Here is a 115,343-nt window from a genome sequence, read left to right on the forward strand (position 1 = left end):
GATATCGGCGTGTCGTCGGAGCGATTCGTAAAACTCTTCGACTTCCTGACCGGCAATCGTTTTCACTTCTTCGTCGAGCATCAGCACCCGTCGCGAAGTCCAGGTTTCGTTGGGACCCGGAATTGGGCGGCCATCGCGGGCAACGGCTCGATAACCGAGAATGTCGCCCGATTCGAGCTCGAACTGACTCAGGTTCAGCTCGTAACTGTCGTTGAGCAGCCGGACGTCATCTCCTGTTTTCGGCGAGCTCCACTCCAGAATTTGCGGTTCCTCACCGGCTCGGGAGAGCTGCTCGACGACGATGCGAACATCGACCAGTCCGAAGTCATCATCGGCACGAATCTCAATGGGCACGACATCCGCCGGCTGGACTTTGACGGGGTCGTTGGAACCGGTCATGTCGATCCGCGGCGCCCGGTCCGGGACGATCTGAATCAGCCGCTGCGGCTCGTCGATATTAGTCAGTCCGTCGCCACTGGTGACCAGAAACGCGAACTGATCCGACTGTGTGGCAATCAGGTCAAACCGGGCCGCCCGTCCTTCTTCCAGAAGCGTTGCAGGCACCTGCGATTGAGCCACCGTGGCGGGCTGAGAGGCGGAGTCGGCATTCTTCGAGGCCGATTCGGCCGGGCTAACCAGTCGCGGGGTCTTCCACATCCACGCGGCTTCAGCGACGGGATGTTCGAACTTCAGATTGGCAATGAGGCGGCTGCCTTCAATGACGCGAATTGTGCCGATCGCGCCTTCGATAATTGATTCCGGTACCTGTGTGTAAGCGGGAGGCTGGATCGTCAACTGGACGTCCACGATTCGCGGCCGATCGGCCACATTGATGTGATAAGTGCGGGAACGTGCATTCCGGCTTGAGAGGACGTAATTGACCGGCGACATCAGTTGCGGAATCTTCCCAACGAAGGCGTTACGGCCCGCGTCGTACGCCATTTCCCGCGACTGCGTTTTTCCATGCTCGTCGGTCCACTGCAGTCGAATCTCGCGCGGGAGTTCGCCCTCGTAGTAGCGCCAGTGCGGTTCGGCATAGATCATCGCATCGCTGCCGCGGGGCACGGTCCGGTCGGCGTCTTCGACGAGGAATGTCAGATTGGTCGCTGAATCGAGGTTCACCCACGGCGTGAGCAGCCGTTGCCAGAGTAGCGAGTATCCCTGTGAATTCAGCAGCAGCGGCACAGCCGCGACAATCGAGAGCAACGTCGCGGAGACGAGCGCAATGGCCATTGTTCGCAGCGACAGACATTCCCACAGATCGACGTGAGTCAGTCGGGTATTGGTTTCCTGCCGCAGTCGTTCTGTCATGTACTCGGAAACAGCAGAGTCGCCGTGTTCCAGCATGGAGAGTTCGACGGTGGAACTGACCCGTTCCTGAAAGTCCGGAAAGGCCCGGTCGATGATATAAGCCAGATCGGGCCAGCGGCGACGGCGGGTCAGTGGAAGCACCAGCCACTGGTAAAACAGCCAGAGTCCGGTCACGCACAGCAGCGTCAGAAACGCGAACCGGATGACTCCGGGAAGCGGGAAGTAATAATCGGTGCCCAGGAACAGAGCCGCCATGAGCAGCACGACGAACATCAGGCTGCCGACTCCGCGCACGAAGCTGACCCACCGCAGCCGCCGGTCGAGCTGAGCCAGCTCACGACGCAGATCAGCCGGAAGAGCCGCAGGATTCAGTCTGCCGCCAGTCGTTGGAATGGTCTGACTCATTCACCGATCCTCAAAAACTCGTTGCGTTAACAACCTGACGCCAAAACGGCGTTTCCTGCGGGAAGAATATTCCTCCGACAGGGTGGCACAGACATTCCTGTCTGTGCGTCGTTTGCTCTCTTAACTCAACTTCATCCGCCACCGCGTCTTGTTTCCACAGCCAGGAATGTCAGTGCTACTGGTCGTTTTGACAGCCAGGAATTTCTGTGCCGCTGGCTGAAGTTGACGGACGTGCTTCTCAATTCACTTGATCACGGCAGCCCGTGCCATTTGCGGACCAGCCATTCGGCGGTGACGATTGTCACCATCATCACAAACAGCAGCCAATGATTCCAGAGGGGAAAGTCCTGTTTCTGTTCGAGTGTCCGCCACTCCGGATTGAGCCGGTCGAGAAGTTCGTCGAGCTGATGCGGCAGAAAAACCGCTCCATTCGTCGCCGCGGCGAACTGTTCAAGCAGCGTTCTATCGGCCGACAACCGATTCGTTTCACCATTCTGTCGCGGCGTGACGAACAGCGTCGCTTCAATCGGAGCAGGGCCGAGCGGCACGTCTTTGGCCGCCAGTCGCAGCCGATATTCGCCGACCGGCAACGGGGGAACTTTCGCTTCCTGAAGCATTGGCTCGGTTTCGACCCGATCCAACGGAAACCGCATAATAGGAACGAGTTGATCGACATCCCGCGGGTACACTTCGATTTCCGTGCGAACTTCTTCGGGCAGATTTTGGTGCATCGCCTGCGACCAGCGGGCCCGAATCATCGTCTCATCGCCTTCTTCAATCTCCGTCGATTCCAGAGCCAGCCGGACGTCATCGGAACCGGCTGACGACCGCATCTCCGCGGCCCAGCGGGAGAGCTGTCCCCAGAAGCGATAGTGATCTTTATCGCCACGCCGCAATCGCCACCGCCATGTGCTGTCGATGCCGAGCCACATCACGCGGCCCAGCCCATAATTCTGCGCGACGACAGTGCCGGCCGGCCGGGTCGATGTCGAGGCGATCGTGGCTCCGACCGGAGACGCCAGGACGACCGCGGCTGGTTTGGGATCGCCGACGTAACCCTGGAAATGCCCGGGCAGGTTTCGCCAGGCGGCGATGTTCGCATCGTGTTCCGTTTCCAGCTTCATCGCCGGATGAAGCCCCCCCTGCGGAGTCAACTGCAGATGAAACCCACGTTGAATGGGATCACTAAGATTTTCATTGTCGATGGCTTCGATGCGTCGTGTATGCGTAATCGGCATCAACTTGGAGAGAATCGGATTCTGCATGATCCCCGAGAAGTGCCGTTTGCCAGTGTAGACGACCAGCGTGCCGCCCTGTTCGCCAACGAACCGTTCAAGCCGTTCCCAGGTCTGGGCGTCGACCGCCTTCGGATCGGCATCGCCCCAGATGACCAGATCAACGCCTTCAAACGGCCCGGACGATGTCCGCGAGTTGGGAAGAGCCGTATCGAAGAACGAGGTCGGTAGCAGACCGAGGTACGGCTGCTCGAACAGCACGGAATCGAGCTCGACGCGATCATCCCGTTCGTAGGCGGCATCGATGAAACGAAACTCCCAGCTCGCTTCCCCGCCCACAAGCAGAACATGCGTGCTGTCGTCGATCACGTTGACGGCGAACTCCTGCTGATTGTTATCGAGCTGAAGTTCGCCCTGTTCGCTGTCCCGTTTCACGGTCGAGCCGTCGGCCGGGCTGATGTCGACAATAAACCGCTGCCGGCCCGGCGTGTTGAGCGGCAGGCTGAATTCGACATCCTCGTAGCGATCATCGACATCGATGTTCTTCGTCAGTCGATTGCCATTGGAAACATCGGTCAGCGACACGGTGACCGGTTTCCCTTCGTAGCCGTGTGTGGTGGCCCGGATTTGAATCAGGGGCTGGTCATTCTGGTAGACCGATTCGGGATGATTAATCGATTCAATTGCCAGATCGACCGGCTGCGAAGTCGAACCGGCCAGAATGCTGTAAACCGGTCGCGATTGTCCGGCGAGACGATTCAACTGAGCCTGCGGCTTCTGCGGAGACGTGTCGACGCCATCGGAAATGATGACCGCCGCGGCAACGTTCTCGCGGGCCGCGACTTCTTCAATCAGCGAAGTGAACGAAGTACTTGCCGAAGTCAGTCCGTCGGACAGCACATCGCGGGATCCCGTCAGATCTTCTCCGCTGGCCCGTTTAATATCTTTGCTGAAGAGCAGCAGTTCGACGTCGGCCACCTCGCTGAGGCGATCGAGCAGACCGATGTTGGGAGCCGAAAGTAGCTGCCGGGCCAGATCAAAGCGGCTCAGCGTTTCCCAGCTCGCCATCAGGTCGGAGGCGTCGTCCTCCAGTGGCTGCACCGCTTGTTCTCCGGAATCATCCCCGTTAGTTTCGTCCGGGACTTCCTCAGCCCGGGCGGCGTTTTCCTTGAGCAACTCGGCTCGGATCATGCCGAGCCCTGCGGCCCACTGTTTACGCTCCTGTTCGCTGGCCTGCTCATCGACCAGATCCATGCTTTGCGAGACATCGAGAGCGATGAGGATGGAGTTGTCCTGCCTGGACTTCGTTGTCCAGCTGAGTGTCGGCTGCAAAGCCATGAATAACAGCACGACCAACAGCAGAATTCGCAGCGAAAGCAGCGACCAGCCGATCGGCCCGGACACGAGACGACGTTCGTAGCGGTACAGCCAGATGACCAGACCGACAGCCACGGCGAAACAGAGGACGACCAGAAACGTCCATCCGTACGATTCAAGGCCGAGATAGGTCAGTCGCTGGGCGGTCATACAGGCTTGGTGTGAAAGAGAATGAGTCTGAAACGAAGCGAAATCCCGGACGTGTGCAGCGAGCAACGGAATGGCCGGGAAGATTGGTCCGTCCGTTCATTATGACGTTTTCCGGACCAAATAGCATCAAATTTGACCGAAAGATGCGTTTTGCCGGGCAGATGTGTGCAAAACGCCGTCTCGCCCGACAGGATGGCCCGGACGGGCTCGTCCGGGTGACGAAGTCCCGGGAGGCCGCTGTTCATCGGCCAATCAGACGCACGCGTCGGAACCGTCCGTTCTCCTGTGAGATTCTCTCGGCAGTGCCTCTCAAGGGCCATCTATTCAACGGACACTGCTTTCCTTAACGCCGAGGTCGCGAAGATCAGCGGGTACAGCTTCTCGTAATACCAGAGCTTGGCGAAATAAAAACCGATCGGCGTGGCATGGTCGATAGTGCCTGTTTCCGCTCGTTCCGCCAGCCAGTCGACACCCCGTTGAATTGCCGTGGCATCGGCGCGACACGGGATCAGAGCGTCCAGCGCGAGGGCCGTCTCTTCGACCGACGATTCGATCCCGCCTGCGCCGCCCCAGCCGCCATCGGCGTTCTGGATGGATAACAGAAACGCAACGCCTTGTTGGAGACGCTGTTTTCGCTCTCGATTCTCCTCGAGACTTGCGTAAGCGAGCAAGACTCGTGAGGTTCCGTAGAGCGGGTTTTCGTCGTCCTGGGCGTACTGATTGCCGAACCACAGCGGCAGCCAGGCTCCGTCCTTTCGCTGGCGACGGTCAAGAAAGCGGTATCCCTTTTCAATCGCCTCGCCCGCCTCCGGCTTCACCGTCTGCAGCGCACGCAGAACGTGGGCGGTGATGTCCGGCGAACTGCGATCGAATGGCAGTCTGCCCCAGCCGCGACAGAACGTCGGCCAGCCGCCATCACTGTTCTGCAGAGACAACAACCAGCCGCTGGCCGCTTCACACGCTTCGTCGATGCGCCGTCGCTCATTTGCGGAAACGCGATCCCTCAAACGCTGCACCGCCAGAATGGCTCCCGGCGTGTCGTCGGCATCGGGGACGCCGCCCGGCAGATCGGTCCAGGCCCAGCCGCCGGGATCGGCATTCGTGTAAGGATGCACTTCGCGATACTGCTGACCGATCAGCCAGTCGAGCACGGGCCGCACATCGCTTTCCGGCAGATGATCGTCGAGGGCATTGACACTGAGCGTGGTTGTCCAGGTTGCCAGATTTGTATCAATCGGCCAGCTGCCGTCGGGACGCACGGAGTCAATCAGAAATCGTACCGCTTCGGGAACAACGGGGTGCTGATGCTCGCCGGCCGCCATCAGGGCCATGGTGACGAAGCTGGTCAACGGCGTCGCTTCCAGATACCCGCCGGTCGTTGGCTGGATCCGCTGGAGTACGCTCAATGCTTTGCGTTTTACAGCGGTTCTCAGCCACCGAAGCGGAAGGAACCAGGTCGGCATTTGCCGATGACGCGCCAGGCCAATGGCGATGAGCGCCGGGAGGGCATAGCTGACCACCGGCAGATTCACCCGCTTGTACCAGTCAGCCGGGAGACAGGCCAGTTCGAACGGCAGCTGATTGACTTCACGCCAGTGGACCTGCTCCCCCAGTGCGCCCTGCATCAAAATCGGAACCGAGAACGTTCGATCGCTTCCATAGCGTTCGCGAATCGCTTTCACGCCGCCAATACGGGCGATGTAGGCATCGGTGTCCGCGAGGGAGTCGGTCTCGATGGCCCAGTCCACCATCGTGGAGTTCAACGCGGCCGCGAAAACACTGCGGACGAGCATCGTCGTCGAGATGTTGCTCAGACTCTTCTGCGTATCGCCCCAGCCACCGTCTTCGTTGCGAGCAACGACGAGCCAGTCGAGACCGCCGAGAATTAACGGCCGAATCTCTGCGACTCGGGAAGGAACCGCGTTCTGTTCCAGAACCTTCAGCAGCGCCATGACAGCCGTGGCGGTCGAGAGAGCAGACGTCGACAACTCGCCTTCCCAGTATCCGGTGGAAGTTCGTTCCGCGAGCAAACGGTCGCGACAAATCTCGAACGCAGCCTGGGCGCGGTCGTGGTCTTGTGTTGTCGTTACAGTCGCGTCACTCACAGCGGCATGTCGTCCAGGCTGTCGATCAGGTCATCGAGATGGTCTCGCGGCTGATCGGACCTGTGTTCCTGTCGTTTGCGGAGTCCGACTGCCGTGCCGACCGCATCGCGCCCATCGGCGACCAGTTCCCGATCGCGTTCGCGGACGGCGATGTCGATCGAGTTCTCCGAGCCGAACAGCTTCGACAGGTCAATCTTGAAGCCGGCCACTTCACCGGGGGCTCCGGCGATGGCGGGGGTTTTGTGCCCGGGGAAGATGATGGCATTCTCAGGACAGACGCGACTGCAGGCCGGACAACCCTTCTTGCAGTTGTCCTGCGTCTCGACATGAATGAAGTCGCCGTCGTTCACGCCGTAAACACCGAACAGGCAGAAGTCGATGCACTCCAGACAGTTCGTGCAGCGTTCGTAATCGATCACCGGATACCAGCGGCGTTTCGTCGGTTCCGGCTCCGTCGCCGCGGCCGCCTTTTGCTCGCCGTTGGTTCCATTGTTGCCCGTCGCACTCTCGGGCGTTCGCAGGTATCGCTCCAACTGCTCCGGCTTCGGGCTTCCCTGAATCCAGCTCATCAGATCAACCGTCTGGACCGACTTCTCACTGGCGATGCGTTTGATCTCGTTGAAGTAGTCATCGACCGAGTTGCTGACCCGCATGTCGATGCAGTAGACCTTTCTCTGGGCGACTTTCCCAAGACCGATTCCGCGATCCGGAGAAGGTTCTTCTTCGAGCTCTTCATCGTCCTCGTCGACTTCTTCTTCGAGCAGCGTCTGACCTTCCAGCCCGGAGATGCCCTGTCGATGCAGAATCCAGCGCGTCGGACGTGGGTAGAGCCAGCTGAGGACAACGAGATCTCCCGGGACGCCGCGGAGGAAGATCAGCCCGGTGTGGTCGGCATGCATGTCGTACAGATGCGGCACGACAGCCACTTCGACCGAGCCGTCCATCATCAACCGGGCGGCAAGAGTCTCTTCAAGATCGCGATACTGCGGATTCTTACTCTGTGACTGTGAGATGACGACAGTCAGTTTTTTTCCAGCCATGGCGGTATCTCAATCGTGCGGAAGCAAAGTCGGAGGAGGGAGCATGCGGGTGGCGACAGCTCGGCGCACACTCTCTCCAGAGTAAGCGGTCTGCCTGCAAGATTCTACCATCAACCCCCGGGAATGTTTCGCGGATGGGGGTGGTCACCACTTGGGAAACGCAAAAGGATGGCTCCAGACGCATGCGTCTGAGTGGCGAGTGACGCGGGATTTATTGCTCAAAGAGTTTGGGTACAGATGGGGGAGTAGCCTATGCATCTCTCATGGTCACGCACATCATGTCCCTCCGCCCCTTGAGGGGAGGACTGAAAATTCTCGCTGCGAAACGCAGCAGGCCCGAAGGGCGGATGAGGGGGCGATCAACCTGCGATGCTCCATACAAATGAGAATCAACGTCCCGCGGAGCTTGTCGATCACCGAACACTAAACTCACCGCTGATCAACCGGCAGGGGTGGCCCCGAAAGATTCTTTCGGGGCGGCGAAGCCGGGGGAGAACTTTTATATCACGTCGAATTAACAGGTGATGGATTCCTGGGACGGCAGAGGGAAAGCTGTAAGTTGAGGCCCGCGGCTGGGGCATCTTCCAACGGCTTCGCCGCCCTGATAGCTGTGCCACCCCGAACGCGAACGAGAACTTCGCAGTTTATCAGCCGCTTCTTGTCGCTGCCGCGACTCAGACGCGCACGTCTGAGCCATCCCGTCTTTCTGGAGAGCTACGGCCCAGGCCACTCCATTTCAGTGAATCTGGCCTTTGATCACCCGCTGAGTTTCTTCCCATTTGCTGTCCAGGTGGGCGATGTATTCCTCCGCGGACTGCAGCGGGGCATCGGTTTTCAGGGAGAACAACCAGCCGGCTTCGTAGCAGTCGCTGTTGATCAGGGAGGGATCGTTGAGCAGCTCTTCGTTGAACTGAATATCGGTGCCGTCGACGGGAGAAGTCAGATGCGAAACCGCCTTGGAGCTCTCGATTTCGCCGATGTTCTGCCCTTTGGTCACCGGGGAGCCATCGTCGATTTCCCAGTCGAGGAAATAGACATCCTGCAGAAGTCGGACGGCATAGGCGGTGAAACCAGCGCGAAAGCGATCGCCATCGGCCTGAAGCCACATATGGTTGGTCGAGTACTGCCGATCCGTGCGGATCTTCGCCTCGTACGTGCCCATCATGAATACCGGATCGCCGTCGCTCACACTTTCTCCTGCCGTTCGGAAACTTCGCAGAGATCAATAGAGCAGACTCAATGCTCCGGTACAACTCAGCCTGAGGACGGACACGCCCGATCTTCCGAACGGGATCTACTGAACAAGTTCTTCGAAGGAAGCCTGTTGGACCGATGACGGCTGCGAAGCCGGCTGCTGAGCGGTAGCCGATCCGGACATCTGGCCAGGATTCTGGTCCGGGAACATGCGGATGGACGTGACTACCCGTTTCTGCTGTTCGAACTGCAGTCCGCCAGCCTGGACGGTCATGTTGAGCAGGTGATCGATCCGTGACTCCAGCGGCAGTCCCGTCTTGCGGTCGATGGTGCAACTGCCATTGGAATGACCATCACGGACCTGCAGCGAAACCTGAGACGAGCCGGCGCCTGTGGTTGCGGAAGCGGGGGAGACATCCCCGAGAATCTCAACCTTGGCGTATTCCTGATTGAGATCGCGCAGGGTGTAGGTGTTCTTCACCGACATCTGGACCGGATCGTTGTAGTGGCGGGATTTCGTCCAGTTGCCCCCGAGTCGGACAACAGCCGAGCCATCCGGAGAGCTGGGATCGTACGGCAGCAGCCCGATGGTATCGTCCACAAAATTGGCGATGCCGTCCTGTCCCGAGTGTTGCGCGAGAATTCGAGCCGTGCGCTCCGCCTGATCAGACGGCACCTGCGCGAGACACTTTTGCACGAACTGCTGGAAATCGACGACGTCTGTGATTTTGTTATCCGGGCCGACCCAGAAGGAGAATCCGTTGTCGATCATGCCCTGATAAACGAGTACGGAATCGGGGATGTTCAGTGCGGGTTGGTCAGAATCGTAACGGACCAGTTGACCAGTCAGATCACTCTCGTACTGGACGCGGTTGTATCGGACCGAGAATCGTTTCTTCTGATCGCGAATCTCTTCGACAGTAACCGCCATGTCGAGTTCGACATACTCGCGGTTCTGCGTGGAACCCTGCATCGACTTTTGGGTCAGGACTTTCTCAACGACTTTGCGCAGAGGGAATCGATCGCCCTCCTGCAGATTCACGCCGAGCCGCGCTTTGGATTCGGCCTGACCGTCGGCGGAATTACTCTCGCCGTTCTCATCGAGCGTGAACCAGGATTCGTCGAGGACTTCGCTGGAGTCCTTCGATTCCGAGCTGCATCCTGGCAGTAACAACAGACACACGGCGAGTATCAGCACCAGGCCCCGCAGACAATGCACGAGTGCGGGAATGAACAGATACGGAATCTTCAGGAGCATTGCGCCCTCCGTGGCCAATGTAGAATCGAACGCTGCAATAAGATCGCCGGATCCGATCCCGACCGGCCCGCACAATATAAACCAGCGAGCCGATTTCCGAAAAGAGCGCTTCCAGCCGGGCAATTCCTGCAGAGCCCCGCTTGGGTGACAAGCAGGGGAACAGCTCTTAAGATGATCCATCAACGCGTTCTGTTCTGTTGCTCAGTGAGGTGCTCCATCGTGAATGTCCCCCGTCTGCTTCTTCTCTCGGTTTTCGCGCTCTTCGTTGCATTGCCTGTCGAGAATGGTTTCGCCGCCGACCGGCCGAATTTCGTCATCATCTTCACCGATGATAAGTAACTCCAAGCTCCCTCAACGGTGGAGAACTGCCAGAAATGTAGTGGATATTCCAATTTCATGTGAGTACCGAATTGCTGGAGATTCATCCCAATTCAGTGGCATTCAGGCCGATTTACTACATTTTGCTACACAAGATTTGATGTCAGGATGTGGGAGCCTGCTCGGTAGAGTGGATCAGCCATATAGCCATGCTCCAGCATTCGTGCATCTGCGTCGCGATCTGCCTTGCTGCGCAATTCTGACAGCTGCGGTTGCGGCGCGGCCGATCGATGCATTTGCAGCCCTGTCAAAATTGAGGCCGTCTTCGTATGATGCAGTCCACAAATGTATGCCACTTCGCTTTACGCCATCACGGATTGAGCCATTGATGTTCTCCGAGAGCAATTCACTTCAGCTTCGCGCCGAGTTCTTTACGATCGGCTGTATTCTCCTGTTTTCATTCCTCCTGAACAGTTGGAACAATGATTTTCCGCTCGGCTATCACGGCGATGAGCCCAAGAAAGCCAGATTCATCCTGGATGGCACTCAGGATTACCATCACCCGATTCTAATTCTGCAGTTGTCCCGTATCGGTAACGCCATCTTGGGCTTTGAGGAAGAGAGCGGCGCGGTTCTAATCGGCCGGTTCGTCTCGGCGTTGGCTGGCACCGCGATCGTCTGGTTCACGTATCTTTTGGCCCTCCGATGTTTGCCTGGCCGATGGTCTCTGCTCGCTGCATTGCTTACAGCAACGTCTCCGATTCTGGTAATTCACGCGCACTACCTGAAAGAAGACATTCTTTTCACGGCCTGTGCTCTCGCGTCGGTACTGGCATGGTTGCGATTCTGGCAGAACGTTCCCATGCTTCCCAGCATTTGTCTTGCAGGGCTGGCGATGGGCCTGTCCATGTCGGCTCACTACAAGTCCGTGTTATTGTGGCCTCTGGCACTCGCGATTCCTTTCTTCGACGGTTCATCATTGCGTGCAATACTCACACGTCTGCCGGCCTTGGCTGGAATTTTCTTCCTGTCTGAATTCGTATTCTTCAGCGTGAATTATCCCATTTTGATTGATCCCGACATTTTTCTATCGGGATTGAACCATGAATATACCCACGCTGCGTTTGGACACTCGCTGCATATCAGTGCTTTAGACTATTACTTTCTGTTTCACTTGCGTTTCAGCCTTATTCCAGGGCTGACCCTGCCAATCGTGGTTCTGGCGATCGTGGGACTCCTGTGGATCTTGGGGAGTTGGAAGACAGTGTCGGTCACCGCACGCATACTGGTTACGTACGCGGTCGTTTATTATGTCGTTCCAGAATTGGTGCCCTCAAAGCCAGCGCCAGATTTCGCGCGATACGTCCTCCAGGTGGCACCCGCCCTGATCGTGCTAGCCGTAATCGGCATGGAACGACTGGCTGTGACAATGGTGCCTCACATTTTCAAACCGGCTTATCTGGTCCTGATCGGAGTATGCGTTGCGTGGCCTGCGTTTCTCAGCGTGGCACTGGACCATCATCTGGCGAGCGATACGCGGCAGGTGGCTCAGGAGTGGATTAACGAACGCGACGAGAAAGCCATCTATGAACACTACGCCCACGAAAGCTGGGACTGCGTTTCTCTAGCCGATCTCGATCTCGCTCAGGTGCGCAGCAGCGGCGTGAGATATCTTGTGGCGAGCGATTTCCGGTACGAACGCTACTTCCGAGGCGTGAAAATGGAAGGCCAGAGCGATCTCGTGCACGACCGACATCGCGCCTACGAGCACCTTTTTCAGGGGACAGTGCAGATCATCAGGCCGGCATTCCGCAGTTATGCCTTCAGCAATCCGACGATCCGGATCATTGACCTCGACAAGCTTCCGCCACTTGCCATCAGTCAACGGGGAGAGTAGGCATGACTCTACCACTGAAAAAGCACTGGCAGATGATCGCATTCTGGGCCTTGTTGTTGACCCACACAGGGCTTCTTGCTTACTCAGCTGCGGTTCACAGTCCGAACGCCAATGAGCCTGCCCATCTGGCGGCGGGAGTCAGTCACTGGGAGTTCGGCCGCTTTGAACTCTATCGCGTGAACCCTCCGTTAGTGCGGATGGTTGCTGCGATCCCAACTGTCTTGCTCGGCTACGAAGAGGACTGGTCTTCTTACAACGACTATCCCGGCTCACGATGTGTGTTCTACGTCGGCCCCGACTTCATGTGGGCCAATGGATACCGTTCGCTCTGGCTGACCACCTATGGTCGCTGGGCCTGTATTCCATTTTGTCTGGTGGGAATCTGTGTTTGCTATCGCTGGTCCCGCGAACTGTACGGCCCGATGGCTGGGTTGCTCTCCATGTCTCTTTGGGCTTTCTCACCGAGCATGATCGCGCATGGCAGTTTTTTTACGCCGGATGCCCATGCGGCCTCAATGGGCTTACTTGCCGCTTATCTTTTCTGGAAATGGCTCAAAGAGCCGGACTGGTTTCATGCAGTCCTGGCGGGGACCGGCGTCGGACTTGCGCTGGCGACGAAGTCAACTTGGATCGTTCTGCTAGGTCTATGGCCGGCACTGTGGCTGGTGTGGAGGCTATTCCGACGACAGCAGGAAAACGCAACCGAAGGACACAGTCGTCCTCCCGTCATTCAACTGATCCTGTTGCTGCTGATCGGGCTCAATGTCCTCCACTTGGCCTATTTTTATGAAGGAAGCTTTCCGCGGCTCGGCAGTTTTGAGTTCGTAAGCCACTCTCTGAAGGGAAATGAGGAGGAGGGCGTCGGGAATCGTTTTCGGGGTACATGGCTGGAGCATCTCCCGCTGCCGTTGCCTCGTGAGTTTGTGGCGGGCATCGACGTTCAGAAACATGACCTCGATCGCCCGCGTCAGACGTATTTCCGCGGACGACTCCACGATCACGGCTTCTGGTATTACTACCTCTATGCAATCGCGATCAAAGTACCGATCGGCACTCAGCTATTATGGCTAGCCGCACTTATAGCGTTCGTCACAGGATGCCACGGCCGGAACTTTTGTGATGAAATGATTCTGTTCATCCCCGTGGCCATCATCATGGTACTAGTGAGTTCTCAGACGAATTACAACGCACACTTGCGATACGTTCTGGGAGCCTTCCCGTTTCTTTTTGTCCTGGCAGGCCGGTTGTCTCAGAGAGAAGGATTTTCTGTCCATCTCAGACGGTGGGCAGTCGGCGGATGTTTGGTGTGGACGGTAGGGTCGACATTGCTCTGCTACCCTCATTGCCTATCTTATTTCAACGAGACGATCGGAGGCTCACGGAACGGATACAAGCATCTCGCGAACAGCAATCTGGACTGGGGGCAGGACTTACTATTTCTAAGTTGGTGGCTCGAAGAAAAGGGCCACTCAGAAAAGATTGAACTTGTCTATTACGGGCTGTTCGATCCGGCGATCGTGGGCATCGATTACGAAAACCCAGCGATCGTTCGGTCCGACGTGAGACTAGTGGACCGAGAGCAACAACGTCGGTTGGGATTCGTGAGTTCTAACTTCAGGGCAGGTATGGAGTTTTTCCAATGGAACGGCACCGGTAAAGCCACAGATTTCGCTGGCTATGACGCGGAAGACGTGCGACTCCATTCAATTCGGTCGATCATGTCATTTGACCGGCAGACCGATCTAAAGAGAGCAAGTCAGAAGGTGGCGAAATAATCGAATCGCATTCGAGATCATTCACGCAAACGAATCGATCCCTGTCAAGCCGATAATATTAAAATGGTAGCACTGACGACTTTTCAGAGAGCTCGAAGACATGAGCGTGTTACATACCCGTCGGACACTGGTCTGAAGGAAATGGCTCAGCCAGGCGAACGTCCGTTCGATCCGGCAGCGAAGATCATAGAAGCGTTGATCGCGGCAGTTGGGACGGCGAGCGTAATTTTTCGCTTCTCCGCCACCGGTGTGTGACAATGAAGCTAGGACCGTAAAGCCCGACACGGCGACAGAGGCACCGGGAATGGGCGGTCGTGTCCTAGGTTCTGTCCCTAAAGTCATTTGGCGAGCATTCGGAGGTATCTCTGGATGATCACTAGTTCTCTAATCCAGAGATACCTGATGGCTGTCTTTTCAAAGCGGGCAAACACGCAGCGGCTTTCCTTCAGGCAGCCAATGAGTCGCTCCACGATGTTACGTCTGCGATATTGCTCCTTTTCAAATTCCACTGCACGTTTCTTGCGTTCTTCATTTTTCTTCGAGGGGATCACTGGCATGATCTCGAGTTGCAAGAGCATCTGGTCGATCCAGTCGGCCCGTTACTCTTTGTCGCCGGCCAGGGCGAGGGGCCACGCGATGACTTTTCCCGCTCCGGTCGTCATCTCCGCATCAATGCCGTTGAGTCGCTCCACCACGGTGGTGTTCTCGTGAGCCTGGCCCGGACTGAGTTCAAAGTGGATCGGACACCCGGACACGTCGCAGACGAGATGGGTCTTCGTCGAAAAACCACCTCGCGAGCCGCCTGATGTGTGAGGGTTCTTCCGGCTCCGCTTTTTTCCCGCCCGCCGCACAGCGAGTCGCCCGGACGATGGTTCTGTCGACGCACCAAAGTTCGCTATTAATCCCCTGTTCATCCACGATTCGCTGCAGCAGTCGCCGTTTGACTTCGTCGCTCGTGCCATCGGAATTCCATTTGTCACAGTGGTTGTAAACGGTCTTCCACGGGCCAAATTCTTCAGGAAGATCACGCCATGGTGCCCCCGTGCGCAACCGCCATAAAATCGCATTCATCAATGTCGCGAGGATTCACGGGCGGTCGTCCTGTCGCAGCTGGTTTGGGAAACACCTCTGCGATCAACTCCCATTCTTCGTTCGTTAATTGATGTCGCGCCATCCCTGGTCTTTCCTGGATTTGACTCCGTTCACTTGCTCCTCGCCTTGATTCTCGCCGTTCTTCTCCAAACAGAAAAGAGCAGTTTAGGGACAGAGCCTAACACAACCTTGGCTCTCTACGTGAACAGAAATTTCCTGGGCAGAGCGATTGCTGTTGGCTGAATATCCGTTGTAAATAGGGGGACAATTTCCTGGAGGCCATCTGGAAAGGTGAATAGTTGCTCGGTGTTCTCGTGTAATTGCAAACTGGGTTCATTTGCCCACCGCATCTTGCTTTGCTCAACCGTCACTTCCAAGGCAGGGGTTAGTCCATCCTCGGCGACACGGTATATCACTTAAGCCTTACGTCGCTTTCTCCATTGCCAAAAGAGCAAAATAACACCTAGCGCCATAACGTTGACTCCGAGTAGTAGATAGGGTAACCCGGGATTCGAACTTGAGGTAAGGTCACTAGCCCTTCGATAAAAAGGAACTTTTGCAATGGTCGAGCCATCCCACTCGTACCGGTCTCGAGGATCGACATCATCCTTCAATAGAGACACTGGAGTTCCTATCGGAATGCCTAAGGCATTTAGTGAAAACATCTCCGGATCAATCGGCTCGTTCAGTGACAGGATCTCAATGTCGCAGTGCGACTCACTCTGCAACTGTCCATTATCGTAGCTCATGACAGAGTGCTTTTTCGGAACCCAAATGTCGGTTCCATCTAATAGAGTTACCTCAGTGTTCGACACCACTTTCGAGATCCACCCGTTTCCATAGTCGGTGGAACGCTCAACTCTCACAACTGACGGTCCACGATTTTCGTCAATGTAAACGCTGATTCGCTTTGGGGTGTCCTTCAACTCGAGTGAGTTATTTTGACCACTTTGTGTAAATGACAGGACTTGAACAGGATACCCATTAATCTCGTCCCGCGTCAAAGTGAAGTCACTTCGTCCTTCTCCACGTATGGTGGAATCGATAAAAAAGGCCCGGTCATCGTCGTAAATACCAAAGCCATTCATTCCTACTTTCCGCAGATCAATATAGTGATTATCCGATGTGAAAAACTCCTGAGGAGGGGACACGGAAACGACTACTGTATACTCGACCGCCGGTATGCTTGACCAGGTCACGGAAGCGTCGGGAGAATAAACTATATAGTCTGCCCCAACGTGTGGTTCCGCTTCTTCGGATTTTAATTTCTCAGTTATTGCTAGGTCAACTTTGTCAAAGCGAAAATAGTCGCCATCAAAGTATACCGTCGACTCGGTGGGTACCATTGGGGATGAGAGTTTATGTATATACCCAGACGAAGAGTATCGGACAACGCTCGAGTTAATCTTCTGCCGATTCAATAGAACGGCGGTTTCTAGCCTGTCTATTTCGTCAGTGGGGCCGGGGTGAATGTCATTGTTGACGTTTAGATTATCCATCGCAGAGATCGCTGAGGTTAGCGCAAGGTGACACGTGATAATTAGCTTTACCGTGATGTTGACTTTAGCCATGCGGCGCACTCATAACTATGTTCAGGTGGGGAATACGTGGGATCACATTTTAGGCGCGAAAGCCTAGTGCCGCGCAGTAAGCACTGCAGTCGGCTTCCACTCTTGTGAATACTTGATTGTCTACTGAGCGGAAAAGCGGCACCTTCACTTCAGTGAACTACAGTTGCCAAGGGTCTAGTAAAGGCACTGCTCCGCAGCCATAATCGGTTCTTTTGAAACAACAGGCTGGGCCCCAGGAACCCGTTGGCAATTGCCGCCTTCCGACGGGCCTGTCCACATGCATGCATATACGGTCGCGCAATTTGCGACTGAGACAGGGTGCTGCTTAGCCTCAGTCCGGGATCCGTTCTGAAACTCTGAGCCAAAAAGGTTCTGCTGCAAATTAGTTCGCTCGCTCTTCGTTCCGCAGAGTGACGAATCTCCAATATCGCCGCATGCTAAACGTGTGCACGTGGAGCGCTTGGGGACAGTGTTTGGACAACCAACGAGAATGGTTCCTGCATTTAAGGCTGCGAGCGTGGCCAGCAGGCATGCAACAGAGAAGAGGCGATGGGCCATGAGAAGATACCTTTCATAACGATGGGCAATAGTGTTAGGCATAGTGCAAGAGTGAATAATCGCCAACAAGAGCCGTTTGGCAGAAGCCCCAGTTAGGGATGCCATTATGACGGTGGCGACGGACGGTCTGAGGGGCGGATTGTGCCGAAAATCTGTAGTATAAGCACTTTGGAAGTTCGAGGGTTTCGTTCGGCATAGTAATGAATGTTGATTGTCGTATCGACTGGCCCTGGCTCGCCATTTGGGTTCCATTGGAGGGAAACATTCTTGGTCGAGTGTGGTGGGATGTGGGCTCGATCAAGATCAACCTGGGTACAATCGCACTGGACCAATACAACTTCATCGCTGTTGTTAACTAGGGTGAATGATACCAATGCGCCAGTGTCAGTGATGTCGCCCCCGTCGATCTTGTCAGGTATGGCGGTAAGCATGGGGGGCATCGAATGCGTAGCAACTCCGATTGCAAGAAATGTTGCCCCGGACAGGATTAACGTAGATGCAACGATTGAAGCACGAGTAACCATAACTATGCCCGCCTAGCGTGTTTCGCGATGCGACAATAGAAAACGATATAGAGTATGGGCGGAAGTGGGTCATTTGTCAACTGGTGGGGCACTGAAGGGGATGGAGTTCTGTTATCGCCGTGCCGCGAATTCCTTCGCTGGTAAGCTTGCAAGAGATGGTCGGGAAAGGCGGCACCCCTTCCGGGTATACAAGGTCATCTGTGGTGTGTTATATAACGTCATTTTTCTTTCGGACGGTAAGGCCGCAAAAAAGTAGTAGGAGCAGTGAGGCGTCCAGACCAAGGATCAACATTCCTGCAGTGCCAAGCGTTGAGGACGCAGTTAAAAAATACGCTATGTAGGTTAAAGCAGTGCCGAAGGCGTACGCACGAAGTGGCGTTCGTCCGATTGTTCTAAACGGAAGTGTGACACTGCTTAAGGATGTACTGTAGTGGTGGCAGATAGCTTTGGACACACAGTGCGTAGCATGAACGAGGAGGCATAGATGGAATAAGCGGAGTGGTCCAGCGTGAGTCTTACTATCCAGCCAAGACTGTACTGGGAGGTGGTGCGATAATATCCGAAGTGGAAAAGTCCTGTCAGTAAGCTGAAGATAGGCTATTATAGCGACGCAAGCTAAGGCGATTGGAGCTGTTAGTTGTCGATTGAGGCAAGGTGGCGGCGGTTTGATACGGCGCGCCGCTCCGAACCACATCGAAACGGCAAACAGAAATTGCCAAGCGAAGGGGTTAAAGAACCATCCATCATGGTCATGTATTGTAGGAAGATTGAACCCGGGATGAAGTGGCGGGATAACATAAATAATCGCGGATGCACAGAGTGCACGCCCGGGTCTGTGCAACATTATTCTAAGAAGTCCGAGCATCGGTGGCAATATAATGCAATACACCGCTAGGATCTGTAGGCAGAACGGCTGGAATTGCAACGTCAATGACGAGTATGCGAGACTCATGGTTGAGACGTTAGGTGAAATGCGTGCAGCGAGATGGATTAGTGTGTTGTTAGTCAGTCTGTGAACGGTAATGATACAGGCGGAAAGGAGTACATAGGTCGCGTAGATTTGCAGGGAGCGACGCAGGACACGTGCTAGCGAACAGTGGAAAGGTTCTCGAATCAAGCGGGTAGAGTAGATGTATCCAAAGGTGTAGCCGGATAGACTGATAAAGACTTCCGAGACATCCGAGTAGCCCCAAGCAATTGGAGTGCATGATAGGAAAATGTTTGTATCGTCTACCAGCCAGTCTATATGGTCAAGCATAACGATGATCAAAGCCAGTCCGCGGAAGAAATCGACGGATACCAACCTCCCCGATGGTGGTATCGGATGGTCAGATGCATTGTTTCGGAGAATTGTTTCCGGAATGCAAGGAACTATTGGGGGTTTATAAAAAAATAGCGTCATCTTTGACGCTGCGGCGGTGACGTCAGGATTATTCGGCATCGGTGACCACTCGGCATAATGGATTTGAACACCGCAGTGCTTCGTGCGGAATTCTTGTCGCTTCAGCGCCTATCATTCGGATCTCTAGAAGGTTGTAGAGCCCGGTCAATCGGTTCAGAGCCTCTGGTGTTACTGCCGTGCCCGAAAGATCCAGTTTCTGGAGGCTGAACATCTCGGCGAGGTGTTCCATTCCTTCGTCTGTGATCGATGTATTTGCCAGAAGGAGTTCTTTGACGTCTTTCAGTCCTGCAAGTTTTGAAAGTGTGCGATCCGTGATGGAGGTGTTGCTCAAATCCAGCATTTGGAGCCGGGGCAATGTGAGATATACGTCGCGGGATTCATCCGTGATCGCCGTTCCTTTGAGCTGAAGAGTGTGGAGGCTGATCAGGTGTTTGAAGACTGCCAGATCGTTGTCGTTGAAGGAAGTCTGCCCATTCAGCATGATCCCGAAGACGCCGTAGCCTGTTTGCGGGAGGTCTTTCAGCTGTCGGACTGTCTGGCCGGTTGCCCCGCTGCGAATAAAGAGCGTGCCTTTGTTCTTGAGCGTGCGAACGGCTGCTTCGCGAGTCGGAACAGGGTGGTTTTCCTTTGTACAACCGACGAGGACGCAAAATAGCCATAGAGTGATCAGGCACCCCGTCGTCTGCCATGAGTTGTTGAAGTGAAGCATCATGATCGTCGATTATGGCAATGAAAAGACAGGTTCGTTTTCGCCGGCGATGCTTCCCAGATATTCGAGAAGCTTGACGCTGGTCTGATTGCTGATAAAGCGGACGGAGCCATCGGCCATTGCGACTTGGCAACCGCCGGGGTGTTCGCTGCCGGGTTCTTCGAAATGGGCGCTGTTGGGGCCCTTGCACTGGTCACTACAAGTTGAGAAGTGTGTCGAAGCTGCACCCACGGCCCAGCCGTCACGGCTGCTGAGTTGCTCCGGGCCTTCGTCGAAACGCTGAAGTTCTCCCAGCATGATTGTGTTCGAGGTGCCATCGGTGATGTGCTGGAAGCCCGTCGCCCGGTTGACCCCGAAGACTCCCTTACAGGGGCCGCCACCGCGTCGGCCGTCAGACACCTGCCATGTTTCCTTGGAACCGCAATTGTGGTAGCCGTTACACCCGCCGAGGCATCCTCCATAGTCCGTGCCGCCCTTCTCCCACATTTCGAACATGATCGGGAGATCCTGTGGCCGCAATCCGCTACGACGGCTGGGGCAATAGAAGAAAGGGATATCCGTTTCGGCGACTGCTCGGTTGCCGATGACGCTGGTTGTGTAATCCCAACGGTCGTAGAGATCGCTTCTTTCGATATAGGGGAGGATCTGCAGCATCCAACTGCTTCCCTGCGAACCAGGCCCGGCAGCGGCATCCGCCCAGACGTCGATCGCGCCGTAGGATTCACTGCTCAAGCAGACCACGATTGGAACTTCATGGTCCAGTGCCACTCCTCCAGGCGGGAAGACGTTGTGGGCACTATGGTAATTGTGAAGAGCGATCCCGATTTGCCGGAGTTGACTGCCACACTGCGTCCGACGAGCAGATTCTCGAGCCTGCTGCACGGCTGGAAGCAAGAGGGCGATCAGAATCGAAACGATGCCGATCGTCGTCAGTAACTCCACGAGTGTGAATCCACTCTTGTAGAAGTATCGAAATTGATTGTGAACTCTTCGCATGTCTGACTTTGTCTCTGAGGAAGACCGTAATTTAGTCCGTTGCGCTTACCGTCTGATGCGATGCCCCCGGGCCGATGGCCTCGTTGGGAACAATCTCACACATCACGCGAAAACCATCACGAATGTTGCGTGCAAAGGGACTGCGACCCATGCGTTTGCCGGAGCGACAGTAGTACTCATTGCTTCCCCAGTTTCCTCCGCGCAAGGACCGCTGGTTTCCGGAAGGAGGACCGACGGGATCAATTCGAGGTTCGGCCGTATATGTCTTTTCGGAGAACCAGTCGAAACACCATTCCCGGATGTTGCCGTGCATATCACAGATCCCAAACGGGTTTGGAGGAAAAGAACCGACGGGAGCCGTGTTCGGGAAACCATCATTCCAGGGGGAAGCATCGGGAGCGTGCCCGACCATGTCGGGGTGCAAGGATTGGTCGGCGTGATTGTCCATGGGCTTGAAGGACCAGAGTCCTTCGCCAGTGTAGAACATCGAGTCGGTGCCGGCACGGCAAGCAAACTCCCATTCAGCTTCCGTTGGGAGTCGATATCGCCTGTTTTCGCGATTGCTGAGCCATTCGCAAAAGGCCATGGCATCTATCCAGCTCACGTTGACAACGGGGTGAGTGTCGTCCTGAAGAAACCCCGGCTGCTCCCAGGGGACTTCCGGGTTCTCGATCCATTCGCCCCTCCGGGCTTCGGCTTCGATTGTCTTCACCTCCACGCGAGTAGGGTCCAGTCTATAGTTGGCTTCCGCCACGAACTGACGAAACTGACCTAATGTCGTTTCATGAGCGGCCATCAGAAATGGTTGTGTGAGCGTTACGGAGTGCCGAGGGCGTTCGCGATCCTTCGAGGTGAACTCTTCTTCCCGTGCCCCCATCGTAAAGGTTCCCGACGGGATGACCGTCATCTGCATCCCAAGAGAGTTCTGATGCACGAACGGAATTTCAAGATGATTCGCCCACCGTTGTTGATGTTCGCTGGCTTCCTCGCGTTCAAAGGGTGCAATCGCTTGAGCAGGCATTGCTGCTTCAGACTCGACCTTCGCAGTCCAGTAGTACCCGAAGGCGTTGATCGTTCCGAACACGCCGGCGATGAAGGCAAACTTCACCGCCGCTGATCGTAGCCGTTGGGTAGTTGGAACCGGCTCACGCGCTGATCGCGACACCAGATTCGTGATTTCTTGAGTCATTGCGGTATCGGAATGTACTGGAACTGGTGTGAAGTATTATCGACGGCGCCCGAACTGGACGATCAAACCAACGGCCAGAACCCCGGCGCAAATGCCTCCAATCCACAGCCAGCTTGAGGAGGGGCCGGCATCGAGAGATTTGGGACTGAGTTCTGGAAGATCCTGCACATCCGCCGATGCCAGAACGGCCGTCTCACGGGTTGGCTCAAATGACTGAAACTCTTCAAGGGCGACATACCCATCGGCGTTCACGTCCATCGTCTTGAACAGCGCTTCTTCGTGAGGTAACGGAGCCGCTCCCACATCTTCGCGATACTCCTGAAGAGTGAGCCGTCGATCTCCGTCAAGATCTCGCGTTTCGACAATTATCTGGCTGTCAGGCTTCGCGATCCCGGTGGCTCGAAACTCGCTTAATGCCAGCGAGCCGTTCTTATCGGCGTCGAACCGCTCAAAGATTCGTCGTTCTCGCGCAGTTGGCTCCCGATCGAACTGGTCCACGAACTCTTCGAGAGTGAGTTGTTTGTCCTGATCTTTGTCGCGTACCTCAAACATCGTCTCAGGCGGCGGATTGGACGGGGGAGAGCGCTGGAACTCTGCAAGTGTAAGACGTTCATTGCCATCAAGATCAAACCGAGCGAATTCCCTATCAATTTCTGCGGGCAGGCGTGTCTTGAAGTAGGAACCGTACTCTTCTCGCGAGAGAAGCTCGTCCTCATTTTCATCCAGCCGACTGAGGACCTCCTCAGCGGTCTCTGGTCGCGGCTGGTAACCCGGACGGAGAAATGCGGCAGGAACTCCCCCTTGAGCGACAGGCCCAACGGTCGCACTCACCCGTCCCCCTTTCTGCAGAGACTGCTGCTGAAACTCGGCAAGTGTGAGGGAGTTGCTGTGGTCGACGTCGAGCTGCTGAAATTCCTTGTGGCCTTCGGCCATGGCTTGTTTGAGAGAGACTTCCGGCTTTCGAATGGAACCTCGCAGTGATGGATTCCAGAACTCCGCAAAGGTGAGTTGTCCATCGCGATTGGCATCGTGCTCTTCAAAGAGATGAGGAGAGCCGGGCGGAAGTGATTGCTTGAAAATCGGGTATTCGCCGTAGTCCAGCGTATTGTCGGCGTTCGTGTCGAGGTAAATGAAAAGCTCCTTCAATTCCTCAGCGACATCGCCCTTTTGTTCGCCGATGAACTCTTCCAGACTAACTGCTCCATCCTTATCCCAATCCACAAGATTGAAGACGTGTCCAATCATGCCTTTGCCGACTGGCGTGATCGCGAATTCCCCCTCATCCATGCTCCGACTGCGATCTTCGTCAAACCGACGGAACAAAGTTGAAATCAGGAAAGAATGCTGCGGAGGCATGAACAGTGCAAATTCTGACTCATCGAGCGAGCCGCTTTGATCCTGGTCTCGTCGTTTGAATTCACCAATCACGTGGACGCGAGCCAGACGAGTAATCTCAAACTCCTCTCGTGAAATCTTTTCGTCGCGATTGAGGTCCGCGAGAGGAAACTCCGACTCCAGTATCTCTCGTCTGAGTGCCTCGACACCGACACCATTGACCAACTCTTGCGCTGTCAGAAAGTAATCGGCATTTTTATCCTGAGCATAAAAATAAACGTGCCGGACGAAATAGGCGGGTTCGGGCAGCTCGATCTTCTCTCCGTATGCAGTAACCCACGGAGAGAGGATTTGAGAGCCAGGGTTGAACTCTCGCCATGTCAGGCAGCCATCCTGATTCTCATCCCTTGTCGCGAAAACGCTCTCCGCTTCCTCTTGCCATTCTTTCAGTCGATCCTCGGCACCGGGCAGCTTCCATGGTTCCCGATGTCGAAATTCCTCGACACTTAACCACCCCGATCCATCGGTGTCCAATTTGAGAAATTTGCTGACGATGGGACTCAGGTTCGCTCCGCCCACTGGAACGTGAATGTGAAGTGGAAACTCTTCGAGGGTTAACGTCTGATCCTGATTGGTGTCGAACACGTTGAAGTAATGCCTGAGCATCACAATGTGGTTCTGAACTGATGGGAAGCTGGCAACTTCCTCCCATTCAGTTCGGTCGTCGTCATTCGGGTCCACGAACGCATGCACGAGACTCGGTAGAAATGTGCGAGCTTCCGGAGTCGCGGCATATTCATGAATGGACAAAGATTGGTCTTGATCGGAGTCGAAGAAGCGAAATGAGATTTCCGCCGCCGTTCGGAAGCGATCGATATGAGGGCCGAGAAACTCATCACGACTCAACGTGTCGTCTGAATCCGTATCGAGTCCCTGGAAAGCCTGCCTCGGCGACGGACGAGCGACTTCAAGACTTTGAAATTCCTCGAAGGCCAGCTTCCCGTCCCGAGGTGACCTGTCGAAGTGATCAAACTGACTCCTTCGGTATCGGTGAGCAGGCTCTGCAAACTTGCTGAGATATTCTTCCGCCTCGACGCTGCCGCTGTTGTCAGTATCGTAAGCTTGAAAAATCTCCGCCGGCAGAGGCCCCAGCGCTACAGTGTTGCGAAACTCATCCAGGGAAATCGTGTTGCTCAGATCAAGGTCCAGACGCTCGAAATTATAAATCGCCTGCTTGAGCTCCAGACCTTCATAGAAGGCAAAGTACTCCTGATGGCTTAGTTGCTGGTCCGCGTTTCGATCGAATCCTTCGAATAGTCGATCGCGTGCCGGAGCAGCGAATGTGGAACGCTCAAACTCTTCCGGACTCCACTTGCTGTCGTCGTTGTGGTCGAACCAGCGAAACGCAGCAGTGGCAGAATCGTGGTTACTCTCCGCGACAGAAGACAGAAGTTCTTCGAGGTCGATCAACTTGTCTGCTGACTTGTCGTACCTGCGGAACTGAGCCGTCTGATTGAGCCTGAACTCGTCGAAACTGAGTGAGTCGGAAGCATCGAGGTCAAGAAAAGCGAACCAACCGTCTACAAACTCTGGGAAGTCACTGACTTCTCGTCGGCGAGCTTCGTCGGCAGGAAGGCTTCTACCGCGGAACTCATCCAGAGAGAGTGAGCCATCTTGGTTCTGCTCGAGCTGGCGAAACTCCGCGTCGAATTGCGGTTGGCGTTCGAGAGAACCGTGAATGATGTGCAGTCGCTCGATAAAGGGAAATTCGTCCTGCGAGAGAGCGTTGTTGTTGTTCTTGTCCAGCTCCTTGAAAAGTTCAAGTCGCTGTTCAGCCACGTGCCCATAAATCTGCGCAGTGAACTCCCGTTGTTCGATCTGACCGTCACGGTTGATGTCACTCACACTGGCGAACGGAGGAACGGCTCGCTGAGAGAGCAGTGAACCCTCGAACTCCTTGCCGCTGAGATGACCATCTGAATCTGCATCAGCCGCCGCAAAGATGGCGGCCATGACTAGTGATTCATGTGCATTGTCGGACGTTTGCAGTTCCTGAGTCGTCAAAAAACTGTCTTGATCAACATCGAAAAACGTAAAGAGGACGCTCGCAGGGGGACCAGCTTCTGGAGACTGAAAAAATTCGGATGGCGTCAGGTAAGCGTCCTGGTCCTTGTCGAGCCGAGCAAAGAAGGATTTGCCATCTTTGGAAGCCGTGTGAGACAGGAGATATTCGGCGAGAGAGATTCTGCCATCGTGATCCTTATCTCGAGCGACCAGGACTTTGTTCATCCGGATTCGCTGCTCGGTCGCCTCATCGGCGAGGGGTCTGGCTCCCGGCACATTCAACCACTTATCAGCAGAGACCCTCTCGCATTCAGCTCGAGTCAACACGCCATTCTGGTCGGTGTCGAGTTCACGGAAGACGCGATCGCAGGACGTCTGCCACAGCTTTAGCGAATCGGCGTCCCCGTTTTGAATCCCCACTGAACGATTCCGGAACTCTGCAAGGGTCAGGCCGCCATTTTCATCCTGGTCAAGAGCTTCGAATCCAATCCGACACTTCGTGGCGTTGGCCTGATGCGTCGTGTCATCCGCTGTTCCCTCGTGAAATCCACTCGTCAGTACAACGAAGAACAACAACCCCGAAAGAGTTGACGATCTTTGCGGCATTCTCGGACTTGGAATCTTGCATATGACATTTGCCGCGTCGAAGAACATTAGTACTGACACACTTGTAACCTTGACTGGTATTAATTTCGAGAATCGATTCTGCTGCGACTACACTACTGCACCACAAAATCATCGATCTGCGCGTTGATTTCCGCAGGTCCTTCAGTTGGCTGAGCTCGGGCAGGCATTGATGCTTCGGAACCTTTGGCATTCGCGGACTCTGAGTCATTCGATTCCTCGTCCAACACGGTCGCCTCCATCGGATTCCTTACTGCGCACTTGCGACGCCTCCAGGCTCGGTGGGAAAAGAATCCGGCAATACAGAGCATCCCAATCCCATCCGCGAACAAGATCCACTGGGAGACGCGATCGAGGGGCTGCCCTTCTGCTTGATGCTGATTTCCGGCTGTCTTCGCCAACATCAGCTGTCGTTGTTCCTCTTTCCACCCGAGGTATTCACTCAGACTCAGGCCTCCACTCGCGTCCTTATCCGCCTCACTGAATTGATTCAACGTGTGGAGCCAAGCCCGCTCAGGAAGAAAGACCAGCATTTCTTCCGAAGAAAGCGAGAGATCGTGATCAAGATCTTTGCCGTGAAAACGGGTGGTCAAATCCGGGGCGGCAGCAGGAGCAAACTGAAACTCCTGAGCGGAGAGAAACCCATCGACTGGTTGGACGTCATATAGTTCGAACTCCTCGGGGACCGACCACCGTCCCTGAGACAGGAATTTGCGGACCGTCGCATATTCCGCGCTACTAACCTTCGAATCACGGTTCACATCGTGCTGCAGGAACCTGGCCATGCTGTCCATGACCTTGTCCTTACCCCGGGTGCGAAATTCTTCCCAATCCAACTGCTCGTCCGAATTCGAATCGAAACGATGAAAGAAAGCATTGCGGAACGCGAGTTTCGGTGGGCACACATCACCCAGTAACTCATCGAGAAGCTCAATTGCCCACTGGTCCTTCGGTCTTTGCGACGTGAACTCCGTATGTGAGATGAGATCGTCGCCGGTCGTATCCAAGGCATCGAAAACAACGCGAGGAGGGGGGCCATTCCGTTTTGGCGGAGGCTCCTTGCCTCGAAACTCAAAGTCGATGACGTCCAGCTTCTCGTCGCCGTTGCGATCGAAGCTCTTGAACTCCAGCTCTTTTGCCTGAAAGGCCTTTCCCAGAGTGCCGTTCGTGTATTCTTTAAGATTTAAGAATTCGTCGTCGTCTTTGTCGAGCAGCCGGAAGATCTTCTGACGCTGAGACTCTTCAGTTTTTTCGCCGGCAGCAGCTGGCTTCGTAGCAGACTCTGCCGCAATTGCACGTGCTGCAACCGCGCTTAGGAGAATCGATAGCACGAATGCCGCGAGGATAACTCGGTGAATGATACAGCCGCCTGTCCGGTACATGGCCGACAGACTTCTCGCTGAGCGTTTCGCGAAGAAATCGTACATTGTGCCAAACCTCGAAGAGTTTGGAGAGATAGGAATCGAAGTGTACATCCTACCGGTGAACTGTTCAGTGCGGTAGAGATTTCTCGACGATTTATTCAGAAACTCCGATCCGTCGTCGAAGCGGCGGAATTGTCATCCAACCGGACATATCGCCGCTGCTTGACGATCAGATCTGCAAGCATGCCTATTGCAAGAATAATGATGGAAGACACGATGATGATGACGTCTGCATCCGCGATCCCGGCAGGGGAATTTATACCGAATGCAAAGATCCGATAGTGGCCGGCGACGAACAGCGCAAGGGCCAAGGGGCCGAACACTCTCAACGGATTGAAATACATGATGACTCGGACGACTGTCAGGAGATATCGGGCGGTGTCTCTGATCGGGTGAAATTTTGACGTACCAATACGGGGGTGGTAATCGATTGGAACGTACTTGACAGAATGGCCGTTACAGAGATAAGCCAAAGTCATTGAGCTTACGCAAGAGAATCCTGGAGAGAGTGCCCAGAGATATCTCAACACGATTGCTCTGTTGAGAACCTTCATCCCGGTATTCAAATCGTCGATCGTATGTCCGCTAACCCATTCAGCGAGCTTTCGAATGGCCCACTTTACAGGCGCCCTCAAAAGTGGCCAGGTTCCGGACTCGCAGCAGCGCGCCCCATTAACCTGATCAAACTCGGGGACAAATTCGAAGAGCTTGAGAAGATCCTTTGGAGCGTATGAGCCATCGGCATCCAGCATGGCGATGTAATCGGCCCGAGAGGCAAGGATGCCATCGATACGGGCGGTGCCGGAACCTCCCCGGGATTTCCGGCGGATGACCTGGTCCGCAAGCGACGTGGCAAATTCGGCCGTTTGATCCGTTGAACCATCGTCTACGACGATAATGTCGATCTCATGCGGACAGATTGCCACCAACTCGCGTAGCTGAGCGAGAAGAGGTCCGATAGCACGCTGCTCGTTAAAGGCGGGGATGACAACGGAAATCTTCAAGGTTATGACTATGAACCAAAGTGAGAGGAAACTGAATCTTAGTCGCAGTGAACGGAACCACCCTAATTCAATGTCTCAGAAATTGAAAGCAATCGCAGCCTCCATCGTCAAAAGTCTGAACAGCCTTGGGCTGCGTAGAGTGGCTGACGATGTAGGAAGGGGCTGAAAGGGCGGGGATTTCAGTCCTCCACTCGCGACATCGAAATCTGAGATCGAACCCGAAGGAAGTGAAGTAGGGTCCACAAGACTCCTTCGCGATCGAATCTGTTGGTACAGGATGCCGAAGTCTCCAATGGAACGGGGCAGCTTCCGGAGTATTCCGTCCCGCCTGCGGTCTCGAATAAGTTCGAATCTCGCTCCTGAGTTGAAAGCAGGTGCGTTGTAGATACAACTAAACTTGATTCAACTTCCACTCAAAGTTCCCCAACCTCTCTATTGGCAAGAGGTTAAGAGGGGATTGCTCGCTACCGCCTGCGGGAATCTGGGCCGTTACAGGGGCTACAGACAAAGGTCGAGCTGCTTTTTGCTACGTCTTGCCCCCTTTCGTCCCACAAGACGACACCTCACAATGAACATTTGCAACGTTGGACAGATATAGGTATGAAGTTGTGCTAAAGTCGCGGTCGGAACGTAAATCCTCTTTGGCACGACGCTGATGACCACTGCAAAACTCAAACGACAATGGCTGATTCTACGCACCCTGGCGGCGCGGCGGTTCGGGGTAACGGTCAAGGAATTAGCTGAAGAACTCGAAACTGGACTGAAGACGATCCGTCGAGATCTTGTCGACTTGCGAGAAGCCGGATTTCCTCTCGCTGAACGTGATGGCCCTCACGGCCGCAAGTATTGGACTTGCGAGAAGGCCAAGGACGTTCCCGAACTCGGATTCGATTACACGGAGATTCTCTCGCTCTATCTGGCGAGACAACAACTGGAGCCGCTGGTGGGGACGCTGATCTGGGCCGGAGCCCATTCGGCGATGAAGAAGATCAAGGCGACGCTGAAAAACTCGCAGTGCGAATATCTCGATAAGATTGGCGGTCTCGTCCACAGCGTCCGCTCCCGCACGAGCGACTACGCTGAGAAGGAGCAGATCCTCGACGATCTGATGGTGACGTGCGAGGACTCCACGATTGCAGGTATTTCCTATCAGTCAGCCCGCTCGACCGAACCCGTTTCCTACTTCGTGCACCCTTACGGCTTCGTTTATTTCCGCGACTCCATCTATCTGGTCGCCTTTTCGCAGCACCACCGTGAGGTCCGCCACTTCAAACTCGACCGAGTGCTGGATGTCGAACGGCAGTCGCTGAGATTTGAAAGGCCGGCGGATTTCGACCTCGACTCGTTTCATGCTCATACTTTCGGCGTTTTTCACGAAGACGGTCCCTCACGGAGGGTTGTCATCCGCTTCGACGCTTCTGTCCGGCAATATGTCCAGGAACACGAATTTCACCGCAGCCAGTCGGTTGAGACTCACCGCGATGGCAGCCTCACTGCTACTTTCGCACTGGCCAGCCTGCAGGAACTCAAAAGTTGGGTTCTCAGTTTCGGGCCGAAAGCCGAGGTCCTGGAACCGGCTGAGTTGCGGGAGGAGATCACGCACGATCTTAAGAGATGCCTGGCTGTCTATCACGAACATGAAAAGCAGGAACACAGATGACTCACCTCGACATTTCATTTTCGCTTTTTAGTCAACAACCGCTTCCCGCGGATCACGGCTACCTCATCTATTCAGCTGTCTCCGGCCTGCTGCCGGAAATGCATCGGGAGAACGGCTTCGCGATTCATCCGATCGCCGGGACGCAGATCGGGGACCGCCAGATGAAGTTGACGGACCGGAGCCGGCTGACGATTCGGGTGCCTGACGGACAAATTGCACCGCTGCTGAAACTTGCCGGACAATCTCTGCGGGTTGGTCCTGCGCTAGTTCAGGTGGGCGTTCCGGAAGTTCGCCCGCTGGTCCCGGTCACTTCGCTCCGCAGCAGGCTGGTTGTGATCAAGATTGCTCATCACGATGGAGGCAGTATCACGCCCGACGTCTTCACGGCTTCGGCACGCAAACAGCTGGATGCCCTGGAGATTGACGCCGAAGTCGAATTGACTCCCGGTCGTAAACGAACTCTGTGCGTGAAACAGCGAGAGATCGTGGGCTACGAAGTTCTGCTCGAACACCTTACGGCAGACGAGTCGATCCGTGTCCAGGAATCCGGTCTGGGAGGAAAGCGGCACATGGGAGCCGGCGTGTTCGTACCGTATTCAAGGGAGACATCGAAATGAGATCGATCGACTTGCTTGCCAAGAACCGCGACGCTGAGCTTGTTGCGACAGATTCCGTTTATCTTGCTCAGCATCTGAAGGACGTTCATGCGGCGGCCGTCGCAGTCATCGATGCGACCGGTAGCAGTCAACTGGCGATGCTAGGTCTGGGCGTAGAGAAGTGGCTTCCCCGGCTGAAGCAGACGGTACGGCTAGCAGCCGCCATTCACGATCTGGGCAAAGCGAATGATCATTTCCAAGGGATGTTGCAGCCGCAGGAGCTGTCGCACCGGAACGGGATGTGGCAGGGGCTACGCCATGAATGGATCACAGTCCTCATGGCAATGCCGGATATGGCAGAGAATGGTCTCTATTCGCCCGCCTATTCCCTTGGCAACTGGCTTCGCGGGGCCGTTGAGAGCGACGAGGATTTTCTGGCAGTTTTGTGGGCCGTATCGGGGCATCATCCGAAGTTTGGTCGGCCGTCTCCACCGCGAACTTCTCGGGAAGGCGGGGGGACGGAGATGCGTCTGCTCATGGAACACGACCAGTTTCGCCATATCCTGAGCTGGCTGGCGGAAGCATTTCAGCTGCCGGAACCGAAAACAGTCCACGAGCGGGATCTGACGGTTCCACTTATCGGTAATCGTTCTGCATTGACTTACATCCTCGATTTTTACGAGATCAGCAACCGTGTCTGGATGCCCGAGAGACACGAACAATCGGAGTATGTTCGGTTCGTTGCCGCGGTGAAGAATTCGCTGGTTGCAGCGGATATTGCGGGATCGGCGTTGCCTCAGACCGTGGGCGGAAATGCGAAGCAAACCGAATGGATCGCGAAGTCCTTTCAGGCTCTCCCCACTCACGATGACTTAACGCAGGTGATTCTCGATCGGCTCAATGAGAATCGGAAAACGTGGTTGACACCTGAAACGCTCGATCAAGGGCTTCGTCCGTTTCAGGAGGAGGTCGGACAATCAATTTCACAGGTCACCCTCGTGAAAGCAGGCTGCGGCACCGGAAAAACGCTCGCCGCCTACGAATGGGCTCGACGTCAGTGCTCCGGCAAGCGTCTCTTTTTCTGCTACCCTACAACGGGAACGGCGACTGAAGGTTTTCGCGACTATTTTCTGACGCCGCCGCAGGACGGTCGTCCCCAGAAAATCAAGTTCGAAGCGAGGCTGTTTCACAGCCGTCAGGAGATTGATTTCGACCTCTTAGAAATTCGGGAAACGGATGGTGAGCAGGGATTAGAGGAAGCGACTGAGACAGCCATCCGAATCGAGTCATTAGCAGCCTGGTCGACGCCGCTCGCTGCGGCGACTTGTGATGTGGTCCTCGGGCTGATGCAGAACAATCGACGGGGACTCTATGGCTGGCCCGCGTTTGCTCAGGCTGCCTTCGTCTTCGACGAAATCCATGCCTACGACGATCGATTGTTCGGAGCACTCCTGCGTTTTCTGAAAGATGTCCCTGGCTCTCAAGTTTTGTTAATGACTGCGAGTTTGCCCGACACGCGGGCGAAAGCCATCGAGCGGGTACTGCAGCGAAACGGCAAATCGCTGAAAATCATCGACGGCCCGGAAGACCTGGAAACGCTGGATCGATACCATCGGGTGCATGAAGAGTACAGCGAACTCAATTCACATTCCCTGCTGGAACAGATCAGAGCGGACCTAGCAGCCGAATACGATTCGCTCGAGACCGGGAAAGTGCTCTGGGTATGCAACACGGTCGACCGGGCGATCGCTGCCTTTGAGGCGGCTCTCCAGGCAGACCTTCCTGCAATCATCTACCATAGCCGATTCAAATATAATGATCGCGTTCAACGGCATCTAGAAGTGATTCAGGCTTTTCGTGGAACCGAACCGGTTGTTGCGATCTGCACGCAGGTAGCTGAAATGAGTCTCGACCTTTCGGCGAGCCTGCTTGTGACAGACAAGGCTCCCGTCCCCTCTTTAATCCAGCGTCTGGGGCGACTCAACCGCCGCGCTCGGCCGGATGGGCATTCCTTGACCAAGCCTTTCGTATTGGTCAATCCGACGAGTCCCGACGGTGGATCATTTCACTGGCCGTACACGCCGGAAGAATTTCGGCTGACTGACCTTTGGCTGCAGAGCCTTCCTTCCAGCGGCATCACTCAGCGCCATCTATCGCAGGCTTGGGAGGAATTGCCGGATCATTCGCAGAGACGGCCAGCCGTTGCTCAGAGCGCGTGGCTGGACGGAGGACCTACAACACAGGTGCTGGAATTACGTGAGAGCACGCCAGGCGTGACGGTCATCTTGGAAGAGGACGCCGAGAAAATTCGTGCGGGCGAAGATCTCGGCTTCTATACCATTCCAATGCCTGCACCTTCAGGGAAAGTTCGCCAGCAGTTGCTTAGTCCCACGGCGAGGCGAATCCGGGGATGCTTTGTCGTTTCCAGGCAGTTTATCGACTACGACGCTAAGAGAGGGGCCCAATGGCGAAGAAACGAGCCGTAACGACGCTGAAACCTAAAACGCACGGGCCAGCTCAGCTCAGAATGAATCTGTTCGAGCCGGGCATGTCGATCCTCCATCGGGCCGGCCTTGGTGGATTGGCTTGCACACTGGACTACATTAATCGGGCTCGGAGTTTGGGGATACTTGATGACGACGATCTACCAGGCGACTGGTCATCCAATCAATCGCCCTGGGAAGTTGACGAACAAACAATCACCCTCAACTTCGGCCAACCGGGAGCGGCTCGTGTTTACCTTGAGAGACTGTTCCGCATTGCCTTCGACCTGAAAGACGGCTTGATCTATCTTCCGGGCCAGTATGCGCAGGAACCTTCCCTGGCCGTTCGTGCGGAACTGCAGTTGGGGATGACGCTAACTTTTCTCCAGCACGGGAAGGTTCGTCAGCTCGATAAGAATGCCACTGTCGTCCAGTACGATCCAGAGGGAAGCGGAACGGCTCTCGCCACGGTTGAATACAAGCGTTGCCTCTCGTACAAGCACCAGGACGGCTGGAAGGATATCTGTGAAAAGACGGGCTGTTTGTCGCTTAAGCCTGTCAAGGTCGTCGGCCCGCTGAGCCCTGGGACGATGGTGCGACACGAAAAATATAGCAACGAGACGAAGATCGTAGACACGGCCGAATTGATTCTGCCGTTATATTTTGCACTTATTGGCTGTATTGGTTTGCCCGTCAATCGACGAGTGGGAAGCCTCGTAGTTCCGGACGTCGAAAACCTCAGCCAATTCATCGTGGACCGCCCGCAGATGACTCCCACGACCGTGCCCGAGTGTCGCGTGGCCGAGAATTCTGATGCGGTCATGCAGGCCAAGGTTCGACTTAAGAACCGTGGCATCGTGCATCGCAAAGCGATGCCCTCCTTCCTAGCGACCACATTCAAGCCGACTCCGTGGGCGAGTCAGCAGAAATCGCGCACTTGGACAATGGACCACAGCAGAGAGGCGTTGCGTCAGCCGAAAGATTCCACGGGCGAAGACGACAAGAGGCGATTGGAGCAGTTTGAAATTGCTTTGGCAGTCTTGCCTCCCCAAGTCCGCACTAAGCGAGAGGCCGTCAGCCGCAAGGTTGCGGGGAAAAAGCTATCGCACGAAATCGAAGTCGCCTTCTGGTCTGACAGTGTTGTCCGCGCATTGGCCGCAGAGAATCTGGCCCGCGACCTGCCGTGGTACACCAATTTCATCACGCTCATGCGGGATGAAGATGCGAATGGCAATCCTTACCGTTACCGACTTGCAACCGAAAGAGAGGGACTTCGAGCGATGATCCAACACGTTTCCTGCGATTACGAGCCAGAAAGGATTCTGGTGAACGCTATTCATCAAGCGATTCGCTGGCGAATGGCTCAGATTAGGACTGACACAGACGGCAAGGATGCGAGCGGTGTGTCCCAGGCAACAAAGAACCGGTGGAACCGGTTTCGGGAAGAGCTTCGCCTAAATCTGGTCGGTGCGAAAACCGCCGATCAAACTCGAGCAGCGATTTGCCAACTCTTTGGCAGGGCTGGCAGCAATGAAGTCCTGCAGCAGCAATGGCAGGAAATCATCCCACTGGTCACGGATGCCAAGTACTGGAAGACCGCTCGTGACCTTGGGCTATTGGCTCTGGCCTCTTATGCCTCCAGTGAACGACAGCCACAAGAAGACTGACTCATTGTCGGAAATATTGCCCAACCCAAGTCTCGAACAGGCCTCATCATGTCACTTCATCTCTTTGCGAATGTCGTCACTCCCTTTGGAACAGCCGCAAACAATCGCGCTGAAACAGAGGGCTACATCACCACCTTACAGAAACTGATCTGGAAGGGAGAACCACACAGCACTGTCAGTGCGGAAGCCATCCGCTTCGCACTGCGGCGGTTACTCGCAGATGCTGAAAAGTCAGGAACTAATCGCCATTGGAACGAAGATGCCCGCGCTAACGAATGGAAAGACCATACGTTTGACGGCTGGAACGACGAAAAGGGAAAGACCTTCATCGACGACGATCTCCTTGGATTCATGACCGCCGAAGCGGCCAAAGACGAGAAAGGCAAGGGATCGGCCAATGTCCGCCGTGCTGTGCTCGAAATTACCCGGGCAGTCTCGCTAACTCCCTGGTACGGTGATGTGACCTTCAATGCCGCGTCGCCCGGCGCCACTCCGTCCGCCTCCAAAGGTGAAGACAGAAACAAGAATCCCGTTCCCTATGGCACTGAAGTCCATGCGACTCGGTACCAGTTCGGCCTGGCATTGACTCCAGAGCGCCTGCGCGACAAGAGTCGAGCTGCAAAAGCACTGGAAGCAGTAGGCTCTCTACGGACGGTCGCAGGGAATCACGGTCGTTTTCTGTTCGATTTCTCGCCTGAAGCAATCATTATTCGCATCACGCGAGATCCCGCCCCCAGATTGCTCTATTGTTTTAACTCCGATGACAGTGGAGCGACAGTCACGGCATCGGCTCTCATTAAACGCATCGAAGTCGGAGACGTTCTCGCTGATGAACTGGTGGTTGGGGTGAGCGACCTTGATTCCGAACTGTCACAATCACTGCGCGATAATGGCGTCTCTCAGGTGAGTGGAGTCCGGGGTGCAATTCAAATTGCCTGTGAATCACTGCAGCAATCTCTCAATGTTTAGGAACCTGTCATGCTGGGACTTTACGTCAGTGTGCCCATCGCCTGTTTCCGACGGGGGCGAGCCCGGGAATATCTGGAAACCGAACTCCTTCCACCGCCATCCATGTGTTACGGCTTCTTTCTCTCGCTGGTGGGTGAGACCGATCGTGAGAATCACATCGGCTGCCGAGTCAGTCCTTCAATCGTCTTTTCCTTAAACCCGGATGAGATGCCGGGACAGTTTACGTCAGATCTTAGTGTCGTCCTGCGGACAGTCTGGCGAGTGAAGAGCAAACCGTTGGGCTCAGCTGGCAATACGCGACCTGATTATCAACAATTACTGTCCAATATCCACCTGGTCATCTGGCTTGATTCTTCTGGCGAGACATGCGAACGGACGCTTGAGCAGCGCGTGCAGGAAGCGCTCACAAGCCCAGGCAACATCCAGCGGTTTGGAGGGTTAAGTCTGGGAGAAAGCACGCATCTGGTTGATGAAGTTGTCGAAATCGAACGCTGGTTGGCGCGGCAAAAGCATCCGGTTTCGGCACGGCGTTTCGAGTTGGACCCAAAAGGAAATCTGTCGCTCCCCGTGTGGGTCGATCACGTTGGCTCACAAGGAACCAGGTACGTGCGGGGAAGCCTTATTCCAGGATCGATTCAGACTCCGGAATCTGGACGGATGCCGCAAATCTCGCCCGAAAACGACTCGACGGTCTCTCAGTAATTCCCGCAAATTCCCGCAATTATTTCATGCCCATCTCCAGGGACGGAGAATAGCCCTGGAGATGACAACATGATTGTTTCCTCTACTGCCGACCGTTCAATCGATCCCCCGCTGCGTGTCATGGCATTGCATGCCTTGCTGTACTGCGAGCGGTTATTCTATCTGGAGGAAGTAGAAGAGATTCGCGTTGCCGACGCCAACGTCTACGCCGGGCGACGGCTGCACGATGATGTGGCGGGTCTTGATGATGAGACACCAGAGAAGCGATCACTGGAACTGTCCAGCGATCAATGGGGGCTCTTTGGCAAGGTCGATGCCGTGAGGCGGCGGGATGGCAAGTGGGTCGTGTATGAGCACAAACGCGGCCGCTGCCGGCGCGGAGATAATAAGGAGCCGTTGGCCTGGGACAGCGATCGCATTCAAGCTGTTGCCTATGCCGTGTTGCTGGAGGAACACTTTGGCGAGTCTGTTCCCGAGGCCCGTATCCGATATCACGCGGACAAGGCGACGGCTTTCGTGCAGATCGACCAGCAGGCACGCGATGATCTTCGCACAGCTGTGACACGAGCAGACCATCTTCGCAACACTGTCGGTCGTCCCGCCGTGACGGAGAATGAACGGCTCTGCACGCGCTGTTCTCTAGCGCCGGTCTGTCTGCCGGAGGAAGAGCGGCTGCTTGAGAACAGAGGCGAGACTGCCTCCGATACATCGTCGCCGGAAGCCGGCGCGTATCCCAGCAATCGTGAACGGCAAACGCTGCACGTGACGGCTCAAAAGGCCTACGTCACTCGGCGGGGAGAAAGCCTGGTGGTCAAGACAGAGGAGGGTGATCAGGTTTTGCCCATCGAACAGGTCGACACGCTAGTGATTCACGGACACGGACAGGTAACCACGCAGGCCATCCACCTCTGTGCCTGGAAAGGCGTCGGTATTGAATGGATGTCGTATGGAGGACGTTTCACCGCGGGCCTGACCAACTCTCCCGGGCGAGTTCAGCAGAGAATTCGTCAGTATCGGGCGCTCGCGCGACCCGACAATTGCCTCCGGCTCGCGAAGGCACTCGTTCACTGCAAGATCGAGAACCAGCTCAAATACCTGCTGAGATCGACCCGTAGCGAAGCTGCCAAACGAGAACAGATTCAACCATCCATTGACCGCATTCGCGAATGCGTCAAGAAGTCCAGCAGTTCCCCGTCGCTGGAAACTCTTCGAGGATTGGAAGGCATGGCGGCCAAGCAGTATTTCGCGGCCCTTCCCGTTCTTCTGGGACAGTCAGTGCCCGACGAATTGCGACCAACCGGCCGTACGCGACGCCCGCCAACCGACCGCTTCAACGCTCTGCTCAGCTATGGCTATTCACTCATCCAGGCGACCGTGCATCGCAGCATTACGGAGGTCGGACTCGAAGCCTCGCTTGGCTTCCTGCATCAGCCCCGCTCGGCGGCCCATCCGCTCGTTCTCGATCTGATGGAATTGTTCCGGACATCCCTCTGGGAAGTTCCTTTGATTGGTAGCGTCAATCGCTTGCAATGGAAAACCGACGAGGATTTTTCCATCGCTGGTGCGCAAGTCTGGCTATCGCAAGAAGGGCGCAAGAAGGCGATCGGACTGTTCGAGCAACGATTGCAGGAGTCTTACAAGCACCCGTTGATGGGGAAATCTCTAACGTTTGCTCGGCTGGTCGAACTCGAAGTGCGGCTCCTGGAAAAAGAATGGACCGAGTCACCCGGATTGTTCGCCCAATGGCGTCTCCGATAGGAGCGTTTCCTGTTCCGCTACCTTTCAGAGGAGAGTCGCATGTCTGCTAAACATTGGCATCTCATCAGCTACGATGTACGCGATCCGAAGCGGCTGAGAAAAGTCGCACAGAAGCTGGAAGCTTACGGCAATCGAGTGCAATATAGCGTCTTCCGGTGCCGACTCGATCGCCCGACCCTGGAGAAGCTGCACTGGGAATTGAACCAACTCATGACAGGTGAGGATGACTTACTGGTGATTCCGCTCTGCCCGAGTTGTGCCGGGCGAGTTCCCATTCACTCCACGGGAGACCAGAGCTCGTGGGCCGAACCGCTCCCTTCATTTCGAGTCATTTAATCCAATCATGGACCTGAGCATGGTATCGCACATCGAGAACATGATTACCACATCTCCTCGTGGGGAAAGCAGTTGGAAATACTTCGGTGCCGTCGACATGCTTGAATCGATGCTGTGGTCCATAAAGACCCTCAATTATTGCTTTGAACAGCACCGGACGTTCAGAATTCGAAGTCCACGACAAGTCGATTTCCACCCTCGTCAGTTGCTGCGTGATTTGACCTGCCTTATCTTCTTAACTAACGCTGGGTTACAGCGAATGCTGTGTTGATTCCGATGATGCCGAAAGGCGTTGAGCACCCTGAAGGTTCTGCCACTCGTCGTCGTCGAGCCAGGTGTTGATTCCGATGATGCCGAAAGGCGTTGAGCACCTGATGAATCCTTTCTGGTCGTGGGATTTAATCACGTGTTGATTCCGATGATGCCGAAAGGCGTTGAGCACGAACAGGTTTGACTCGGTATGGCAGGTGCACTGTCGTGTTGATTCCGATGATGCCGAAAGGCGTTGAGCACCAGAACGCCGCCTGCCAGACACCTCGCGGTGGTGTGGTGTTGATTCCGATGATGCCGAAAGGCGTTGAGCACAAGCACCAGAGGTGTTCCCCTTCCAAGAGGCTGAGGCGTGTTGATTCCGATGATGCCGAAAGGCGTTGAGCACTGGACAACGCGAGCCGCGTCAACGACATCCCAATGTGTTGATTCCGATGATGCCGAAAGGCGTTGAGCACATTCAGGAGCAGCTGGAGAAGGAAAACGCGGCTTACGTGTTGATTCCGATGATGCCGAAAGGCGTTGAGCACAAGTGGGCCGGCTGGATTCGGTGGTTCCTGCGGAGGTGTTGATTCCGATGATGCCGAAAGGCGTTGAGCACGCGAAAGACGAAGGCTGGTCGACGAAGAATGGTTCGTGTTGATTCCGATGATGCCGAAAGGCGTTGAGCACACGAAGAGAGCTAACGGTGAAGGCTCGATTTACAAAGTGTTGATTCCGATGATGCCGAAAGGCGTTGAGCACAGGAACTGGCCGCAGAGGCCACGCATCACCCGGACGAGGTGTTGATTCCGATGATGCCGAAAGGCGTTGAGCACAATCGAAGTCGCGACCGTCGCGTTCTCCGTGCGACCGTGTTGATTCCGATGATGCCGAAAGGCGTTGAGCACATCTGGCCACAGGTGAGCGGACGGACTATGCTGCGTGTTGATTCCGATGATGCCGAAAGGCGTTGAGCACACATCCCTCTGTGACTTGTACCGGGATCGCGGGAAAGTGTTGATTCCGATGATGCCGAAAGGCGTTGAGCACGAGACAATTCCGAGCACGGGAGCGAGATCCCGGCCGGTGTTGATTCCGATGATGCCGAAAGGCGTTGAGCACAACGCTCCGGTCCCCAGAATGGCCGACACAATATCGTGTTGATTCCGATGATGCCGAAAGGCGTTGAGCACAGGACAGGGGACGTAATACCGGTGATTCGTGGACTGGGTGTTGATTCCGATGATGCCGAAAGGCGTTGAGCACACGCGAGAGTGAAGATCAAGGTCGCGGCGGAGCAGGTGTTGATTCCGATGATGCCGAAAGGCGTTGAGCACGGATCAGGGGATATTGTCTTGTGTTACAAGAGGGATGTGTTGATTCCGATGATGCCGAAAGGCGTTGAGCACGCGACAATGGCGATTCTGACACCCCGGCGACGTAGGTGTTGATTCCGATGATGCCGAAAGGCGTTGAGCACCGGACAACCTGCCTGCGTTCGCGGGGAACGCCTACGTGTTGATTCCGATGATGCCGAAAGGCGTTGAGCACCTGATTCCACTGGCGGTTCCCACCGCTTCTCTGGCGTGTTGATTCCGATGATGCCGAAAGGCGTTGAGCACGGAAAAGCAAAAGCAAAAGCAACAGTTGCAGTCGCGTGTTGATTCCGATGATGCCGAAAGGCGTTGAGCACCGATCAAGCGGGGCGTCTGGCGTGAAGTCGGGTACGGGTGTTGATTCCGATGATGCCGAAAGGCGTTGAGCACCAGGTGAAATACGCGATTGATCAGGCGAAGACCAACGTGTTGATTCCGATGATGCCGAAAGGCGTTGAGCACCCGATGACATGGTTCTCGGCTCTCGTGGATTTGTTGTGTTGATTCCGATGATGCCGAAAGGCGTTGAGCACGGATCGGGCAGGCGATGGCATGGTGGCGGAACGGCTGTGTTGATTCCGATGATGCCGAAAGGCGTTGAGCACCACCACCGCTCGACGCGTTCCTCGTGGTTGCCGTAGTGTTGATTCCGATGATGCCGAAAGGCGTTGAGCACTCGAGGCCACCCCCTTGCAGGACAGCGTCCCGGAGTGTTGATTCCGATGATGCCGAAAGGCGTTGAGCACTAGATTCCCGGAGTCGGGAGATGCGTATTGTTCTCCTGTGTTGATTCCGATGATGCCGAAAGGCGTTGAGCACAACGACAACCAAATCGATGATCGTGTCCCGATACGGTGTTGATTCCGATGATGCCGAAAGGCGTTGAGCACACGAACGCCGCGGCAGGACGCCGCGGCGGTTTTCGTGTTGATTCCGATGATGCCGAAAGGCGTTGAGCACACCGTGCCGCGATGGCTGGTGATTGGAAGGACGAGCTGTGTTGATTCCGATGATGCCGAAAGGCGTTGAGCACCTGTTCGGTGCCACGGATGTGCAGTCGATCCGTGGTGTTGATTCCGATGATGCCGAAAGGCGTTGAGCACACCACGAGTGAGCGGGGCCGATTCGAGATGAGCCTGTGTTGATTCCGATGATGCCGAAAGGCGTTGAGCACCTGGTACTCATGACAGTTTCGCCAGTTCCTTCTCGTGTTGATTCCGATGATGCCGAAAGGCGTTGAGCACTGCAGGACGGGGGGTGTGACCATCTATCGCAACTCGTGTTGATTCCGATGATGCCGAAAGGCGTTGAGCACAGCACTCGACACGTTCGCCGTTGATGTAGATGGTGTGTTGATTCCGATGATGCCGAAAGGCGTTGAGCACACTACAGCACGCAGTGGTATGAGCGTCGAAGGTTCGTGTTGATTCCGATGATGCCGAAAGGCGTTGAGCACTCACCAAGCCCGTCTTCCGTCCGCACAAACACAGGGTGTTGATTCCGATGATGCCGAAAGGCGTTGAGCACCGGTACGTCATGGCCGACGTGAATCATTGGAAGGTGTGTTGATTCCGATGATGCCGAAAGGCGTTGAGCACTGGTGACTCTGGAACAGGCGTCGGCGGAGCACTTTATCGTGTTGATTCCGATGATGCCGAAAGGCGTTGAGCACCGTACGACAAAGGCGGGGCCGTCTACGGATACCTTGTGTTGATTCCGATGATGCCGAAAGGCGTTGAGCACCAATTGACGTGGTGCGACCAGGTCGTTCGAAAGACGTGTTGATTCCGATGATGCCGAAAGGCGTTGAGCACTAAGCAGGCTGCGAATACTCTCACAGCAGAGAGGCGTGTTGATTCCGATGATGCCGAAAGGCGTTGAGCACACACTCGGAAAGTTGCTTGGGGAGGTTGGGACCGGGTGTTGATTCCGATGATGCCGAAAGGCGTTGAGCACATCTACAGGCAGCCGCTGACGCCGCCGGGTGGCAGCCACGTGTTGATTCCGATGATGCCGAAAGGCGTTGAGCACGTTAAGTGCGACCTCAAGCCGTCCGACGTGGATGTGTGTTGATTCCGATGATGCCGAAAGGCGTTGAGCACGCGAAACAGACTCAGCTGATGGAGGAGATCGACCGGTGTTGATTCCGATGATGCCGAAAGGCGTTGAGCACCAATTGGTCTGGAATAGCATCGCATCAAATAGTTCGTTGCCTAAGCGATACCCGAATTGCTGATGGCTAAAAGAAAGAGCACAGGGCCGCCCGAAGGCGGCCCTATGGTTACTCCATGTCAATTCAGTGGCGTTAGTCTAGTAGCGAATTCCGCGTTTTAAGAAGAAGCGATCACGATTGCCCCGCGTTTTCCCGACCCCGTACCAGCGGATCGTGATCCAGAAGGGCATAGTGGGAACTTCTTTCATTCGTCGATTCCTTTATGGTACGATTGCATCATAACATCTCAGTAAGAGTCCATTCCGCCGCGAGAAGGTTGAGAGTCGTATCACGGTCGGTGGAAAGGCCTCGAAGCCAGCGAGTGAATTGATGCGTCATCATGCCAGCAGCAATGCTGGCCGCGTATATCGTGCTTTTCGACGTGCATGTTCCGCAGTGGGCATCCGCTTGATCGAAGAACGTGTCCCTGTAGTGCCAATTGCTGTCGGGATCTGAGGCCGTCAGTACCCTGATGACTTCTCCCAGCATGCGACCATCCGCCCAAAATGAGCAGCGTGGACCAACCGCTCGCCAGATCGCTGCCCGGGCAGCGATTGAATCCACGCAGCAGAATACCGCTTCGCCGACCTGTTGCTTCGGTCGAAACCGGTCCTGAATCAGTTCGAGTTCGATCGAGGGATCGATTCCGGAGATGGCTGCTGCCGTCGCTATAATCTTTGGATGACCGATATCGCCTCGCAGGTATCCTTGAGTCGTGATGTTCGTCAAATCGACGGTGTCGAAATCGATCAGCTGCAATTTCCGAGCTCCAATCGATGCCAGCTGTAGAGCGACCTGCCGCCCGATCGCGCCAACTCCGATCACAGTCACCGTGATTTCGGACAGACGGCCTTGGGGCACCAAGTCCTGCTGTCGACTGAAGCGATCCGGAACCTCTTCAGAAGTTGTCATCGCACTCCTCCTCGCTTCGATGAGCAAAACTGAACTCGGACAGCCATTCGTCTTCCCAGTCGACTGAGCAGGCCAGTTCGTGGGATTGATCACGGTCGTCCGCGTTCCTTCGCCGGACTGGTTTGTCGGTCGCGGCTCGGCTGCGGGCGACTGCCGCTGGCTCTTCGACGTCCACGCTCTGCAGGTATTCAATCTCCCAGGCATCAAAGTCACTGCCGTTGAACTCTCGACCATAGTCGAGCTCGATTGGCAGTTCAGTTTCACCACCGGGACCGCTATTGAATCGCAGGCGAGCGTAGCAGTCACCTCCGCGAGCGAGGATGAACATCACGGCCCACTCCGCGTTCCCGAAGACTCGCTCAAACGTTTCTTCGTCGACTCCGCTTGGCTGAGGGCAATCTCCCGGATGCGTGTGAATCCACACCCGGGCAAACTGTTCTGGTTTCCGCCCGGCATCGACCTGCTCGTCGAAGAACTCGGCGACGGCGTCATCCTCAAAGGCCACATGAGCCCAGGAGCAGGTTTGCCGTACCAGCTGGATATCCTCGATCAGCAGCAGGTCATCTGCGGCGGAGATCCCGAAGCCGCCGACTTCCGTGTCTCCATATTCACGCAGAAACAGCAGCTTCGCCCAGGCCGTCGGACTGAACTGCAGCGATGGGAGTTGTGGACTCCGTCTTTTCTTCGTTTTGTTGTTCATCGCAGTATTCGCACCTTTCATTGGTCAGGCAGGAGGAGCAGAAATCGGCGTCGCAGTCGGCGCACGTTATCAGACAGCTATGGCAGAAGCGCTCGGAGCAGCCTTCGCATTCGCTGGTACACCCACAGCAGAAGTTGCGATGGCAGTCGGGACAGGTCACGGAACAGTCTTCGCAGACGGGCGTATCGCACTTCTCGCAGTCCGAGCCTTCGTCGGCATCCATGGCGTGGCCGCAGTCCATACAGTTGACGGCCTGCCACGCCGAGAGGGCGACATAGGGACTGCTGTCGTTGTAGGTCCGCAGCAGGTTGGCCACGATTGTGAAGAAGTCATACAGTCGCCCCTGCCGCAGCGCGATGTCGATCGTCGCGTGACCTTCGCCTTCACAGAGGTCTTCATCCTGGACGTGAGGATGTGTGACACTGTCGTTGGAGCAGGCCGGGTTGGGTTCCAGCGCGATCACCTGGTATTGCCCGGCATCATCGCTGTAGTTGGCGTAGTTCAGTCGGATCTCGAAGCGTCCGAGGTCGATGTTCTGCAGGCAGATTGACTCCGTTGTAACGGCAATCTCTTTCTGCTTGCGATCGATCGTGACGTCCTCGAACTCGTCCTGTAGAGCCCGCAGGTCGGCCAGGATCTCGCGGGCGGAAGCGGTCACCATGCGAGGCGTCGCTTCAATCGCTGCATTCAACGGAAGTAGATCCTGCTGCAGGGACTTCAACACGTGCTGGAGCTGGTTGAAGGTTAGATTAGCGGCGTGATGCCACTTTCTTTGCCGGGCCAGCTCATACCGCCGCCGAAGTCGTACAAGCTGCAGCCAGCGTTGTTCCGGTAGCCAGATCGCTCCGCGATCGGTCACCATGTTCAACTGACTGCTGATTTCAATCGCCACCCGCAGGAGTGATTGGTCCATCGGAGTCATGGTCTTTCCTTTCAAAGCAAATGGCCGCCCAGCGTGGTGACTGGACGGCTAAGGAATTAACAAGTGGACCGGGATCACGACTGTGGAGCTGCCGCCCCCTCAATCTTCGTCGGCGTGAACGACACCCGGTCACCTTCCTGCAGCACCTGGTCGGCCGAGCAAGGTTGGCGGTTGACCCGGATGAGATAGTTGTGAGCCTTGCTGGAGCCGGTGTGTCGCTCGAAGAGCTGCATCACGGTCATGCCGGCGGGAACTTCGACGTAGTCTGCAAAACCGCCGCCATCGTTGTTGATAAAGAGGACCTTCATGAGAGTTTCCTTCGTGCGAGTCAGTGAGAAACAAGTGAGTGCCGCCGCTGCGGACGGGGCTTCGGGCGAGGTTGTCGCCGCCCCTTGTGCCGTTTGCTGCGGTGACAGATTCGGGAGGCCGCGATCCAGGTTCGACGTGGCTGGCGTTTGGTCGTGCTGGTCATGACCTCACGCCACCAGGGATTCTGGAGCGATGTCGGCCAGGATGTCGTCATCGGCGATGAGACAGTCATCCCAGTCCAACATTGCAGGTCCGCAATCCCTCTCAGGTCTTGATGCCGTATCAGGATCAGAGAGCAGAAAGCCGAGCCGCTTGATCGTGGCGATTGATTCACCAGTGACCGACGCCACGGCCCGATTGAGTTCAGATTGACGCATGAGTTGTTCCTTCAAATAGGTCCACAAAAAAAGCCCCGGCTGAGCAGCGACAAGGCTGGTCAACCGGGGCAAGTGAGAATCGGATTGTTGTGTTCGGTCAGCTCTCCGAACGCGAGGTGCGGATGATCCGGCGTCGGGGACGATCAACGAGTAAGCCGTCGAGAATCGACTGCACGCCAGAAAGCTGACTGCTCACCTGTTGCCGCAGGCTGCTGTCGTTTCGCAGGGCTTGAGGCTGAACGCCGTCGACGATCTGGCGACACTGGTTGACCAGGGCATCCAGCTGTTCATTGGAGCGGACATTGAGCAGCTGAAACCGTAGGAAGAATTCGTGCAGGTTCTCGACGACCGTGTCGCGGAAGACTTTGGGGCGGCCGTCGTCATGTCCGCTCAGCCGCTCGGTCAGATGTGAGACCAACTGCGAGAGCTCGTCCACAAAAGCCTGTTCGGCCAGTTGCAGAGCTTCATCGAAGCGGGCCTGCACCCGTTTCACTTCCTGCTCGTAGACGTCTGGATTGAGCTGCCGCAGATAATCCGGCGGCTCGACGGACGGGTAGTCGTGCTCAATCTGAAATGCATCGAGCAGTGAGGGCGGGTAGTCACTGGGATCAAACAGATCACCAAGCCGCTCCCGAGCGGCCGACCGCAATTCGTCGTAATGATCATCGAGCTCGATCACCGCTTCAGTCAGCTCGGCCTTGAACAGCTCGATCTGCTGATCGAAGGCGGTGATGTGATCCCGGCGGATCAACCGCAGGCCCGGCTCCGGATAGGGCAGCGAAAGTCCCTTCCAGTAGCTGATGGCCCGCCCTTTGATGCTGGTCACATTCTTGAAGGCGGGGTGCGACGTATTGAGCAGCTTCTTGCCGGCCGACAGGAACTTGCCTTCGGCTCCAAACGAATCGGCCGCCTGATCCCGCTGCTCGGTGCTGAGTGATTTGCGGACGCCGAGCCACGTGAAGCTGAGCCGGGCGGCGGTCATGCTGCCGCGGAGCCGCCGGGCGGCCTCGACGGAAGCTTCTGCGGGAGGACTTTCGGTCGCGGTACGCTGCATGAAATTCTCCTCGTCAGGGACTGGAAATAAAGAAAACCACGTCCCGTGGGAAGACGTGGCTTCAGAAGCAAACGGCTGCGCCGATTATTGACCGGCGGTGGGGGGAACGCCGTAAAAGGTCTCTTCCGTCCAGTCCTCCCCCTTCCACACAAAGCTCGAGTAGCTCGGGTGAGAGTTGGCGGCGGTCAAGGTGATTTCCACCTTGAGCTCACTTTCCTGATCAAATCGCTGCAGTGGGAACTTCAGCGTGATGCTGTTCTCCCGGTTGGGCGGCCAGACTTCAAAGCTGTGAGTCTGGTGTCTGGCGTTCTCCGCGATCGACTCTCCAGAAAGGGTGACGGACATGACGCCGTTACGAAGATTCCCGGCGTGCTGATGCCAGAGCTCCAGCGAGAAATCTGGCATGCTCAGCATGGGACGCACAACCTGCCCCGACAGGCGGGGATAGATGCGGGGAATCTGAGACCATTGATACTCCAGATACATACAGCCGATGTAAATCATCGACAAAACCACGAAGATCATGATAAAGCCGTCCTGATACCAGGCGCGTTCCTGGGTCATGGCGAAAGCTCCTTTATGTGAAAGAGTGAGGGAATGGGTAAGTTTTCAGCAGCGGATATGATACTCATAGTCCGTAGCCGGATAGTCATCGTCAAGTGTCCAATGCCGCTATGGCAAAACAGGCGGACATTCTGGTGCGATTCGGTCTGCGGGTCAGAAGACTGCGGCAGGAGCAGGGCTACTCTCAGGAGAGCTTTGCGTATGCCTGTGAACTGGATCGCACGTACGTCGGCGGGATTGAGCGGGGTGAGCGAAACCTCGCATTGAGAAACATCGAGCGAATCGCCAACACGCTCGGCATCAGCATCAGCGAGCTGATGGAAGGGCTGTGAGCGGCGTTAGGCTGTCACGGGAATGAGAACCAACGCGACCACAGCGTCATCACTGGTTGCCGAGAGCGCCGCAGCCAGAGGAGAGTGGTACAGAGCAACCTGTTTAAAACGGTCAGCATCCCGCTCCACGGCGGCGTAGCGTAACTCGCAGTTCAGCAGGGTCTGTCGGAGTTCAGCACAGCGGCCACGTCGAACCTGAATCTGACGATCCAGATACGGCTGCCAGGTCGAAGGCCCATGCGGCTCCAGCTCTTCGCTCCAGAACTGCAGGGCGGCTCGCAGCAGAACCAGATCGTCGTCGGTCAGCACATCGTTCATGGAATCTCCCTCAGTTGCTGAAGGGATCGCTGGACTTCCGCCGCGTTCGGCCCGGCGTGAACTGATAGATCCCGCCCTTCTCAGCATCGAGGCAGCGGCCACTGGCCCAGCGACGCAGCGAATCAACCGACTCGGCGGCGGTCACTGCAACCGGGACAACATTGTTCGCCGCCTGCACGAGCGGCACATCCAATAACGCCGACAAACGACAGCAAGCCCGGATTTCCGCTCCGGTCCACTGGTCATCATTCGGCAGCCGCTGATTGTCGTCGAGCTCGAACAAATGATGGTACTGATTCCAGATCCGATCCTTCTGCGGACGACCCGGCAGATCCAGAAAGACAATCCCATCGAACCGCTCGGCCCGGGTCAACTCCGGCGGCATTTTCGAGATGTCGTTGCAGGTGGCAACAACGTAGACGTTCGAGGTATGGTCGTTCATCCAGGTGAGGAGTGTTCCCAGCATCCGGGTGGAGACGCCGGAGTCGGACTGGCCGGAGCCGGTCGATCCGCTCAGGGCTTTTTCGAGTTCGTCGATGAACAGGATGCAGGGAGCCATCGCATCCGCCAGTTGAAGCGCCCGGCGGATGTTCTGCTCGGTGGACCCAACAAGGCTGCCCATCAGGGAACCGAGATCGAGCACGAGCGTCGGCCGACCGGTTTCTGCACCGAGGGCTTTGGCGAACGCCGACTTACCGGTGCCGGGAACTCCGAGCAGCAAGACCCCTCGCGGCTGACGTCGCGCATCAGAGCTGACCTGGTAGAGTGACCGCAGACAGAACGCCTTGAGGCTCTCCAGACCTCCGAGGTAATCAAAGTTTTCCTGGCTGCGATACAACTGCAGCAGACCGGACTTCCTGAGCGTACTCGCCTTGAGATCCCAGATCGAATCCGGGGTGAGGCGACCGCTGCGAACCAGACTGAGGCTGAAGGAGTTCTCGGCTTCCAGTCGGGTAAGACCGGCCGAGGCATCCAGCAGCAGATTCAGGTCGGCCCCTGAGGGAAGTTCGCCATCCTCCGTCGCCACCCCAGCGGCAATCTCCGACAGTTGCTGCCGATCAGGAAGCTCATGCTCGACCACAACAAACAGTTTGTCGAGCTCGATCGGGATCTGAACCACCGGAGCCAGCACGACGATCACGACCCGGCTTTGTTTGCCGGCGATGATCTGTCGAGCCAGCGCCTGCTGGACGTCCGCGGCTCCCAGAAAGCGATGAAAGTTCGTCAGCACCAGCAGCGACGGAACCTCACTGTCCGCCAACTGCTCAGCGGCCCGGATCGCCGCCAGCGGTGAAGTGCCGGCCACATCACCGACGCCACTGGTGTGCAGACCCGTCTCCACATCCCAGCTGGCTAGCTTCCAGCCTTCGTCATGACAGATCCGGGCGATCTCCTGGAGTGCGTCGTCGTGCTCAAAACTCTGGAGCCAGATCCCGGAGAAACAGGCTCGCACAAGTTCCGAAAGATCATTCTGCAGGTTCATAGGTTCTCCTTGAAAGAGGACGTAAACAAACGGGTCGGGGCATCAGGGGCCTCAATCGCCGAAGGCGCCCAGCCCGTTCCAAGAGCTAAATCAGTCCTTCACGTTTACCTGCCGCGTTTTGCCGCTGAATTTAGGCCAGCAATAGCCTCTTGTTTCTGGCGATGGTAAACGGCGACCAGGAAACCCAAGTGTTTTGCAAGCTGCCGCCGTTGCTTTTCGAGATCCTTCGCTTCCTTACTTTCAGTGGTTGAAATGGATTGGATGTTCTCCGTTTTATCCTGGCGAAGAGCCATGGAACCTCCCAGATAAGAATGCGCATAAAAAAAGCCCCGTCGCGGGGACGGGGCTCAATTCAAAGAGTTATCAATAGGGTTGGTAAGGCTACTCTCGCGGTCGCCGTCGGTTCCCATTGTTGTAGGGAACATCTGGCAGATCTTGTCCAAGCATCTCGTAATAACGCCGGTAGCTGTACCAAACGTTTCCGGAATTAACTTTATGGCCTTCATCTCGCAGCTTCTTGGCGGCCTCGCGGTAGCTAAGTCCATCGATGTCGATGAGTTGGTGCACCGGGCTGGCCAACTCGTCAAGTCGAGGTGGCTTGCGAAGCCATACCGTCACGGTTTCACCGGAGCTTTCCGAGTTGGGACGGTCAGTCAGCCGTTCAACACTTTGAAGCAAGTCCAGCTCGAACGTTCCTTTGACGTTCGTGCGAGAACGTCCGGGACGAGATTCGATGTGCACCATGATTTTTCCGTCGGTCAGGGCGCGGAAAACTGCGAGTGCTTTATAAACAGCATCTTCGCCAAGCTCTCCGGCAGCTGCGGCTTGCAGCAGGGTCGACATCTCCTGCACGGTTTTGCGAGCGAAGTCAGGCGTCAAGGCTTCGATCGCTTTATGCTGGTGCGTCTTCAGATGAGCAAGCTGAAGAGAAGAATTGTTTCGCTCGGCCTGAACCGAACGAATCTTTGCCTTCAGTTGCTTGTCGTCCTCCTCGGATCCGGAGCCAATCATTTCCAACAGCCCGTCCGCACGACGGGTCAGTACGCGAATCCGCTCCTCGACTTTGGTCATCTCTGCCGCGGCGTCCTTCGCGAATTCAGCATCGGCGGTCAGGCTCTCTGTAATCGCGTTCTCGATAAGGTCGCCATCATTGGCGATCCGCTCGGACAGTTCCTTGCAGATCGACTTGACGGCTTCCTCTCGTCGGACCGCCGATTTGCAAGGACACAAGGCCCCACGTTTGCACTGCATTCCCTTCCCGCGTGCACCGACTTGGTAGAACCGAACAGGTTGTTCCGGAGTTGAGCAGCAGACGCAGAAAAAGAACTCCGTGGTCAGATCCCACAGCTGAAGCTGCTTGGGGGCTCGTGGGCCACGTGGTCCCATCTTCTTGGCATCGAACTTCTTCTTGAGCGCGAAGAACGTCTCGTCGTCCAGAATGCGGAGCTCTTCGAACTGGATGCGCTGGACTTCGCTCTCCGGCTGCTCGACCTGAAGCACATAATCCCGCTTGCTGGAAAATTCGTTCCGCTTGCGGCCGAACTCCCACAAGCCAGTCAGCCGGCTATTAGTGAAGAGCCGGCGATAGGCCGTGCGGCTCATCTGGCCCCCAGGTGAGCGGGGATCACACGGCCCGCCCGCTTCCACCCATCGTTTCCAGCCTTCTTCGACAGATACTCCCTCCAAGAGTAGTCTTGCATGTTCGCGAATCAACTCGGCAGCGGCGGGGTCAATTTCTGGCATCGTCCGTGGAAGCCCTCGATTTGTCAGAGGAGCCTCCGGGAGGATCTTCGGGCGATAGCCGACTCCAATCGCACCGGTTGTCCAGCCTTTTTCGAAGAGACCTTTGAGGCCGGCACGGACATGATCCCCGATGGCATCAACCAGCAATTCGTCGAAAATTCCGTGAAGCTGAAGCTGGAGCTTCCAGCTCGTTTTATCTTGCGTATCGATACCCTGTGATACGCTGACGGCGCGGAGGCCTGCTTCGACCACTTCATCCTGGATGAACGTGAAACCCTTGTGGGCTTGCCGGTAGAGACGGCTGAATTTATAGACCAGCAGAACCGTCGCCTGGCGTCGGCCCAAAATCGCCTTTACGCGATCGAGACCGGCACGTGCGGTCTTTCGTCCCGACACCGCCTCGTCAGTGCAGATCAATTCGGGAGGCACGTAGATCTTGTTGTTAGCCGCCCAGACCATACATTCACGAATCTGATCTTCAGTAGAATGTTGCATCTGCGTGCTAAAGCGGACATAGTTCGTGCCGATCTCATAGCCAGCTTCAATCGCCCACTTGCAACGATCCCCGAAACTGGCGTGGGGATTGAATCCCTCAGGGGGTTCTCCCCCGGCTGAGGCCGCATGCATCCACCAACTGTGGACTGCGACGTGCGTAAAATCAGCGTCTGCAGAAACAAGACAGAAACTCATATTTAAACTCCTCATGTTTGAGTCGGGCTGACACCTGCTGGGCAGACTGGACAACGCATCCTTAGCGTCGACTTCACCCCGACGGTGAATAACAGGGAGCATTGTGCAATCCCCAATTCGCGGGAGCTTCGCGGCTGACGAACGCCGGCCAAAAGCACAGCAGGGACTGCAAAATCTCCCGTTTTTGCAGTCAGACAAGCGGGAATAGATCACTGTCGGAGGTACGTGCCGCCATAGTAGAGTGGGAAGCGAATTTGGCGATCAAATGCTTAGGCGGACTAGCCCATTCGGGAGGATGTAAATGGCCGAATTCAATCCGTCGTCCAAATTCAACTTGTGAACACGATGGAAGCACATCGTCAAAGACCAAAAGAAAAAGACCCTCTCAGCGAGAAGGTCTTTGAATTTCGATTCGACGCATAGATAGCTTCTAATCGTCAATCAGGTGAATTTGCCCGCCCGGGAAGTTGAAGCGTTGAGTTCCCCGACCAACTGATTCAAAGCAAGCCAGTAATTGAGACGGGAAGCCTGGAATCAGTTTGAGTGCGTGCCGCCGTTGAGAAACGATATTCTCACGGGCATCGGCACCGAAGGAAAAGTGATCCATTGGTTTGTTCTCCTTGGCGTGCTCGCAGGCCAAAAGGAAGAAGTCCCAGACCGCGTGCTTATTACCCCATGTGATCTCAAGGAGTTCTGTTTGCCACCAGACGGTACGCGAGTAACGTTCAATGACCAGGTGCCCTCGATTAATAGCTTCGCATTGGGAGAGATTGATCGGTTCCTCTCCACCTTCACGAAGCAACCAGTCCGCCTTGCTGTCGGAGAGCCAGCCAAGACGACGCCCGACCTCGATTACCGACCGCTGATAGGACAAATTGTGGAGCTTTTGCAACCATGCTACGGTCGTACGGTGATCATTTAATGCTTGATAGAACTCACCGCCGAGGCGTTTCTTTTCCTCAGGAGTGAGGACTTCCTCCCAGACCCGTGCCGCGATCGGAGGAGTCAGGACATATTGCCGAATTCGGTGGAACTCTTCGACCGCTCGCGAGTTCGGTGAAGCCTCATTGGGCTCAGGAACTCCCGAGTGAGTGATCTTCGCAATCATTGCTATTTGACCTCCATGCTGGAATCGTGGTTAAACACTTCGAAAGATTAAATCGCTTACAAAGGCCCGCGCTAATAGCGCTTTCCGAAAATTCTCTGAATCTTTCGAAATCGTGGTACGCAACCTCAGAAAAATACTCGATCGCCGCTTCGTCATCGATCCTTCTCGACATGAGTCATGTTCTTGGATAGCTAAAACGCTGTCACCATACTTGCCGCAGAAAGTTCGCTGATTTAGCTCGTCCAACGTTGCTCCTGCTCCGACAAGACACACCGAGCCGAACTTAGATCGGTCCGACGCTATGCCATAACATCTTTGGACGAGCCTAAGTTGCCGCCGCATTCGCGAGGAACGATTCTGCCGCGAATCCCAGAGCGCACACTGCGATGTGTTGGACCTTTCCCCGGTCCATTTACATCACAGGTCTCATGGGGCGGCGATTGTGAGAACGGACTGGCTGACAGCGCAGGAAGCAGCTGAGCGTCTGGGGATTTCAGTCCTCACACTGTATGACTGGCTTGCGCAGTCTAATCGCGGCAAGTTCATGCTTCGCGGACAGGCCTTTTCGATCGACTATCTGCAGGGCGGACGCCGTGGTCAGGGGCGAATCCGCATCGAAGCCGACGAGATCGACCGTATGCTCGACGCGATGCGCGTTAAACCGCGGCAACGGCCTAGGAGACGCGTTCCAATGCCGCAACAACATTATCCCGGAATTACCGTGAAGCTTGGCTACCCGGGCCAGTAGCTCGTCCGTCGCTATTGCCGAAGCCCGTTTACATCCCCAGCGCCGACCACAGTGGGGCTTGATAGTGCTGGCCCCACTCTCTGCCGTAGTGATTGAATGCCACCTGCGGTGTATCTCCCATCAGCTCGGCGAGGACTTCAATCGAACATCCTTTCCCCTCATTCCAGTATCCCGAAAGCATGCGATGAGCGAACGTATGGCGGCAGGTGTACGTCGAGTACCGCTTGAGAAGAGGGCTTTCATCCCAGCCCGCCCGCTTGCGAAGTCGGAAGAATTGCTGTTTTCCAATGTCTTTGCTCCACACCGTGCCTCGTGCATTCCTAAAGATCGGTCGGGACGGGTCGCCTTCGGACTTATTAATGAGACGACGAATTAACTCGGCAACTTCGGCACGGACTGGAATCAGGCGAGTCTTGCCGGTCTTCGTTGCAGCAACTCGCCACTGCATTCCACGATTCGTTTCCACAACATTCTGGGACGTTAGCCGTGCCAACTCGCTGTAAGGTCGAAGTCCGGTGTGGATGCACGCGAAAAGGAAGTCCCTGAACTGCTGACTGGTCGAATCGTAAAGAACCTGCTCGTCCTTAGGAGTAAACGAATAGAGCCGAGGTCGCTGTGGTGGCTTTTTGAGACCGATGAGCGGGTTGCGGACAGACAGAGTCTCTTCGGCAGACTTGAAGGCCGACTTAACGGCTGTGATCGCGTGTCTTCTGGTGACAGGGGATCGCCACGTGGCGTGGCTCTCCACCCAGTGATCAACATGACCTTTCTGAAGCTCCGAGGACGGCAAGGCACCGCAATATCCGCAGAAATCGTTGAGGTAGCGGGCCTGCTCATCAAAATGATTTCTGGTCATTGCTCCGAGTTTCATCCGCCGCTCACAACGGACCAGATACTCAGAACAGACATCGGCGACGCGAGTGGCTACAGAAATCGACTTTTCTGCCGCTGGTTGCCACTCGCCGTTCGCCTTTACACGAGCCAGCGCCAATTCAGCAGCCTGAACGTTGTCCTGACCACGGATCGGATATCCAGATTCGTTCGTTAGCCGGACACGAGACTTCGTGCCGGGTTGTGTGTAGTACCACGTATCGGTTTGCTTCCAATACCATGCCCGACCGCGAGAGCGGCGACGCTTGGGCTGTGAAGGTTTCCCCATTCTCAAGCTCCCCTGGATTTTGAAGATGATCGCCGACACTTCGTACTCTTGCCAGGAATGGGGGACCGCTTTCCGGGTTTCGTCTGCTTCGTGGATTTCTGCGGAGACGAACTGCTTGATCGTGCAGCGCTATCGCCAATCGCCTGCCAGAGCGGTTCCTGGTAGTGCTGTGCCCATTCCCGACCATAGTGCCGAAACGTTGTGGCAGGCGTGTCGCCGATCAGCTCTGCCACTGTTTCTATTGAAGCTCCGACCCCGCCATTCCAAAACCCGGACAGCATCCGATGCACGAAGGTGTGACGGCACGTATAGCACGCGTAGCTTCCCCGCACTGGATCTTCACTCCAGCCAAGTTTGGACTTCACTCTAAGATAGTGGCTGACGCCGTTTGTAGATTTCCACGGTCTATCCCTGGAATTCCGAAACAGCGGTTTGCCGGACCCCTTTGGCGCCGACTTCATCAATTCGCGGGTCAGTTTGGCGACCTCAGGACGAACAGGAATCTTGCGTGGCTTGTCGGTCTTGCTGGAGTAGACCCGCCACATCATTCCGCGATCATGCTCTTCGACGTCATCCGCAGTCAGACGGGCGAGTTCGCAAAACGGACGGAGTCCGGTGCGAAATGCGGCAAAGAGAAAGTCTCGAAATCGGTCGTTGCAGACCTCGTAGATCTTCTGCTCATCGTCTGGAGAAATCGACTGCAATCGTGGATTTTCTTTGGGCTTCTTCAAGCCTTTGAGCGGATTGACCAAGCCGTACATTTCTTCGGCGCGATTGAATGCGGCTTGAGTGATCGCGATCGCGCATCTCCGCGTTGCGGAACTCTTCCATGTCGGATGGCAGTCAATCCAGTCTTGCACATGCACCTTCTTAAACTCGGAAAGTGGCATCGCTCCGCAGAATTCGCACAGGCTGTTCAACCAGTAAACAGCATTGTTGCGATAGCCCTGGCTGACCGAACCATTCGCAACGCCTCGCTCGCAATACTGCAGATACTCCGAGCAGACGTTGACGACCTTCCAGTTTCCGCGATTAGGAGCGGAGTCCTGGTTCGACCATGTCAACTTTTCACGAGCCAGTGCAATCTCGGCTTCACGCTTGTTGCCCTTTCCGCGGATTCGCTCGCCGTTTTCATCCAACAATGGAATCCGCTTCTTCGTCCCTGGCTCGGTATAGTACCACGAGTCCGTCTGTTTCCAGTGCCAGGCTGAGCCATGCGACTGCCGACGCTTCTTGGGCCCTGATTTCATATTGCTCTCCCGTTGAGCGTGGAAATGTTGGCGGTCGATTGACCATCGAACCGAATCGACTGATACTCATTGAGTACACCAGTGTTTTGCTCACACAACTGGAGAACACAAATGGCATTCAACACCGCCACGCTCCCCAGAACCGTTCATCCCTACGGATATTTACTACACAAATTAACTACACTGCTTCTTACCTCTTCGACATTCTACGTGGGATTTGGTTCGGCAGAAATAGCACTTTCAGCAGCTAAGGACGATGTACCTAATGTGCTCATCATCTACACCGATGACCAGGGCTACGGCGACGTCGGCTGCTTCGGAGCCGAAGGATACGAGACGCCGAATCTCGACCAGATGGCCGCTGAGGGACGGAAATTCACCAATTTCTACGTGTCCCAGGCGGTCTGCAGTGCCTCGCGAGTTGCCCTCCTGACGGGCTGCTACAACGTTCGCGTCGGTATCGGCGGTGCATTGAACCATCGGTCGACGATCGGCATCAATGCCGAGGAAATGACACTCGGCGAGCTCGTCAAACAGAAGGGCTACGCCACGGCTGCTTACGGCAAATGGCATCTCGGCTATCAGAAGAAGTTCCTGCCGATGCAGCACGGCTTCGATGACTACTTCGGCCTGCCGTATTCCAACGATATGTGGCCCTATCACCCGGCTTACATCAATCTGCCGGACGACCAGAAGCACAAGAAAGGCTTCCCCGATCTGCCGCTGATCTCAGGCAATGAGGTCGTCAACGCGGCCGTTACTCCGGAGGACCAGACGCACCTCACAACCTGGTACACCGAGCACGCCGTAAAGTTCATCGAAGACCATAAGGACGAGCCGTTCCTCGTCTATCTGGCTCACTCGATGCCCCACGTTCCGCTCTACGTTTCCGACAAGTTCAAAGGGGACTCAGAGCAGGGGACCTATGGCGATGTGATTCAGGAAATCGACTGGTCCGTCGGACAGGTGCTCGACACGCTGAAGAAGAACGGCCTCGACGAAAACACTTTGGTCATCTTCACTTCCGACAACGGCCCCTGGCTCAGCTACGGCAATCACGCCGGTTCGGCCGGCCCGTTCCGCGAAGGCAAGGGAACGACCTGGGAAGGGGGCGTTCGCGAGCCGTGTATCATGCGCTGGCCTGGCCGCATTCCCGCTGGAACCGTCTGCGATGAACTCGCGGCCACGATCGACATCTTCCCGACCATCGCGGCTCTGGCAGATGCTCCGCTGCCGGATCACAAGATTGACGGACTCGATATTCGCCCGCTCATGTTCGAGGAAGACGCCAAAACCCCGCACGACGTCTATTACTTCTACTGGGGCCGGGAGCTGCAGGCGATCCGCAGTGGCGACTGGAAACTCCACTTCCCCCACGGATACCGCAGTTTAACAGGCGAGCCGGGCATGGATGGCGTCCCCAACGGGTACACGCAGGCGAGGACTGGACTGGCTCTGTATAATCTCAAGAAGGACCCGGGAGAATCGAACGACGTGAAGGACCAGCATCCAGACGTTGTGAAGAAACTCCAGCAGCTTGCCGAAGAAGCCCGCAGGGAACTGGGCGATTCGGCAACGAAGCAGCAGGGCTCGGGTGTCCGCGAACCGGGGCGCATTTAACCTCAGGTTCCCTCACCGCCGTCGCAGTAACTACTTTTGAGTCAACAGATTAACCGGTGTGGATGCGATCGGCGACAAGTTTCCGCCGAATCGCCACACGCCCCCCGTCCACGCTTGAATTCCCGTTCGATTCTTATCAACCTTTGCGGGAATTCAGAAATCAGCTGACAATTTCAACTGACAGGAAATAATCGATGCCTATCGCAACGCCCGAACAATACGGAAAAATGCTCGACGCCGCCCAGCAGGGCGATTACGCCTACCCGGCGATCAACATTTCGTCGCTGGTCACGCTCAACGCGGCTCTCAAGGGCTTTGCGGACAAGAAGTCGGACGGGATCATTCAGGTTTCGATCGGTGGCGGTAAGTTCGCTTCCGGTCTGAACGTCGGCTGCTCGGTCGAAGGGGGAATCGTGCTCGCCGAAGCCGCCCATCGCCTGGCCGCCAAGTACGATGTCCTCATCGCTCTGCACACCGACCACTGCCAGCCGGACAAGGTCGACAGCTTCCTCAAGCCGCTCATCGCCGAAACCGCCAAATGGCGTAAAGAAGGCAAGGGCAACCTGTTCCAGTCGCACATGCTCGACGCTTCCGAGCTGCCGCTGGAAGAGAACATGAAGCTCTCTCAGGAGCTGCTCAAGCTCTGTGCCGAGAACGAAATCATCCTCGAAGTCGAAGCGGGCGTTGTCGGCGGTGAAGAAGATGGCATCGACAACTCCGATCAGCCCGCCGACAAGCTCTACACGACTCCGGAAGACATGGTCGCCGTGTATGAAGCTCTGAACGGCCTCGGCCGCTATATGTTCGCTGCCACCTTCGGCAACGTTCACGGCAGCTACAAGCCGGGTCACGTCAAGCTGCGTCCGGATATCCTCAAGCAGGGTCAGGACGCCGTGATCGCCAAGTACGGCAAGGAAGCGATGTTCGACCTCGTCTTCCACGGCGGCTCGGGCACTCCGAACGAGCAGATCCGCGAAACGCTGGCTTACGGCGTCGTGAAGATGAACATCGACACCGATACCCAGTACGCCTTCACCCGCCCGATCGCCGATCACATGTTCAAGAACTACGACGGCGTTCTGAAAACCGATGGCGAAGTCGGTAACAAGAAAGCCTACGATCCCCGCGCTTACCTCAAGGCCGCCGAAAAGGGCGTGGCCAATCGTCTGGGCGAAGCCTGCGACGACCTGCTGAGCAGCGGCAAGACGATCTGCGGCAAAGTCTAATTTGCCTGATCGCCAATCGCACCGAAACGAGCCGGACGGGTTTCCCTCCGGCTTTTTTTATTAGTTGATCGAGTTTACGAACAGGGTAGCCCCGGTTGCTCTGCTACCGGGGCCGACGAAGTCGGCAAGAGGTCCCGTCCGTACGCACGAGGTTCAAACACGAAGGGTGGCCCGTCCGCCACAGTGGGCGGGTCGCGACAGCGACAAGAGGCTGCGCCATCCGCGTGTTGAACGGAAATCGTGCGGTCCGCAAGGTCATTTCAGGCGTGACACAGGCCAATGAGTTTGACGGAGTCGTACCCCGGATCGAGAGCACATTTGCTGGGTTAAGCCTGCGGCTTCCCAGCCTACTGGCGAAAGGATCGAAATGGACAAGGACGCTCTTTGGGACATTGTGCACGGCTGCTTCGATGAGGACGATGGCTCGTTGCCATCGATCGCCATTCAGCCTTTAACTCCCGAAGAAATCGCGTTGATCTTCGAGATATTTGTTCGAGAAGGGCGGATCACCACGGAAGAACCGGCCTTCCACGACCAGCAATCAGACAAATTGATACCGTTGGATAGCGTTAAAAATGCGGCGAGCTTAGTCGCGAACTATAAGGCCTCTCCCTTCCACTTGGTCGTTCGAGATATTTGCTTTCGCGGCCACCAGCTCCCCGAATTGGGGATGTTCGTTTTTCAGGAATCCATCGAAGTTGATTACCGAATGGGCGACGATTGGGACGCGACGACGGTATTCGCTTTCTTCGAATGGCTCAAATACCTCGTCGGTCAAACGAAGAATGGAGAACTCGCAGCCTGCACACGAGAGGGCCCGCCATTCTCTGAACAATTTGATGAAGCGTGGCATAGGTTCATGAAGGAATAACCCAAGGTTTCGCTTCCCCCCTTCGCGGGCCACATCGTTTTGTTCCAGAATGGCAAACTTCGGGACATATTGAACCCGAGCCTCTCCTGCAGCCGTGTGCATGATTTCCGAAATCGGCCCATACCAATCGCACTGCTGGACAAGCCAGCAGTGGCACCCCTGCTGATCCGGCATGCCATCGTGGCTCTCGGGAAAAATCCCCATTCTCTGAAGGTCCTCGCTTTCCCCAGAAAACCTCTCCTCAAAAAACCGGCAGAATCCGCACAATCGGCTTGAGCCACACGACCCGCATAGTCGAACTATCCGATATACGGTCGTGCCGCAACGCGGTACGCCGCTGATGTCGTACCGATTTTGCGAAAGGCCGGTTCTCCCATGCTGGTGTCCAGATCACGCCTGATCTTCAGCCTTATCCTGGCTACTATTCTAACCGGATGTTCTTCGACCGCTCCTCGCAATAACTTTGTCGGTTCGACGCGGCCGCTGCCGGAGCCGACTTTGCCGAATCCGGAACTCGGAAAAGCGTCGGATGTCATTCCCGATCTGCCCACCCCGGTCGCCCCGGCTGAGTCCGAGGTCAAGCTGGCGTCGGCCGATGAACCGCCCGTGGCTGAGCCCGTGGTGCAGGTCAATTTCGATGCCAACGAAGACGCATCCGCCCCGGAGCTTGATCCGGCATTCGGACAACTTGCCGACGAAGAATCAGTCACGGAAGCCTCGCAGACGGCAGCGCTGGCTCCAGCGGCTGCTGAAAAGACTCCAAAAACAGCCGAAGAAGATGTTGAAGTGGTCGCCGACGAGCAGGCCGCTCCCGAACCAGAAGCCGAATGGGCGGCCAGCCAGGGACGTGTTCCGGTCTGGGCCGCATCCGGATGGAAGAGTTCCGGGGCCGAAGAAACCTCAGATTCATGGAGCGAGCAGGCTTCCGCTGAAGAATCCGAAGCCGATCTGCCGCCAGAACTCCCCGATTTCGAAGCCCCGCTGACCGAAGCTTCAACACCGGAGAAAGCTGCTGCTTCTCACGAACCTTCGACTGAAGCCACCGCTGACGCCGATGAGGAATGGGCTTTGCCTGTCGCCGCGGAATCGCAGTCGGATGATGCCGTCGAACCCGCGTCACCCAGCGAAGCCGATAGCGTTTCCCACCGTATGGCGATTCTCGCTTACGAGGTCGGAAACGAATCCAATCCCGATCAGGCGACGCTCGAGACGCTCCGCAGCCTGTTGGAGCATGAAAGCAATCACGTGCGGCTGAACAGTGCCGAGGCTCTCTTCAAGCTGGGGCACGGCAGTGAACAATCACTGGCGGTCATTCAGCACACGCTCAGCTCTTCCGATGAGAACCTCGCCTTCCTGGCGACGATCGCTCTTGGCAGCGTTTATCAGCACTCGCCGGGCGAGGCCCTGGACCTGCTGCTCAAGCAGTTCGTGCAGAACTCGGAAGCCGTGCAGCGCCAGGCCGTGCTCATGGTCGGCGAGTATCAGGAGAATCGCGACGAACTCGTGCCGATCCTGACCCGCGTCGCCGACAAGCACCCCAACGCCGATGTCCGCGAAGCAGCCGTCCTGTCGCTCAGCTGCCTCAATCAGAAATAATCGCAGATCCGCGCAGCAAAAAAGCCACTCCCCGTCGCACAGGAGAGTGGCTTTCTCGTTTGGCCTACGCGAACTGCTTCATGTACGGCAGGCTGTCGGCGGTCTGCTGGATGGCCGGCTTGTTCTCCAGCAGCAGCGAGAGGAAGTCCCACTGACCGGAGAGCAGGGCATCGCGGGACGAGGCGACCGTTTCGACCGGGCAGCTGAAGTCGCCGGCGGTAACCTGCATCTTCTCGAGGTCAACTTCGATCTCGAGTTGTGGATCGGCTTCAATCATCTTGCAGAGCTTCTCGGTTGCTTCGGCTGAAGCGGTGACCGTCGGCACACCCAGCGCAGTGCAGTTGCCGAAGAAAATCTCGGCGAACGACTGAGCGATAATGGCGTTGATCCCCCACCGCATCAGCGACTGCGGAGCGTGTTCGCGTGAGGAGCCGCATCCGAAGTTGCGACCGGCAACGAGCACCGAACCCGACTGATACCTCGCGTTGTTGAACGGATGCTTCGGATCCTGTTCGCGGTCATCTTCAAAGGCATGTTCGCCGAGCCCATCGAAGGTCACGCAGCGGAGAAACCGGGCCGGGATGATGCGGTCGGTATCGATATCGTCCAGCAACAACGGCACGCCGGTGCCTTTCACCTGCTTGATCTCGTTCATCGTCTGCTTCTCTCAAGTAGGGTGCGTCTCGACGCACCAGAAAAATCCTGGATCGGGTGCCATGCCCACGCTCGCGTGGGCATGCCGTTTTGTTCGTTCGTCTGTTCTCTAGGGAGATCCGGTTAATTCAACCGGGGTGGCGCAGCCACATGAGGTTGCGCGATGGTCGTTTCGTTGTCTGTTTCGAACCTCTTGCCGACTGGCGTCGGCCCCGGTAGCGAAGCAACCGGGGCTACCCCGTTCAACTTCGTCTTCCCCGGTGGCACAGACATTCCTGTCTGTGCGAAATCGGCGTGCCCATCATGTAAGGACGCTGAAGACAAGCCTCCTGTTGCTGCGCAACACAGAGATCAATCTCTGTGCCATCCTTTCGGTTCACTGTGGTCAGATTCGCCGGGGTGCCATGCCCACGCTTGCGCGGGCATGCTCTCGTTGATTCACGCTGATGGCACCCGCTTTGTGTTTGCTTAGACGCCGACGGGCGCTTCGAGTTCCCGGACGTCGGTGATGTGTCCCTTAATCGCCGCGGCGGCGACCATGGCGGGGCTCATCAGCAGGGTGCGGCCGGTCGGGCTTCCCTGGCGGCCTTTGAAGTTCCGGTTGCTCGACGACGCACAGACTTCGCGGCCCTTCAGTTTGTCGGGGTTCATCGCCAGGCACATCGAACAGCCAGCTGCTCGCCATTCGAAGCCGGCTTCGCGGAAGATCTCATCGAGACCTTCTTCGACGGCCTGCTTCAACACCTGTTGAGAACCGGGAACGACGAGGGCCTTCACGCCGGGAGCGACATGATGTCCCTGCACCAGACGGGCGGCTTCCCGCAGGTCGGAGATGCGGCCGTTGGTGCAGGAACCGATGAAGGTCACGTCGACCTTCACACCCTGCAGCGACTGACCGGCTTCCAGTCCCATGTATTCGTACGCTTCACGGATGCCCGGGCGATCGCCTTCCGGGAAATCTTCCGGATGTGGCACCTTCTCGGTGATCCCGATCGACTGCCCCGGCGTGATGCCCCAGGTGACCGTCGGTTCGATGTCAGCGGCATCGAGCACAACGACATCGTCAAACTCGGCGTCCGGTCCGGAAGCGAGGCTCAGCCACCACTCGGCGGCTTTTTCGAAGGCTGCGCCCGTTGGCGACTGTGGGCGGCCGCGGAGGTAATCGATGGTCGTCTGATCGGGATTCACATAACCACAACGGGCACCCCCTTCGATGCTCATGTTGCAGACGGTCATCCGCTCTTCCATCGTCATCCGATCGAAGACATCCCCGGCGAATTCGTAGGCGTAGCCGATGCCACCCTTCACGCCGAGCTTCTGAATGATGTAGAGAGCCACGTCCTTGGCGTAGACGCCGGGAGCGAGGTCGCCGTTGACTTCGATGCGACGCACTTTCGGTTTGCTGAGAGCAAGCGTCTGTGTGGCGAGAACGCCAGCGACCTGGCTGGTGCCGATGCCGAAGGCGATCGCTCCGAATGCTCCGTGCGTCGAGGTGTGGCTGTCGCCGCAAACGATGGTGAGACCGGGCTGCGTGAGTCCCTGTTCCGGCCCGACAATGTGGACGATGCCCTGGCGACTGTCGTTGATATCGAGCAGCGTCACGCCGAATTCGCGGCAGTTCTTCTCGATCTGCGACATCATCTGCTCAGCGAGCAGGTCCTGGAACGGGCGAGCCTGGTTATCGGTCGGAACAATGTGATCCACCGTCGCCATGGTCCGTTCCGGATGCAGGACCTTCAGGCCGCGATCCCGCAGCATTTCAAAGGCCTGCGGGCTGGTGACTTCGTGAATCAGATGCAGGCCAATAAACAGCTGAGTCTGCCCGGTCGGCAGCGTGCTTACGGTGTGAAGATCCCAGACCTTATTGAACAGATTCTGCTTGGCTGTCATCGTCGCCTTGTCTCAAACTGCAAAAAAACACGTCGAAAAAAGATGCTGGCAATTTGTCTATTGCCAGCTTGGGAACCGTGTGCCCTGGCGTTATCATTGTCACTCTACACAAATCGAAGACAAGAGCAAGCAGACCGGAAGGAAAGCCCCGCCATGTCGGAAACACCTCAGCCGCCGGCCCGAGACTGGTTGAAAATCGCCCAGATCACAGCCGTTCTGGTCCTGGTCCCGCTCGGGCTGATGGACTTTGCTCTCCGCTACCGCACCCCGGAAGTCGCCTTCGGCGTCACCATCGCTGCCGCCGTGCTGATGCTGCTGGCCGTCTGCCTGGCCATCGCCACCAAAGGCCGGGCCCGACTCTTCTGGATCAGCTTCCTGATTCTCTCGCTGGGAACGCGGTATCTGGATACGCCTGACCGCAAGATCTTCTACGAGATTCCGACCTACTCAACCCGCATCGCGGAAGCGGTCTGGCCGATGTATCAGACCGGAGAAGAGATCTCACACGAGGGACGGATTAACGGAGTTCCTTCCGATGCCGTCCTTCTCTACAGCCTCGATCGGAACCGATTGTCCCTGATAGTCGAGACACCAGCCGTCGAAAAGGGTTCGCCGCAGGTCACCACCGCCGACCAGGGGGAACACTTCGTTCGCCTGCAGATCTTCTCCAATAACGCCGGACTGGAAACCCTGCGAATCCTAATCCGCGAGTTCCTGATCCTGCTCGTGAGCGTGCCGGGAGCACTTGGAGTGTGCTGGCTCTCCGGCTTCAAAACGGCTTCCGCTGAAGAGGAATCGTTCAGCTGAGAGAGTTCCTCGCACAGAGCCGCGAAGCCACAAAGGATGTCAGGCGGACGGTTTGAGTAACTCTCTGCGTCTTTGCGGCTTTGCGTGAGCCTTCTTCCATCGGGGGCGTTCGATGCGGGGATTTCCGGCTTCCCGTCTCTTCAGTTCTCGCTGCCCATGCCGTAGAATCCCTGTTTGCTTCGGTTAAGCATCGTTCCGGATTCTTCGGAAATCTACAGGCAGTCAGCAGTTATGTTCGAAAAGATTACGCAGGGATTAGGCGACGCGCTCGGCAAAATGCAGCGCGGCCGAATCAATGAAGCCAACATTCGCGAAGCGATGCAGGAGGTCAAGTCGGCTCTCCTCGAAGCCGACGTCAGCTACGATGTTGTCGATGAATTCATGAAAACGGTCCTCGAGCAGTCGCTCGGGGAGAAGGTGCTCAAGTCGCTCAAACCGGGCGAGCAGATCATCGGGATCGTGCATCAGGAACTGATCAACCTGATGGGCCCGGTCGACCATTCGCTGCATCTGCGGAAGTCGGGCGTCAGCATCATCATGATGTGCGGTCTGCAGGGAAGCGGGAAAACGACGACCTGTGGTAAGCTCGCCAAGATGCTGCTGGCCGAAGGCCGCAAGCCGATGCTCGTCGCAGCCGACCTTCAGCGTCCGGCCGCTATCGAACAGCTGAAAACCGTTGGAGCCCAGGTCGGCGTCCCGGTGCATGCCGAAGATCCCAAGGGAACGAACCCGGTTCAGGTTTGCCAGAACGGGGTGAACGCGGCGAAGAAAACCGGCTCGGTCGATACGATCATTCTCGATACCGCCGGCCGTCTGCACGTTGACGACACTCTGATGAAAGAGCTCTCGCAGATCGACCGCAAGCTGGGGCCCGATCAGGTCCTGCTCGTGACCGACGCGATGACCGGTCAGGATGCCGTCCGCTCGGCCAAAGCGTTCAACGAAGCGCTCGAACTCGATGGCGTGATCCTGACCAAGCTCGACGGCGACACCCGCGGGGGAGCCGCGCTGAGCGTGAAACAGGTCACCGGCGTGCCGATCAAGTTCATCGGCGTCGGCGAACAGCTCGACAAGCTCGAAGTCTTCCACCCGGACCGAATGGCCGGCCGAATCCTCGGCATGGGGGATATCGTCTCGCTGGTCGAAAAGGCGCAAGCCGAGTTCGACAGCGACGAGATGGAGCGGCAACAGGAGAAAATGCTCAAGGGGAAATTCACCCTCGAGGATTTTCAGAAGCAGATGAAGCAGATTAAGAAGCTCGGCTCCATGGGCGAGATCATGAAGATGATCCCCGGCATGGGACAGATGGCCGAAGCAATGGCGGGCATGGACGGCATGAACCCGGACAAAGAGATCGGCAAGATGGAAGCCATGATCTCTTCGATGACCCAGGAAGAACGCCGCAATCCAAACCTCATCGACCGCAGCCGCCGCAACCGCATCGCCCGCGGCTGTGGAGCAGAGCCGTCGGATATCGGCAACCTGGTCAAGCAGTTCAACGACATGGCCGGGATGATGCAGAAGATGGCCGGCATGGGCGTCCGCGACAAAATGCGAGCCGTCCAGGAGCTCAGCAAGATGGGCATGGCCAACCCGGGGGGCCGCCTGACGGACGGCAAACTCCGCAGCAAACGCGGTCCGGCGGACGAGAAGAAACTGCAGCAGCAGAAAAAGGACAAGCGGAAACAGGCCCGGAAGTCGCGGAAGAAAAACCGGTAGTTTTCCCCGTTGCCAGCGTCGAATCACGCACAGACAAGAATGTCTGTGCCACCCTGACGGAGGGATCTCATTCCACAGGGCGGGGTGCCATGCCCACGCTCGCATGGGCATGCTTTTGCAAGTGACTCATAACGTAAGGGTCGCCCCGGTTGATTCAATCGGGGTGGCGAAGCCACAAGAGGTCTTAAGACGGACATCTTCGGGCTTCGAACTACTCCCTTGCACGACCTCTTACCGACTGCGTCGGCCCAGGTAGCGGAGCAACCGGGGCTACCCGAGACGTGTCGGCGTTCATTCAAACTTTTCATCAAACGGAATCACACGCAACGTGTCACACGACATCTATCAGAATCCTCTCAATACCCGTTACGCTTCCCGAGCCATGAGTGGCATCTGGTCGGCTCAGAAGAAGCATTCCACCTGGCGTCGCCTCTGGCTGGCGCTGGCTGAGGCTCAACAGGAACTCGGTCTCGAGATTTCCGATGCTCAGCTGACCGAACTGCGGGATCATCTCGATGACATCGACTTCGATCTCGCCGCCCGTTACGAGAAAGAGAAGCGGCACGATGTGATGGCTCACGTGCATACGTGGGGCGATCAGTGCCCGTCGGCTCGGCCGATCATTCACCTCGGAGCGACCAGCTGCTTCGTGACGGATAACTCCGAACTGATTCAGATCCGCGAAAGCCTGCTGCTCATCCGAAATCGGCTTGTTGCGGTCATCGATCAGCTGGCGAAGTTCGCCGAGCAGTATCGCGATCTGCCGTGCCTTGGCTTCACCCACCTGCAGCCGGCTCAGCCGATTACCGTCGGCAAGCGGGCGACGCTCTGGTGTTACGATCTCGTTCTCGATCTCGAAGAAATCGAGCATCGCCTCGAAACGCTGAAGATGCGGGGCATCAAAGGAACGACCGGAACACAGGCAACCTTCCTGCAGTTGTTCAAGGGGGATCACGCCAAGGTCGATGCACTCGATCGGCTCGTCTGCCAGAAGATGGGCTTCGATGCCTCCTACGCCGTGACCGGTCAGACGTATTCCCGCAAGATTGATTCGCAGGTGCTGTCGTCGCTGAGCGGGATTGCTCAGTCGGCTCACAAGGCCGGCTCGGATGTCCGGATTCTGCAGCATCGCAAGGAAGTCGAGGAACCGTTTGAGTCGACGCAGATCGGCTCCTCGGCCATGGCTTACAAGCGGAATCCGATGCGGTCGGAACGCATGTGTGCGCTGGCCCGGTTCGCGATGTCGATGCAGTCGAACGCCGATCAGACGATGGCCACACAGTGGATGGAACGGACGCTGGACGACTCGGCCAACCGCCGGCTGTCGCTGCCGCAGGCGTTTCTGTCGGTCGATGCCATTCTGATTCTGTATCGCAACATCTGCGACGGCATGGTTGTTTACCCCAAGGTCATCGAGAAGAACCTCAATGCGGAGCTGCCCTTCATGGCGACCGAAGAGATCCTCATGGCTGGTGTCGAAGTCGGCGGCGATCGCCAGGATCTGCACGAGAAGATCCGCGTCCACAGCCAGGACGCCTCCCGTGTGGTGAAAGAACAGGGACTGCCGAACGACCTGATCGAACGACTGTCGAAGGATGACGCCTTTTCGAAGATCGACCTGGCCGCGACGCTGGATGCCCGCCGTTACATCGGCCGTTCCCCGGAACAGGTCGACCAGTTCATCACTGCCCTGGTCGATCCGATCCGCGAGAAATACGCCTCGGAACTGGGTGGGGACGCCGAAGAGCTGAAGGTCTGATCGACCGAGCGACTCGGCCCCGAACCGGGGTGCCGGGTGCTACTGGCGTCTCGCCAGTGGATCAACTCGGATGGATCTTCGGTCATTGGAGGTTCGGGGGTGCCGCTTCTCTGCGTGATCACTCTCGAAGGAAAAGGCACTGGCGGGACGCCAGTGGCACACCGGGAATCACGTGGAACTTGGGTGCCATGCTCACATCGCGAAGCAGGGTGAGCATGCCGATCGAGCTGGACTTGGAGACTCGTGCTGAGGGAAGTGTCTTGAGCAGAGGCACTTCCCTCAACGTGTTCGAGGGGAGCCAACGGAAGTGCCGGGGCCGCCGATGTCTCATCCGAATGCAAAGAATGTGACTTCAATCTCTGAGGGCCGCGGATGGCGCTGCCTCTTGTCGCTGCCGCGACCCGCTCGCTGAGGCGGACGGGCCACCCGTCTTCAAGGAAGTCATCCTAACTCGGAACGTCAGTGAGGGCCCCACACCGCAACACGGCGCCAGGCGGGATGTAGAGTGCCATGTCGGGGCCGATATTGGGTGCCATGCCCACGCTCGCGTGGGCATGCCTGTGTTCGACGCTGGTATCTCAACACAACCAAAGACCGCAGACCCCGCATCCGGGCAGCGGGGACGCATTGTGCAGGGCTACGTCTGCCGGCTCTCCCAGCCTACGCCCTTCGTCTGCAAGGAAGTCATCCTAACCCGAAATGTCAGTGAGGGACACGTGCCAAACAGGGTGGTCAACTGCAGGGGCATGCTTGCCCTGTTGCGCGATGCGGGCAGGGCACCCGTGGTGCGGTGATGCGGTACGGATTCGCTGATTAGAGCAAATCGCTGAGGACGTGGGACTGGCGTTCGGAGATCTGGCGGATGCGGTCTTCGAGTTCTTCGGCCTGGTCGGGCTGGCCGGCTTTGCGGCAGACGTCGGCGGTGAGTTGCATCAGTTCGATGGCGAGAGGAGAGTCTTCGCCCAGTTCGGTGCTGCGGACGACCACGATTTTGCCGAGGCAGGCGGCGGCCTGATCAAACGATTCCGACTCCGCCAACAGACGGCCGAGCTGTTCCATCGTTTCAATCACGGCGGGATGATCCGGGTGATACTCTTCGCTCAACAGTTCGATGCGGCGTTCGAGCAGCGAAATTTCGCGGTGCGTATGCCCCACGGCTTTCGCATGGTCGAGAGCCTGCTCGACGAAGAAGTCTTCCATCATCGGTGGGAACTCAAGGGTCTTTTGCACCTGTTGAGCAGCGGCGAAGGCGAACCATGACGCCAGACGGGGTTTGTTGAGGCCGTCGTAAGCGTGCGAGAGGAGTTCATAAACTCGAAGCTGGATCAGTTCGGGGACCGAGCGGTAACCGCGGAGCAGCCGCAGGGCTTTTCGCATCAGCTGACGCACGAGCCTATACTGGCCCTGATCGCAGCAGAGCTGGCCCAGTCGGGTGAGGCCGTACGCCGTTGCCAGCGAGTCTTCGCCAAACGTGTTCTCATAGATCGAAAGTCCGCCGGCGGCAGTCTGCGTGCCGCGTTGTCCGCGATGCGTCGCCTGGAACAGATCGGCCAGATCGAAGACCGACTGAGCCATCAGCGGGTGATTCCGAACGAGTCGCTTGCGGAAGATCTGCATTGAAGTCTGCAGGTGAGTTTCCCGGTCGTTGGGGAGCGGGCTGATGTCGATACTTCGGGGAATGCGACCAATAAGCTGACTGAGCCGCCCTTCGTAGATACTGCCGACGAGATGATTGTCGTCGATCATTCCCGGCAGTCGCTTCAGTTCACTCTGAATGACGCTTTCCTTGCCAAGAATCACCGCAATATCGAGCCGCTGCAGATGCAGCTCGACCATCAGGCGTCCCGGCACCTGCTGATTGCGGGCATGGACGCGGGCGAGATGATTGATCTCGGCATCCGCGGAAAGGAATCGTCCCTGCTCCTTCAGAATTCGGCAGCGGAAAATCTGTCCTTTGATCCGTTCCACCGTATCGGGCTGATCGGCCGGAAACGAGGACAGATAAAGATCGATCTGGTCGGCCGCTGCGGAAAGTTCGCCGCATTCGACCTGAACCTGAGCGAGGTTGTATCGCGATTGCCGGACGAGCAGATTGTCTTCGGAGAACCGCTCCTGTCGCAACTGCAACGCTCGGGCATGATGCAGCCGGGCTTCCGGGAACTTGCACTGCAGCCGCAGCAGTTCCCCCAGGTTGTTGTGGAGCGTTGAGAGCGGAGCGGCGCAGGTCGATTCCGCTTTAAGATCGTAATCCCTGATCGCGCACTGCCAGACATGAATGGCATCGTCGATTCGATTCTCGGCCAGCAGAGCCGAGCCGAGATTGTTCAGCGTCCGAATCCGCATGCTCTGCGATTCGGTGGACTGATCGGCGATATACTTCAACAGTTGTCTGCTGATGAGTTTGACCGCGGGCCAGCGGCGGGTGTTGCCGAGCGCTTCGCTCAACTGCAACAGGTTCTGGAACCAGCGCGACAATTCGTCGGAATCGCGGTGCTGTTCGACGATCTGCTCGAGTTCGGTATTGAGTGTGCCGAGCGTCCATTCGAGGCTCAGATCATTGCCGCTCTTAATGGCGATCAGGAACAGATTGCCGACCGCCTCGAAGCGCTCCTGGAGACGCGACGCATCTGCAACAGGAATCTCAACGAGCAGGGACTGACAGGTTTCCCGCGCACGTTCGAACTTGCGATCAGCCAGGAGAAGCTGGACCTTCTGCGACAGCGGACCTTGCGGGATCGCCGTGAGAATCGGGTTCGCTACGTCGGATTGCATGTGAACTTAAACGCTGCTTGAGGCAAATCCATCCCCAGTCGCACGTGCGGCTGATCTGATCGCTGATTCTGACCCGGCTGCAGTCGGGGTGAAACATCAGCGCATCGGAGGCGGCTTTGAAGGCCCTTTGAAAGTCACCCTCCGATTATCCTGCGGTCCATTGTGAAGAACGGGCTGGGGAGACACAAGGAAATAATCGCTCATCTGCCCGCGCAAATGTATTCTGAGCTTCCAGCTCTTCTCAGCCTGCCGGGAGTGTCCAACTGGCGGCGTCACACGTCAAGAGCCCAGTCTGCCTGATCGTCATCGCCGTCTTTGGCTGGCCCTTCGCGTCGCGTGGAATCTGGATCGTCTTCGGTCTCGACCAGACCGAGTTCCTTGCGTTCGAGCTGAGACATCTTGTCGCGCATCTTCCGCAACTCCAACCCGCGTCGGTTCTCCATCAATTGCCAGAGCTGGTTCAAATCGCTGCGGAGATGATCGAGCTGGTACTCGTTGGGAATCTTCTCCTCAAGCGTTTCCACCTGTCGCGTCAACCGCCCGGCTTCCAGAGTCGTAATGACATCCAGCTTCCGCGTCTCGGCGATCTTCTTCTTCAGTTGCTGAGCCAGCGAGCGCAGTGACTCGGCATTATCGCGACGTCGTTCTTCGAGTTGATCGATCATTCGCTGTTTTTTCTCGGGCGTCCAGGCATCGAGCTTGAGGAGCATACGGGCCGAACGATAAGAGCCGGCTTCGATCTGTTGTTCGAAGGCGTCTTCCCAGGTCACCTGTCCCTGCTGAAGCACGAGCAAAATCTGCTGCTCCAGTGTGGACGGCGTCAGCTTACAGCGCCAGTCTTCTTCCAGCGTGATGCCGGGGATTTTGAGCAGGACACCGTTGAGCAGACATTGCGGATCCTGCTCGGCGATTCGCGGTTCTTCGGTCGGATGAAACAGCTGGCTGATCCGATCCATGCTCCGTCGACATGCCGTGAGCGCGGACCGGTGAGCATGGTGTCCATGCATCTTGTCGAGCTGCTGCATCTCCATGAAGACCGAGTTCTGCCGCCGCTCGATTTCATCCCGGAGCTCGTTGACTTCCTGAGGCACGAGTACGCTTTCGATCCCCGGATACGAAGCGGCCAGGACCAGCCAGTGCGACGCGAACTCGATCGCTTCCTGCACATGATTGTAAAGTTCCCGGCCGTCGACGGTGAGCGTTTCCTGTTCCGAGAGCACGACCCGGGTATTACCATCGATAAGGAGCACACTGTGAGAAAGCCGCCGAATCTCCGATTCCACAACACCGCTTTGATGCAGTTTATTCTCGATGATTGATTTAAGCAGCCGTGAGATATGTGCCTGAAGAATCTGACGAGCCCGCCATTCATCGATCGCTTTCGGCTGCCGCACGGTTGTTGGAGCATGCACGCTCCAGAATGCCCGCGAGAACAGCGGCGTACTGATGTGATACGGCAGGATCTCTTCGAAGGCCCGCGGTTTCCAGGCGACCACCTGGGCCCGAATCGCCCGGGCATTCGATTCGATCGAAGCGGCTCCGGGACGATAGAAATACTGATCGAGCCGAAGTCCATTGGAGCGTGAAGCAAACGAGGCGACTCGACTGCAGTAATTGTAGAAGTGCGTTTGCGAGGATTCGATCGTGAAACTGCGGAGCAGGTCGGTCGCGGCTCGGGAACCTGTTGTGACGGCTCCCCGAATGAGAGCCGCTCTCAGCAGGAATGCTTCCGGCGACGAAGCATTCCGCACCAGTTCCTGAGCCTCTTTCCGGTGAGCATCGGTCAGAAAATCGAACTCCCGTGCGATTCGACCTGAGGACAGTCGCACCCGGTCCCCCATAACGAGTATCGCGATCAACCACGGCGGTGGAGCCGGGATCGAGAGATCCTTGTCGACATTTCCGTACAGACAGTTCGAAACCTGATACGCCCAGGCATATTCGCCCAGCGTGATCAGTTCCCACGTGAGGCGACTGAGATAGGAAACGCGATCAAATCGGTTCTGAGCTGCAGCGGCCCGTTCCGCATGTTCAGTCACTTGGGAGAAATCGAGTTCCATCGATTCCAGTTCGAGCAACGGCGGCGGAGGGGCGGGCTCGGCTGGCTCTGAGGAGTATCTCAACTCCTCCTGAACGCTGGCCGAAAGCGCGCCACGAATCACATCGTCGCTCTTGTCCCGGGTGTGAGGAACTCGGTCGTCGAAATCGCCAAAGATCAGGGAGTCTTCAACGTCGTTCTCCTGCGCGGCGTCAGTTTCTTCTTCGTCGGCCTCTGTCGCAGTTTCCGACGACTGCTCCAGCTGGGCGAAGCCATTCTCAAGGTCGTGAGCGGTCAGGATCTTCTTTTCTTTGCCGCCCGAGTCGATGTCGTCGAAGATGAAATCGCTCTCTTCATCGTCGATCAGAGCGGAGCTTTCCTCCGAAACGGCAGCCGGCTCGATCGATGCCGTGGTCTCGTTCTCCACGACAACGGACTCAGGTTCGGAAGCCCGCGGCACGAGGGGAGCTTCACCGAAGTCGAAAAGTGCTTTGAAGGCATTCTCGGCATCGCTGTAGCGGTCGCGGATCGCTGGCATTTCCTCGGCCGGGAGCTCCGGTTGAGATTCCACAACTGTTGAGTCAGACGCCGGCTGCGATTTTAACAGTTCGATCCGATCGAAAAGGGGATGTGTCCCCGCGGCGAATTGAACGATCTCGTCGGACAGGGGAAGGGAGGGTTCCGTCAGTTCCGTTTCGAGACGCGACAGTTCCTGATCAAGCGACTCGGCATCGTCTCCCCGGTCTTGATAGTCTTCGAATTCGACCCGGACCTCCGCCAGTCGACTGCGGGCTGAGCGGAGCGTGTTCAAGGTGTCGGCGAAGGGACGGAGTTCGAGCCAGTTGGCGGAGGAAACCGCGTCGGTGGGAAGTCCGGCGGACTGAAATCCGTCCATGAGAGACGTCCGAACTGTCTGCTCCTGCGTCAGAAAAGACGTGATGGCGGACTGAAGTTCGTTGCAGCCGTCGAGCCGATCCTGCCGAAGAGTTTCAGCCTGAGACTGCAGCTGCTGCGCGAGAGTCTCGGCAGTTGACTGCAGGCGATCCAGATGTTCCGCTAACTCAGTTTTCATGACCCCTCGATCTGGTTCGATACGTTCCGACTGCGATGCCTCCGGAATGGCTGCCTCTGGGTTCCTGATGACGTGGATTCGATAATGGCTGACGGTCCAGCCGCTGCGTCACTACAGGTCGGAATCGATAGCCGTGTGAATGCTCTCTCCCTCAAGCAGTTCATGAGCGACATCTTCGGAACTCTTCGCGGCCGGTTTCGACTGTGGGGCTGCGGAAGTTTCGTTGAACTCGGCTCTCTCTTCCAAAGCCGACATCAACCGGTCGAAGACCGCGATCTGCACCTGTTCGGACTGAAACGAATTCACGACCGAAGCCATCCCCGGCAGATAGGACAGCAGAGTTTTGTATCTCGCACTGCTCATTTATCATTCTCCTTCAAACCAAGTCACGACATTTCGCCGTTGACTTCTCAATTGTTTCTCGGCCAATTAACGAGCACGTCCGCGAAGCACCGCGAGGGCCACGCTGCGTCCGAATGCTTCGGAGATCAGTCGCTGATTCTCGATCCAGCGATCATCCGAGAGTTCTTCAGGACGGTTCACCATCTCGAAGACGGCACGAAACGGAGACTCGGCGGCGTTCACCTGATCAACAGTGGCGCGGCGTTCTTCGCCGCTTCCGTTGGTCAGCTTGTCCATGTATTCATTCACGCGGTTCGACATCGCCTGAAAGGCTTCACGATCATTCTCATCGAACGACTTGACCAGTTGCAGTCGTTTCAGGCGATCGATTGCCTGCTGACGAACTTCGATCTGCTGACAGGCGTCGACAATATCTTCAATACGACCGGCATCGTGTTCAGCCGGGGCGAGCAGCGGATGTTCTTTCAATCGGGAGGACATCGAGTCCATCAGTTCCTGGACAGCTCGAATCTCATCGGCGACGAACTGCAACTCGACCGACTCTCCGCGTTTCAGGGACTCTGACGTCCGCGACATCGTGTCGGCGAGTTCCTGCATCCGCATTCGCAGCATCTCCGCCGACTTCGGAGTGACGTCCTGAGTGTAATTCATCTGCTGATACTCCTGGTGCGCGAATGAGTCTGATCCGCGGTCGAAATCTCTGAGGGAGCGATCTTCCTGGATGCCGTCCTCGTTTGAGCCATCAGCGACCCAGGGACGGGGATACGACATGAAACCGGACTCTGAGAATAAACCGGCGGTCTAACCAATGAAAATCGAATTCTGCCAACTTCGATCGAGGTCTGATAACAGATTCCTGATTTGACGGTCGTGCGAATTGAGTCGCTCGGAGGCCCTTGAACCTCAGGCATTTCACCGACGCGACTCCGACGACTCCCGACTCTTCCACAATACGGAAATCAGCCTCGATTTCCATGGCGAACTCTCCCCACTGCCCTTGCGAGGGACTGCGGACAGTCGTTCAGACGCGAATCAGGCACCGCCGGGCGTCCAGCAGCCAGGCCAGGCAGAGAGCCGCCAGCAGGGAACAGGCCATCCACGCGAGTGGTCCCTGGGCCACCGTCCAGCGACCGTTCGTGGCCAGTTCGACGATCGATCCAGCGTGCTTCATCAGTTCGGCGCCCACCCAGTTGGTGGCCAGTAGAGCCGCGAGGAACATAACCAGTGAATTGCGGCCGACTGCGCGAATGGGATAGAACAGACCGCCCGCCGGCAGCACGTCGCAAAGCAAATGACAGGCGGCGAACAGAATCAGACTGTATCCGCCGGCGATCAGAATCCAGGACGGGCTGAGAAGTCGTTCAATTGCGGGGCAGATCCACTGATCGGCTCCCACCCCCGCCAGGACGAGCCCTCCGCCTGCGATCGCGAAACAGACGGTTCGTGTGAGAGGCTTGAAATTGGGGAGGAACAGCAGCCAGCCGCAGAGGCTGCCGATCATCATCAACACCGTGGCGGGAATCATATTGAACGTGGTCCGTCCTGCTTCTCGATAACGGACGTCGGGCTGACCGGGGAATTGCGAGAGCAGTCCTCGATCCCACCGGTCGGCAATATTTCGTTGGAACGCCCAGCGATCCTCTCGCAAATCAGGAGCCGCGTCCTCGTCGACCAGGGCCGGTTGCAATTCAGGCGGATACTGAACGGGAGCGGAGAATTCGAACCACGCGTATTGCCCGAATAGCAGCCCGACCATGATCAACAACTGCCACCAGACGGGCCCGCGTGCGAGCAGGAACGTGGCCAGTCCGGCCAGGCCGATCAGCGACAGCGGATCGGTGAAGACCCAGCGGGTCGACGTCGACCCGATCGATTGCAGAAAGATGCCCATCGCCACGAGGACCAGAGTTCGCCAGAGGACGCGAGCGAACATTGAGATCGCCTTCCATTCCATGCGGGCCCGTCGTTTTCGCCAGCAGAACTGTGAAATCCCCGCAGCAAACAGGAACCCGCTCAGCAGGAAGTCGCGAACACGGATGACTCCACTTCCGTAGAGGCTTCGCCATTCGGACGGCTGGATGTTGAATATCATTCTCGCGTAACCGGGCAGATTGGCCTCAATCTCTTTGGCCGTCACGCCCTGATCAAGAGCCCGTTCGATGCTCGCCAGAAAAGCCAGGCCGATAACAATGGCGAGCAGCAATATTCCGCGGTAGAGATCGAGCGCCTGCCAGTGTTTCAGGTCCAGCATGGGGGAAGCCGGAAAGACGTCTGCCTGATCGGCGGAGGCGTCCCGTCGCGTGGAACGTCGCTGCAGCGCCGGCGCGATCTCTTCGGCTTCGGTCATTGGGTTGCGACCGGCGAGACGGTAGGTTTCTGGCTCTGACATCGGACTTCCAGGTAAATAAAAATCTGTGGATGCGTTGCAGAAGGGCGGTCCGGTACATTAAACAGGTAATACCGGGACGCGGTGCTCCGCCCGGTGCGAGAAATTAGGAACTGATCGCTCGACGTTCCATCCTCCACAGACGCTCACAACTCTCTTACTACATCAGGAGATCTCTACATGAGGCGACTTTACACGTTCGTCGGACTCTGCCTATTGTCCCTGGCGATTCCGTCGATGTCACGCGCCGACGTCGAACTGCCCAACGTTTTCACCGACCACATGGTGCTTCAGCGGAATCAGGAGAATCCGGTCTGGGGTTGGGATGAACCGGGAACCGAAGTTCAGGTTTCGATCGCCGGCCAGTCTCACTCGGCCAAAGCCGGGAAGGATGGTCGCTGGGAAGTGAAGCTCGATGCTCTTTCCGCCGGCGGACCCCACACACTGAAGGTGGCCGGGTCGAGTGAAGAAGAGATTAAGGATGTGCTTGTTGGCGAAGTCTGGGTCTGTTCCGGACAGTCCAACATGGCCTGGAACGTCGGTAGCGCCAACGATCCGGACCTCGAACAGCTCACCGCCAATTATCCGCAGATTCGTCTGCTGTCCGTACCGAATCGGGCATCGCAGGAGTCAGAAAAGAACTTTGATGGATCCTGGGTGGTCTGCTCGCCGGATACGGTGAAGGACTTCTCGGCCGTCGGCTACTTCTTCGGACGTCAGCTGCATCAGACTCTCGACGTGCCGATCGGCCTGATCGACAACGCCTGGGGCGGTTCGGCTGCAGAAGCCTGGATCCGTCGCGATGTGATCGAGAAGGACGAACGGTTCTCGGATCTGCTCGCCCAGTGGAAGCAGACGGAAGAGAATTACGATCACGAAGCAACCATGGCTCGCTTCCAGGAATCTCTCAACAAATGGGAAGAAGCGGCGAAGAAGGCCAAAGCGGATGGCAAGTCTCCGCCCAGCCGTCCTCGCAGTCCCCGCGATCCGCTGGCTGGCAATCATCGCCCGGGAAACCTCTACGGCGGTTGCCTGCATCCCATCGTGGGCTATGGCATCAAGGGAGCAATCTGGTATCAGGGAGAATCCAACGCGGGTCGCGCCTATCAGTACCGCGATCTGTTCCCGCTGATGATCGAGCACTGGCGGAACGTCTGGAATCAGGGCGACTTCTCGTTCTACTGGGTCTCTCTGGCCGATTACCGTCGCGAAACAGAAAGCCCGACCGACAGCTCCTGGGCGGAACTGCGCGAAGCTCAGACAATGACACTCGCTCTCCCGAACACTGGCGAGGCGATCATCACCGACCTGGGCGAAGCGGATGACATTCACCCCCGCAACAAACAGGATGTCGCGAAGCGCCTGGCCCGTCTGGCTCTGAAGCACGATTACGATTACGACATCGTCGCCGGCAGCCCGCGCTACGAGTCGCATGAGATTAACGACGGCAAGGTAACGGTCACCTTCACCAATGTCGGCACTCAGCTCGATACCTTCGACGTGCGAGAGCCGATTGGCTTCACCATTGCTGGCGAAGACCGTGTCTTTGTGCCAGCTGAGGCTAAGGTCGTGTCCGGCAACAAGATCGAAGTCTGGAGCAGCAATGTCCAGAAGCCGGTCGCCGTCCGCTACGCCTGGGCCGACAACCCGGTCTGCAACGTGCAGAACACGCTCGGCCAGCCGCTGACGCCGTTCCGCACCGACGACTGGGAAGGCATCACCGCTCAGGTTAAGAAATAACCGAGCCCAAACGAGTCATACGCAGGACCCGCCGCCGGCCTTCGGGCCGGCGGTTTCGTTTTGCGCGGAGAGTCGTTCCACCGGCTGGGCCACGTACAAGGGTGACGAAGTCAAAAGTGTTCGCGCCATAACCCGAAACGTCAGTGAGGGACCAGAACCCACAACTGTGAGGGACCCACACCGTAACACCGCACAAAGTACGATGTCGGGTGCCATGCCCACGCTCGCGTGGGCATGCCTGTCTTCGACGCTGTTATTCCCCACAAACGAAGACCAGAGAACCCGCATCCGGGCAGCGGGGACGCATTGTGCGGGCTACGCCCGTCGGCAATCCAGCCTGCAACTCTGGAATCAACGGACGGGCCACCCTTGGCAAGCAGGATCTCCCAACCCGAAACGTCAGTGAGGGACACCTGCCGAACAGGGCGGTCAACTCCAGAGACCCGCTCGCGGCGTCTGGGGAGTCAGTTCGGAAAACTGTTCGATATGCTGACGGGCTTCGTCCGAGACCGTTTTCGGGACGACGATTTTCACCACGATCATCTGATCGCCGCGGACTTTCGTTTTATTGTCCAGGATGCCTTTGCCTTTCAGTCGCAGCTTGGCTCCGCTCGAGGTGCCGGGCGGAATGGTGACCGTCACTTCGCCATCGCTGAGCGTGGGAACGTCGATCTTGGCACCGAGTACCGCTTCGCTCACGCTGACGGGAACGTCCAACGTGACATTCGCTCCTTCTCGACGGAAGTAGGGGTGCTCGGCCACATGAACACGCACGAGCAGGTCGCCCGCCGGGCCGCCCGAAACAGACGGTTCCCCCTGTCCGGCGAGTCGAATTGTGGCTCCATCGTGAATTCCCGGAGGAATCTTGACTTCGAGATGCTCGACTCGTCCACCCCGGTTAAGCCCCAGGTCGTATTTGCCTCCCTGAGCGGCCAGATGGAACGGAATCGTGACCTGCGATTGAACATCCCGACCTTTGCGGGGGCGAGCGGCCCGGGGATCGCCGCCACCTCCACCGAAGCCACCACCGAACAGGTCGCTGAAGTCGAATCCACCGCCGCGACCACCAAAAATCTGCTCGATATCGATCGGACCGGCACCGGCGTGCCGCGAGTAGCCGCCCCCCATGTTCTCGAAGGCGGAGCCGTACGTGTCGTACTTTTGCCGCTTTTCCTTATCGCCGAGAATATCGTAAGCGGTCTGGATCTCCTTGAACTTCTCGGCTGCGTTCTTGTCATCGGGCCGACGATCGGGATGGTATTCCCGCGCCAAACGGCGATACGCCTTCTTGATTTCCTCTTCGGAGGCTCCCCGTTCGACCCCGAGTGTCTTGTAATAGTCTTGGCTGGCCATGGTGACGCTAAAGCTGCTCTCACTGAAGGCTGAAGATTCATGCGATTGTTGTGTGGCAGGGGCGAATTTCGCGAAGCCGTCCTGCTCAGCTGAATTGTATCGCCCCTCAATCTGAGCGAAAGAGTCATTGACGAGCCACATTGTCTCCGGCGACCAACGAGACGCTCCCGGCGGGCGTCCGGATGCCGGAAATGCTCCGTGAACTCGCGTGTTAATCTGAGAGGAATAGTCAAGCTCTTCCGGATGTATGAGATCCTCCTGATGTAGTGATTCTCCGAATGTCGAAGATGGAAGCGGGGGAACGCGCGGCCTGTCCGCGCCCGTAGTTCCCATGGAAAGTCCGCGATGTGCGGCTTCACAATTTTCGACACGGCGGGGGATGTTGACTCGGGCCTGCTTGTGAGGCTCGGAAGCGACATTCAGCGTCGATTGAGGACAGGCGGTTGTCTGATGGATCAGACGCAGATTGAAGGACGACAGGACGGATCCCGGAGGCTGGCAGTCAGTTGTCTGACGGCTTCTCTCTGTCTGCTGGCCATGGTCTCCGGGTGTTCCCAGAGTTTCTGGCGGAAACAGGCCGATAAGGATACGTACAACATTCTGCAGGAAAAGCAGTCCGACCCGCGCTGGGTCGCGCCGCGGACCAATCTCACTCCCGACCCGCGCAGCCGGTTCTACGATCCGTATAACCCGGATAAAGAACCAATGCCGCCCGATGATCCGGCCGCCGCTGCCGACATGGACTGTCCTGACGGCATTCCCGGCTACCACAGCTGGCACCGTTACGGCCGGGCGATGAGTGTGGAAAATCCGATCTGGCTCGCACACTTCGAGCACTCGCCGGAAATGATCGACGAAGCATCCGGAGAGTATATCTGCCCGGTGCCCGCGATCCGCGATCTGACAATTCTCGACGCCATCGAGCTGACCTATCTCCACAACCGCGACTATCAGTTTCAGCTCGAAGAAACGTACTTCACCGCTCTCGCGCTGACACTCGAGCGGTTTCGCTTTCAGGTCCGCTATCTGGGCATCGGTGGCGGGGAACCCGGAGCGGATCTCACCTACGAAAACGTTCCCGGAGTGCAGGACTCGCTGCGGTTGAATACCAACTTCGGCGTCAGTCAGGTGCTGCCGACCGGCGGACAGTGGGCCATGGAACTGGCCAATAACACGCTCTGGCTCTTCTCCGGACCCAACGCCGGAACCGATACCGCGAGTGTCTTTTCCTACCGACTTGTGCAGCCCCTGCTGTTCAATGCCGGCCGGAAAATCGCGCTGGAAGGTCTCACGCAGACCGAACGTGATGTTCTGTACGCAGTTCGCGATCTCGCCCGCTTTCGCAAGGAACTGTTTACCGATGTTGTCAGCTCCTACCTGAATCTGCTTCAGCAGCTGCAGGGAATCCGCAACCAGGAGTACAACATCGAACAGCTGGAGCGCCAGGTCGTGGAACTGAGTGCTCTGGCCAAGGAGCCGCCGGGGGCGACTCCTGCCACGCTGGAAGTGTTCCCGCCCGGTGCGTCGATTCCCGAATCCCTGAGAGAAAAAGTGGCCTACGACGCCGAACGCAGAGAGCTGATCTGGTACCGCAACATGAGCATGGAAAACGCGGCGGAGTTGCTCGCGATCAGTAATGATCCGCAGTATCAGGCGGCTGCCCGCGAACTGATCTCCCTGCTCACAAGTAACACGACGCCGCTCGACGTGCTGCAGCTCGAATCGCGTCTGGCCTCGGCCATCATCAACCTGCAGACATCCCAACGGCGGTACCAGGACAGTCTCGACCAGTTCAAGATCCAGCTGGGGCTGCCGCCCGATATGGAAATGACAATCGACGACTCGGCTCTGAAGCAGTTCGAACTGATTGACCCGCTGATGGAAGAGCTTCGGGACGAAACCGAATCGGCCATTCTCGTAGTCGGTGCCCTCGACACCGAGAATCCCGACGTCGCTCAGGCTCGAGCCGCTCTACAGCATGTTCAGGCGCTCTACGATCGCATCATGACCGAAGGGATCGGCCTGGTTGAAGTCGATTCTCGAAGTGTCGCAGAGAATCTCGACAGTCGACTGGAAGGTGTGCCCGAACAGGAGGTTCGCGACCAGGTGATCGCCACCGTGGAGCGGGACCGGAATCAGCTCGAAACGCTCGAACTCGAGCTACGCAACCTCGGCAACGGCTTTGCGCGGATCAGAAAATACCTCGATCAGGGAGAGTCGGACGAAGAATCGACGAAAGCCGCGATCGTCGAACTGACCGATCTGCATCAGGATCTCCTCCAGCGTGCCCAGGGGCTGATCGTCGCCCAGGTCGGCATGCGTTCGGAGCTGATCAATGTGAACCGATACGAGCTCGATCTGAACGATTCGATCGGGCTGGCGCTCGAAAATCGCCTTGATTTAATGAATCAGGAGGGGCTCGTGATGGATGCCCGCCGTCAGGTCGATGTCGCCGCCAATGCCCTGAAAGCAAACCTCGATGTGGTGGTCGCGGGGGACATTCGAACCGAACCGGGATCGGGAAATCCGTTCGATTTCAGCGGTCGGAGCAGTAGCCACCGGGTCGGAGTTCAGTTCACCGCACCCCTTGATCAGATAAATGAGCGAAACATTTACCGGGCGGCGCAGGTTAATTACCAGAGAGAGCGCCGGGATTACATGGAATTTGAAGATACGATCAAATTCCAGGTCCGCACTGCGTGGCGAAATTTGGCCGTTTTGGAACAAAATCTGGAAACTGCCCGTCAATCTCTTCGTATCAATGTGTTACAATACGACCAGGCTGTGGAGGCATCTGCAGATCCTGAGGCTTCGAACCGTTCTGGCGTGAGCGGGCGAAACCTCGTCGATGCTCTCGACAGAATCCTGGATTCACAGGACCGGCTGGTGCAAATCTGGTCGGGCTACGAGCAGACTCGTCTCGAGATCCACCGCGATATGGGGATCATGGAAATCGACGAGTTCGGCATGTGGATCGACCCTTACTATCAGGCAATGTACGAAACCCAGTCTACGGGAATCGCGTTTCCTGAAGTTTGCCCACCTTCCAAGACTACGAGTGATCTCGATATCACTCTCCTTCCTCCAGGACCGAACGATCATGGCAACGTCCGCCCCGGAACAAATGAATACGACAACGCAGAGTCCGTCAACCAACCTGGACTCCGCGACGACTTCGTACTCCTCCCCGTCCCCCCAGCCCCGGCCGAAACCGAAGCGCCGGCTCTGGTTGACCCTCTGCGTGGGAGCTCTGGTGGTGGGGCTGGGAACGATCCTGGCCAACGCGATGTTCAACGCCGAGCCGTCAGCGGACCCGAATTCTATCGCCGCATCGGAGATGGAGCAGGACCCGGACGAGTCGAGCGACTCGACCTTGTCCCGATCGGTGACGAAGTGGATTAGCTCCTGGTTCTCCTCGAGTAAAAAGCTGCCTTCCAATCTGATCATGAAGCAGGCCAACAAAGGTCGCTTCCGGATCACGATCAATGAACGCGGCTTCCTGGACAGTCAAAACAATGCCACGCTGACCTGCGAAGTGCCCGGCTCGACCACGATCATCTCGATCGTGCCGGAAGGGGCCGCGGTCAAGAAGGGCGATATTGTCTGCGAACTCGATTCGTCGTCGCTCGAAGAAAAAGCCCGCCAGGCTGAGATCGACGTGACCAAGGCCGAAGCCAGTTTTTCGGCTGCTCGCGAGAATCTCGAAATCCAGAAGACGCAGAACGCGAGCGATATCGCTTTCGCTCAGCTCTCCCTCGAACTGGCCGAGCTCGACTACAACAAGTTCATGGAAGGGGAGCTTCCTCAGCAGCGTGACCAGATTCTGGGACAGATCCGTCTGAAGCAGGAAGAACTCGCCCGTAAGGAAGAAGCCTACGCATTCACCAAGCGGATGGCCAAGAAGGGTTATCGCAGCCCCTCGGAACTCGAAGCCCAGCGAATCGCCATGACGCAGGCCGAGATCCAGTTGCGGGTCGAAGAAGAGAACATGCGTGTGCTCGACAAGTTCACCGCACCCCGCACGATTCGCGAGCTCGAAGCCAACGCCAAGGAACTGGTCCGCGAACTCGATCGCGTGGAACGTCAGTCCGCTGCCGCACTGGCCAAGGCGAATGCCGAGTTTGAATCGAGCAAGCTGACTCTCGAAGTCGAGAAGCAGAAGTACAACGACTGGCTCAAGCACATTCAGCTCTGCACCCTGCGAGCTCCGCAGGATGGTCAGATCGTCTACGCGAACTCCAGCAGCGGCCGCCGTGGTGGCTCTGGAGAGCCGGATATCATCGAAGGTGCCACCGTTCGTGAACGTCAGGCGATCGTGAAGATTCCGGATCTCAGCAAGATGAAAATCGATGCCCGAATCCACGAGTCGATGATCAGTCAGCTCGACCTCGGACAGCCGGTTATTATTCGAGCCGATGCACAGCCCGGCGAGGTTTATCACGGCGTGGTCGCGATGATTTCTTCCGTGCCCCTGTCCGGCTCCTTCCCCAACTACGACATCAAGGAATACCAGGTCGCCATTAATCTGACCGACCCTCCGGAGCGGGTGCGCATGCTGCGTCCCGGTCTCTCGGCTGAGTTCGAAGTGGTTGTGGAAGACCGCGAAGATGTCCTGCAGGTTCCGGTTCAGGCTGTCGTGCAGGTCGGCAAAGACTACTACATGTGGGTGATGACCAGCCAGAAGTCGATTCAGCGACGGCAGGTCAAGGTCGGCAAGTCGAATCAGACCGACATTGAGATTCTGGATGGCGTCAAACCGGGTGACTCGGTTGTGATGTCGCCTCGTACGATCTTCTCCGACGACATCACGAAACTTGAAGAATTGCTAACCGCCAAACTCGCCGCCGAGAAACTCGCCGCGGGCGAGGATGCCGCTGAAGCAGCCGAAGACCTGCAGGAGGAATCGCCCCGGGCTCGCAAGCCGGATGGCGAGGGCAAACCGCAGGCCAGGAAGCCGGGGGGACCCGGCGGAGACCCGGCGGCATTCTTCAGCCGCCTTGATAAGGACGGAGATGGCCTGATCAGCAAGGAAGAGGCTCCCGCCCAGCTTCAGGGTGCCTTCAGCTCAGCTGACACCGATGGAGATGGCTCTCTGAGCCCGGCAGAACTGAAAGCCCACGCCGCGAACCGGCCCCAGTAGTCACCGACTCTCTCCGCCGGGATTCCCCAGTGCGGTGCAAAGAGTTTTCTTTCGAGCCGGTTTGATTCCCCGCTGATCGATCGTGAAATGCCATGGCTTACGCTGCCCGTCTTGTCAACCTGACGAAACACTACCACCTCGGCGATGTCGTGGTCAAAGCGCTGCGCGGCGTCAGTCTCGACATTCCCGACGGCGACTTTCTGGCAATCATGGGCTCCTCCGGGAGCGGCAAGAGTACGATGCTCAATCTGATGGGCGCTCTCGACCGTCCCACCTCCGGCTCTTACCTGCTGGCCGGCAAGGACGTCGCGGCTCTCGAAGATGACGAGCTCTCGCTGATTCGCAATGAACTGATCGGCTTCATCTTTCAGTCGTTCAATCTGATTCCGCAGTACACCGTGCTCGAGAACATTCTGCTGCCGTTCCAGTACCGTCGCAGCGGGAAAGACATCGACGCGACCGACGAAGCCAAGGCCGCACGCATTGCCGAGCAGGTTGGACTGGGAGATCGCCTCGACCACAAACCGTTTCAGCTCTCGGGAGGTCAACAGCAGCGAGTCGCCATCGCCCGGGCCTTAATCAACGATCCGCAGATCATCATGGCCGACGAACCAACCGGTAACCTCGACTCGGCCACCGGCGAAGAAATCATGCGGCTGCTCAAACAGCTCAATTCCGAAGGCCGCACGATCATCATGGTGACCCACGAACCGGAAGTCGCCTCGCAGACCCGCACCCAGATCTACATGAAAGACGGCGTCATCGCCGGCCACGGCATCTTCCCCGGCCACACGGCGTAAGTACGAACCGCTCTCACAGCCGGCCCTGCAATCCACACGCGTCACTCTCAGTCAGTGGCACAGACATTTCTGTCTGTGGGCGAACCGCGTGGCAGCGGAATTTGGTGCCGCATCTGTTCGAAGAGAAGATGTCCGCTTTCATCCTCGCAATTACTGAGCGAGTTTATCTGTCTTGGTGACGCAGTAGGATTCGAATACGCTACGACATGCCTTTAGAGACACTTGCGTTTGAAAGTGAGCAATGCCGATGCAGGAGGCTGAGTCAGATGACGATGCTGGTCGGGAAGCCGTTGACGCATTCGGACTTAAGGGGCTATTGACCGTCGCCCTGATTGTGATTGCCGTTCACACCACCAACTGCTACCTGTCGCCTCCTGTCTCGCAATCCAAGCTTGACTCATTAAGCGTAGGCATGGAGCTGTCAGAAGTTGAGCTTCTGTTGGGGGCTCCTCAACATCGCATTGTGGGGGTGGATGGATCGACCGTGCTGAGGTATTCGAGCAAGTTCCGGTCAGGCTGGATCGATGTGTTTTTTGAGCGAAACGGTCGGTACACCGAATACAACTACGAGCAATTCTGAAAATTGAGCTTGTTTGTATGAAAACTCGAGCGGTCGATCAGCCGCGGGGTGGCCCTGATAGCTCTGCTATCAGGGCGGCGAAGCCGTCGGAGGATGCCGTCTGGCGAAGTGGGAGAATTCAGCCCTGCTGCGTCTTCCGCTCAGAGAAAGCCCGTCACCAACACGTCGTCCAATCCCGTTCTCTCACGGCTGCGCCGCCCCGAAAGAATCTTTCGGGGCCACCCCTGGTGGGGGCATACGGACATGGACACTTCGGCAAAGTTGGCATCCACTGAAAAAGTCTGTGCCTCCCGTTGAGAGTGCGACACCCAATGGCGAGCATGGCCTGATCAACGGGGTGCCACTGCTGGCTTGCCCAGCAGTGTTTGTTGCAGTTTCCAAATTCAGTAAACAGTTACCTACGACCGGGTCGAAATCATCGTCGGCACGTCGTATGTCCGCTGGCTCTGTACCAGTTCCGGGTTGCGGTTGTACTGCAGAGCGAGCTGGTACATTTCTTCGCCGCATTCCGTCGGGTATTCGCCGGTGACGCAGGCACGGCAGAGTGATTTCTCTGAGAGACCGATGCTTTCGTGCAGCGTTTCGATCGGCAGGTAACGCAGTGAATCGGCTCCCAGGGTCGCGGCCATCTGGGCTTCGTGTTCCGGCGTGAGCGGTTCGCCTCTCAGGAACTTCGGTGCGAACAACTCCCCGATGTTCGACATGTCGATGCCGTAGAAGCAGGGAGCGATAATCGGTGGGCAGGCCACGCGAACGTGGATCTCTTTGGCTTCCCCCCGGGTGCGGATCTGATCGATCAGACCCTTCATGGTCGTCGAACGGACGATCGAGTCTTCGACGAGCAGCACTTTGCGTCCGCGGAAGACCTCAGGCAGTGGCGTGAACTTGGTGCGGACTTTGTCGGCCCTGTCTTTGGATTCAATGAACGTGCGACCGACATAGCGGTTTCGCATCAGTCCTTCCAGACAGGGGACGCCGAGTTCGTATGCCATGGCGGATGCCGCCGATTTGGCGGTATCGGGGACCGGCACGACGATCGTTTCGTTGTCGATCTCAAGCTTTTCCTGACGGGCGAGATGCACACCGAGTTGGGTCCGCGAAAGATAAACGCTGCGTTCATCGAGCGTACTGGCGGCGTTCGCGAAGTAGATCCATTCGAAGAAACAGTGCGCCTTCTTCGGGCTTTCGGCGAAGCGAGTTTTCTCGATGCGGCCGTTCTGCACCAGAACCATTTCACCAGGTTCCAGGGTGCGGATGCTGCTGCTTTCGAAACCGAGGTTCCACAGAGCGACCGATTCACTCGCCGCGGCGAACATCGGGCCTTCGACAGCGTAACACATGGGGCGGATGCCGAGCGGATCGCGGGCGATGAACATGTCGCCGCGAGCGTTCAGAAAAACAATGTTGTAGGCTCCGTCGAGCTTCTTGCTGAGCCGAGACATGGTGCCGACCAGATCGCCCCGGCCGTGGATCGAGAAGTCCTGCGAGAGCAGGTGCATGATGATTTCGGTATCGGTCTCGCGGGCCAGATGGAAATCGTCCTGCTCTTCGATCTGCTCACGAAGCTTCTGGTAGTTGGCCAGCTGTCCATTGAAGCCAAAGCTGAACCACTTCGATTTCTGAACGTGGGACCGTTCGAACGGCTGGGCGTAGCTGCGATCATCGGTGCCGCAGGTGGCGTAACGGACATGACCGATGGCCGCCTGTCCGTTGTAATCCTTCATCAGCTGTTCGGCTTTTTCGCGGCGGCCGAGCCGGAAGACTTCGTTTACGCCGCCGACATCTTTGTGAGTGCGAATCAACTGCTTGCGGTCGGAGTTGTAACTCGTGATTCCTGCGGCCAGCTGACCGCGGTTCTGAATATCGAGCAGCAGCCTCGGAATGAGCGACGCGGTCTGCATCGGATCATCTTTGGGCGCGAGCCGAGAGATCTCGTCGTGTGCGTAATGATAGACCGCTGCGACGCCGCATTCGTGGTAAAGTTCAGACATCGGACGCTGTTCCGAGAGAGGGTTAACCTGGTCGGAGAGGGGTCGGAGGGAGGATGCCCCGGATCGCGGTTCGAGTTCGACTGGAGTCGAAGCCGTCTTCACGCGGAATTCATCTCGCCTGTTGACGCGATCAAACGAGCTCTGTTTGAATTGGCCTGCACGTCAATCATACCCGTCTCGGGAGTTGAATCCAATTGCTGCCACGAGATCGTCGGGAATTCGACAGCTTTTCCCGGCGGAAGCCTGATTTTGCAGGTTGGGTTCGGTCTCAGTTCTCAACAATTGTCGAGGGACTTCCAGGCGAAACTTCCCTGAAACGCGAGATCGGTTCAATCGCTACCCGTCAATTCCGTCAGCCGGCGTCCGCGTCAGGCCGCTCGCCTGGCGGGCGCGGTCGAGGACTTCGCGGCCCTTCTGGCGGGCTGTATTCGCTCCCTGCCGCAGCACATCCTGAACGTAGTCGGAATCGGCTTCCAGTCGGGCTCGTCGTTCTCTGGCAGGGCCAAAGAACTCCAGAGCGGCATCGAGCACCAGCTTCTTGGCTTCACCGTATCCCATGCCGCCTGCGCGATATCGGCCCGCCAGCTCTTCCTGCTGTTCAGGAGTCGCAAACAGTTTGTACAACGCGAAAACCGGGCAGGTCTCCGGATTCTTGGGATCTTCAACGGCCAGCGAATCGGTTTTGATCGAGTTAATCTTCTTTTTCAGCTGCTTTTCGGGCAGGAAGATCTCGATGGTGTTGTTGTAGCTCTTCGACATTTTCTCGCCATCGGTGCCGGGTACTTTGGCAGTCTGATCGAGGACGTGAGCATTCGGCAGCACGAAGACTTCGGTGTCGTAGAGGTGATTGAACCGCTGGCCGAGATCACGGGTCACTTCGATATGCTGGATCTGATCGTTCCCGACCGGCACCAGATCGCTGTCATAAAGAATGATGTCGGCGGCCATAAGGACCGGATACGTAAACAGTCCGGCATCGGCTGCGATGCCCCGGGCTTTCTTGTCCTTGTAGGCGTGGCACTTTTCGAGCAGATGCATCTGCGTGATGGTCATCAGCAGCCAGGTCAGTTCGGTCACTTCTGGCACGTCGGACTGGACGAACAGCGTTGCCTGAGCAGGATCGAGTCCGAGTGCGAGCAGATCGATCGCTGCATCGCGGACGTATTCCCGCAGCTTGTCTGGTTCGCGAACCGTGGTCAGAGCATGCAGATCGGCAATGAAGTAGAACGCCTGCTCATTGTTCTGCAGAGCGATGTACTGATGGATGGCTCCAAAATAGTTTCCCCAGTGAAACCGTCCTGTAGGCTGGATGCCGGAAAGCACTCGCATGATGGGATTCGCTGTTGTCGCGGTTAGGCTTAGAGAGTTTCGGGGATGGTCGTCTTTTGCAGCGTGGGCGATTTCGGCTGGGCATCGAGCCGCAGGGAGCCAATCAACTGATTGACATCCGAAATGCCTTCGGAGTTCAGAGCGACGGCCAGCTGCTGCGATAGTGTCCCCGAGACGTTCGGGTTATAGAAGGTGGCGGTTCCAACCTGTACGGCGGAGGCTCCCGTCACCAGGAAGTCCAGGACATCATCGATGGTCGAGATTCCGCCGATGCCGATGATGGGCACGTCGACCGCACGGGACACCTGATGCACGATGCGCAGCGCGACCGGTTTGATGGCCGGTCCACTGAGACCGCCCATGACGTTACCCAGAATCGGCTTGCGGGCCCGCCAGTTGACCGCCATGCCCTGCAGCGTGTTGATCAGCGAAACCGCGTCCGCTCCGCCATTTTTCGCGGCTTCGGCGACGGGAACAATGTTGGTCACGTTCGGAGTCAGCTTGGCGAGAATGGGCAGATCGCAGGCGTTCCGACAGGCCGCGACAACTTTCTCGGTCGATTCCGGATTGGTGCCGAAGTCGACGCCCCCACTCACGTTGGGGCAGGAGATGTTGAGTTCGATGGCCGCCAGATCGGAAAAGGGGGCCAGTTTCCCGGCCATCACACTGTATTCGTCAATGGTTCGTCCGGCGATGTTGGCCACGACGGCAGTGTCGAGTTGGAGCAGATATGGCAGATGCTTTTCAATGAACGTATCGAGGCCATCGTTATCGAGGCCGATCGAGTTCAGCATCCCGGACGCGGTTTCGACAGTCCGCGGAGGCGGATTGCCGATGCGCGGTTCGAGCGTAACCGTTTTGGGAACGACGCCGCCTAACGACGAGAAATCGACGTACGAAGCCATTTCGCGCGCGTAGCCGAACGTCCCGGAGGCCGTCAGGATGGGGTTACGCAGCGAGAGTCGCCCCAGACGCACTTGCAGAGTTGGTTCAGTCACGGAATCGGCGGGCAGGTCGCAAAAAGAGGATTCGTCGACGTGGGCTTCACGCCTGACGAAGTCAGTGAGCTATCGACTGCCGCAGTTTATCGCCGACCCGGAGTCGAGACAATGCAGCCCGTAAGAACTGCACGTCTCGCTGGTTCAGTGATGAAATTGTCCGTCGATCGGATCGTTAGATCACGCCACCGTGAGTCCGGTACGGCGTAGCCAGGTCTGGCATATCCAGTCCCCAGATCCGTTCCCAGATATTGGGAATGTGACGGAACGATTCTGATTGAAAGATCAGCTGGCGAGCCCGGCGATCCCGTTCAGCGGACCAGATAGGCACGAAGCAACCAACCTGAGTTCCGGCGATCGCAACCAGAAGAAGGATGCAAATGAATCTCCGCATTGTCGCCTCCATGCAACACACAGGCGAGTCTATTCGCCTGCACACGAACGGTATTGAATCTTGAGAGGTCGTTGTAGATATCGCGACAGGTAGGGTCGGGACGTACTCGGTATGCGTCGCGACAAGATCTGTCTCTAAGGAATGTATCGGCGGGATCGGACCTGCTGATGAATCAATTCAGGCAAGATATTCCGATTTTTCCGCGTTTGAGGAGAAGTGAGGGGAGAGGTGTGCACAAAAGGGCATGTGCGGGGGAGGGGGTGAGCTGGTTGATAACGGATCGGCTCAAAATGAAGAAGGCCGACTTGAAGCCGGCCTTCTTATGATTTTCTGGTTCGCCCTGGCAGATCAATGGCTGTCCATCGGGCTGGAGGAGGAGTACTCCGGGGGTCGATGCGGCGTAACATCCTGCTGAACGGGAGGTTGCGGACTGGACGGAGCGGCCTCCGGGGGAGGAGTCTCGCTGCTGGGCGCTGGCGGGGCGGCTGAGGAAGCGGCCTCGTTCTCTCGCTTTTCCCGGTCGAGCATGAGCTGACGGACCCGTTCTTCCATCTCTTTACCCGGTTTGAACGTCACCACGTACTTGGCATCGACGTCGACCCGTTCATTGGTCCTTGGGTTACGGGCCTTGCGGGCGGCTCGCTTCTTGACTTCGAACACACCGAAGTTTCGCAGCTCAATCCGGTGCTTGGGATCTTCGACCAGCGTGTCGATGATCGACTCGAAGGTCTTCTGGACGATCGCTTTGGTCTGTAATTGTGTCAGGCCGAGTTCTTCGGAAATCGCCTTCACAATCTCTTTCTTAGTCACGGTCAAAATCCCTTGTTAGTCACACCGGCAGTCGGACGCACATAACATGCGAGCGTTCTAAGTGTATTCACCGTTAGGATTTACTGTCAACCCGGCAACTACGGTCTCCGTCCGATAATTCGCAGTTTCGCTGACTGAAGAACCACGGGAGCTGATTGTATTCCCAGGGCCGGTTGTGCCGTTTGTGGATTTCTTTGAGGCGACTAATCGCCTCTTCGGTAATCTCGCAGCAGCGCTCGTCGTAACCGGGATCGCAGAAATAGATGCGGCATCCGAGCGGACGTTTTTCGCGGCCGGTGCACAGCCCGTTGTGCTGGTAAGGGCAGACTTGATCCACCGCAGTCGCGTCAGTCCGTTCCGCCGTATCGTGACCTTCCGGCAATGGTTGACGAAACAGAATGTCGGCTTCAATCCGGGTGAGGTAAAGGCGGTGCCCATAGTCACGAAACCGGCAACAGCGTCCACTGATCTCGCAGCGCGGTCCCGCTTCAGCGACGGCAGAGTCGACCCAGTCGTAGACGGTCTGCACGTCCTGTTCAAACTGCGCCTGAGTCATGCTGATCGACCTGAAGATGATGGGGAGAGGAGAAGATAGAGGATTCGCGAATGCTGCCGCGAGCACGATGATACTCAATGCGGCCCGGATGCAAACAGTGCATCGCACTCGGCTTCCAGAATTCCCCCTTCCAGAGTGCATTCCGCAAACTGGCTGGCAGCAATGACTTCCCGGGCGCGAATCTCAATCTGGTGATACCCGCATCTTGTCAGCGTTGGAATCGAGGTGCCGAAGACGACACCTCCGATTCCCGCCCAGAGGATTCCCGACATGCACATCGGACATGGCTCGGCGGTCGTATAAAGCAGCAGTTGCTTCCAGTCGATCTGAGAATGCTCGGCTGCGCAGCGGTTGATGCTGTCGACCTCGCCGTGCCAGAGTGGATTCTCTTCCGCACGATTTGCTCCGCGGGCCACAATCGAACCGTTGGAGCGGTCCACGAGGACTGAACCGAATGGGAAAGCCGGGTTCTTTTGCGCTTCGGTAATTGCGACTCTCATGGACTCGGCGTGATCAGGCATGGGGAACCTTTCCAGCGGCGGACGTGAAAGGGTGGGCGGCGGGCGTGAATTTGAGCCGCGTCAACTGGCCGAGGAAGCTTTCACTTCCGCGGGCGCGGTGAGACCTGCTCCCCGGGCGACCTCATTGAGATGATTCCGCATCATTCTCAGAGCCATTGGCTGCTGCAGAACCTGCAGGGTCTTCTCGCTGCCTGGTGGCACCTGGTGGGTAATCTCGGAATCGGGCACCATGATGACTGCTGGAATGTGCCGGCTCGCTGCGACGTTGATCAATTCCTGATAGACGTCGGGCAGTTCATCTTCTCCCTGGACCGTGGCCATGCACAGGAACAAATCCGGCGGATTGGTAACCAGCCGTCCCAGCGCTCGATCAGGATCAGAGATCATCAGCACCCGGAAGCCGTGACGGGTGAAGTAGTCCCGCAGAATATCCTGCTCCCGTGTCCGTCGTTCAACGCAGAGCAGGGAAAGTTCTTTGTTGCCGTTAGCGGCGGCTCCAGTCCGATCTGCCGCAGACGGTTTGCGGGAGGCGTCCTGCATGAGCCTGGCTTTGGCCGCGTTCAGATCTTTCAGTAGTTCGGTCGGCGACTGGTAGCGCTCGTTGGGATTGATCGTCAGCATGCGATCCACGATGAAGGAGACATCGTGTGGACAATTCGGAAGGGCTTCGTTCAGCGGTCGGATATTCCGGTAGCGTGTCAGCTGCTTCCGTTCTTCCCGGCTTTTGGTGCGGGGATAGGGAGGCTGGCCGAGGAGCATCTCGTAGAGAATTGTGCCCAGGAAGAACAAGTCGCTGCGTGGATCGTTTCGCGGCGCTCCCGTCCCTTTCTCCAGCGTGGAGTATTCCAGCGCCGTCTGAACGCCGCCTTCGCCGACTTTCTCCAGCAGGTCGTCATCTGTAGCCAGTCCGAAGTCGATCAGTCGAGCGGTGCCGTCGACAGTGAAGACGACGTTTGTCATCTTCAAATCGCGATGGGTGACGCCGAGCGTCAGGGCGTATTCAAGTCCGCGGGCGATATCGATTGTGTATTTAACCGCTTCGAGTGGTTCGATCTGTTTGCGGATCTGCACGAAGTCCTTCAGGTTGCCCCCCTCGATGAACTCCATCACGAAGAAGTGATGCCCCGATTCCGCACCGATATCGTAGATCGGCACAATGTTGGGATGGTTCAGCTTCTGGCCGAGCTCGGCTTCACGCTGAAACAGATCGATGGTTTCCGGATCGTTATTCCATCGGTGGCGAAGCAGTTTGACCGCGACCGTTTCTCCGGTGTCGAGATTCTCCGCACGGAAGACGCGGGCAAAGCTGCCGGCCGCATTGGGATAGAGCAGTTTGTTCCCCCCCAGCACGAGGATATCGGTATCGAGTCGCTTGATGCTTTCGGCCTGAAACGGAGTCAGCGTCGACGTTTCCAACAGAACGTCCAGAAGTTCCGAGCCGGTTCTGTTCTTGCCTTTCAACCTGCGCAGGCAGGCATTCGCCTGATCTTTGGTGATCAGGCGCATGCGGACAAGTTCAGTAGCCAGTCCTTTCGACGAACTAAAATCCATTTGCCAGATTCGCTTTTCTTCGTCTGCCTCTTGTCGTTCTCAGCTGAGTGTCGTCTTCTGAATTCGGGCTGAGTGGTGTCCTGTCCGGTGTTGATTGTCTTCCCGCAGTCCGGACAGGCAAAGAGGATCTCCCTTAACGGGAGGCTGGTCATCAGATGGAAGCTGTGCGGTTACACAGCCTTGAAAATCATCGTATCTCGCCCGGGGAGCCTCCGAAAGAGTCTCCCCATCAAACTTCTCAGTTTCATGGATCTGTCCTGAAGTGGATCGCGATTTTGGGTCGTTATTTCGGTCCTCAAGCGGTTATGATACCAGCGAATTGATTTCTTATTCTGCGTGAATGGTTCGGGGAACGCTCATGTACCTCAGGCTGGCAAAACGACTGCTGACCGAAAGCGACAAACGGCTGCTGTGGAAACTCTCGTACAACATGGGGGTGAAAGCCGCCCTGTCGGTTCAGAGACACAAGCGTCGGATGAAACGGGGCGAATACTTTCCGCCGTTCCTGTATATCTCGGTCATCAACAGCTGCAATCTTCGCTGTCAGGGCTGCTGGGTTGATGTTGCGCACAAGCAGCAGCGGATCGAGCCGGCTGCGTTTCATCGACTCATCAATGAATCGAAGGCGGAAGGCAATGTCTTTTTCGGCATCGTTGGCGGCGAACCGTTCATGCACGGCGATCTGCTCGACATGCTCGCCGAACATCCCGACTGCTACTTCCAGATTTTTACGAACGGACATTTCATCACCCCCGAAGTCGCCAAACGGCTCCGCAAACTGGGAAATGTCACTCCGCTCATCAGTGTCGAAGGCAACGAAATCGTCAGTGATGAACGTCGCGGACGCGCGGGCGTCTATGAGAAAACGCTCAATGGCATCCAAAACTGTCTCGATCAGAAAATTTTTACCGGTGTTTGCACAAGTCTCTGTCAGACAAACATCGACGACCTGCTCCAGGAACGCTGGGTCGACCGGCTCATTGAGATGGGCGTGATGTATACATGGTTTCATGTCTACCGGCCGATGGGGCCGCAGGCATCGCCGGAGCTCTGTCTCACTCCCGAGCAACAGCTACGGGCCCGGAAGTTCGTGGTCGAGATGCGAGCGAAGAAACCGATCATCATTGTCGATGCGTATTTCGATGGCGAAGGGGGAGCCCTTTGCCCGGCTGCGACCGGGATCACGCACCACATCAACCCCTGGGGCGATGTCGAGCCGTGTCCCATTATTCAGTTCAGTACCGATTCCATTCATGAAGAGGGCCGCACGATCAAAGAGAAGATCAACGGCTCCGCCTTCCTGCGGGAATTCCGCGAACTTGCCGCCGACACCACCCGTGGCTGCATTGTACTGGAACGTCCCGATCTGCTCGCGAACCTTGTTGAGAAGCACGGCGCGAAAGATGTGACCGCCCGCAAGACGGCCCTGCCCGAACTCAAAGCGATGCGGGTTCGCACATCTCAATACAACCCGGGCTCGGAAGTTCCGGAGAAAAGCTGGGCGTATCGAATCGCCAAGCGATTCTTCTTCAACGATTTCGGCGTCTATCGCAAACGGGATCATGGCAAAGCCTCCGCGCCGGCCGTCCTGGCTCGCAATGAAGCCGCCGAACCGATGGAAACCGCAAACGATCTGGTTCAGCTTGAAACGACACACGTTTGAAATGGGAGTGCATGCGATGAAAGTCCGCCTGCTGATCGCCCTGACGCTTTGCCTCGGCGTCGTAACGGAAACGGCTCTGGCTCAGGTTGGATCACTCGGGAGCAGTTCGTCTCTGACCGACAAGATTGAGAAAACCTCGAAGCCGGAAGCCCGCCCGCAACCCGCGCCGGCCGACTCCGAAGAAATGGAAGCTCCGCAGAGACGTACGCCTCGCTCCCGTTCACGGCGCGGGCGAACGAGTCCTGATGAGTCAAAGACGCCTGTGGAGATGAAACCAGCGGATGCGGCGACAGTGGAGCCCGATGCTCTCGATCGGACCGATGCGAAACTGGTCGCGGAAGCCTGTCTGGTCGCTTATCAGAAGCCCGATTTCGACGCGCTGTCCCGATTGAGCACCGGTGGCAATCAGGACTTGTTCGATGAGCTCGCGAAAGCGGGCGAGGATCATCCCCGCTATGAATCGATCACCTCCGGCTTCCGCTGGGAATCGGTTTCGAAGTGGAAGCGAACTGACCCGCTGACGGTCCGCTACCGGGGAGCCAATACGGCTGTGGTCGAGTTCGGAGCCAGCCGGGACGAGTCCTTCGTGGTCATGCTCGAATGGGAGAATGACCAGTGGTGCTTCGAAGACATCAACAGCCCGAGCAGGGATGCATTCCGGGAGTTGCCGCGCCAGCGCGAGTAATAGCACTGACTCGATCAACCACCCGAGTGGACCCGACGTAGTGCTTCCGGGGCTACTCGGGTGGACTAGCGGGTTTCGGGGCGGGTGAAGCCCCAGCTGGCGGCGAGGGCGTCGGCGGCTTGTTCTTCGTCTTCGATTTCGCCCCAGCCGCCGTTTCGCAGGTAGGCGTGGGCGAATTCATGGGCGATCACGTAGCAGGCGAACTCTTCGGAGCATTCGGCCAGTCGCGGTCGCAGGACTACACAGCGGCTGCCGGAGCCGACCGGGCCCGGTTCTTCCATGAACAGCGACCAGCCCGAGCCGGGGACGAAATTCTCCAGGGCGATGCGAAATCGCGGGTCGTGCACGAAGTCTTCCTGCACCACGCGCGGAATTGCGTGCAGCACTTTTTCGACCCGCTTTTGCAGCGGCTTGAGGTGTTCGAATTCCCGCAGGTATGTCGTGAAAATGAGTTCGCTCTCCATATCAGATCGTAACACTTAGCTGGTCTGCTCGGCGGCGGCTCGCTTGTCGGCCTGATCCCGTACGGTCGTCAGCTGAGCGGAGATGAGGGACCAGGGCACATCGTGGGGCAGTGTCTTGTTCGCAGCCGAGACCGCTCCGGCAACGCCGGCCGCTTCTCCCATCGCCACGGCATTGCCGGTGACGCGATAGCTGGCGTGTGCGAAGAAGTCGCCGCTAATGCAGCGGCCGGCGAGCAACAGTCCGTCAACATCGGCTGCGATCAAGGCCCGCAGAGGAATGTCGAACGGTCTGGCTTTGACGCCGCCGGAACTGTAGGCGGCTTTCCGGTTTGCTTCCTGAGTGGCAGCGTGAATGTCAACCGAGAAGGTCGAACGGCAGACCGCATCATCGTGACGCGCTCCCTGAGCGACATCGTCGACGGTCACTTCGTATCGTCCCTGAATTCGCCGACCATCGCGGACGCCGATCTGTTCCGCCGTGGCGACGAGCCGTGCTTCCGACCAGCCATCGCCCAGTTTCTTCATCGCTTCGACGATGTGATACAACTCGCGACGCGCGTTGACTGTCGCGGCTGTCACTTGAGCGGCATCAAACGGCTCGACTCCGTATTCGTGGTTGATCATCACGGCTGCCACGCCACTGCCGAAGTTCCAGAGCGTCGGCTTGGCGTAGCTCGGCTCGATTCCCGCTTTGGCCATTTCAGCGAGCAGACGATTCTTGGCATCCGTGGCGCCGGCGTTGTCGAATTCTTCGAGCACTTTCGGGTCGGCAGCGATGATTCCCATCAACGACATCGGCTGGCAGGGGCAGGTCTTGTCGTGACCGAACTGCCAACGGCATCCGGCCAGGGCGCCGACATCGCCATCGCCGGTGGCATCGATGAAGACGGGAGCGGCCCAGGCCTGCCGTCCCGATTTCGATTCGGTGATGATCGCCGTCATCCGGTTGTTTTCATCGGTATGCACGGCTGCAACGCGGGTATGCAGCTGGAAGGTAATCTTCTCCTCAGCGAACATCGTTTCGAGGAGATACTTCATCGCCTCGACATCGTAGACGTAATTGTCGTAATTCTTCTTCCGATGATCGGTCAGCCGGGCTCCCATCGAATTCAGTCGAGACGAGATCTCGGCGTTCAAGCCGGGTTTGCCGGCGTCGATCACGTAGCTCAGCATCCCGCTCGTCCAGACTCCCCCCAGGCATCCATGGCATTCGAAGACACGAACGCGGGCTCCGCTGCGTGCTGCGGAAATGGCGGCGGCAATTCCAGCCGGGCCGCCGCCGCAAACGATGACATCGCAATCTTCCACCAGCGGAATCGTGCGGGCCGACTCGGTGAGTGTGCCGGGATCTGATTCTTTCGCCAGCAGATATGGTCCGCTGCTGCCGAGGGTCACCAGTCCGAGTGTCGCGGCGGATTTACCAAGCAGGCCTCTGCGGGTGAGATCATTGAGCATGCCGGCGGCCCTTTCTGCGGGAATAGGAGGGGTGTGGATGGACTTCCACTATAGGTCGAAGCCTCGCCGGAAACAATCTGCGATCCCGACAGGTCGGAGCGAGCGGGCGGAAACCGTCGCTCTCTGGTCGTCGTCGACTCCAGGCGGTCCCGCCGTTAAGTTAGTGGCTGAGGTTCACCGAACGACAGCAAAGGAGAGAACACCATGGCAACATCGGGCTCGAAGTTGGCGATCTACGGAGCGATCGTCGGAAACTTTCTGATCGCTGTGACCAAGTTCATCGCCGCGGGAATCACCGGGAGTTCCGCCATGTTGACCGAAGGCATCCACTCGATGGTCGATACGGGCAACGGCTGGCTTCTCCTTTACGGCATCAAACGCAGCGAGCAGTCGGCCGACGAACGGCATCCCTTCGGCTACGGTCCCGAGCTCTATTTTTGGACGTTGATCGTTGGAATCCTCATCTTCGGCCTCGGGGGCGGGATTTCGATTTATGAAGGTATCCAGCATGTCCTGCACCCCGGAGAGCTGTCAGATCCGACTGTGAACTACATCGTGCTTGGACTGGCTGTTGTGTTTGAAGCAGGAGCCTGGTACCTGGCGTTGAAGGGGTTTCTGGAAGTCAAAGGCACCAAGCCGTTCTGGCGTTCGGTGCGCGAGAGTAAGGATCCGACCACATTCGCCGTGCTGTTCGAAGACTCGGCTGCACTGGCCGGTCTGGTGGTGGCGTTCCTCGGGATTTTCTTCGGTCATATGTTCGACATGCCGGTGCTCGACGGCGCGGCCTCGATTGTGATTGGCTTCATTCTGGCTGGCGTCGCGTTCGTTCTCATCTACGAATCTCACGGACTGCTGATCGGTGAAAGTGCGTCCCCGGCCATGGTCAGAAGCATCATGGAGATCGTGAAGAACTACGACGGGGTTGAACAGACTCGTCGCCCGCTCACACTGCATTTCGGACCCAACCAGATTCTGCTCGCGCTGGAGGTGAACTTCCGGGATGGTCTGTCCACTGATCAGGTGGAAGAGCTTATTGACTCCATCGAGAAGGCGATCCGATCCGCCCACCCCGAGATCCGACACATCTTTCTGGAAGCTGATAAAATCCTCGTCAGGAACAGGAAATCCGACTGATGATTTGGAGACAACCGCAGCGGACAAACGGAAGACCGGCAAACGGATCTTGAATGTTTCGTGTACATTCTGTTATGATCCTTGGGCTTTGATGACCAAAGTTCGCCACGCTCACGGCGAAACAGGACCGGCAGGGACGCGTCGTCTTTCCACGAAAGACTTGAGCCGTTTATGCAGTCGGACTTAGCGAAATCAGCTCTCATGGAGGCATTTCAGCGGATTGCCGAATCCTCTCCCTGTCCTGCCATCATTCTCGACGTCGAAGGCCGCGTGCAGTTTTACAGTCCGGAAGTGACCCGCATCATCCGGCTGCGACGACTGCTCGAACCCGGCGCCGATTTCGAGGATCTGTTCGTCAAACGGGACCGGGAAGCGGGACGACAGTTCTTCGAGCTTTGCCTGAACCCGCAGATCGATCTGGCTGCCCAGAGACCTCTCCTTTACCGACTTCGTTCGAGCCTGGGCAAATGCCGCCGTTGCGAGCTTCATGGCCGTCGCTTCCGTGATGGCGAACAGACATTTGTCGTTTTCTACCTGCACGATCGCACTCGCGAACTGCGGCAACGGCGGAGCATTCGAGAGCTGAAGCAGATGCTTTCCAGTGTCATCGAGAATGTGAGTGGCGTTGCATTTCTGAAGAATCTTCGTGGCGAGTACCAGCTCGTCAATCGGAAGTTCGAGGAGCACTTCGATCTGAACCGCAAGGAGGTCGACGGGCGAACCGACTTCCAGATTTTCGACCCGGAGCGAGCCGAGCGGTTTCATCAAAACGATCACAAGATCTTCGCCAATGGCGAGACCCAGCACACTCAGGAAGTCGCCGCCACCAAAGACGGTCCGCACACTTACGTCTCGGTCAAGTTTCCAGTGGTCGACCCCAGGGGACGTGTCATGGGCGTTGGGGGAATCTCGACCGATATTACCGATCAGATGCGGCAGGAACAGGAGATTCAGGCTGCGAAAGCGGTGCAGACACTTCTCTATCCCCGAGCCGCACCCGACCTCCCGGGGTACGAAGTGGCCGGAGCGGTGCGAGCGGCCGAAACGGTTTCCGGCGATTACTACGATTACATTTCCATGGGGAATGACCGCGTCTTCGTGGCCGTGGGGGACGTGAGCGGACACGGGTTGGCGCCGGCGCTGGAGATGGTCGAAGTCCGTTCGTATCTGCGTGCGATTCTGCGGACTGAGATCCGTCTCGATACGATCATGGAATGCCTCAACGACTGTCTCGTGCCCGACCTGCGGGACTTCGGATTCGTGACCTTGTTTCTGGCCGAGCTCAACTTCCGCGAACACAGTTTCCGCTACGTCGGAGCAGGGCACCGGGCCGATTTCCTGAAGACGGATGGCCGCCAGTTGTCGCTGCCGAGCACGGGACTCATGCTCGGAATTGAACAGAATGTTCGTTACCGGTGTTCTCCAGAGATCCCGTTCGAAGCCGGCGACCAGTTGTTGCTTTCAACCGACGGCATTTGTGAGACAGTCAGCCCGGGTGGACATGTCTTCGGTCGGGAAGGGATGATTGATTGTATCCGTGCCGCGACAGACTGTTCGGCGGAGGAAGCGATCCACCGACTGCTGACAACGTGCCAGGATATCGTCGAATCCAGTCCGCCGGCGGACGACATGACTGCCGTTCTGATAAGACGACTGGGTGAATCAGGCTCGAATTAGCGAAGATCGGACTCGCACGGGTAGCGGACCAGAAGCCGCTGCTGAGTCTCCACTACAATCGCTAAAACGGGTCTGGAAACTGTAATTATCCGCGTACAATCCATTCCCCCAGCCTTTCGACCCGCTTCGGTCAATCGAGGTGTGGTATATGGTCGATAGCCAATGGTAGAAGTCTGTTATTGAGCTCCCTGGTGAACGGAATCGACCGGGGTCGAGTTGCGTGAAAGACCATGGTGGGTCCGGGTCGGCTCTTGAATACGCCCCGGTACGCCGTATCATGGTTTAGACGCATTTCTGCACCGTTTCGCCTTTTTGCTGAGTAATCACTCAAGTTGCCGGTTCACTCTGCGTGCTGCTCCTCGTGTCCAAGTGAGTGAGCGCACCGCCGGTCGTTACAGCTTCGGAGAAGAGTTTCTTATGGCCAGCAAGTATATCAACATTGAAGACGCGGCCCGCCGACTCTCGATTTCGGTCGAAGAATTGAATCGCAAGCGCGAGAAGGGCGATATCCGGGCGTTTTCCGATCGCGGAACGTGGAAATTCAAGTCGGAAGACATTGAGGAACTGGCCCGCAATCTGGAGCCGGATTCCGGGTTCGACATCCCCAGTTCGGATATCATTCGCGACAACGATCTCGTGCTCGATGAGCCGACTGCTGAAGGCAGCCAGGTCATTCTCGAAGAAGACATGGGCGAGATGCCGACCGTGATCAGCAAGCAGCCGCCGAACGAACCACCGAGTTCTGACAGCGACGTCCGTCTGGTTGTCGATCCGACTCTGGAATCCGACTGGAAATCGGCCCCCGCGGCACCGAAATCAGATCGGTCGAACGAAAGTTCCCTCGGCGAAGTCAGCGACAGCGATGTCCGCTTTGTCGATGCCAGCATGAGCGATGTGACGCCGACACCGATTCGGATGTCCGACACCAGTGATGACGTGCTGGAAGCTGACGAGTCCGACGATCGCTGGGCCGGAATCAGTGACAGCGACGTTCGCCTCGTATCCCAGGACGATTCTCAGTCCTCCGATTCCGATGTGACGCTCGAAGAAGACGAAGCCGTCCTCGAGTTGCAGGAAGATCCGGATCTCGACGCCGTGATCGGCAGTTCCGACAGCGATGTGACGCTCGTGGGAGCCGATGACGACGATCCCAACTCCAGCGACTTCCGGATGTCGGGCGTTGATCTGGATTCCGATGGTCCGGGTAGCGATCTCACGCTGGCCCCGCCCGATGAAGACAGCAATATTCGCCTCGAAGAAGCCGGCGACGACGACGATGTCTCGATTCTGAGTGACGTGATGTCCGAACCGGACAGCGGTCTCTCCTTCTCCTCCGGTGACAGTGGACTCTCTCTCGACCTGGCCCTCGACAGCGGAATTTCGCTGGGCGGCGACGAGGATGATGACGGTCTGACCCTCGGGGCGGACAGCGGGATTTCTCTGGTCCCTGATGAAGGATCGGGGCTGACGCTGGCCGATGATCACCGCGATCGCGAAACCGGCGACGCGACGATCCCGATGATGGGTACCGTGGGCGACGACGAAGACAATGACACATCCTTCGATATGCCGCTGCTCGAAGACAGCAACGCGGAAATGGACGACGACACCACAGGCGTCGTCATGTTCGACGACGATGAGTCGGTTGAAACGATGGCCTTCGATTCCTCGGAAGTCTCAGATGAGGGCGGCTTCGACGATTTCGACGATGAAGACAGCTTCGACGAACTGAGCGACGGCGATCTCGACGTCTCCGACGATATGCTCGACGAAGATGTTCTTGAAGCCGACGACGATGCCTTTGATGACGAGTTCGAATCGGGCGAGAGCGTTCCTGCTCTGGCCGCACCCGGGATGCGGGGCGGTGCCGCCGTCGGCGTAGCCGCTGCCGAATGGGACATGGTCTCGTTCAGCCTCGTGCTGCTCTCAACGGCCATGATGGGAATCTGCACGCTACTGATGTTCGATCTCGTCCGCTCGATGTGGGGCTTTGCTGAGCCGAGCAGTGTGAACGGAATGATCCTCGAATCGCTGCAGGGTCTGATCAAATAAGACAACCGTGAGCCACCGAGGGTCGGAAGCGATTCGCTTCTGGCTCTCACCGAGCTCGTGGAAACAGAGAAAGCCGCCGGGATTCAGTTCCGGGCGGCTTTTTTTACGGGCTCGTGATCTCGACGGTTATGAAACGATGCGGAGATTCGCTCATCACCGGTTCTGCGGAAGAGCGATCTGCTCTAGCCAGCGCGGCGGTTGGCATCCTGCTGCTGCAGCAGCGGGACGACCTGGCCCATAACGCGGCACATATCGGCAATGATGCCCTGTTCCAGCTCTTCGGTCGACAGTCCATCGCAGGCATTCAGACAGGCGTGGATACGCCGGACGATCTCCCGGTTCTCGGGATTGTCTTCCCCGAGAATGTCGCCTTCGTGTGTGATGATAAGCTGCTGCTGGACCTGAGCGTTCTTCGGATCCATATGAGCGACCCCATTCCGATAACTTGGAACTTCTGCTGAAGCAAGATCTGCCGATGAGACTGACGAGTTTCAGTCTCAAGACGTTGAGGCGATACAGATGCAGTCTGAGCAGCATCTGAAAACAGGTTCGCCATTAATAATTTCGGCAGATTTTTATCTCGGATTCAACGGATCGTACCGCGTCTATGAAGATCAGTAGAATCCCGCAAAGTTCTCGCAGAGAGATGGGCACAATGGGAAGAATGCAGGGGGATATGCTGCCCTTGGGAGAGACCAGCGTCAATCACGCCGCGAATTGTTGCAGGCTCTCAGTTTCCGCGTCGGCTGGATCGTGAAGAGCGGATGACGAATCTCTACGTGCACGGGTGTGTGCTATCAGCACAAGGATGGCCGGCAGGACGATCACCGAGACGATCAGGCAACTGGCGATACCGGTAACCACGACCCGTCCCAGGCCGGCGAGACCACGATGAGCCGCGAACGCCAGTGAACCGAAGCCGACAATCGACGTCATCGAAGTCAACACCAGTGCTCGACAGGTGTTCCCGGACATCACGTAGCGACCGCGGCTTCTGCGAAAATCGTGAATCACGTGGATTCCATCGTCGATTCCGATGCCGAGCACCAAAGGCAGGGCAATCAGATTGGCGGGTGTAAAGTCGATTCCCGTCAGTGCCATCATGCCCAGCAACATGCCTGTCCCGAGAGCGGGCGGCAGCAGAGCCATCAGGCCCACGACGCATTCCCGACGTTCGACGAGCAGACTGCCGCCGACCACGGCTCCAACGAAGGCGAGCAGTAGCCGCAGTGGAGTCAACTCCGGTGCGGATTCCGAACCCATGAGTTGCCGGGCCGTCAGCAGCAGGACAGTCAACAGAAGCGCCGCCGGCCAGACGCGGACGATCGTGCGTGGGCGACTGACATCGATCATGAGGATGAGCACGATCGCCAGCACGGCGTAAACGGCGGCATTCAGGTAACTCTGTTTCAACTGGCGAGAGGCCTCAAAATTCTGAATCGGGGTGCCGGTCACGTCGGTGTCAACGGACCGCAATTCGTTGACATATTGAGCCAGTCCCGCGTCGTTCCAGACGTCGATCGACGGCCGAATCTGCAGCAGCCAGTCGCCGTCCCGACTGCGAAACCGTTCGGTGACATTCTCCAGATAGGCGTGCTGCGTTTCGATCGCATTGCGGAGTTCGAGCGCCATCCAGCGAATTTCCGACCAGAGCGACCGAACCAGTTCCCGTTCCGCGGCTGCGAGGATCTGAATCTGCACTTCAAACGGCTGGCGGGCAAAGATCTCCAGGAAGTGGTCGACTTCCATGCGAAGCTGCGTGTTGATGACCGTTTGCGAATTGTTCAAGGTGACAAGGATCTGTTCGAGCAGCGCCCCGACTTCAGCCGGATTGTGCGGAAGCACTGTCAGCGACGGAGCGCCGGTGGCGATCGCCGCGTCGAGAGCTTCGAGCACCGTCATTGCGTCCTCAGGGGACTGTCCCGGCAACGGGACCTTTCCGGTCAGAATGTCGAGGTCCTCCGGAGAATGGGAGGCCATCTCGATCACCTCGCCGACGGTCGACAGCTGGCGGAACTGCTCGGCATACGCCTGTGCTTCCTCTCGCGTCGGATACCAGCTGACCGCATAGAGAACGTTGGCGGTCTGTCCCCGCATCAATGCCTGTTGCGTGTGGATCGCCGGCAGATCTCGAGGCTGCATGTTCAGCAGGTTGGAATCGTAGACGACCCGACATCTCAGTCCGTCATCGTCCCACGTCCACGCCAGTTGACAAAGAGTAAGCAGCGGCACGAGCACGCAGATCAGGGTCCGGACGGGACGGGCGGTCGTCGCATGCAACAGCCGCATGAACGGCCCTTCGACGGCCGGCCCGGAACCGGCCGGGAGCAGCCACCCTCCGGTCGACACCCCGATGTTCGTGGTCCGCACCCGAGACATCAGCACGACCATGGCCGGGAAGATCATGAACGTGGCGATGACCGCCAGGAGTACGCCGACGCCTGCGATGATCCCGAGTTCGGCGACGCCCGGGAAGTCGGTTAGTCCTGCACAGAGAAATGCGACTGCGGTCGTGAGGGCGGCGGTGACGATTCCGCGTCCCACGGTATGGCCGGCTCGCGCCAGCGATTCAGGGACCTCATTCCCAGCCTGTCGAAAATCCTGAAACGAAGACAGAAGATGAATGCCAAAGTCGATGCCGAGACCGACGAGGATGGCCACGAAAGCCATCGACAGAATATTGAGATGCCCGATCAGGACCGTGGTTGCTCCCAGCGTCCAGATCAGACTGACGCCCACGGTCAGGCAACAGACAGCCGGCAGAGCAAGCCCGCGATACCCGAAGATCAGCAGCAGAATAACGCCCGTCGAGGAGAGGAGCGTCGCCAGAGCCATGTCGTCCTGAGAGCGGACCATTTCCTCGTGCTCCAGCTGAGGAATTCCGGTTACTCCGATTTCGAGTCCGGGAAACCGCTGTCGAGCCGCGGCGACAATCTCCGAAAGTGCATTCAGCGACTCGCCATACTTCTCACTGCCGCTGCTGGCGGACGCGACCGGGACCACACTGATAATGCTGTGATCAGCAGGACAGGCGGCCGGTTCCGACGCAGCCGCCGGATCAGTCTGTCCATCCTCGGAGGTGTCGGGCCGGTAGACGATATGAGGATCGCCGACATAGCGCTGCCAGAACTCCTGATCAGCGGTGACTTTCTCAGGGAAGTATCTGTCGTAGGACTGATCAATCGATTGCAGGGATCGCTCAAGCGATCGGGCGATCCGGTCGGTCACCAGCAGGGCATGCCCGGCTCGCTCTTCTTCATCGGCGTTCAGTTCATGTCGGGTCAACCCGAGCAACTGGAGCAGCGGGGCACTGCTGGAATGGGGTTGCGCAATCAGTCGGGCCAGCTGAACCTGAGTCTGGAGCTCAATGAACTTCTCCTGGAAGTCCTGAGTCGTCTCCGCGGAAAACTGATCCTGACTGTGGACCAGGACATTCTGAAAGCGATCTTCGCGAGCAATCAGTTCCCGGCTGATCCAGTCGACGGTCTGCAACCGTGGCGATTCCGGACCTTCCAGGAGAATCAGAAGCTCGTTGGTTTCACGAAAGCGTTCGCAGTATTCCATCCACCGTTGGTGAAAATCGGCCTTGGGGCTGATCAGGTCGGATCGGTCGGATTTGAACTCCAGACCCGTGACCGCCGTGATTCCACAAATGGCGGTGAAGAGGAGGCTGAGCAGAAGCATGGGCACGGGACGCGCGCAGACCGCTTCGACCAGTCGGCCGATTACGTTCAGACGATCCTTGTCCGGCGACGCTGTCTGACTCAACGGGAGTCCCTTCCTCGGATCCTGCGAAGCTATCGACCACAGCGACTGTACTCAGCCGCTGTGGAGAACGCAGGAGAACTCGCGGCTCAGCCGCGGCCAACGTTTAGAAACTGCGAAAACGCATGGACGAAACGCTGAACTCGACGTCTTCGGTGTGGACGAGAGTCGCCGGTTTTGCAGCCGCCTCACTCGCCGGTAGATCGAGACGAATGGGTTTCTTGCCGAACTTCTTCGCAGGTTTAGTTTCTTCGGCGGCCAGCGTAACACTCCGGGAGGGGGTTTGGCTATCCCGATCGGACTTCGGCTCGACATGATTGATGGCCGAGACCTCTTTCCGGCGGGGAAGCAGATCGATTCCGATCCATGGAGAGCTCTGACCGCTGCTGTGCTGGAACATTGTCCGCCCGACTTCACAGCCGGTCAATGTCGCGCAGCCGATCGCCACGCACAACAGGCGGAGCGGCAGTCCAGTTTTCTGCGATGGCATCCATGCCATGAGTTCTGTTCCGTCGAGGAGGGGTGCGGGAAGGGGAGAGCATCGAATCTATTCGATGTCGTTCTCGGACTGTTTGTCTTTAACCGCTTGAGATTCGTAATCGACCTCGGGTTCCCATTGGCCGGAGATGCTTCGATCCGGCATCAGGTTCGAGAAACTGGTCGGCATGCGGGACGACGAGCAGCCCGTGCCTGCCAGCACGAGACACAATGTCAGCCAGACTGCTTTCATGCTGCGATCCATGCTGTTCATGCAAAGTCTGAGGAGTCAGTTCCGGTATGCATCTCAGTCGAGCCATCCTGGCGTGATGACTGAGATCCCTGCGTCGTGCAGGTCGGTTGCAGGAGTCTGTAACAGGTATCCAAGTGCGTTTGAAGCCCGGATTCGGGCGTTCCCCGAGGGAGTGGCGTCATTTCAACATGATGCCCTGTAGGAACGTCGTCGTAAGTCATGAAATAATAGTCTGTTGCGTAGGAGTGGAAGACGGCGGTCCCGATTGGGATGCAGAATCGCAACATAGCGTCTGTCGGCTTTGCACCGATCCCCCCTGGGTTTCTTTGAAAATATTGCAAGCGCGTAAGGTATCTGCCTGTAAGGGGTTGAATCCCGTCCTACTTTTAGATTTTCCACCCTCTGTAGACCTCCCAGACTCTCAGTGGCACGTTGCCTGCTTTACAGACTGTCAACCACCTGACACACAACTCAAGCTCATAAATAGACTTCTGGAGACCACCTTAATGACGAACACTCTCAGCGCCCTCTACAACGACGAAGCCGGTTTTATCATCTCAGCCGAACTGGTTCTGGTATCCACCATCTGTGTCCTTGGCCTTGTCGTTGGGCTTTCGGAAGTGGCGTTCAACGTCAACCAGGAACTCGAAGACGTCGGAGCCGCCTTCGGCAGTGTCAACCAGGCCTACTCCTACAATGGCACTGCGGGGCAAAAGGGCGGGAACGCGGGCAGCACGTACGACGACGAGTGGGATCACGGCGACGACAGCTGCGATGTCAGCTGCGATGTTGGACCGACCCCCGAAAGCTACTAGGCCGCGAAGGCCATCGAGACAGAGCGAGTTCAGCCAACTTCTGCTCGCGAAACCTTCTTCTCCACGTCGGGGAAGAGGGTTTTTCTCGTTTTGGGGCTCCGTCCGAAGGGGGAGCGCTTCTCTGTTCACAGTCGTCCGGTGCAGGTTCGTTGTCGAGTCCGGCTGGAGCGTCGACCGGATGCTGCCCGTTTTTTTGACTTTGGAGGCAGGCTGACTCTCGAATTTTCTCAGAGGGGATCATATAGTTCCGCGTCGGTCAGCCGGACAGGTCCGGGCCGGCGTACCTCCCTCCCGATCCAGGATACGGATCACGCGAGTCACGAATGAAAATCGCCACGCTGGACGACCTCCCCTTCCTCGATCAGTTGGAGGGGCGTTGCTTTCCTGCACACCGTCGCAGCAATCGGAGATCGCTGCGGGTCAGTATTACCAGTCCCGCCCAGATTGTCATGATTCTGGAAGCGAGCCCGGACGAAGGACCGCCCCGCAATGTCGGTGCGGCGATCCTGCTCAACTACAAGAACTCGCTGCGGATCTACTCGCTGGCCGTGGATCCCGACTACCAGAAGCATGGCTATGGAGCCGAGCTGATCGAGGGTGTCGTCAGCCACGCACGCGAACATGGCTATCACCGCCTGACACTCGAAGCCGACGCCGAGAACAAGAAGCTGATTAACTGGTACAAGAAGGTCGGCTTTGAAACCGTTGAAGTCCTTCACGATTATTACGCTGCCGGCGAGCATGCCGTGCGAATGCGGAAGGAATTGATCAGCAACGAGGCGAACGATCCCGATCAGCGGAACAACGTGATCGTTGTCGACAACCCCAAGAGCTGGCCGCTCGACATCCCGGGCACGGAAGTCGTCGCGGCCAAAACCTACCTGTCGTCCCAGAAGTATCAGAACTCGAATCTCTTCCGAATCTTTAATCTTTGCAAGTCGTTTAAGCCGCACAAATTCGGCTATTACGTCTCGCTGCTCGCATCGGCCCGGGATCAGAAGGTGATTCCGAACGTGACTTCGCTGCGCGATCTGTCCAGCGTGACGCTCGTGCAGAGTGTGGCCGACGATGTTCAGGACGCGATCCAGCAACACCTCAAGGATGTCGAGGGCAAAGAATTCAGCCTCGACATTTACTTCGAGAACACCCCGAACCAGGCATTCTCGCCGCTGGCTAAAATCCTGTCTCAGCAGTTCGAACTGTTGCTGTTCCGGGTGGTCTTCAACAAAGAAGAGAACTGGGAAGTCCGGAAGGTCCAGTTGCTGCCGCTCTCCAACATCCTGAAGGAGCACCCTGAAGAGTTCGAGAAGTTTGCCTCGAAGTACTTCCAGAAAAAGCGCTTCCGACGGACGCGGTTCAAGTACTTCCATTACGATCTCGGAATCCTGGTCAACCCGCAGGAAGCGACGCCCCCGTCGTGTCAGGAAGCGTTGCATCGGATGCGGGATGCGGCTGAGAAAACCGGCTTCTACACCGAGTTCATCACCCGTCAGGACTACAACCGAATCTGCGAGTTCGACGCGATCTTCATTCGCGAAACGACATCAGTTAATAACCACACCTACAAGTTTTCGCGGCGAGCCTACGCCGAAGGATTGATCGTCATGGACGATCCCTGGTCGATCCTTCGCTGCTCGAACAAGATGTATCTCTACGAGCGGCTGTCTCGCAGTCGGGTGCGTCAGCCACGCTCCTGGCTCATCTGCAAGGAAGCGCTCGATGATCAGGCGCTGGTGAAGTACAAATTCCCGATCGTCCTGAAACTTCCGGACAGCTGCTTCTCGATCGGCGTCTTTAAGGTCAATGACCAGGACGAGATGAAAGAGAAGCTGGAACTGCTCTTCAAGACGTCGGAAGTGGTCATTGCTCAAGAGTTCATCCGCACGCCATTCGACTGGCGAATCGGCGTTCTGGACGGCAGCCCGCTGTATGCCTGCAAGTATCACATGGCCGACGGTCACTGGCAGATCTACAACTGGAATACCGAGGTGAAGAGTAATTTCACCGGCGACGCGGAAACGCTGCCGCTCAATCAGGTTCCGAACCACATTCTGCAGACGGCCATTAAAGGTTCTGCGGTGATTGGGGATGGCCTGTACGGTGTCGACCTGAAAGAAGTGCAGGGGAAAGCGTACATCATCGAGATTAACGACAACCCCAACATCGATGCCGGGATCGAAGACGCCATCTATCAGGAAGAACTGTACCTGAAGCTGATGAACTCGTTCTGCAACCGGATCGAGCGCGAACGGAAGGCGCCCCACTTCATTTCCTTCCGGGAAGACTGATCAGTCCCACTGGAGCATCGAAAAGCAAATCGACAGGCGGGCGGTCATCAGACAGCCCGCCTCTTTGCGTTAAGCATATTCGTCCGGGCTCACTCCGAACCGCGATCGGCCTTCTTTAACCGTTACAGCCTCTGAGTTTACGGCTGCCGTGCGGACTTTCCGTTGAGTTGGCACATTCTCTGCAATCACTCCGTTCCATATACGGAGTGTCCGCATTCGTGTGCGTGAATCGGACTTGCGATTCGGGAGCGTATGCGGAGCATTTCGCGGGAGAAAGAAAAGGCAGGTCGGCAATGACGCGTCGTATGGGGCTGGAACAGGAATTCTTTGTCGTGGAGCCAGGGGGGGAACCGTCCCATCGTGCCGACGAACTGCTGCAGCGTTGCCTGGAAATGGCGGAGCCACGGGGGCTCTCTCGGAGTTTCTTTGCCACGGAGTGGGTGAAGAACATCGTCGAGCTTAACACCCCTCCATCGTCGTCGCCCCGCGAACTGGCTGACAGTTACCGCGATATTCTCCAGCTGGCGATCGACGCCGGGCATGAAATCGGCGTCCGGCTTTATCCCTATTCGGTCTATCCTCTGCATTTGATCCCTGTAATTCGGGACGAAGTGAAGTACCACGTGCAGGTGCGAACGATCGGACACGAACGCTTTCTCAACGCCGGGAAGTGTGCGGGGACGCATCTCCATATCGAGGTGCCCCATGGAACCATCGACTCGCGAGTCGGCATTGCGTACGACGCCCCAGCCGACGCCCGTGCGGAGCTTCTCAACACCTACAATCTGGCCACCGCTCTCGATCCGGTGATGATCGCTCTGAGTCGTGCCTGTCCATTTTACGAGGGACGTTCTTCTGGACTGGCCCATCGCACGGCTCGATACCGTGGCAACGAAGAGTACGGCTGGGAAGGGGTCTATACCCTGCTGCCGGAAGTGGGAAGTCTGCGACCCTATGCGGAGAGTATCGAACACCTCGTGCAGCTCCAGTTCGCGCGACACCATGCCTGGCTGAATGCCCTGTCGGCGGCTCGGGTGAACGGGGAACTGTTCGAAGAGGCAGGCGGAAGCCTGTTGACCTCCGCGTGGAATCCTGTGCGACTCAATCTCCACGGCACCGTCGAACTGCGAAACGTCGACAGCAATCTGCCAGAAATCGTGCTCGGCGTGATGATGCTCGTTTATCAGCTGACTCATCGAGTCCGCGAGGAGCGGCTGATCGTCACACCAACCGAAGGCCTCGACTCCATGCGAGTCGAAGGTGACAGGCTTCTCGTGCCTGATTTTGAGCATCTGCATCATCAGTTGCTGTTCGCCGCCGTCAGCGAAGGACTCTCCAGTCCGATCGTTAAGGGATACACCCAATCCACCATCGAGGTCGCCTGTGCTCATGAACCAGACTGGCCGGGACTGAGTGAGCTTGTCCCACAGCCCGGTCAATTTCGCACGACCGAATCTGTCCTTCTTGAGAAGTACTACCCTCAGGGAGAGAGCCTTTCGCGAGAGATCGGTCTCGAACTCGTCCGCGAAGGGTGCGACGTGCTGGAAGATTCCGTCCGAAGACTCCAGGAATCCGGAACGACCGAACCACTATCGACATCATGACTGAGATTGAACTCACCAACCCACTGACCTGTATTCCGTTCAAGGCGAAACGGATCCTCGGACAACATTCGCAGGGGCGGGCAGGGCCGCTGCTTGTTGTTCTCGCGGGAATCCACGGGAATGAACCGTCTGGCGTGCAGGGTCTGGCTTCTGTCATCCATAAGCTGCAGGCCGATGACCCGCCGTTTTTCGGGACCATGGTTGGCATTGTCGGGAATCTGAAGGCTCTCGCTGCCGGCGTCCGCTATATCGACGAAGATCTGAATCGGATCTGGCTGCCCGAGCGGATTGACTCCATGCGCGAAGGTCGGAATCCGGAGTCGAGTGAAGAGGCTGAGCTTCGCGAGATCATCAAGATCATCGATAACCTGCGACACCCGGAAGACCGCAATTTCTTTCTCGACTGCCATACGACCAGCAGTGAAAGCGTTCCTTATATCAGCGTTCCGCTCGATCTTCCCAGTGTGAAGCTCGCCGGCGATTTTCCGGTGCATTCCGTGATTGGCAGTGGCGACAAACTCACCGGTGTATCCGACCGCTACCTCATCGACCACGGCTTTAGCGGGTTTACGTTTGAAGCGGGACGACACGATCGGCTTGCGTCCATTGAGGCTCAGGAAGCGGCAATCTGGGTCGCCCTGCATCAGGTTGGCTGCATGGCTGAAATCCCGGTCGATGCGGACCAGTGTCTGAAGAAAACACAGATCGATGGCCATAAGTTCTACGAAATTGAGTACATCCACAAAGTCACGCCAGAGCAGGGCTTCCAGATGAAACCCGGCTACTGCAATTTCCAGCGGATTCACGAGGGCGATCTCCTCGCGTGGGAGCAAGAGCATCCGATCATTTCGGAATGGGACGCGCGACTCTTTCTCCCGCTCTACCAGCCGCTGGGGGACGACGGTTTCTCCATCATCCGCGAGGCCAATCAACCGCTGAAGAAGAGCTGAACGTCTTAAAACAGACTGGATTTGCCGCATTCGGCGTTGTTAGGGTATAACGTCCACCCAAACCCGAGACCTCGCGAGTAAGTGCGGGATCCCGGGTGCACCGTTCCGTTCAGCCCCAGATCCTCAGCAGATAATCTCCTTTCGGAATCAGATACCACCAGCCGATCCTCTCGGCTAGAGCAGATCGCTCTACCGTATGTCCGCGAATGAGCGTTGAATCGCCTGAAACGCTGCATCTTTCGCGGACCGAACGGTTACACCAAAAAGTAAACTGCTCCAATCCCTGATTCCTCACGATCCTCAAGGACTCTTCTTAGTGACGCAGATCTCTCGCACGCTTCCTCCCCGTAACGGCAAGACAGCACTCATCACCGGCATCACCGGACAGGACGGCTCTTATCTCTCCGAACTCCTGCTCAGCAAAGGGTACGAGGTCTGGGGAGTGGTCCGTCGATCGTCATCGTTGAACACCGGCCGGATCGACCACATTACGCAAGACCCTCATGAGGACGACGTCCGGCTGCATCTCGCCTTTGGCGATCTGACCGATTCCTCTTCGCTCAATCGCATTCTCAAAGTGGTGCGGCCCGATGAGATCTACAACCTCGGCGCTCAGTCGCACGTGAAAGTTTCCTTCGACATCCCGGAATACACGGCTGATGTCACCGGCGTTGGAGCCGTCCGTGTGCTGGAAGCGATGCGGGAGCTCGATCTCGACGCCCGTTTCTATCAGGCGTCCTCGTCAGAACTGTACGGTAAGGTTGTCGAGACGCCGCAGAAGGAAACGACTCCGTTCTACCCCCGCAGTCCCTATGCGGCAGCCAAGGCCTATGCGTTCCACATCACCCGCAATTATCGCGAGTCGTACGGAATGTTTGCCGTGAATGGGATTCTGTTCAACCACGAATCGCCCCGCCGCGGGGAAACGTTCGTGACCCGCAAAATTTCCCGGGGAGTTGCGGCCATCGCCCACGGACACCAGGACTGTCTGTATCTTGGCAATCTCGACGCCCGTCGTGACTGGGGATTCGCAGGCGACTACGTCGAAGCCATGCACCTGATGCTTCAGGCCGAGACGCCCGACGACTATGTGGTCGCGACCGGAGAAACGCACAGCGTTCGTGAGTTCTGTGAGCTCGCGTTCGAACACGTCGACCTGCCCCTCGAATGGCAGGGGGCCGGACTGGCCGAGAAAGGAATCGGTCCCGATGGCCGCGTTCTCGTTCAGATCGATCCCCGCTACTTCCGGCCGGCCGAAGTGGATCTGCTCCTGGGAGACAGTTCCCGT

The 115,343-nt window shown here is 57.1% G+C and carries 87 protein-coding genes, 1 pseudogene and 1 CRISPR repeat array (2 of these 89 running past the window's edge); of the genes and pseudogenes, 34 read left to right on the forward strand and 54 right to left on the reverse strand.

The features are described from left to right. From L1A08_RS15640 to L1A08_RS15665, 6 genes are all read right to left on the reverse strand, one after another. Positions 1–1,716 carry the 5' portion of a DUF4175 family protein gene (locus L1A08_RS15640; RefSeq protein WP_238757378.1) on the reverse strand. Its footprint begins 3,786 nt before the window's first position, so 1,716 of the gene's 5,502 nt are visible here — the first part of the coding sequence; the start codon lies at positions 1,714–1,716; the stop codon falls past the left edge of the window. Between the two features lie 251 nt (positions 1,717–1,967). After that, positions 1,968–4,478: a hypothetical protein gene (locus L1A08_RS15645; RefSeq protein WP_238757379.1), complete on the reverse strand. Its 2,511-nt coding sequence runs from the start codon at positions 4,476–4,478 to the stop codon at positions 1,968–1,970. 320 nt (positions 4,479–4,798) lie between these two features. Beyond that, positions 4,799–6,583, reverse strand: coding sequence for a prenyltransferase/squalene oxidase repeat-containing protein (locus L1A08_RS15650; protein WP_238757380.1), 1,785 nt, complete (start codon positions 6,581–6,583; stop codon positions 4,799–4,801). After that, the gene (locus tag L1A08_RS15655; RefSeq protein WP_238757381.1) at positions 6,580–7,623 is read right to left on the reverse strand and encodes an ATP-binding protein; all 1,044 of its coding nucleotides are present in this window, start codon (positions 7,621–7,623) and stop codon (positions 6,580–6,582) included. The genes L1A08_RS15650 and L1A08_RS15655 overlap by 4 nt, the downstream gene beginning before the upstream one ends. Positions 7,624–8,359: 736 nt before the next feature. After that, complete coding sequence (locus tag L1A08_RS15660; RefSeq protein WP_238757382.1) at positions 8,360–8,812, reverse strand: glycine cleavage system protein H; 453 nt, start codon at positions 8,810–8,812, stop codon at positions 8,360–8,362. A 105-nt stretch (positions 8,813–8,917) separates the two neighbouring features. Then, positions 8,918–10,075: a DUF6263 family protein gene (locus tag L1A08_RS15665; RefSeq protein WP_238757383.1), complete on the reverse strand. Its 1,158-nt coding sequence runs from the start codon at positions 10,073–10,075 to the stop codon at positions 8,918–8,920. A 379-nt stretch (positions 10,076–10,454) separates the two neighbouring features. Here L1A08_RS15665 and L1A08_RS15670 point away from each other — a divergent pair, with 379 nt between their 5' ends. Further along, entirely contained in the window at positions 10,455–12,290 is a 1,836-nt protein-coding gene (locus tag L1A08_RS15670; protein WP_238757384.1) for an ArnT family glycosyltransferase, read from the forward strand. Between the two features lie 2 nt (positions 12,291–12,292). Continuing rightward, a complete protein-coding gene (locus L1A08_RS15675) occupies positions 12,293–14,065 on the forward strand; it encodes an ArnT family glycosyltransferase (protein ID WP_238757385.1) in 1,773 nt (590 codons plus the stop codon). Between the two features lie 338 nt (positions 14,066–14,403). Here the strand turns inward: L1A08_RS15675 and L1A08_RS15680 are convergent, their stop codons facing one another. The 12 genes and pseudogenes from L1A08_RS15680 to L1A08_RS15720 all read right to left on the reverse strand — a co-directional run bounded on the left by L1A08_RS15680 (position 14,404) and on the right by L1A08_RS15720 (position 28,557). Further along, a complete protein-coding gene (locus tag L1A08_RS15680) occupies positions 14,404–14,643 on the reverse strand; it encodes a transposase (RefSeq protein WP_238757386.1) in 240 nt (79 codons plus the stop codon). A 21-nt stretch (positions 14,644–14,664) separates the two neighbouring features. Continuing rightward, positions 14,665–15,027 (reverse strand): transposase, encoded by a 363-nt coding sequence (locus L1A08_RS15685; protein WP_238757387.1) that lies wholly within the window; start codon positions 15,025–15,027, stop codon positions 14,665–14,667. A gap of 40 nt (positions 15,028–15,067) precedes the next feature. Further along, a pseudogene (locus L1A08_RS23005) lies at positions 15,068–15,136 on the reverse strand (transposase); the annotation flags it as partial. Positions 15,137–15,573: 437 nt separating this feature from the next. Then, a complete protein-coding gene (locus L1A08_RS15690) occupies positions 15,574–16,728 on the reverse strand; it encodes a hypothetical protein (RefSeq protein WP_238757388.1) in 1,155 nt (384 codons plus the stop codon). A gap of 662 nt (positions 16,729–17,390) precedes the next feature. After that, positions 17,391–17,810: a DUF1573 domain-containing protein gene (locus L1A08_RS23010; RefSeq protein WP_390896898.1), complete on the reverse strand. Its 420-nt coding sequence runs from the start codon at positions 17,808–17,810 to the stop codon at positions 17,391–17,393. A 208-nt stretch (positions 17,811–18,018) separates the two neighbouring features. Further along, positions 18,019–19,251: an OpgC domain-containing protein gene (gene opgC / locus L1A08_RS23015; protein WP_390896899.1), complete on the reverse strand. Its 1,233-nt coding sequence runs from the start codon at positions 19,249–19,251 to the stop codon at positions 18,019–18,021. Beyond that, positions 19,241–19,693, reverse strand: a complete 453-nt coding sequence (locus tag L1A08_RS15695; RefSeq protein WP_238757389.1) for a hypothetical protein — start codon at positions 19,691–19,693, stop codon at positions 19,241–19,243. The genes opgC and L1A08_RS15695 overlap by 11 nt, the downstream gene beginning before the upstream one ends. 240 nt (positions 19,694–19,933) lie before the next feature. Further along, positions 19,934–20,917 (reverse strand): DUF1559 family PulG-like putative transporter, encoded by a 984-nt coding sequence (locus L1A08_RS15700; protein WP_238757390.1) that lies wholly within the window; start codon positions 20,915–20,917, stop codon positions 19,934–19,936. 31 nt (positions 20,918–20,948) lie between these two features. Next, positions 20,949–22,025, reverse strand: coding sequence for a formylglycine-generating enzyme family protein (locus L1A08_RS15705; protein WP_238757391.1), 1,077 nt, complete (start codon positions 22,023–22,025; stop codon positions 20,949–20,951). Between the two features lie 117 nt (positions 22,026–22,142). Beyond that, positions 22,143–25,925: an EF-hand domain-containing protein gene (locus L1A08_RS15710; protein ID WP_238757392.1), complete on the reverse strand. Its 3,783-nt coding sequence runs from the start codon at positions 25,923–25,925 to the stop codon at positions 22,143–22,145. A gap of 299 nt (positions 25,926–26,224) precedes the next feature. Further along, positions 26,225–27,556: a hypothetical protein gene (locus L1A08_RS15715; protein WP_238757393.1), complete on the reverse strand. Its 1,332-nt coding sequence runs from the start codon at positions 27,554–27,556 to the stop codon at positions 26,225–26,227. A gap of 95 nt (positions 27,557–27,651) precedes the next feature. Continuing rightward, positions 27,652–28,557: a glycosyltransferase family 2 protein gene (locus tag L1A08_RS15720; RefSeq protein ID WP_238757394.1), complete on the reverse strand. Its 906-nt coding sequence runs from the start codon at positions 28,555–28,557 to the stop codon at positions 27,652–27,654. Between the two features lie 655 nt (positions 28,558–29,212). Between L1A08_RS15720 and L1A08_RS15725 the strand changes: the two genes are divergently transcribed. The 8 genes from L1A08_RS15725 (at position 29,213) to cas2 (ending at position 38,728) form a co-directional block, all read left to right on the forward strand. Next, on the forward strand, positions 29,213–30,217 hold the full coding sequence (locus L1A08_RS15725; protein WP_238757395.1) for a helix-turn-helix transcriptional regulator: 1,005 nt from the start codon (positions 29,213–29,215) through the stop codon (positions 30,215–30,217). After that, positions 30,214–30,834, forward strand: a complete 621-nt coding sequence (cas6, locus tag L1A08_RS15730) for a type I-MYXAN CRISPR-associated protein Cas6/Cmx6 (protein ID WP_238757396.1) — start codon at positions 30,214–30,216, stop codon at positions 30,832–30,834. The genes L1A08_RS15725 and cas6 overlap by 4 nt, the downstream gene beginning before the upstream one ends. Next, positions 30,831–33,299 carry a CRISPR-associated helicase Cas3' gene (gene cas3 / locus L1A08_RS15735; protein WP_238757397.1) on the forward strand — a complete coding sequence of 823 codons (2,469 nt, stop codon included), beginning with the start codon at positions 30,831–30,833 and terminating at the stop codon, positions 33,297–33,299. Before cas6 ends, cas3 begins: the two co-directional genes overlap by 4 nt. After that, the gene (cas8a1, locus tag L1A08_RS15740; RefSeq protein ID WP_238757398.1) at positions 33,278–34,963 is read left to right on the forward strand and encodes a type I-MYXAN CRISPR-associated Cas8a1/Cmx1; all 1,686 of its coding nucleotides are present in this window, start codon (positions 33,278–33,280) and stop codon (positions 34,961–34,963) included. Before cas3 ends, cas8a1 begins: the two co-directional genes overlap by 22 nt. Positions 34,964–35,011: 48 nt before the next feature. Next, positions 35,012–35,932 carry a type I-B CRISPR-associated protein Cas7/Cst2/DevR gene (cas7i, locus tag L1A08_RS15745; protein WP_238757399.1) on the forward strand — a complete coding sequence of 307 codons (921 nt, stop codon included), beginning with the start codon at positions 35,012–35,014 and terminating at the stop codon, positions 35,930–35,932. 9 nt (positions 35,933–35,941) lie between these two features. Next, positions 35,942–36,634 carry a type I-MYXAN CRISPR-associated protein Cas5/Cmx5/DevS gene (cas5, locus tag L1A08_RS15750; RefSeq protein WP_238757400.1) on the forward strand — a complete coding sequence of 231 codons (693 nt, stop codon included), beginning with the start codon at positions 35,942–35,944 and terminating at the stop codon, positions 36,632–36,634. Between the two features lie 69 nt (positions 36,635–36,703). After that, complete coding sequence (locus L1A08_RS15755) at positions 36,704–38,392, forward strand: type I-MYXAN CRISPR-associated endonuclease Cas4/Cas1 (protein WP_238757401.1); 1,689 nt, start codon at positions 36,704–36,706, stop codon at positions 38,390–38,392. 39 nt (positions 38,393–38,431) lie between these two features. Then, entirely contained in the window at positions 38,432–38,728 is a 297-nt protein-coding gene (gene cas2 / locus L1A08_RS15760; RefSeq protein ID WP_238757402.1) for a CRISPR-associated endonuclease Cas2, read from the forward strand. Between the two features lie 264 nt (positions 38,729–38,992). Continuing rightward, positions 38,993–42,529: a CRISPR direct-repeat array (repeat unit 36 nt; unit sequence GTGTTGATTCCGATGATGCCGAAAGGCGTTGAGCAC). A gap of 276 nt (positions 42,530–42,805) precedes the next feature. On the opposite strand, the gene L1A08_RS15765 is transcribed toward cas2, so the two are convergent. The 7 genes from L1A08_RS15765 to L1A08_RS15795 form a co-directional block, all read right to left on the reverse strand. Then, on the reverse strand, positions 42,806–43,480 hold the full coding sequence (locus L1A08_RS15765) for a HesA/MoeB/ThiF family protein (protein WP_238757403.1): 675 nt from the start codon (positions 43,478–43,480) through the stop codon (positions 42,806–42,808). Beyond that, complete coding sequence (locus L1A08_RS15770; protein WP_238757404.1) at positions 43,467–44,180, reverse strand: hypothetical protein; 714 nt, start codon at positions 44,178–44,180, stop codon at positions 43,467–43,469. Before L1A08_RS15770 ends, L1A08_RS15765 begins: the two co-directional genes overlap by 14 nt. Further along, complete coding sequence (locus L1A08_RS15775) at positions 44,089–45,102, reverse strand: hypothetical protein (RefSeq protein ID WP_238757405.1); 1,014 nt, start codon at positions 45,100–45,102, stop codon at positions 44,089–44,091. The genes L1A08_RS15770 and L1A08_RS15775 overlap by 92 nt, the downstream gene beginning before the upstream one ends. A gap of 74 nt (positions 45,103–45,176) precedes the next feature. Beyond that, complete coding sequence (locus L1A08_RS15780; RefSeq protein WP_238757406.1) at positions 45,177–45,410, reverse strand: MoaD/ThiS family protein; 234 nt, start codon at positions 45,408–45,410, stop codon at positions 45,177–45,179. Positions 45,411–45,578: 168 nt separating this feature from the next. After that, positions 45,579–45,788 (reverse strand): hypothetical protein, encoded by a 210-nt coding sequence (locus L1A08_RS15785; RefSeq protein ID WP_238757407.1) that lies wholly within the window; start codon positions 45,786–45,788, stop codon positions 45,579–45,581. A 97-nt stretch (positions 45,789–45,885) separates the two neighbouring features. Continuing rightward, a complete protein-coding gene (locus tag L1A08_RS15790) occupies positions 45,886–46,842 on the reverse strand; it encodes a hypothetical protein (RefSeq protein WP_238757408.1) in 957 nt (318 codons plus the stop codon). Positions 46,843–46,926: 84 nt separating this feature from the next. After that, positions 46,927–47,406, reverse strand: coding sequence for a hypothetical protein (locus L1A08_RS15795; RefSeq protein WP_238757409.1), 480 nt, complete (start codon positions 47,404–47,406; stop codon positions 46,927–46,929). A 110-nt stretch (positions 47,407–47,516) separates the two neighbouring features. On the opposite strand from L1A08_RS15795, the gene L1A08_RS15800 reads away from it, so the two are divergent. Then, complete coding sequence (locus tag L1A08_RS15800; protein ID WP_261362923.1) at positions 47,517–47,738, forward strand: helix-turn-helix domain-containing protein; 222 nt, start codon at positions 47,517–47,519, stop codon at positions 47,736–47,738. Positions 47,739–47,744: 6 nt separating this feature from the next. On the opposite strand, the gene L1A08_RS15805 is transcribed toward L1A08_RS15800, so the two are convergent. The 5 genes from L1A08_RS15805 to L1A08_RS15825 form a co-directional block, all read right to left on the reverse strand. Further along, positions 47,745–48,056: a methyltransferase gene (locus L1A08_RS15805; RefSeq protein WP_238757411.1), complete on the reverse strand. Its 312-nt coding sequence runs from the start codon at positions 48,054–48,056 to the stop codon at positions 47,745–47,747. A 10-nt stretch (positions 48,057–48,066) separates the two neighbouring features. Continuing rightward, a complete protein-coding gene (locus L1A08_RS15810) occupies positions 48,067–49,539 on the reverse strand; it encodes an AAA family ATPase (protein ID WP_238757412.1) in 1,473 nt (490 codons plus the stop codon). A 104-nt stretch (positions 49,540–49,643) separates the two neighbouring features. Continuing rightward, positions 49,644–49,832, reverse strand: a complete 189-nt coding sequence (locus tag L1A08_RS15815; protein WP_238757413.1) for a hypothetical protein — start codon at positions 49,830–49,832, stop codon at positions 49,644–49,646. A gap of 88 nt (positions 49,833–49,920) precedes the next feature. Beyond that, on the reverse strand, positions 49,921–51,972 hold the full coding sequence (locus L1A08_RS15820) for a recombinase family protein (RefSeq protein ID WP_238757414.1): 2,052 nt from the start codon (positions 51,970–51,972) through the stop codon (positions 49,921–49,923). Positions 51,973–52,402: 430 nt separating this feature from the next. After that, on the reverse strand, positions 52,403–53,080 hold the full coding sequence (locus L1A08_RS15825; protein ID WP_238757415.1) for a hypothetical protein: 678 nt from the start codon (positions 53,078–53,080) through the stop codon (positions 52,403–52,405). A 442-nt stretch (positions 53,081–53,522) separates the two neighbouring features. Here L1A08_RS15825 and L1A08_RS15830 point away from each other — a divergent pair, with 442 nt between their 5' ends. Beyond that, the gene (locus L1A08_RS15830) at positions 53,523–53,828 is read left to right on the forward strand and encodes a helix-turn-helix domain-containing protein (protein WP_238757416.1); all 306 of its coding nucleotides are present in this window, start codon (positions 53,523–53,525) and stop codon (positions 53,826–53,828) included. 28 nt (positions 53,829–53,856) lie between these two features. Here L1A08_RS15830 and L1A08_RS15835 read toward each other — a convergent pair whose 3' ends face one another. After that, entirely contained in the window at positions 53,857–54,987 is a 1,131-nt protein-coding gene (locus L1A08_RS15835) for a tyrosine-type recombinase/integrase (RefSeq protein WP_238757417.1), read from the reverse strand. Positions 54,988–54,989: 2 nt separating this feature from the next. After that, the gene (locus L1A08_RS15840) at positions 54,990–56,237 is read right to left on the reverse strand and encodes a tyrosine-type recombinase/integrase (protein ID WP_238757418.1); all 1,248 of its coding nucleotides are present in this window, start codon (positions 56,235–56,237) and stop codon (positions 54,990–54,992) included. Between the two features lie 267 nt (positions 56,238–56,504). Here L1A08_RS15840 and L1A08_RS15845 point away from each other — a divergent pair, with 267 nt between their 5' ends. The 4 genes from L1A08_RS15845 (at position 56,505) to L1A08_RS15860 (ending at position 61,550) form a co-directional block, all read left to right on the forward strand. Beyond that, a complete protein-coding gene (locus tag L1A08_RS15845; protein ID WP_238757419.1) occupies positions 56,505–57,857 on the forward strand; it encodes a sulfatase-like hydrolase/transferase in 1,353 nt (450 codons plus the stop codon). 194 nt (positions 57,858–58,051) lie between these two features. After that, a complete protein-coding gene (gene fbaA / locus L1A08_RS15850; protein ID WP_238757420.1) occupies positions 58,052–59,083 on the forward strand; it encodes a class II fructose-bisphosphate aldolase in 1,032 nt (343 codons plus the stop codon). 367 nt (positions 59,084–59,450) lie between these two features. Then, positions 59,451–59,954, forward strand: a complete 504-nt coding sequence (locus L1A08_RS15855; protein WP_238757421.1) for a hypothetical protein — start codon at positions 59,451–59,453, stop codon at positions 59,952–59,954. A gap of 375 nt (positions 59,955–60,329) precedes the next feature. Next, positions 60,330–61,550, forward strand: coding sequence for a HEAT repeat domain-containing protein (locus L1A08_RS15860; protein WP_238757422.1), 1,221 nt, complete (start codon positions 60,330–60,332; stop codon positions 61,548–61,550). 64 nt (positions 61,551–61,614) lie between these two features. Here the strand turns inward: L1A08_RS15860 and leuD are convergent, their stop codons facing one another. Then, entirely contained in the window at positions 61,615–62,205 is a 591-nt protein-coding gene (gene leuD / locus L1A08_RS15865) for a 3-isopropylmalate dehydratase small subunit (RefSeq protein ID WP_238757423.1), read from the reverse strand. A gap of 467 nt (positions 62,206–62,672) precedes the next feature. After that, positions 62,673–64,094: a 3-isopropylmalate dehydratase large subunit gene (leuC, locus tag L1A08_RS15870; protein ID WP_238757424.1), complete on the reverse strand. Its 1,422-nt coding sequence runs from the start codon at positions 64,092–64,094 to the stop codon at positions 62,673–62,675. 153 nt (positions 64,095–64,247) lie between these two features. Between leuC and L1A08_RS15875 the strand changes: the two genes are divergently transcribed. From L1A08_RS15875 to purB, 3 genes are all read left to right on the forward strand, one after another. After that, positions 64,248–64,901 carry a hypothetical protein gene (locus L1A08_RS15875; RefSeq protein ID WP_238757425.1) on the forward strand — a complete coding sequence of 218 codons (654 nt, stop codon included), beginning with the start codon at positions 64,248–64,250 and terminating at the stop codon, positions 64,899–64,901. 231 nt (positions 64,902–65,132) lie between these two features. Further along, positions 65,133–66,620 carry a signal recognition particle protein gene (gene ffh / locus L1A08_RS15880; protein WP_238757426.1) on the forward strand — a complete coding sequence of 496 codons (1,488 nt, stop codon included), beginning with the start codon at positions 65,133–65,135 and terminating at the stop codon, positions 66,618–66,620. Between the two features lie 328 nt (positions 66,621–66,948). After that, positions 66,949–68,379, forward strand: coding sequence for an adenylosuccinate lyase (gene purB, locus L1A08_RS15885; protein ID WP_238757427.1), 1,431 nt, complete (start codon positions 66,949–66,951; stop codon positions 68,377–68,379). Positions 68,380–69,192: 813 nt separating this feature from the next. Here the strand turns inward: purB and L1A08_RS15890 are convergent. The 5 genes from L1A08_RS15890 to L1A08_RS15910 all read right to left on the reverse strand — a co-directional run bounded on the left by L1A08_RS15890 (position 69,193) and on the right by L1A08_RS15910 (position 77,013). After that, entirely contained in the window at positions 69,193–71,151 is a 1,959-nt protein-coding gene (locus L1A08_RS15890; RefSeq protein ID WP_238757428.1) for a tetratricopeptide repeat protein, read from the reverse strand. 272 nt (positions 71,152–71,423) lie between these two features. Beyond that, positions 71,424–74,261, reverse strand: a complete 2,838-nt coding sequence (locus L1A08_RS15895) for a hypothetical protein (RefSeq protein ID WP_238757429.1) — start codon at positions 74,259–74,261, stop codon at positions 71,424–71,426. Positions 74,262–74,372: 111 nt separating this feature from the next. After that, positions 74,373–74,624 (reverse strand): hypothetical protein, encoded by a 252-nt coding sequence (locus tag L1A08_RS15900; protein WP_238757430.1) that lies wholly within the window; start codon positions 74,622–74,624, stop codon positions 74,373–74,375. Positions 74,625–74,690: 66 nt separating this feature from the next. Beyond that, a complete protein-coding gene (locus L1A08_RS15905) occupies positions 74,691–75,275 on the reverse strand; it encodes a hypothetical protein (protein ID WP_238757431.1) in 585 nt (194 codons plus the stop codon). Positions 75,276–75,645: 370 nt separating this feature from the next. After that, a complete protein-coding gene (locus L1A08_RS15910) occupies positions 75,646–77,013 on the reverse strand; it encodes a heparan-alpha-glucosaminide N-acetyltransferase domain-containing protein (protein ID WP_238757432.1) in 1,368 nt (455 codons plus the stop codon). A 177-nt stretch (positions 77,014–77,190) separates the two neighbouring features. Between L1A08_RS15910 and L1A08_RS15915 the strand changes: the two genes are divergently transcribed. Further along, positions 77,191–78,750 (forward strand): sialate O-acetylesterase, encoded by a 1,560-nt coding sequence (locus L1A08_RS15915; RefSeq protein ID WP_238757433.1) that lies wholly within the window; start codon positions 77,191–77,193, stop codon positions 78,748–78,750. 429 nt (positions 78,751–79,179) lie between these two features. Here L1A08_RS15915 and L1A08_RS15920 read toward each other — a convergent pair whose 3' ends face one another. Beyond that, positions 79,180–80,103, reverse strand: a complete 924-nt coding sequence (locus tag L1A08_RS15920) for a DnaJ C-terminal domain-containing protein (protein ID WP_238757434.1) — start codon at positions 80,101–80,103, stop codon at positions 79,180–79,182. A gap of 450 nt (positions 80,104–80,553) precedes the next feature. Here L1A08_RS15920 and L1A08_RS15925 point away from each other — a divergent pair, with 450 nt between their 5' ends. From L1A08_RS15925 to L1A08_RS15940, 4 genes are all read left to right on the forward strand, one after another. Then, complete coding sequence (locus L1A08_RS15925) at positions 80,554–83,505, forward strand: TolC family protein (protein WP_238757435.1); 2,952 nt, start codon at positions 80,554–80,556, stop codon at positions 83,503–83,505. After that, the gene (locus tag L1A08_RS15930; RefSeq protein ID WP_238757436.1) at positions 83,477–85,243 is read left to right on the forward strand and encodes an efflux RND transporter periplasmic adaptor subunit; all 1,767 of its coding nucleotides are present in this window, start codon (positions 83,477–83,479) and stop codon (positions 85,241–85,243) included. The genes L1A08_RS15925 and L1A08_RS15930 overlap by 29 nt, the downstream gene beginning before the upstream one ends. A gap of 92 nt (positions 85,244–85,335) precedes the next feature. Beyond that, positions 85,336–86,043, forward strand: coding sequence for an ABC transporter ATP-binding protein (locus L1A08_RS15935; protein WP_238757437.1), 708 nt, complete (start codon positions 85,336–85,338; stop codon positions 86,041–86,043). 241 nt (positions 86,044–86,284) lie between these two features. Next, entirely contained in the window at positions 86,285–86,623 is a 339-nt protein-coding gene (locus L1A08_RS15940) for a hypothetical protein (RefSeq protein ID WP_238757438.1), read from the forward strand. Between the two features lie 398 nt (positions 86,624–87,021). On the opposite strand, the gene L1A08_RS15945 is transcribed toward L1A08_RS15940, so the two are convergent. The 8 genes from L1A08_RS15945 to L1A08_RS15980 all read right to left on the reverse strand — a co-directional run bounded on the left by L1A08_RS15945 (position 87,022) and on the right by L1A08_RS15980 (position 94,773). After that, complete coding sequence (locus L1A08_RS15945; protein WP_238757439.1) at positions 87,022–88,614, reverse strand: amidophosphoribosyltransferase; 1,593 nt, start codon at positions 88,612–88,614, stop codon at positions 87,022–87,024. A gap of 336 nt (positions 88,615–88,950) precedes the next feature. Further along, positions 88,951–89,943 (reverse strand): tryptophan--tRNA ligase, encoded by a 993-nt coding sequence (gene trpS / locus L1A08_RS15950; RefSeq protein WP_238757440.1) that lies wholly within the window; start codon positions 89,941–89,943, stop codon positions 88,951–88,953. 29 nt (positions 89,944–89,972) lie between these two features. Further along, positions 89,973–90,941, reverse strand: a complete 969-nt coding sequence (locus tag L1A08_RS15955; RefSeq protein ID WP_238757441.1) for a dihydroorotate dehydrogenase — start codon at positions 90,939–90,941, stop codon at positions 89,973–89,975. Between the two features lie 175 nt (positions 90,942–91,116). Next, entirely contained in the window at positions 91,117–91,335 is a 219-nt protein-coding gene (locus L1A08_RS15960; protein WP_238757442.1) for a hypothetical protein, read from the reverse strand. 348 nt (positions 91,336–91,683) lie between these two features. Beyond that, positions 91,684–92,145 (reverse strand): HU family DNA-binding protein, encoded by a 462-nt coding sequence (locus L1A08_RS15965; RefSeq protein WP_238757443.1) that lies wholly within the window; start codon positions 92,143–92,145, stop codon positions 91,684–91,686. A gap of 73 nt (positions 92,146–92,218) precedes the next feature. Beyond that, positions 92,219–92,701: a hypothetical protein gene (locus L1A08_RS15970; RefSeq protein ID WP_238757444.1), complete on the reverse strand. Its 483-nt coding sequence runs from the start codon at positions 92,699–92,701 to the stop codon at positions 92,219–92,221. Between the two features lie 74 nt (positions 92,702–92,775). Then, complete coding sequence (locus L1A08_RS15975) at positions 92,776–93,222, reverse strand: nucleoside deaminase (RefSeq protein ID WP_238757445.1); 447 nt, start codon at positions 93,220–93,222, stop codon at positions 92,776–92,778. Between the two features lie 60 nt (positions 93,223–93,282). Then, the gene (locus L1A08_RS15980) at positions 93,283–94,773 is read right to left on the reverse strand and encodes a serine/threonine-protein kinase (RefSeq protein WP_238757446.1); all 1,491 of its coding nucleotides are present in this window, start codon (positions 94,771–94,773) and stop codon (positions 93,283–93,285) included. Between the two features lie 358 nt (positions 94,774–95,131). Between L1A08_RS15980 and L1A08_RS15985 the strand changes: the two genes are divergently transcribed. Together L1A08_RS15985 and L1A08_RS15990 are read left to right on the forward strand one after the other, a co-directional pair. Next, positions 95,132–96,436 carry a radical SAM/SPASM domain-containing protein gene (locus L1A08_RS15985; protein ID WP_238757447.1) on the forward strand — a complete coding sequence of 435 codons (1,305 nt, stop codon included), beginning with the start codon at positions 95,132–95,134 and terminating at the stop codon, positions 96,434–96,436. A 16-nt stretch (positions 96,437–96,452) separates the two neighbouring features. Further along, positions 96,453–97,121, forward strand: a complete 669-nt coding sequence (locus tag L1A08_RS15990; RefSeq protein ID WP_238757448.1) for a hypothetical protein — start codon at positions 96,453–96,455, stop codon at positions 97,119–97,121. Positions 97,122–97,186: 65 nt separating this feature from the next. Here the strand turns inward: L1A08_RS15990 and L1A08_RS15995 are convergent, their stop codons facing one another. Both L1A08_RS15995 and L1A08_RS16000 read right to left on the reverse strand, forming a co-directional pair. Then, complete coding sequence (locus tag L1A08_RS15995) at positions 97,187–97,600, reverse strand: hypothetical protein (protein WP_238757449.1); 414 nt, start codon at positions 97,598–97,600, stop codon at positions 97,187–97,189. Continuing rightward, positions 97,601–99,040 carry an FAD-dependent oxidoreductase gene (locus tag L1A08_RS16000; RefSeq protein ID WP_238757450.1) on the reverse strand — a complete coding sequence of 480 codons (1,440 nt, stop codon included), beginning with the start codon at positions 99,038–99,040 and terminating at the stop codon, positions 97,601–97,603. A gap of 204 nt (positions 99,041–99,244) precedes the next feature. On the opposite strand from L1A08_RS16000, the gene L1A08_RS16005 reads away from it, so the two are divergent. From L1A08_RS16005 to L1A08_RS16015, 3 genes are all read left to right on the forward strand, one after another. Continuing rightward, entirely contained in the window at positions 99,245–100,174 is a 930-nt protein-coding gene (locus tag L1A08_RS16005) for a cation diffusion facilitator family transporter (RefSeq protein WP_238757451.1), read from the forward strand. A gap of 171 nt (positions 100,175–100,345) precedes the next feature. Continuing rightward, on the forward strand, positions 100,346–101,851 hold the full coding sequence (locus tag L1A08_RS16010; RefSeq protein ID WP_238757452.1) for a SpoIIE family protein phosphatase: 1,506 nt from the start codon (positions 100,346–100,348) through the stop codon (positions 101,849–101,851). 417 nt (positions 101,852–102,268) lie between these two features. Continuing rightward, positions 102,269–103,903 (forward strand): helix-turn-helix domain-containing protein, encoded by a 1,635-nt coding sequence (locus tag L1A08_RS16015; RefSeq protein WP_238757453.1) that lies wholly within the window; start codon positions 102,269–102,271, stop codon positions 103,901–103,903. A gap of 182 nt (positions 103,904–104,085) precedes the next feature. Here the strand turns inward: L1A08_RS16015 and L1A08_RS16020 are convergent, their stop codons facing one another. The 4 genes from L1A08_RS16020 to L1A08_RS16035 form a co-directional block, all read right to left on the reverse strand. Next, positions 104,086–104,325 (reverse strand): hypothetical protein, encoded by a 240-nt coding sequence (locus tag L1A08_RS16020; RefSeq protein WP_238757454.1) that lies wholly within the window; start codon positions 104,323–104,325, stop codon positions 104,086–104,088. A gap of 283 nt (positions 104,326–104,608) precedes the next feature. Then, positions 104,609–107,671 (reverse strand): MMPL family transporter, encoded by a 3,063-nt coding sequence (locus L1A08_RS16025; protein WP_238757455.1) that lies wholly within the window; start codon positions 107,669–107,671, stop codon positions 104,609–104,611. A 103-nt stretch (positions 107,672–107,774) separates the two neighbouring features. Next, entirely contained in the window at positions 107,775–108,167 is a 393-nt protein-coding gene (locus tag L1A08_RS16030) for a hypothetical protein (protein WP_238757456.1), read from the reverse strand. 48 nt (positions 108,168–108,215) lie between these two features. Further along, positions 108,216–108,398: a hypothetical protein gene (locus L1A08_RS16035; RefSeq protein ID WP_238757457.1), complete on the reverse strand. Its 183-nt coding sequence runs from the start codon at positions 108,396–108,398 to the stop codon at positions 108,216–108,218. Between the two features lie 506 nt (positions 108,399–108,904). Here L1A08_RS16035 and L1A08_RS16040 point away from each other — a divergent pair. The 5 genes from L1A08_RS16040 to gmd all read left to right on the forward strand — a co-directional run. Next, complete coding sequence (locus tag L1A08_RS16040) at positions 108,905–109,213, forward strand: branched-chain amino acid aminotransferase (RefSeq protein ID WP_238757458.1); 309 nt, start codon at positions 108,905–108,907, stop codon at positions 109,211–109,213. 323 nt (positions 109,214–109,536) lie between these two features. Next, positions 109,537–111,501, forward strand: a complete 1,965-nt coding sequence (locus L1A08_RS16045) for a GNAT family N-acetyltransferase (protein WP_238757459.1) — start codon at positions 109,537–109,539, stop codon at positions 111,499–111,501. Positions 111,502–111,794: 293 nt separating this feature from the next. After that, positions 111,795–113,105, forward strand: coding sequence for a glutamate-cysteine ligase family protein (locus L1A08_RS16050; protein ID WP_238757460.1), 1,311 nt, complete (start codon positions 111,795–111,797; stop codon positions 113,103–113,105). Further along, on the forward strand, positions 113,102–114,055 hold the full coding sequence (locus tag L1A08_RS16055; protein WP_238757461.1) for a succinylglutamate desuccinylase/aspartoacylase domain-containing protein: 954 nt from the start codon (positions 113,102–113,104) through the stop codon (positions 114,053–114,055). Before L1A08_RS16050 ends, L1A08_RS16055 begins: the two co-directional genes overlap by 4 nt. A gap of 316 nt (positions 114,056–114,371) precedes the next feature. Beyond that, positions 114,372–115,343, forward strand: the 5' portion of a protein-coding gene (gmd, locus tag L1A08_RS16060) for a GDP-mannose 4,6-dehydratase (RefSeq protein WP_238757462.1). 123 nt of this gene lie beyond the right edge of the window; 972 of the gene's 1,095 nt are visible here — the first part of the coding sequence; its start codon is at positions 114,372–114,374; the stop codon falls past the right edge of the window.

It is taken from the genome of Rubinisphaera margarita, from assembly GCF_022267515.1.
GTDB classification, from domain to species: domain Bacteria; phylum Planctomycetota; class Planctomycetia; order Planctomycetales; family Planctomycetaceae; genus Rubinisphaera; species Rubinisphaera margarita.

Coding starts and splice junctions, on each gene's coding strand:
- L1A08_RS15645 (WP_238757379.1), bottom strand. CDS start 4,478: ATGACCGCCCAGCGACTGACCTATCTCGGCCTTGAATCGTACGGATGG.
- L1A08_RS15655 (WP_238757381.1), bottom strand. CDS start 7,623: ATGGCTGGAAAAAAACTGACTGTCGTCATCTCACAGTCACAGAGTAAG.
- L1A08_RS15665 (WP_238757383.1), bottom strand. CDS start 10,075: ATGCTCCTGAAGATTCCGTATCTGTTCATTCCCGCACTCGTGCATTGT.
- L1A08_RS15675 (WP_238757385.1), top strand. CDS start 12,293: ATGACTCTACCACTGAAAAAGCACTGGCAGATGATCGCATTCTGGGCC.
- L1A08_RS15680 (WP_238757386.1), bottom strand. CDS start 14,643: ATGCTCTTGCAACTCGAGATCATGCCAGTGATCCCCTCGAAGAAAAAT.
- L1A08_RS15685 (WP_238757387.1), bottom strand. CDS start 15,027: ATGGCACGAGCGACGAAGTCAAACGGCGACTGCTGCAGCGAATCGTGG.
- L1A08_RS15690 (WP_238757388.1), bottom strand. CDS start 16,728: ATGGCTAAAGTCAACATCACGGTAAAGCTAATTATCACGTGTCACCTT.
- L1A08_RS23010 (WP_390896898.1), bottom strand. CDS start 17,810: ATGGTTACTCGTGCTTCAATCGTTGCATCTACGTTAATCCTGTCCGGG.
- opgC (WP_390896899.1), bottom strand. CDS start 19,251: ATGCCGAATAATCCTGACGTCACCGCCGCAGCGTCAAAGATGACGCTA.
- L1A08_RS15695 (WP_238757389.1), bottom strand. CDS start 19,693: ATGCTGAATGGGCAGACTTCCTTCAACGACAACGATCTGGCAGTCTTC.
- L1A08_RS15700 (WP_238757390.1), bottom strand. CDS start 20,917: ATGCGAAGAGTTCACAATCAATTTCGATACTTCTACAAGAGTGGATTC.
- L1A08_RS15715 (WP_238757393.1), bottom strand. CDS start 27,556: ATGTACGATTTCTTCGCGAAACGCTCAGCGAGAAGTCTGTCGGCCATG.
- L1A08_RS15725 (WP_238757395.1), top strand. CDS start 29,213: ATGACCACTGCAAAACTCAAACGACAATGGCTGATTCTACGCACCCTG.
- cas6 (WP_238757396.1), top strand. CDS start 30,214: ATGACTCACCTCGACATTTCATTTTCGCTTTTTAGTCAACAACCGCTT.
- cas3 (WP_238757397.1), top strand. CDS start 30,831: ATGAGATCGATCGACTTGCTTGCCAAGAACCGCGACGCTGAGCTTGTT.
- cas8a1 (WP_238757398.1), top strand. CDS start 33,278: ATGGCGAAGAAACGAGCCGTAACGACGCTGAAACCTAAAACGCACGGG.
- cas7i (WP_238757399.1), top strand. CDS start 35,012: ATGTCACTTCATCTCTTTGCGAATGTCGTCACTCCCTTTGGAACAGCC.
- cas5 (WP_238757400.1), top strand. CDS start 35,942: ATGCTGGGACTTTACGTCAGTGTGCCCATCGCCTGTTTCCGACGGGGG.
- L1A08_RS15755 (WP_238757401.1), top strand. CDS start 36,704: ATGATTGTTTCCTCTACTGCCGACCGTTCAATCGATCCCCCGCTGCGT.
- cas2 (WP_238757402.1), top strand. CDS start 38,432: ATGTCTGCTAAACATTGGCATCTCATCAGCTACGATGTACGCGATCCG.
- L1A08_RS15765 (WP_238757403.1), bottom strand. CDS start 43,480: ATGACAACTTCTGAAGAGGTTCCGGATCGCTTCAGTCGACAGCAGGAC.
- L1A08_RS15770 (WP_238757404.1), bottom strand. CDS start 44,180: ATGAACAACAAAACGAAGAAAAGACGGAGTCCACAACTCCCATCGCTG.
- L1A08_RS15775 (WP_238757405.1), bottom strand. CDS start 45,102: ATGACTCCGATGGACCAATCACTCCTGCGGGTGGCGATTGAAATCAGC.
- L1A08_RS15780 (WP_238757406.1), bottom strand. CDS start 45,410: ATGAAGGTCCTCTTTATCAACAACGATGGCGGCGGTTTTGCAGACTAC.
- L1A08_RS15785 (WP_238757407.1), bottom strand. CDS start 45,788: ATGCGTCAATCTGAACTCAATCGGGCCGTGGCGTCGGTCACTGGTGAA.
- L1A08_RS15790 (WP_238757408.1), bottom strand. CDS start 46,842: ATGCAGCGTACCGCGACCGAAAGTCCTCCCGCAGAAGCTTCCGTCGAG.
- L1A08_RS15795 (WP_238757409.1), bottom strand. CDS start 47,406: ATGACCCAGGAACGCGCCTGGTATCAGGACGGCTTTATCATGATCTTC.
- L1A08_RS15800 (WP_261362923.1), top strand. CDS start 47,517: ATGGCAAAACAGGCGGACATTCTGGTGCGATTCGGTCTGCGGGTCAGA.
- L1A08_RS15805 (WP_238757411.1), bottom strand. CDS start 48,056: ATGAACGATGTGCTGACCGACGACGATCTGGTTCTGCTGCGAGCCGCC.
- L1A08_RS15810 (WP_238757412.1), bottom strand. CDS start 49,539: ATGAACCTGCAGAATGATCTTTCGGAACTTGTGCGAGCCTGTTTCTCC.
- L1A08_RS15815 (WP_238757413.1), bottom strand. CDS start 49,832: ATGGCTCTTCGCCAGGATAAAACGGAGAACATCCAATCCATTTCAACC.
- L1A08_RS15820 (WP_238757414.1), bottom strand. CDS start 51,972: ATGAGTTTCTGTCTTGTTTCTGCAGACGCTGATTTTACGCACGTCGCA.
- L1A08_RS15825 (WP_238757415.1), bottom strand. CDS start 53,080: ATGATTGCGAAGATCACTCACTCGGGAGTTCCTGAGCCCAATGAGGCT.
- L1A08_RS15835 (WP_238757417.1), bottom strand. CDS start 54,987: ATGGGGAAACCTTCACAGCCCAAGCGTCGCCGCTCTCGCGGTCGGGCA.
- L1A08_RS15840 (WP_238757418.1), bottom strand. CDS start 56,237: ATGAAATCAGGGCCCAAGAAGCGTCGGCAGTCGCATGGCTCAGCCTGG.
- fbaA (WP_238757420.1), top strand. CDS start 58,052: ATGCCTATCGCAACGCCCGAACAATACGGAAAAATGCTCGACGCCGCC.
- L1A08_RS15855 (WP_238757421.1), top strand. CDS start 59,451: ATGGACAAGGACGCTCTTTGGGACATTGTGCACGGCTGCTTCGATGAG.
- L1A08_RS15860 (WP_238757422.1), top strand. CDS start 60,330: ATGCTGGTGTCCAGATCACGCCTGATCTTCAGCCTTATCCTGGCTACT.
- leuD (WP_238757423.1), bottom strand. CDS start 62,205: ATGAACGAGATCAAGCAGGTGAAAGGCACCGGCGTGCCGTTGTTGCTG.
- leuC (WP_238757424.1), bottom strand. CDS start 64,094: ATGACAGCCAAGCAGAATCTGTTCAATAAGGTCTGGGATCTTCACACC.
- L1A08_RS15875 (WP_238757425.1), top strand. CDS start 64,248: ATGTCGGAAACACCTCAGCCGCCGGCCCGAGACTGGTTGAAAATCGCC.
- ffh (WP_238757426.1), top strand. CDS start 65,133: ATGTTCGAAAAGATTACGCAGGGATTAGGCGACGCGCTCGGCAAAATG.
- L1A08_RS15890 (WP_238757428.1), bottom strand. CDS start 71,151: ATGCAATCCGACGTAGCGAACCCGATTCTCACGGCGATCCCGCAAGGT.
- L1A08_RS15895 (WP_238757429.1), bottom strand. CDS start 74,261: ATGAAAACTGAGTTAGCGGAACATCTGGATCGCCTGCAGTCAACTGCC.
- L1A08_RS15900 (WP_238757430.1), bottom strand. CDS start 74,624: ATGAGCAGTGCGAGATACAAAACTCTGCTGTCCTATCTGCCGGGGATG.
- L1A08_RS15905 (WP_238757431.1), bottom strand. CDS start 75,275: ATGAATTACACTCAGGACGTCACTCCGAAGTCGGCGGAGATGCTGCGA.
- L1A08_RS15910 (WP_238757432.1), bottom strand. CDS start 77,013: ATGTCAGAGCCAGAAACCTACCGTCTCGCCGGTCGCAACCCAATGACC.
- L1A08_RS15915 (WP_238757433.1), top strand. CDS start 77,191: ATGAGGCGACTTTACACGTTCGTCGGACTCTGCCTATTGTCCCTGGCG.
- L1A08_RS15920 (WP_238757434.1), bottom strand. CDS start 80,103: ATGGCCAGCCAAGACTATTACAAGACACTCGGGGTCGAACGGGGAGCC.
- L1A08_RS15925 (WP_238757435.1), top strand. CDS start 80,554: ATGGATCAGACGCAGATTGAAGGACGACAGGACGGATCCCGGAGGCTG.
- L1A08_RS15935 (WP_238757437.1), top strand. CDS start 85,336: ATGGCTTACGCTGCCCGTCTTGTCAACCTGACGAAACACTACCACCTC.
- L1A08_RS15940 (WP_238757438.1), top strand. CDS start 86,285: ATGCCGATGCAGGAGGCTGAGTCAGATGACGATGCTGGTCGGGAAGCC.
- L1A08_RS15945 (WP_238757439.1), bottom strand. CDS start 88,614: ATGTCTGAACTTTACCACGAATGCGGCGTCGCAGCGGTCTATCATTAC.
- trpS (WP_238757440.1), bottom strand. CDS start 89,943: ATGCGAGTGCTTTCCGGCATCCAGCCTACAGGACGGTTTCACTGGGGA.
- L1A08_RS15960 (WP_238757442.1), bottom strand. CDS start 91,335: ATGCGGAGATTCATTTGCATCCTTCTTCTGGTTGCGATCGCCGGAACT.
- L1A08_RS15970 (WP_238757444.1), bottom strand. CDS start 92,701: ATGACTCAGGCGCAGTTTGAACAGGACGTGCAGACCGTCTACGACTGG.
- L1A08_RS15975 (WP_238757445.1), bottom strand. CDS start 93,222: ATGCCTGATCACGCCGAGTCCATGAGAGTCGCAATTACCGAAGCGCAA.
- L1A08_RS15980 (WP_238757446.1), bottom strand. CDS start 94,773: ATGGATTTTAGTTCGTCGAAAGGACTGGCTACTGAACTTGTCCGCATG.
- L1A08_RS15985 (WP_238757447.1), top strand. CDS start 95,132: ATGTACCTCAGGCTGGCAAAACGACTGCTGACCGAAAGCGACAAACGG.
- L1A08_RS15990 (WP_238757448.1), top strand. CDS start 96,453: ATGAAAGTCCGCCTGCTGATCGCCCTGACGCTTTGCCTCGGCGTCGTA.
- L1A08_RS16000 (WP_238757450.1), bottom strand. CDS start 99,040: ATGCTCAATGATCTCACCCGCAGAGGCCTGCTTGGTAAATCCGCCGCG.
- L1A08_RS16005 (WP_238757451.1), top strand. CDS start 99,245: ATGGCAACATCGGGCTCGAAGTTGGCGATCTACGGAGCGATCGTCGGA.
- L1A08_RS16010 (WP_238757452.1), top strand. CDS start 100,346: ATGCAGTCGGACTTAGCGAAATCAGCTCTCATGGAGGCATTTCAGCGG.
- L1A08_RS16015 (WP_238757453.1), top strand. CDS start 102,269: ATGGCCAGCAAGTATATCAACATTGAAGACGCGGCCCGCCGACTCTCG.
- L1A08_RS16020 (WP_238757454.1), bottom strand. CDS start 104,325: ATGGATCCGAAGAACGCTCAGGTCCAGCAGCAGCTTATCATCACACAC.
- L1A08_RS16030 (WP_238757456.1), bottom strand. CDS start 108,167: ATGGCATGGATGCCATCGCAGAAAACTGGACTGCCGCTCCGCCTGTTG.
- L1A08_RS16035 (WP_238757457.1), bottom strand. CDS start 108,398: ATGAAAGCAGTCTGGCTGACATTGTGTCTCGTGCTGGCAGGCACGGGC.
- L1A08_RS16040 (WP_238757458.1), top strand. CDS start 108,905: ATGACGAACACTCTCAGCGCCCTCTACAACGACGAAGCCGGTTTTATC.
- L1A08_RS16045 (WP_238757459.1), top strand. CDS start 109,537: ATGAAAATCGCCACGCTGGACGACCTCCCCTTCCTCGATCAGTTGGAG.
- L1A08_RS16050 (WP_238757460.1), top strand. CDS start 111,795: ATGACGCGTCGTATGGGGCTGGAACAGGAATTCTTTGTCGTGGAGCCA.
- L1A08_RS16055 (WP_238757461.1), top strand. CDS start 113,102: ATGACTGAGATTGAACTCACCAACCCACTGACCTGTATTCCGTTCAAG.